The organism is Paenibacillus contaminans (assembly GCF_003285015.1).
In the GTDB taxonomy this organism is placed as follows: Bacteria; Bacillota; Bacilli; order Paenibacillales; family NBRC-103111; genus Paenibacillus_V; species Paenibacillus_V contaminans.
Genome location: NZ_QMFB01000001.1, coordinates 288,358 through 403,700, shown reverse-complemented (window position 1 = coordinate 403,700; position 115,343 = coordinate 288,358). Strand labels below are relative to the sequence as shown.

The 115,343-nt window shown below is 50.2% G+C and carries 100 protein-coding genes and 4 pseudogenes (2 of these 104 only partly in view); 21 read left to right on the top strand and 83 right to left on the bottom strand.

Annotation, left to right across the window (positions count from 1 at the left end; translation table 11 throughout):
• Nucleotides 1-1,182, bottom strand: the 5' portion of a protein-coding gene (locus DQG23_RS01895) for an AraC family transcriptional regulator (RefSeq protein WP_113029090.1). The gene continues 804 nt to the left of window position 1, outside the view; 1,182 of the gene's 1,986 nt are visible here — the first part of the coding sequence; its start codon is at nt 1,180-1,182; the stop codon falls past the left edge of the window.
• A gap of 567 nt (nt 1,183-1,749) precedes the next feature.
• Between DQG23_RS01895 and DQG23_RS01890 the strand changes: the two are divergent.
• Nucleotides 1,750-3,209: pseudogene (locus DQG23_RS01890) on the top strand (Msr family ABC-F type ribosomal protection protein).
• Between the two features lie 106 nt (nt 3,210-3,315).
• On the opposite strand, the gene DQG23_RS01885 reads toward DQG23_RS01890, so the two are convergent.
• From DQG23_RS01885 to DQG23_RS01865, 5 genes are all read right to left on the bottom strand, one after another.
• Nucleotides 3,316-5,085 carry an ABC transporter ATP-binding protein gene (locus DQG23_RS01885; protein ID WP_113029089.1) on the bottom strand — a complete coding sequence of 590 codons (1,770 nt, stop codon included), beginning with the start codon at nt 5,083-5,085 and terminating at the stop codon, nt 3,316-3,318.
• Entirely contained in the window at nt 5,061-6,869 is a 1,809-nt protein-coding gene (locus tag DQG23_RS01880; RefSeq protein ID WP_113029088.1) for an ABC transporter ATP-binding protein, read from the bottom strand. Before DQG23_RS01880 ends, DQG23_RS01885 begins: the two co-directional genes overlap by 25 nt.
• A 42-nt stretch (nt 6,870-6,911) precedes the next feature.
• Entirely contained in the window at nt 6,912-7,487 is a 576-nt protein-coding gene (locus DQG23_RS01875) for a TetR/AcrR family transcriptional regulator (RefSeq protein WP_113029087.1), read from the bottom strand.
• A gap of 284 nt (nt 7,488-7,771) precedes the next feature.
• The gene (locus DQG23_RS01870) at nt 7,772-8,527 is read right to left on the bottom strand and encodes a Nif3-like dinuclear metal center hexameric protein (RefSeq protein WP_113029086.1); all 756 of its coding nucleotides are present in this window, start codon (nt 8,525-8,527) and stop codon (nt 7,772-7,774) included.
• Nucleotides 8,528-8,617: 90 nt separating this feature from the next.
• Nucleotides 8,618-9,688 (bottom strand): extracellular solute-binding protein, encoded by a 1,071-nt coding sequence (locus DQG23_RS01865; protein ID WP_158560248.1) that lies wholly within the window; start codon nt 9,686-9,688, stop codon nt 8,618-8,620.
• 348 nt (nt 9,689-10,036) lie between these two features.
• Here DQG23_RS01865 and DQG23_RS01860 point away from each other — a divergent pair, with 348 nt between their 5' ends.
• Entirely contained in the window at nt 10,037-10,135 is a 99-nt protein-coding gene (locus DQG23_RS01860) for a dihydroorotate dehydrogenase (protein ID WP_113029084.1), read from the top strand.
• Between the two features lie 149 nt (nt 10,136-10,284).
• Nucleotides 10,285-10,368, top strand: a pseudogene (yjcZ, locus tag DQG23_RS41730) (sporulation protein YjcZ); the annotation flags it as partial.
• A gap of 158 nt (nt 10,369-10,526) precedes the next feature.
• On the opposite strand, the gene DQG23_RS01850 reads toward yjcZ, so the two are convergent.
• The 3 genes from DQG23_RS01850 to DQG23_RS01840 all read right to left on the bottom strand — a co-directional run bounded on the left by DQG23_RS01850 (nt 10,527) and on the right by DQG23_RS01840 (nt 13,851).
• The gene (locus tag DQG23_RS01850) at nt 10,527-11,006 is read right to left on the bottom strand and encodes a GAF domain-containing protein (protein WP_113029082.1); all 480 of its coding nucleotides are present in this window, start codon (nt 11,004-11,006) and stop codon (nt 10,527-10,529) included.
• A 76-nt stretch (nt 11,007-11,082) separates the two neighbouring features.
• Nucleotides 11,083-12,300: a YcdB/YcdC domain-containing protein gene (locus DQG23_RS01845; protein WP_113029081.1), complete on the bottom strand. Its 1,218-nt coding sequence runs from the start codon at nt 12,298-12,300 to the stop codon at nt 11,083-11,085.
• Nucleotides 12,301-12,339: 39 nt separating this feature from the next.
• Nucleotides 12,340-13,851 (bottom strand): methyl-accepting chemotaxis protein, encoded by a 1,512-nt coding sequence (locus DQG23_RS01840; protein WP_113029080.1) that lies wholly within the window; start codon nt 13,849-13,851, stop codon nt 12,340-12,342.
• Nucleotides 13,852-14,062: 211 nt separating this feature from the next.
• Here DQG23_RS01840 and DQG23_RS01835 point away from each other — a divergent pair, with 211 nt between their 5' ends.
• Genes DQG23_RS01835 through DQG23_RS01825 form a run of 3 tightly spaced genes read left to right on the top strand, consistent with a single transcriptional unit; the run spans nt 14,063 to nt 15,950 of the window.
• On the top strand, nt 14,063-14,692 hold the full coding sequence (locus DQG23_RS01835; RefSeq protein WP_113029079.1) for a bifunctional transcriptional activator/DNA repair enzyme AdaA: 630 nt from the start codon (nt 14,063-14,065) through the stop codon (nt 14,690-14,692).
• Nucleotides 14,693-14,695: 3 nt separating this feature from the next.
• Nucleotides 14,696-15,244 carry a methylated-DNA--[protein]-cysteine S-methyltransferase gene (locus DQG23_RS01830; RefSeq protein ID WP_113029078.1) on the top strand — a complete coding sequence of 183 codons (549 nt, stop codon included), beginning with the start codon at nt 14,696-14,698 and terminating at the stop codon, nt 15,242-15,244.
• Nucleotides 15,237-15,950 (top strand): 2OG-Fe(II) oxygenase, encoded by a 714-nt coding sequence (locus tag DQG23_RS01825; RefSeq protein WP_113029077.1) that lies wholly within the window; start codon nt 15,237-15,239, stop codon nt 15,948-15,950. The genes DQG23_RS01830 and DQG23_RS01825 overlap by 8 nt, the downstream gene beginning before the upstream one ends.
• 21 nt (nt 15,951-15,971) lie before the next feature.
• Here DQG23_RS01825 and DQG23_RS01820 read toward each other — a convergent pair whose 3' ends face one another.
• The 6 genes from DQG23_RS01820 to DQG23_RS01795 all read right to left on the bottom strand — a co-directional run bounded on the left by DQG23_RS01820 (nt 15,972) and on the right by DQG23_RS01795 (nt 23,441).
• Nucleotides 15,972-16,247, bottom strand: coding sequence for a hypothetical protein (locus DQG23_RS01820; RefSeq protein WP_113029076.1), 276 nt, complete (start codon nt 16,245-16,247; stop codon nt 15,972-15,974).
• Between the two features lie 34 nt (nt 16,248-16,281).
• Nucleotides 16,282-17,115: a sensor histidine kinase gene (locus tag DQG23_RS01815; protein WP_113029075.1), complete on the bottom strand. Its 834-nt coding sequence runs from the start codon at nt 17,113-17,115 to the stop codon at nt 16,282-16,284.
• Between the two features lie 181 nt (nt 17,116-17,296).
• Nucleotides 17,297-19,006 carry an ATP-binding cassette domain-containing protein gene (locus DQG23_RS01810; RefSeq protein ID WP_113029074.1) on the bottom strand — a complete coding sequence of 570 codons (1,710 nt, stop codon included), beginning with the start codon at nt 19,004-19,006 and terminating at the stop codon, nt 17,297-17,299.
• Nucleotides 18,999-20,744, bottom strand: a complete 1,746-nt coding sequence (locus DQG23_RS01805; RefSeq protein ID WP_158560247.1) for an ABC transporter ATP-binding protein — start codon at nt 20,742-20,744, stop codon at nt 18,999-19,001. Before DQG23_RS01805 ends, DQG23_RS01810 begins: the two co-directional genes overlap by 8 nt.
• Before the next feature lie 223 nt (nt 20,745-20,967).
• A complete protein-coding gene (locus DQG23_RS01800) occupies nt 20,968-22,731 on the bottom strand; it encodes a sensor histidine kinase (RefSeq protein ID WP_113029072.1) in 1,764 nt (587 codons plus the stop codon).
• The gene (locus DQG23_RS01795; protein WP_113029071.1) at nt 22,728-23,441 is read right to left on the bottom strand and encodes a response regulator transcription factor; all 714 of its coding nucleotides are present in this window, start codon (nt 23,439-23,441) and stop codon (nt 22,728-22,730) included. The genes DQG23_RS01800 and DQG23_RS01795 overlap by 4 nt, the downstream gene beginning before the upstream one ends.
• Nucleotides 23,442-23,588: 147 nt before the next feature.
• On the opposite strand from DQG23_RS01795, the gene DQG23_RS01790 reads away from it, so the two are divergent.
• Nucleotides 23,589-24,791 carry a DUF418 domain-containing protein gene (locus tag DQG23_RS01790; RefSeq protein WP_113029070.1) on the top strand — a complete coding sequence of 401 codons (1,203 nt, stop codon included), beginning with the start codon at nt 23,589-23,591 and terminating at the stop codon, nt 24,789-24,791.
• 172 nt (nt 24,792-24,963) lie between these two features.
• Nucleotides 24,964-25,074 (top strand): sporulation protein YjcZ, encoded by a 111-nt coding sequence (locus tag DQG23_RS01785; protein WP_113029069.1) that lies wholly within the window; start codon nt 24,964-24,966, stop codon nt 25,072-25,074.
• Nucleotides 25,075-25,296: 222 nt separating this feature from the next.
• On the opposite strand, the gene DQG23_RS01780 is transcribed toward DQG23_RS01785, so the two are convergent.
• The 12 genes from DQG23_RS01780 to DQG23_RS01725 all read right to left on the bottom strand — a co-directional run bounded on the left by DQG23_RS01780 (nt 25,297) and on the right by DQG23_RS01725 (nt 40,236).
• Nucleotides 25,297-25,554 (bottom strand): DUF2164 domain-containing protein, encoded by a 258-nt coding sequence (locus tag DQG23_RS01780; RefSeq protein ID WP_113029068.1) that lies wholly within the window; start codon nt 25,552-25,554, stop codon nt 25,297-25,299.
• A gap of 89 nt (nt 25,555-25,643) precedes the next feature.
• Nucleotides 25,644-27,056: an arsenic transporter gene (locus DQG23_RS01775; protein WP_113029067.1), complete on the bottom strand. Its 1,413-nt coding sequence runs from the start codon at nt 27,054-27,056 to the stop codon at nt 25,644-25,646.
• Nucleotides 27,057-27,071: 15 nt separating this feature from the next.
• A complete protein-coding gene (locus DQG23_RS01770; protein WP_113029066.1) occupies nt 27,072-27,395 on the bottom strand; it encodes an ArsR/SmtB family transcription factor in 324 nt (107 codons plus the stop codon).
• A 280-nt stretch (nt 27,396-27,675) separates the two neighbouring features.
• Nucleotides 27,676-28,491 (bottom strand): response regulator transcription factor, encoded by an 816-nt coding sequence (locus DQG23_RS01765; RefSeq protein WP_113029065.1) that lies wholly within the window; start codon nt 28,489-28,491, stop codon nt 27,676-27,678.
• Entirely contained in the window at nt 28,460-30,283 is a 1,824-nt protein-coding gene (locus DQG23_RS01760) for a sensor histidine kinase (protein WP_113029064.1), read from the bottom strand. The genes DQG23_RS01765 and DQG23_RS01760 overlap by 32 nt, the downstream gene beginning before the upstream one ends.
• Before the next feature lie 78 nt (nt 30,284-30,361).
• Nucleotides 30,362-31,237 (bottom strand): carbohydrate ABC transporter permease, encoded by an 876-nt coding sequence (locus DQG23_RS01755; RefSeq protein WP_113029063.1) that lies wholly within the window; start codon nt 31,235-31,237, stop codon nt 30,362-30,364.
• A 33-nt stretch (nt 31,238-31,270) separates the two neighbouring features.
• Nucleotides 31,271-32,173 carry an ABC transporter permease gene (locus DQG23_RS01750; RefSeq protein ID WP_113029062.1) on the bottom strand — a complete coding sequence of 301 codons (903 nt, stop codon included), beginning with the start codon at nt 32,171-32,173 and terminating at the stop codon, nt 31,271-31,273.
• Between the two features lie 75 nt (nt 32,174-32,248).
• Nucleotides 32,249-33,946 (bottom strand): type 2 periplasmic-binding domain-containing protein, encoded by a 1,698-nt coding sequence (locus tag DQG23_RS01745; RefSeq protein WP_113029061.1) that lies wholly within the window; start codon nt 33,944-33,946, stop codon nt 32,249-32,251.
• 153 nt (nt 33,947-34,099) lie between these two features.
• Nucleotides 34,100-35,101, bottom strand: a complete 1,002-nt coding sequence (locus tag DQG23_RS01740) for an S-layer homology domain-containing protein (protein ID WP_113029060.1) — start codon at nt 35,099-35,101, stop codon at nt 34,100-34,102.
• 83 nt (nt 35,102-35,184) lie between these two features.
• Nucleotides 35,185-36,921 carry an exo-alpha-sialidase gene (locus tag DQG23_RS01735; RefSeq protein ID WP_113029059.1) on the bottom strand — a complete coding sequence of 579 codons (1,737 nt, stop codon included), beginning with the start codon at nt 36,919-36,921 and terminating at the stop codon, nt 35,185-35,187.
• Nucleotides 36,922-36,949: 28 nt separating this feature from the next.
• A complete protein-coding gene (locus DQG23_RS01730) occupies nt 36,950-38,869 on the bottom strand; it encodes an alpha-amylase family protein (protein WP_113029058.1) in 1,920 nt (639 codons plus the stop codon).
• Nucleotides 38,870-39,411: 542 nt separating this feature from the next.
• Nucleotides 39,412-40,236, bottom strand: coding sequence for a phytanoyl-CoA dioxygenase family protein (locus DQG23_RS01725; RefSeq protein ID WP_113029057.1), 825 nt, complete (start codon nt 40,234-40,236; stop codon nt 39,412-39,414).
• A 138-nt stretch (nt 40,237-40,374) separates the two neighbouring features.
• Between DQG23_RS01725 and DQG23_RS01720 the strand changes: the two genes are divergently transcribed.
• Nucleotides 40,375-41,238, top strand: coding sequence for an AraC family transcriptional regulator (locus DQG23_RS01720; RefSeq protein WP_113029056.1), 864 nt, complete (start codon nt 40,375-40,377; stop codon nt 41,236-41,238).
• Between the two features lie 278 nt (nt 41,239-41,516).
• Here the strand turns inward: DQG23_RS01720 and DQG23_RS01715 are convergent, their stop codons facing one another.
• From DQG23_RS01715 to DQG23_RS01705, 3 genes are all read right to left on the bottom strand, one after another.
• A complete protein-coding gene (locus tag DQG23_RS01715; protein ID WP_113029055.1) occupies nt 41,517-42,632 on the bottom strand; it encodes an extracellular solute-binding protein in 1,116 nt (371 codons plus the stop codon).
• On the bottom strand, nt 42,629-44,446 hold the full coding sequence (locus DQG23_RS01710) for an RNA polymerase sigma factor (RefSeq protein ID WP_113029054.1): 1,818 nt from the start codon (nt 44,444-44,446) through the stop codon (nt 42,629-42,631). Before DQG23_RS01710 ends, DQG23_RS01715 begins: the two co-directional genes overlap by 4 nt.
• A 119-nt stretch (nt 44,447-44,565) precedes the next feature.
• Entirely contained in the window at nt 44,566-45,603 is a 1,038-nt protein-coding gene (locus DQG23_RS01705) for an alpha/beta hydrolase family protein (protein WP_420330191.1), read from the bottom strand.
• 262 nt (nt 45,604-45,865) lie between these two features.
• Here DQG23_RS01705 and DQG23_RS01700 point away from each other — a divergent pair, with 262 nt between their 5' ends.
• The gene (locus DQG23_RS01700; protein WP_238177736.1) at nt 45,866-46,690 is read left to right on the top strand and encodes an SPL family radical SAM protein; all 825 of its coding nucleotides are present in this window, start codon (nt 45,866-45,868) and stop codon (nt 46,688-46,690) included.
• 163 nt (nt 46,691-46,853) lie between these two features.
• On the top strand, nt 46,854-47,558 hold the full coding sequence (locus DQG23_RS01695) for a TioE family transcriptional regulator (RefSeq protein ID WP_113029051.1): 705 nt from the start codon (nt 46,854-46,856) through the stop codon (nt 47,556-47,558).
• Here the strand turns inward: DQG23_RS01695 and DQG23_RS42030 are convergent.
• Complete coding sequence (locus tag DQG23_RS42030) at nt 47,553-47,696, bottom strand: hypothetical protein (RefSeq protein WP_158560246.1); 144 nt, start codon at nt 47,694-47,696, stop codon at nt 47,553-47,555. The genes DQG23_RS01695 and DQG23_RS42030 overlap by 6 nt on opposite strands.
• Nucleotides 47,697-47,940: 244 nt before the next feature.
• Here DQG23_RS42030 and DQG23_RS01690 point away from each other — a divergent pair, with 244 nt between their 5' ends.
• Nucleotides 47,941-48,906, top strand: coding sequence for a hypothetical protein (locus DQG23_RS01690; protein ID WP_113029050.1), 966 nt, complete (start codon nt 47,941-47,943; stop codon nt 48,904-48,906).
• A gap of 10 nt (nt 48,907-48,916) precedes the next feature.
• The gene (locus DQG23_RS01685; RefSeq protein ID WP_113029049.1) at nt 48,917-49,186 is read left to right on the top strand and encodes a CD3324 family protein; all 270 of its coding nucleotides are present in this window, start codon (nt 48,917-48,919) and stop codon (nt 49,184-49,186) included.
• A gap of 119 nt (nt 49,187-49,305) precedes the next feature.
• Here the strand turns inward: DQG23_RS01685 and DQG23_RS01680 are convergent, their stop codons facing one another.
• The 19 genes and pseudogenes from DQG23_RS01680 to DQG23_RS01590 form a co-directional block, all read right to left on the bottom strand.
• Nucleotides 49,306-50,307: an NADP-dependent oxidoreductase gene (locus tag DQG23_RS01680; protein ID WP_113029048.1), complete on the bottom strand. Its 1,002-nt coding sequence runs from the start codon at nt 50,305-50,307 to the stop codon at nt 49,306-49,308.
• A gap of 175 nt (nt 50,308-50,482) precedes the next feature.
• A complete protein-coding gene (locus DQG23_RS01675; protein ID WP_113029047.1) occupies nt 50,483-50,803 on the bottom strand; it encodes an ArsR/SmtB family transcription factor in 321 nt (106 codons plus the stop codon).
• A 281-nt stretch (nt 50,804-51,084) separates the two neighbouring features.
• On the bottom strand, nt 51,085-51,276 hold the full coding sequence (gene tatA / locus DQG23_RS01670; protein ID WP_113029046.1) for a twin-arginine translocase TatA/TatE family subunit: 192 nt from the start codon (nt 51,274-51,276) through the stop codon (nt 51,085-51,087).
• A 42-nt stretch (nt 51,277-51,318) separates the two neighbouring features.
• Nucleotides 51,319-52,527: a ZIP family metal transporter gene (locus tag DQG23_RS01665; RefSeq protein WP_113029045.1), complete on the bottom strand. Its 1,209-nt coding sequence runs from the start codon at nt 52,525-52,527 to the stop codon at nt 51,319-51,321.
• Nucleotides 52,528-52,542: 15 nt separating this feature from the next.
• Complete coding sequence (locus DQG23_RS01660; RefSeq protein WP_113029044.1) at nt 52,543-53,577, bottom strand: multicopper oxidase domain-containing protein; 1,035 nt, start codon at nt 53,575-53,577, stop codon at nt 52,543-52,545.
• A 430-nt stretch (nt 53,578-54,007) separates the two neighbouring features.
• On the bottom strand, nt 54,008-55,045 hold the full coding sequence (locus DQG23_RS01655; protein WP_113029043.1) for an NAD(P)/FAD-dependent oxidoreductase: 1,038 nt from the start codon (nt 55,043-55,045) through the stop codon (nt 54,008-54,010).
• Nucleotides 55,046-55,868: 823 nt separating this feature from the next.
• Nucleotides 55,869-57,230, bottom strand: coding sequence for a serine hydrolase (locus DQG23_RS01650; RefSeq protein ID WP_113029042.1), 1,362 nt, complete (start codon nt 57,228-57,230; stop codon nt 55,869-55,871).
• 67 nt (nt 57,231-57,297) lie between these two features.
• On the bottom strand, nt 57,298-57,762 hold the full coding sequence (locus DQG23_RS01645; protein WP_113029041.1) for a MarR family winged helix-turn-helix transcriptional regulator: 465 nt from the start codon (nt 57,760-57,762) through the stop codon (nt 57,298-57,300).
• Between the two features lie 302 nt (nt 57,763-58,064).
• Nucleotides 58,065-58,874, bottom strand: a complete 810-nt coding sequence (locus DQG23_RS01640; protein ID WP_113029040.1) for a nicotianamine synthase family protein — start codon at nt 58,872-58,874, stop codon at nt 58,065-58,067.
• A gap of 254 nt (nt 58,875-59,128) precedes the next feature.
• On the bottom strand, nt 59,129-60,355 hold the full coding sequence (locus DQG23_RS01635) for a CapA family protein (RefSeq protein WP_238177707.1): 1,227 nt from the start codon (nt 60,353-60,355) through the stop codon (nt 59,129-59,131).
• Between the two features lie 156 nt (nt 60,356-60,511).
• Nucleotides 60,512-60,901 carry a VOC family protein gene (locus tag DQG23_RS01630; protein ID WP_113029039.1) on the bottom strand — a complete coding sequence of 130 codons (390 nt, stop codon included), beginning with the start codon at nt 60,899-60,901 and terminating at the stop codon, nt 60,512-60,514.
• Between the two features lie 166 nt (nt 60,902-61,067).
• Nucleotides 61,068-61,874, bottom strand: a complete 807-nt coding sequence (locus DQG23_RS01625) for an inositol monophosphatase family protein (protein ID WP_113029038.1) — start codon at nt 61,872-61,874, stop codon at nt 61,068-61,070.
• 240 nt (nt 61,875-62,114) lie between these two features.
• Entirely contained in the window at nt 62,115-62,810 is a 696-nt protein-coding gene (locus tag DQG23_RS01620; RefSeq protein WP_113029037.1) for a class I SAM-dependent methyltransferase, read from the bottom strand.
• Nucleotides 62,811-62,813: 3 nt separating this feature from the next.
• A complete protein-coding gene (locus tag DQG23_RS01615) occupies nt 62,814-63,521 on the bottom strand; it encodes a glycosyltransferase (RefSeq protein WP_113029036.1) in 708 nt (235 codons plus the stop codon).
• Complete coding sequence (locus DQG23_RS43665; RefSeq protein WP_420330196.1) at nt 63,521-64,585, bottom strand: glycosyltransferase; 1,065 nt, start codon at nt 64,583-64,585, stop codon at nt 63,521-63,523. The genes DQG23_RS01615 and DQG23_RS43665 overlap by 1 nt, the downstream gene beginning before the upstream one ends.
• Nucleotides 64,586-65,527: 942 nt before the next feature.
• Nucleotides 65,528-66,556, bottom strand: a pseudogene (locus DQG23_RS43660) (glycosyltransferase); the annotation flags it as partial.
• Nucleotides 66,557-66,572: 16 nt separating this feature from the next.
• Nucleotides 66,573-67,361, bottom strand: coding sequence for a hypothetical protein (locus DQG23_RS01600; RefSeq protein WP_113029035.1), 789 nt, complete (start codon nt 67,359-67,361; stop codon nt 66,573-66,575).
• 13 nt (nt 67,362-67,374) lie between these two features.
• Nucleotides 67,375-67,698 carry an alpha-helical endospore appendage domain-containing protein gene (locus DQG23_RS01595; protein ID WP_113029034.1) on the bottom strand — a complete coding sequence of 108 codons (324 nt, stop codon included), beginning with the start codon at nt 67,696-67,698 and terminating at the stop codon, nt 67,375-67,377.
• Nucleotides 67,699-67,814: 116 nt separating this feature from the next.
• Entirely contained in the window at nt 67,815-68,123 is a 309-nt protein-coding gene (locus DQG23_RS01590; protein WP_113029033.1) for an alpha-helical endospore appendage domain-containing protein, read from the bottom strand.
• 166 nt (nt 68,124-68,289) lie between these two features.
• Between DQG23_RS01590 and DQG23_RS01585 the strand changes: the two genes are divergently transcribed.
• Nucleotides 68,290-69,951 carry a methyltransferase domain-containing protein gene (locus tag DQG23_RS01585; protein ID WP_113029032.1) on the top strand — a complete coding sequence of 554 codons (1,662 nt, stop codon included), beginning with the start codon at nt 68,290-68,292 and terminating at the stop codon, nt 69,949-69,951.
• Between the two features lie 3 nt (nt 69,952-69,954).
• Here DQG23_RS01585 and DQG23_RS01580 read toward each other — a convergent pair whose 3' ends face one another.
• The gene (locus DQG23_RS01580) at nt 69,955-70,380 is read right to left on the bottom strand and encodes a hypothetical protein (RefSeq protein ID WP_113029031.1); all 426 of its coding nucleotides are present in this window, start codon (nt 70,378-70,380) and stop codon (nt 69,955-69,957) included.
• 96 nt (nt 70,381-70,476) lie between these two features.
• Between DQG23_RS01580 and DQG23_RS01575 the strand changes: the two genes are divergently transcribed.
• Nucleotides 70,477-71,361: an alpha-helical endospore appendage domain-containing protein gene (locus DQG23_RS01575; RefSeq protein WP_113029030.1), complete on the top strand. Its 885-nt coding sequence runs from the start codon at nt 70,477-70,479 to the stop codon at nt 71,359-71,361.
• Between the two features lie 184 nt (nt 71,362-71,545).
• Here the strand turns inward: DQG23_RS01575 and DQG23_RS43360 are convergent, their stop codons facing one another.
• The 16 genes and pseudogenes from DQG23_RS43360 to DQG23_RS01495 all read right to left on the bottom strand — a co-directional run bounded on the left by DQG23_RS43360 (nt 71,546) and on the right by DQG23_RS01495 (nt 96,060).
• On the bottom strand, nt 71,546-73,258 hold the full coding sequence (locus tag DQG23_RS43360) for an NTTRR-F1 domain (RefSeq protein WP_146762230.1): 1,713 nt from the start codon (nt 73,256-73,258) through the stop codon (nt 71,546-71,548).
• A 401-nt stretch (nt 73,259-73,659) separates the two neighbouring features.
• On the bottom strand, nt 73,660-74,172 hold the full coding sequence (locus tag DQG23_RS01565; RefSeq protein ID WP_113029029.1) for a GNAT family N-acetyltransferase: 513 nt from the start codon (nt 74,170-74,172) through the stop codon (nt 73,660-73,662).
• 95 nt (nt 74,173-74,267) lie between these two features.
• Nucleotides 74,268-74,543: a DUF2277 domain-containing protein gene (locus DQG23_RS01560; protein WP_113029028.1), complete on the bottom strand. Its 276-nt coding sequence runs from the start codon at nt 74,541-74,543 to the stop codon at nt 74,268-74,270.
• Nucleotides 74,544-74,726: 183 nt separating this feature from the next.
• Nucleotides 74,727-75,932 (bottom strand): anti-sigma factor, encoded by a 1,206-nt coding sequence (locus DQG23_RS01555; RefSeq protein WP_113029027.1) that lies wholly within the window; start codon nt 75,930-75,932, stop codon nt 74,727-74,729.
• Between the two features lie 2 nt (nt 75,933-75,934).
• Nucleotides 75,935-76,429 (bottom strand): sigma-70 family RNA polymerase sigma factor, encoded by a 495-nt coding sequence (locus DQG23_RS01550; protein WP_113029026.1) that lies wholly within the window; start codon nt 76,427-76,429, stop codon nt 75,935-75,937.
• Between the two features lie 122 nt (nt 76,430-76,551).
• Nucleotides 76,552-78,276 (bottom strand): assimilatory sulfite reductase (NADPH) hemoprotein subunit, encoded by a 1,725-nt coding sequence (cysI, locus tag DQG23_RS01545; protein WP_113029025.1) that lies wholly within the window; start codon nt 78,274-78,276, stop codon nt 76,552-76,554.
• A gap of 37 nt (nt 78,277-78,313) precedes the next feature.
• Complete coding sequence (locus DQG23_RS01540; protein WP_113029024.1) at nt 78,314-80,137, bottom strand: assimilatory sulfite reductase (NADPH) flavoprotein subunit; 1,824 nt, start codon at nt 80,135-80,137, stop codon at nt 78,314-78,316.
• A 264-nt stretch (nt 80,138-80,401) separates the two neighbouring features.
• Nucleotides 80,402-83,752, bottom strand: coding sequence for a DUF4838 domain-containing protein (locus DQG23_RS01535; protein WP_158560245.1), 3,351 nt, complete (start codon nt 83,750-83,752; stop codon nt 80,402-80,404).
• Between the two features lie 337 nt (nt 83,753-84,089).
• Nucleotides 84,090-84,791, bottom strand: a pseudogene (locus tag DQG23_RS01530) (ATP-binding cassette domain-containing protein); the annotation flags it as partial.
• Between the two features lie 738 nt (nt 84,792-85,529).
• Nucleotides 85,530-86,666 carry a sialidase family protein gene (locus DQG23_RS01525; RefSeq protein WP_146762229.1) on the bottom strand — a complete coding sequence of 379 codons (1,137 nt, stop codon included), beginning with the start codon at nt 86,664-86,666 and terminating at the stop codon, nt 85,530-85,532.
• Between the two features lie 238 nt (nt 86,667-86,904).
• Complete coding sequence (locus DQG23_RS01520) at nt 86,905-87,732, bottom strand: carbohydrate ABC transporter permease (protein ID WP_113029021.1); 828 nt, start codon at nt 87,730-87,732, stop codon at nt 86,905-86,907.
• A gap of 22 nt (nt 87,733-87,754) precedes the next feature.
• Nucleotides 87,755-88,639: a carbohydrate ABC transporter permease gene (locus DQG23_RS01515; RefSeq protein WP_238177735.1), complete on the bottom strand. Its 885-nt coding sequence runs from the start codon at nt 88,637-88,639 to the stop codon at nt 87,755-87,757.
• Nucleotides 88,640-88,655: 16 nt separating this feature from the next.
• Nucleotides 88,656-90,095 (bottom strand): ABC transporter substrate-binding protein, encoded by a 1,440-nt coding sequence (locus DQG23_RS01510; protein WP_158560243.1) that lies wholly within the window; start codon nt 90,093-90,095, stop codon nt 88,656-88,658.
• Nucleotides 90,096-90,190: 95 nt separating this feature from the next.
• Nucleotides 90,191-92,908, bottom strand: a complete 2,718-nt coding sequence (locus DQG23_RS01505; RefSeq protein WP_113029018.1) for a cache domain-containing sensor histidine kinase — start codon at nt 92,906-92,908, stop codon at nt 90,191-90,193.
• A gap of 23 nt (nt 92,909-92,931) precedes the next feature.
• The gene (locus DQG23_RS01500) at nt 92,932-94,545 is read right to left on the bottom strand and encodes a response regulator transcription factor (protein WP_113029017.1); all 1,614 of its coding nucleotides are present in this window, start codon (nt 94,543-94,545) and stop codon (nt 92,932-92,934) included.
• 264 nt (nt 94,546-94,809) lie between these two features.
• A complete protein-coding gene (locus DQG23_RS01495) occupies nt 94,810-96,060 on the bottom strand; it encodes a hypothetical protein (protein ID WP_113029016.1) in 1,251 nt (416 codons plus the stop codon).
• Between the two features lie 238 nt (nt 96,061-96,298).
• Here DQG23_RS01495 and DQG23_RS01490 point away from each other — a divergent pair, with 238 nt between their 5' ends.
• A complete protein-coding gene (locus DQG23_RS01490) occupies nt 96,299-97,270 on the top strand; it encodes a glycosyltransferase family 2 protein (RefSeq protein ID WP_113029015.1) in 972 nt (323 codons plus the stop codon).
• Between the two features lie 186 nt (nt 97,271-97,456).
• Here the strand turns inward: DQG23_RS01490 and DQG23_RS01485 are convergent, their stop codons facing one another.
• From DQG23_RS01485 to DQG23_RS01470, 4 genes are all read right to left on the bottom strand, one after another.
• On the bottom strand, nt 97,457-97,891 hold the full coding sequence (locus DQG23_RS01485; RefSeq protein ID WP_192894543.1) for a DUF2269 family protein: 435 nt from the start codon (nt 97,889-97,891) through the stop codon (nt 97,457-97,459).
• A 12-nt stretch (nt 97,892-97,903) separates the two neighbouring features.
• Nucleotides 97,904-98,254, bottom strand: a complete 351-nt coding sequence (locus tag DQG23_RS01480) for an ASCH domain-containing protein (RefSeq protein ID WP_113029013.1) — start codon at nt 98,252-98,254, stop codon at nt 97,904-97,906.
• A 43-nt stretch (nt 98,255-98,297) separates the two neighbouring features.
• Complete coding sequence (locus DQG23_RS01475) at nt 98,298-98,705, bottom strand: TerB family tellurite resistance protein (RefSeq protein ID WP_113029012.1); 408 nt, start codon at nt 98,703-98,705, stop codon at nt 98,298-98,300.
• Between the two features lie 308 nt (nt 98,706-99,013).
• Complete coding sequence (locus tag DQG23_RS01470) at nt 99,014-99,835, bottom strand: squalene/phytoene synthase family protein (RefSeq protein WP_238177734.1); 822 nt, start codon at nt 99,833-99,835, stop codon at nt 99,014-99,016.
• 287 nt (nt 99,836-100,122) lie between these two features.
• Here DQG23_RS01470 and DQG23_RS01465 point away from each other — a divergent pair, with 287 nt between their 5' ends.
• A complete protein-coding gene (locus DQG23_RS01465) occupies nt 100,123-100,434 on the top strand; it encodes a heavy metal-binding domain-containing protein (protein ID WP_113029011.1) in 312 nt (103 codons plus the stop codon).
• 57 nt (nt 100,435-100,491) lie between these two features.
• Here DQG23_RS01465 and DQG23_RS01460 read toward each other — a convergent pair whose 3' ends face one another.
• On the bottom strand, nt 100,492-101,583 hold the full coding sequence (locus tag DQG23_RS01460; protein ID WP_113029010.1) for a saccharopine dehydrogenase family protein: 1,092 nt from the start codon (nt 101,581-101,583) through the stop codon (nt 100,492-100,494).
• Between the two features lie 223 nt (nt 101,584-101,806).
• Here DQG23_RS01460 and DQG23_RS01455 point away from each other — a divergent pair, with 223 nt between their 5' ends.
• Complete coding sequence (locus DQG23_RS01455; RefSeq protein WP_113029009.1) at nt 101,807-102,886, top strand: helix-turn-helix transcriptional regulator; 1,080 nt, start codon at nt 101,807-101,809, stop codon at nt 102,884-102,886.
• Between the two features lie 152 nt (nt 102,887-103,038).
• Entirely contained in the window at nt 103,039-103,512 is a 474-nt protein-coding gene (locus DQG23_RS01450; RefSeq protein ID WP_113029008.1) for a hypothetical protein, read from the top strand.
• Between the two features lie 149 nt (nt 103,513-103,661).
• Here DQG23_RS01450 and DQG23_RS01445 read toward each other — a convergent pair whose 3' ends face one another.
• The 5 genes from DQG23_RS01445 to DQG23_RS01425 all read right to left on the bottom strand — a co-directional run bounded on the left by DQG23_RS01445 (nt 103,662) and on the right by DQG23_RS01425 (nt 108,506).
• Nucleotides 103,662-104,942, bottom strand: a complete 1,281-nt coding sequence (locus tag DQG23_RS01445; protein WP_113029007.1) for an aspartate aminotransferase type Ic — start codon at nt 104,940-104,942, stop codon at nt 103,662-103,664.
• Nucleotides 104,943-105,046: 104 nt separating this feature from the next.
• Nucleotides 105,047-105,535 carry an LURP-one-related/scramblase family protein gene (locus tag DQG23_RS01440; protein ID WP_113029006.1) on the bottom strand — a complete coding sequence of 163 codons (489 nt, stop codon included), beginning with the start codon at nt 105,533-105,535 and terminating at the stop codon, nt 105,047-105,049.
• A 97-nt stretch (nt 105,536-105,632) separates the two neighbouring features.
• The gene (locus tag DQG23_RS01435; protein ID WP_420330190.1) at nt 105,633-106,526 is read right to left on the bottom strand and encodes a glycine betaine ABC transporter substrate-binding protein; all 894 of its coding nucleotides are present in this window, start codon (nt 106,524-106,526) and stop codon (nt 105,633-105,635) included.
• On the bottom strand, nt 106,523-107,362 hold the full coding sequence (locus DQG23_RS01430) for an ABC transporter permease (RefSeq protein WP_113029005.1): 840 nt from the start codon (nt 107,360-107,362) through the stop codon (nt 106,523-106,525). Before DQG23_RS01430 ends, DQG23_RS01435 begins: the two co-directional genes overlap by 4 nt.
• Nucleotides 107,352-108,506, bottom strand: a complete 1,155-nt coding sequence (locus DQG23_RS01425) for a quaternary amine ABC transporter ATP-binding protein (protein WP_113029549.1) — start codon at nt 108,504-108,506, stop codon at nt 107,352-107,354. Before DQG23_RS01425 ends, DQG23_RS01430 begins: the two co-directional genes overlap by 11 nt.
• Before the next feature lie 334 nt (nt 108,507-108,840).
• Here DQG23_RS01425 and DQG23_RS01420 point away from each other — a divergent pair, with 334 nt between their 5' ends.
• Nucleotides 108,841-109,407 (top strand): GbsR/MarR family transcriptional regulator, encoded by a 567-nt coding sequence (locus DQG23_RS01420; protein WP_113029004.1) that lies wholly within the window; start codon nt 108,841-108,843, stop codon nt 109,405-109,407.
• Between the two features lie 134 nt (nt 109,408-109,541).
• Here the strand turns inward: DQG23_RS01420 and DQG23_RS01415 are convergent, their stop codons facing one another.
• From DQG23_RS01415 to DQG23_RS01395, 5 genes are all read right to left on the bottom strand, one after another.
• On the bottom strand, nt 109,542-110,363 hold the full coding sequence (locus tag DQG23_RS01415; RefSeq protein ID WP_113029003.1) for an undecaprenyl-diphosphate phosphatase: 822 nt from the start codon (nt 110,361-110,363) through the stop codon (nt 109,542-109,544).
• A 42-nt stretch (nt 110,364-110,405) separates the two neighbouring features.
• A complete protein-coding gene (locus DQG23_RS01410; RefSeq protein WP_113029002.1) occupies nt 110,406-111,140 on the bottom strand; it encodes an ABC transporter permease in 735 nt (244 codons plus the stop codon).
• Entirely contained in the window at nt 111,133-112,053 is a 921-nt protein-coding gene (locus tag DQG23_RS01405; RefSeq protein WP_113029001.1) for an ABC transporter ATP-binding protein, read from the bottom strand. Before DQG23_RS01405 ends, DQG23_RS01410 begins: the two co-directional genes overlap by 8 nt.
• A gap of 82 nt (nt 112,054-112,135) precedes the next feature.
• Entirely contained in the window at nt 112,136-113,179 is a 1,044-nt protein-coding gene (locus DQG23_RS01400; protein ID WP_113029000.1) for a sensor histidine kinase, read from the bottom strand.
• Nucleotides 113,169-113,879: a response regulator transcription factor gene (locus tag DQG23_RS01395; RefSeq protein WP_113029548.1), complete on the bottom strand. Its 711-nt coding sequence runs from the start codon at nt 113,877-113,879 to the stop codon at nt 113,169-113,171. The genes DQG23_RS01400 and DQG23_RS01395 overlap by 11 nt, the downstream gene beginning before the upstream one ends.
• Nucleotides 113,880-114,125: 246 nt before the next feature.
• Between DQG23_RS01395 and DQG23_RS01390 the strand changes: the two genes are divergently transcribed.
• The gene (locus tag DQG23_RS01390; protein WP_192894534.1) at nt 114,126-114,437 is read left to right on the top strand and encodes a hypothetical protein; all 312 of its coding nucleotides are present in this window, start codon (nt 114,126-114,128) and stop codon (nt 114,435-114,437) included.
• Nucleotides 114,438-114,447: 10 nt separating this feature from the next.
• Here DQG23_RS01390 and DQG23_RS01385 read toward each other — a convergent pair whose 3' ends face one another.
• On the bottom strand, nt 114,448-115,343 hold the 3' portion of the coding sequence (locus tag DQG23_RS01385) for a glucosaminidase domain-containing protein (RefSeq protein WP_158560242.1). It continues 115 nt past the right edge of the window; the window shows 896 of its 1,011 coding nt (coding positions 116-1,011); its start codon lies beyond the right edge, outside the window — the gene reads right to left on this strand; it ends in the stop codon at nt 114,448-114,450.

Genomic DNA, 115,343 nt, shown 5'->3' with positions numbered 1-115,343 from the left:
CTCTGCCGGCACTTCCACATCGCCTTTTGGCGTCGATACGATTCTTGATTTCGGCTGCTGCGATTCTTTCGGCCCATCCGTGTTTTTGACGGCGTTCGTTTGCGTTTCTGCGTTGCCGCCTGTCGATTGCGCCCCCCCGTTCGTACCTGCGTTCGAGCACGCTCCGAGCAGCAATGTCAAACATAGAAATGCCGTCATCGCGGTTTGCCTCATACTTCTGTACATAGAAATGTTCACTTCCCCTTTATAGTGATAATGATTTTCAATTTCATTAACACTATAACGCCTAACCTTCCTTGAGAGAATATCAAATCTTCTTCTAAGCAACGGCAAATCTTCACCTTTTTCTTTGTCCTTCCAATCCGATTTGAATCGGGCGGGCGAAACGCCTTTATACTTTTTGAAATTGCGGCTTAATGAGAATCCGTCAGGATATCCCACGCTTTCGGCGATTTCCTGCAAAGTTGCATTCGTCTGCAGCAGTAGTGCCGCGGCTTTGCTAACCCTGACCTCGCCCAGGTAATGAATCGGGCTTGTGTTCATTTTTTCCTTGAACAGCTTGGACAAATACCCGACGCTGCAAGCCAAATCCTGCGTCAGCGATTCAAGCGATACAGGCTTATTGTAATGATCGTGAATATAACGAATGGCTTGTGCCACGAGATCGGGCTTGAACGCTTCGATTCCTTGATCGTGCAGTTGTCTCATCAGCTCATGCACAAATTGATAAAACAACGTTTTGACATGCAGCTTCTCCAGCGTACCGGTTCTAAGCCATTCATCATGCATCCGTTCGACTTTATCGAAAAGAGCTAGCGGGTAGCTCGGCGCAAAGGCGTATTGGGATTGGAACGGATCGTTATTTTCCATGAGCTCTATGATCTCTTGACGGCTGGGCACTGGAAGGACCGCTTTATAAAATATCATATAATACTCGAAACATTCCTCGGCCAAAATATCCAGACATAATCCCTTACCGCCGTGGAGAACATGGAATCGTTTAGCCGTATGCTCGTTCCTGTCCAGCCATACTTGCGCGCTGCCGCGCACCGCATATAGAAATGCGCTTGCCGGCAACCGATACGACTGTAAATCTTCACCCGGCCCCATCATGATATGTCGTACATCCATTACTTTTATGGAAACATGATTCCATAACCGTATATGATCGCTCAACTTCATCGAGTTAAATCATCCCTTCTAAGCTCAAAGCATCCTCTTTTATGATTTTAACAGAAAACATCACGAATGATAATCATTCTCATACAATTATTTTACTTATGTATTTCTCAGGTACTACTATCTTTTCATGATGATTTCCATTGTAGATTGACAGTTTGACCATATAATGTTACTATGTGGTCATTTCTAATGAGGAGGCACACTCTCTATGCTGCACGCCATGCGTATTCGATAAGCCGGCAACAAAAAAGCGGATTTACCACGAATGTGGGCTTTTTTGAGCTGCTTATGATTACGTATGTAGACATAGATCGCGATTTGGATAGCTTTTTGCTATTCCTTGTTTCGCTTCGTGCTCTCACGTGATTATGCAGATCTAAGCCCGCATGCGGACTTGGATCTGCATTTTTTATTACGTTCTTTCTGTCAACAAGTTCAAGGAATAGGAGCTAATGCTATGCAAAATATGCGTGGTATGCACTGGTACTTCTTTATATAGCCCTCACTTCGTAAATCGCAGGATATCCTGCGAACAGAAAACTGCGATTTCTGAAGGAGGCTAATCGGATGTTATTGGTAAAAGCCAAAGATATTCATGTGGAATATATGGGGCGCGATGTTTTAGATATTGATCACTTGGAGCTTTACGATTATGATCGCATAGGTCTTGTCGGTTCGAACGGAGCAGGTAAGAGTACTTTGTTAAAAGTATTACTGGGCGAATCTCCTTTACCGCACGGCAAAATCATCCGCGAAGGTACTTTTGCTTATATCCCGCAGCTTGGTGAGCTAGTCGTACAAGAGGCAAAGGATTACGCTTTGACGGGTAAGCTTGGCGTTGACCGTTTATACGTAGAGCACATGAGCGGCGGTGAAGAAACACGATTAAAAATTGCACAGGCTCTTTCCGGAGAGGTACACGGTATTATCGCCGATGAACCGACGTGTCATCTGGATCGGGAGGGCATAGATTTTTTAATTCACCAGCTCAAATTCTATTCCGGCGCATTGCTCATTGTAAGTCATGATCGTTATCTCCTCGATCAAGTCGTCGACAAGATATGGGAATTGAAAGATGGGAAGATTACGGAGTATTGGGGCGGATATTCCGAATATTTGGCTCAAAAGGAAGAGGAACGTCAAACCCAGGCTGCACAATATAAGCAGTTTATTGCTGAACGGGACCGGCTTGAGAAAGCAATCATCGAAAAACAGAATCAAGCCAGGAAAATTGATCAGAAGACTAAGGGAGCATCAAGAAAAAACAGCACGGAAAGCGGCGGACGGCTTGGTCATCAAAAAACGACGGGCAGCAAGCAGAAGAAGCTCCACAATGCCGCGAAAAATATGGAGCATAGAATCGAAGCGCTGGGAGATGTTAAGCCGCCTGAAGCGATTCGTTCCTTCCAATTCCGGCAGAGCAAAGCATTGGAGCTTCAAAATCCGTTTCCGATCACGGGGAAAGAGATTAGCAAGTCGCTTGGGGACAAAGTCATCTTTGATAAAGCGTCTTTTCAATTTCCTTTGGGCGCCAAGATTGCGGTAACCGGTGAGAACGGATCAGGTAAAACAACGTTTTTCAGAATGATACTGGATCGTGAAGACGGCATCACCACGTCGCCTAAAGCGGAAGTCGGCTATTTCGCTCAAAACGGCTACAAGTTTGATCGCCGTCAGGTTGTTTTGGAGTACATGCAGGAACACTGCGATTATCAGGTATCGGAAATTCGGGCTGTACTGGCATCCATGGGGTTCACTAATCATGATGTTCGGAAAGAGCTGGCGTTATTAAGCGGCGGCGAAATCATTAAATTACAGCTTGCCAAAATGCTGCTCGGACGTTACAACATCCTACTGATGGATGAGCCGAGCAATTTTCTCGATCTGGCTGCAGTGGAAGCCTTACAAAATTTAATGAAAAACTATGCGGGTACCATTATTTTCATCTCTCACGATGTACGTTTGTTGGAGACGTAGCCGATATGGTCTATCGTATCGAGAATAAAAAAATGGTTCGGAAATCTTAGGAACAACGGTTGACTACGCTCCCTCGAACGATAGCTCAGTACAAAAGCAGCGGCAGGCTAAAACTTTATTTTCAAGTCCTAGTCCGCCGCTGCCTTTATTTACTCCTCACAAATACAATGCCTTGACATCGCAATTCCTTTCCTGGCTTTGCAGCAAACGGGTGTACACGCTGCCTGTTTTCAGCAGTTCATCATGCGTTCCCTGCTCCGCTATTTTGCCTTTGTCGATCACATAGATCACATCCGCCTGCTTGATCGTGGACAGCCGGTGCGCGATCGCGACGGTCGTTTTGCCTTTCATCAACCGTTCGAGCCCCTGCTGGACAGCCTGCTCCGATTCGGAATCGAGTGCCGATGTGGCTTCGTCAAGCAGCAAAATCGGTGCATTTTTCAGCAATGCTCTCGCGATCGCGATTCTTTGCTTTTGTCCGCCCGAAAGTCTCGTTCCCCTCTCCCCTACATTGGTGTTATAACCATCCGCCTGCGCGATAATAAAATCATGGGCAAATGCAGCTTGGGCCGCGGCGACGACTTCTTCCATAGTAGCGTTTACCCGCCCGTAGCGGATATTGTCCGCGATCGTCCCTTCGAAAAGGTACGTATCCTGCGAGACGTATGCCATCTTCTCTCTCCATTCCGCCAGCGTATGATCGGAGAAGCGCTTGCCTTCGATGCGTAATTCCCCCTGCTCAAGCGGATAAAAGCCCAGCAATAGCTTCATAACCGTACTTTTCCCGCCCCCGCTCGGACCTACCAAAGCGACAAGCTGTCCTTGTTTCGCTTTGCAGTTCAAGCCGTCGAGCACACGGTCTTTATTGCCGTAAGCGAACGAACAGCCGCGAAACTCGATCATGCATGCTGCACCGGCATCGTTTTTTTCTATAGAGGGTGCGATATACCGTTCGGGCTCTTCTGCGGCATCCAGCAATTCGAATACCCGGTCGGCCCCCGCCAAGGATGACTGCAAATTCGCCCAAAACCCGCCCAGATTGCGAAAAAGATTCGTCACGTTTTCCAGCAGAAGTATTATGGACAACAGGTTCCCAATCGTAATTTGTCCGTTGATCAGCATGAACGTTCCGAGCGTAAAGGCTCCCCCGTTATTTATCCAAAGCAATAAATAGTTCGTGCTGTTCAGATAAGCGCTTTTCTTCGTACGGGCGATGGAAAGCTTCGTTAATTCGCCGTTTGATTCCCAATATTTCCGAAGAATGCGGTCCGACATTTGATACATTTTGTTCACTTGCGTTCCTGCAATCAGATCGGATAACCGCTCCGACTGTATACCGGCATTTTTCTGTATAGCCAGGCTATTCATTCGCAGCGGCTTAGCGAAGCGTGCGTTCACAAATGCGGACAATATTCCCATAACGAGCATGGCGATCGCAAAACGCCAATCAAGAAAAAACATGATGACAGCCGAGCCTACCCCGGACACGATCAAAGAAATGACCGAACGGACATTGCCGGAAAGCGCGCGCTCCATAACCCCCAAGTCGTTCGTTATCCGGGATATGCTGTCTCCGCTATGCGAGTTTTCGTAATAGGAGATCGGGAGCTTCGTCATATGCAGAAAAAGCTGTGATCGCAGATCCGTCATGATTTTTTTGACCGTTCTGCCGAACCAATACTGAAATAACGGCTTCACGGTGCTAAGCACAATCATAACGGCTGCGAATTGAATGCAAACCTCTGTAATCGCGGACATGCTTTTTTCGGCAATCGCGTCAAGGATGAACTTGATCATCAGCGCCGTCGCTACCGATATGCCGGAATCCAGAAATCCGCAGCCCAGCAAGCCGAACATATAAGGAAATTTCCTATGCTTGAATATGCCGGCCATTTTTCCCATCAGTGATTTATCGCCGGTCGCCATCGGATATCCTCCCCCCGCTCAAGCCGCTCCATCGGACTTTCTTGCTGCACAAATTGATTGTTGTACAAGCGTTTATAAGCGCCGTTCCTCGAAAGCAGTTCGGTATGCGTACCGTTTTCGACTATGCGACCGTTATCCAATACGATAATTTCATCAGCTTCGATAACCGTAGACAGGCGGTGGGCAACGACAAGTACGGTTTTCTCTTTCATCATGCGGTTGATCGCCTCTTGCACCAGCCGCTCGGAATCCGAATCGAGCGCGGAGGTCGCTTCATCCAACAAGAGGATCGGCGCATCCTTTAGAATGGCGCGCGCAATCGATATACGCTGCCTTTGTCCTCCAGAAAGCCTTACTCCCCGCTCGCCGACATGCGTATGATACCCCTCCGGCAAGGACCGGATAAAATCGTCTATATTGGCGAGCTTTGCCGCTCTCGCGATTTCGTCCATGCCGATTCCGTCTTTTCCGCAAGCGATATTTTCTGCAATGGAGCCGGGATAAAGGAACGTTTCCTGCGAAACAAGCGCGATCGCCGTTCGTGCGGCAGTCAAGCTCCAGTCGGATAACGACTCGCCAAATAGCTTGACGGTTCCTTCCTCATGCTCGTAAAACCCGGCAATCAATTTGAAAACCGTCGATTTACCGGAGCCGCTTGATCCGACCAAAGCAACCGTTTTCCCTTGGGGCAATGAGAAGCTGACATCCTCAAGCACCCTTTTGCGGCCGTCATAGGAAAAGGAAACATGAGCAAATGCCAGCGCAGGAGCCGATGGGGAGACCACTGGCTTGCCTCCGTCGGTTCTTTCGGTTTTTTCGTCCAATAGTTCAAAGAGATGCTCGGCAACCCCGGCCGTAGTTTTGTAATGGCTCCATTGATTGGGCAGATCGCTCAGCCCTGATACAAGGTAATTGATGAACTGGGCGAATGCCAGCAGCGCGCCTACGGACAGCTGATCGTTAATGACCAAGTAACCGCCGAATAAAAAAAAGAGGAGAAAAGGCGCCATATTCACAAAAACGCTTACCGCGCCCAGTGCAGCGGAACGCTTTTCGATGGCGAGGGAATTTGCCAATACTTGCTCGAGTAGTGTATTGAATTTCCGATATAACGTTTGAACCAATCCATATGATTTCACGATGTGAATGCCGCCGATGGCATCTTGAACGTCAGCATTCGTCTTTGCCAGACTTTGCTGAAGCTTAGAGGAATATTCGAACAGGGGACGGTTAATGAAGCCTGTCAACATGCCCGTTAAGGCGATAATGACCATACACAGCAGCGTTAGCTGCCAGTTCATAACCAGCATCAAAACGATACAGACGCTAATCCGAAAAATATGAAAGAGAATGGAGGTAAAATCGCCGTTCAGGAAGTTTTCGATTGCGTTGACGCCGGTTGTCATTCTGGAGCTGAAGTCGCCGGTATGCCGGGTTTCCGTATAGGATACAGGCAGTTTGTCGATATGGTCGCTGAATGTATGCTTCATATCGCGGACCGCATATGCGCTGAATCGTCCGGAAGCATAAACGCCCGCAAAACCCATAACAAAACCCGCGGCTACAGATGCCGCCATCAAGAATATCGCTTGAAGCAGCTCCTCTTTATTTCCCGACAGGGACGAATTAACCAGAACATTTATGACATACACCATAAAAATATCGTTTGCGGCAGTTGCTACGGTAATGAGAAGCTTAAGCACGACCCAGAAGCGGTAAGGTCTGAGAAAAGGAAGAAGTCTTCGCATTGCGTGAAAAGCCGATTTTCGACTTGAAGTTGCCATATACCCGCTCCCGCTTCCAGATTCAGGCGAAGTCTTGCGTCTTTAATTCGCCAAGCCTTCGTTTAACATAAAAGCCTCGTACATTTCGACGATCATCTCTTCCGCTTCTTGGATGTCCAATTCCAATGAATGTGTATTGATCATCGCGCCGATTCCGATCATGAAGATGGAGAGCTTAATAAACAGCTTCTCCCGTTTGATTTCGTCGATCGTGCCGAGCCGGTTATCCAGACGCAGGAATGCGGCATACAGCTCCGCTTTGAGCTTGCCTTTATCTTTTTTCAAGTAATGCCTGGAATGGTCGGTCAGGTATACCGTTTTGAAAAGCTGTTTTTCATTTTTGGCGAAAATCAAACAACCGATAGCCAGGTTTAATGCAGGCTCGTTCTTAGGATTCTCATACTGTTTGATACTGGCGAGCGTAAAGTCGATTACTTTACTGTACACATCGTCATTTACAGCTTCCATATTTCCATACACACTGTAGATGGGCTGAGTCGAGCACTTCAGCTTTTGCGCAATATTTCTTGCCGTCAGCGCTTCAAGCCCTTCCGCTCTAACAAGCTCAAACGCAGCTTCCAATACCGTTTCCTTCGTTATTTCGGCCTTCGGGGGCATATGATCATCTCCGCAACTAAATTACACGCGTTATATAACGTATGTTATATGGGTTTATTTAGGATGTCAACAGTTATTTATGAACCGTCCGGGAATCGATTTCCGCGAACCTTTTCGACAAACAAAAAGCCCGCAATAGATGCGGACTCGCAGCGATTATGAATAACTCTCGTACAATTTCAGCCACCTCCGCTGCCAGCTAAAAAACGCAAATAACCGGACGCTCTTCTCATAAGTAAAAAACCGTCAGGTGAAGTGGCACCTAACGGTCATGTTCAACAAGACTATTCGAGATGTTCTTCTTGTAATTGCAGGATCTCCAAGTCGCCGAACTTCTCCTTAAGCAGATCGCATAACGCTCTCACGCCAAAAATCTCCGTAAACGTATGGCTGCCGACGATTAAATTTATTCCGGCAAACTTCGCATATTGTACGGTATATAACGTTTTTTCGCCGGTTATGTATACATCGCATCCCGCATGAAGCGCATCACGAATGCTTATGTTCGAATTACCCGCTCCGGTTATGATACCGACCCTCTTAATACGGTTATCTATGTTTTTCCATGACTTTACATCTTCATCGAGAACAAGTCTAACTTTATCCACCAGTTCTTCAAAAGTTAGCGGATCATCCAGTTCACCGATCCCGGGGATACTCCTGTTATCGTGTTCGGTTGATTGCCGGATTATTTTGTTTATTCCTAAGGCCTTGAACAACGAATGGCATGTGCCAAAATCCGCATAATCAAGCGGCGCATGAATGAAGTAATGATTGATGCCGTACCTCTTCAATAACGTATGACATTCCTCTTTCATCCCGAAAACAAAATCCCAGGCATCATGATGCGAAATAATCATATCTACTTTTTGGGCCGCAGCTTGCTCGACGATTTCCGGAGTGATATTGGTAGCATAGCCGATTCTGCCAACGGTCTGGGGACCATACTCGTATAGCGCATATTCGTCGCCCCCTTCATACTGCTTCAGCAAATCGCCAAACAAAGAAGCAACAGCCTGCTTGAATAATTCAATGTTCATGACGATGCTCCTTTCCTCTCACTCAGTTGTTAGCAGTATACATAGGCTTTTATGGAAATGCAAGGAAAAATCCGCGGCGAACTTATGCGATTATGTAAACCTCGTCCAAGCTCGCAGCGTCTGCGCCACGTCGGCACCTTCTAAAATCATCTTGTGAATATCATCATTGATGAGCTGACGGGAAGCATTCCATTTCTTGTTCAGATAATAACCGCTCAGCTGAACATGGTCCAGTTCCTGCAGGTATCTGGAAAAAATCCGATGTTTGGTCAATCCTCGCGCTTCCGATTGTGATCTCGATATCGGCGGCGTCCACGAATGACAGTCCAGCAGGTAATGCCGCAAAAATTCCCACGCAAGCTTCTGGTTCTCCGATTTTGACGTAATTCCCGCTCCGCCCATGTAAATCATATTCGCTTCCACATTGCCCGGCATAGCCGGCAGACCTACTGCTTCATAACGTTCATCCATTTTACGGTGTTCGGTATCCCACATGAAACAATAAGTCATTGCGCTCTCATCATGTCCGTTGTTCCCAGCGATTGGTTCGCCCGGATTCCGGATGATTCGGTGTATGCGAAAGGCATCGATGATTTTCCGAAACGCTTCAATCGTTTCAGGACTATCGATATGGCCTCTCGAGGTCGAACCGTCTTCAGCGACGTATCTTCCCCCATTACGCATGATGAACGGCTCGAACCATTCGATATCGACACCGAGCCCGAAACCGAATTGGCTGGCGATCCCTTGATCGTCGCGAATCGTCAGCTTTCTCCCCAGCTCGAGCATGTCATCCCAGCTCCAAGCTTCCGTCGGATAACGCAGCCCCGCTCTGTCGAACAGCTCTTTGTTATAAACAATCAGTGGCGGGCTGATTTCAATCGGCAAGCTGGGTACAATTCCGCGATGCCCCGCTACGCGCAGCAATCCAGGATGTATATCTTCCTTCAAGCCCTCGATTTCCGCGATATACGGATTCAAATCGATAAACATGTTATCCGGGTCGCCAGCTTGAAATCCGCAGGTTTCGACAATATCAGGAGGGCTTTCGGATTTTATTGCCAGCATCATTTCATAATAGTCCGTACATTGCTCCGTTACAATCCGGATCCCAGGGTTGGCACGCTCGAACGATTCCTTTGCCGCCAACACTTGATTCATGTTATACGAAATTCCCGTTAAAAATCGAATCTCCGTCAAAGTCGGTAACTTCCCTTCTCTATGAAATTGGCGGGCGCTATAAGCTGCCGGTTTCAATGCCGGCATCGTATTTTTGCCTCAATAAGCTAGATGCCATCCGAGCGCCGGTTTTGAACAAGTAAATGATAAACATATAAATGGTTTTCTTATATAAACCGAAGTCTATCAGCATTTTCACCAATATGAAAAACTATCGTCATAGACCCAATCAAAAAGATTACGATTACATAATATGTTCTCAGAACTCTTGTTGAGGCGACCCGGAAGGGTACATTCCTGGAGTGAAAAAATCGAAAAGGAGGAGTTCCGATGTCCATGGGTGGAGCTTTCACATCGACAGGTACGATTCTCGTATTGTTCATTTTGTTGGTTATTGTCGCATGTTCTGTTTGCGGATTCGGCTATTAACTCATCCTGCCGACTCTATTATTGCCGTAAAGGAGGTATGCGGAATGAGTGAATTTTCATTTGCGGCGAACGGCTGCAACCGCTGCGGAGACAAATATGGCGGCAGTGAGGATAAGAAGCGTGACAGCAACCGCGATAACAACCGTGTCGGCGGAGCTTTCACAAGCACCGGAGTGATCCTGGTTCTGTTCATTTTGTTAGTCATTGTCGCTTGTGCTTGTCATAAGTGGTAGTAAGCCGGCCAAGTATCCGCCGGAAGGGAGCCCCCCGTCGCTCCCTTCTACATACCCGCACTTTTTACTATTTTTGAGAAACAAGGAGAACCTGCTCTCGCCGTCTATCTTATACTACGAAAAAAACAATCCGCGTCAAACGGATTGTTTTTTCTTCATTACAGGGAAGTACAGAGTCTCTCTACGAATTTCTCCAAATACGACTGGTCCACTTCGTCGAATCGATTTAGCTCGGGACTATCGATGTCCAGAACGCCGATCAATTCGCCGTTCTTCACGATTGGAACGACGATTTCCGATTGCGAGGCGGAATCGCATGCGATATGCCCCGGAAACTCGTGGACATTGGCTACGCGTATCGTCGTTCTTTGACTGGCCGATTTTCCGCACACGCCCCGCGTTAACGGGATTCGGACGCAAGCGGGCAAGCCTTGAAACGGCCCCAATACAAGCTCTCCGTCGCGGTACAAGTAAAATCCGACCCAGTTGATACGATCCAGAAATTGATTCAGCAGCGCAGAGGCATTGGCCAGATTGGCAATCCTATCCGTCTCGCCTTCCAGAAGCGCTTGCAGTTGCATGATGACCGATTCGTAATTTTGCTCTCTTGAGCCGCCATATAACGCTTTATGAAACATATTCGAGCTCCTGTTATCGTGATGTGATTGCTCCATTATATAGTAAACGATGCGATTTGGTCTAATTTTTCAACCGTCAGCGGTTGGACTCTGAAAATCCGTCAATGTATAAAGGCAAATGAAAAAAATGCCGCTCGACCGGCTCTTCCCGGGTCTCCTTGCTATCGATTTCCAATTGGAGATACCTGGCGTATTCCGGAAACACGTTTTGCAAAAACTGCTTTGCCTTGTTCCAGCACTGTTCACGATTTAGCCTCGGCGTTCCGCCCTCGCCGCCATCCATGCCATGAAACCCGACTAAACGTCCCGTGCTCTTCTCGATCTGGGCTATAATCGAGCCGTATTTGAACGCTTGCAGCCTATCTCCCCACTTGCGATTCATATATCCGTCAACGGATAAAACATCCGGATCCGAACCGCTCGTTTCTTCCTCCTGTTGTTGAAACTGATAGACAATCTTCACTCGTTCCTCATCTTCCTTCGTTCGAACAAGCGCATAACGCTCCTGATCGATGCCCAGAATCTTCTCCCAAGATTTCGCTTCGCGCGCCGGCGTTTCCGATACCGGTTCTTTTGCCTGAATCGGATAACTTGGCGGCATGACATAGTGTTCGTCGCCGAATAAGTCAAAGCCGGTTACCGCATCAATCCATCGGCGGTCCGGCGCCGGCTCGTAAACGATTCGATATTCCGCCTCCTCCCCGGTCAGCTTAACCAACGAAGGATGCAAATGTACGATCTTCAGCTCCATACGCAAATGTCTTCGAATATACCCTTTGACGGTTTCAGCGTCTACAACCGCTTCCGGCCACTTTGGCTTGCAAGTCTTCAGACTCCTTCTCTCCTCCAGCCGGTAACGTATGACATTAAACGCTGCATCCAGCGTCAGCACGCAACCCGTTTCAGGAATCGGCAGTCCTCCGACTTCCTCGCGGTACGCAAACTCCTTATTGCCGCGTCTTTCCGTTACCGTGACGAACGTATACTCGCCAGGCTCGGGAGCATGTTTTTTCACGAAAGCATCCGCGACCGTTCTCGCTTCCCTATCCAGACGGGAAAAAACCGCTTTATCCTCATCAAGTTCATCCCGATCGATTTTCAGCCTTGTGAGATGTCCGGTCATCAAGTCAAGCGCAATCTCAATTTGCCGGTCATCGCGATCGGGATCCTCCCAAATAAAACAGCGTTCCCGCTCATCGTCTACCGGTACGTTATCTTCAAGCTCCAGCTTGTAGTGCTCCGGGATCGCAACGATACTTGCCGCCGCGTTTCTGAGCTTATCAACGTCAATCATACGGATTCCCCTAACTTTTCTAAAGATAGTCCCTGACGTCTACCTAAAATGCTTCTGCATCTCCTGACTGAGCTTGCTTAAACTTGTCACTTCCGAATCAACCTTCTCAGCCGAAGCTTTCAGATTGTCGCTCTTGACCGTTAGCTCCTCCATCGCAGCCATCCCTTCCTCAATAACAGAGGCAATTTCATTCATTTCACCGGTGACCGAAGCGGAATCGTTTCTGATGGCAGTCATCATTCGATTCATCGTCACGATAAAATCAAGCAGCTGTTCAATAAGCAGATGCACTTGCTTAAAATCCGCCGAGAACGCGTCGACATGAGCGAAAGACCGACGAATCACATCTTGTCCTCTCGCCACTTGCGAGAAATTATCCTCGCTCTCCTTGTGAATGGCGGACATCATGGCTTGAATTTCTGCAGCGGCGCTGCGGCTTTGCTCCGACAGCTTCCGTATTTCGCCGGCGACGATCGTAAAACCTTTCCCGTGCTCCCCGGCTCTTGCCGCTTCGATGGAAGCGTTCAAGGCGATAAGGTTGGTTTGATACGCCACCTCCTGAATGATGCCGCTCATTCCTTGCGCTTGCGCTGCAGTTTGCTTAAGCGAGTCCATCGTGGAATAAATGCTTTCAACCGCATGCAGGATTTGATTGTTGTTATCAAGCAGTTCAATTACTTTCCGATGGCTTGCCGCTACGGCTTGCCCCGTAATAACCGCGCTTTGCTTCAATTGCTCGGACGATTCAAGCGCGCTTTGAATCGATCTGTTTATGTTTTGCAGATTTAGTTCCATTTGCTCGATCGACAGGATTTGATTGCCAAGCCCGCCGGTTACCTCTGCGAATGCATAATGCATCTCTTGATTGGTTTGCACATTGTTTCGCGATTTGGCGGAAACGCCCTCGGAGGTGGAGCGGATATGCTCGGATAACGATTGGACATGTCCGATCAATTCGAGAAGACGGGTCTCTTTAAGCCGCTTCTCCGCTTCTTGTTGCGCCGAAATCTTCCGTTTCGAATGAATCTGCAGAATCGTTGCGCTGGAAGTCAGAATCAGGAACGTCGCATGAATAAACAGCATGAGAAAGGAATACGCATCCGTACCGAACACCAGCTGAGGAATGACGAAATACCCGGCAAGATGCTGTACGGCAAAAAGACTCGTCATCAAGTAAATAAGACGGGTATTTTCATAGTATGCAGCCGCCGCGATGACCATAAAAATCGAAAAATGAAACTCTGCGGCACCGCCGCTTCCGCTAATGATGGAAATACTCGAGAACGTTAATGTCAATGTGTTCCATACAGGCAGAGCAGGATGCTCCCTGTTGTTGAGAAAGGCGTATACGCTTGTCCCCAGCAGAACGACCGGGATACACAGAAGAATATATCGACCTGACACGACCGCAGCTGTGATCGTCGATTCTATCCCGTGAGCGTTCATATGCCGGAACGGTTCGAAAAGCTCGGTTACGGCGAAAATAATCGTACTCAGCAGCACCGCCGCACCTGAAAGCCGCAGCATAAGCATGTTTTTCTTGTTTAACATAGAAGCATTCGAACATCCTCTCTTGCGTTTTCACGCTATATCGTACATCATGCCTTACCCCCAATCTAGAATACTACAAGGATTTGAACCATTTTTGAACACTTGATATCGACACGAAGTATCCCTAAAACTTCACTATCTTGCTCTTACATTCCGGAATGCGTACAATCGGCGCTCCTTGGCGTTATACTGTTGATGGAGGTGAGCGAAAATGGGCAAGCACCGAATACCCGATACGGAGCCGATCTCCGCTTATGGATCCGGTGAACCGGCTCCCGAACCGGTAACGGAAGAACAATGGCAAGCCGTCATCCAGAATGACGCTTCTTATGACGGACATTTCTTTTATGCCGTGAAAACCACACGTATTTTTTGCCGTCCCTCCTGCAAATCGAAGCCGCCGAAGCGGGAGAATATCGGTTATTTTCGAAATGCGGAGCAAGCGTTAAACGCGAAATTTCGTCCCTGCAAACGATGTAAGCCTACAGGACAGCGACTGCCTGATGAAGAATGGATCGAAATTGTAACGGAGCATATTCACCGGAACTACATGGAATCTTTGACGCTGGAATCGCTGGCAAACGTTTGCCACGGCACCCCTTATCATCTGCATCGAACCTTCAAAAAAGTGAAAGGAGTCACGCCTGTCGCTTATATTCAGCAGCTGCGGGTCGACAAAGCGAAGGAGGAGCTCATCACAACCAATATCCCGATCGCCAAGGTGGGCGAACATGTGGGCATGGCAAATACGCCCTATTTTATCACACTCTTCAAAAAGATAACCGCCTATACGCCGGCAGACTATCGTCAAAGATTTAAACAAAATCAGGAGGAGGCATAACTTATGGGAAACAAACCCCAACGGAATATTTATTGGTCGCTGCTCGAACTTGAAGCTTGGAGCATGCATATTGCGGCCGTCGACGAGGGACTTTGCTTTGTCGGCTCGCAGAATAAATCTTACGAAGAGCTGGCGGAATGGGCTACGTCCCGATTGCCGGGCAGCACACTGATTCGGGATGACGAGAAGCTGCGTTCCTATGCAGCCGAGCTTGTCGAATATTTGCAAGGAGAGCGCGAAAGCTTCACGTTTCCGTTCTCCCTCCATGGCACGCCATTTCAAGAGGCCGTGTGGGACGCGCTTTGCGCCATCCCTTACGGACAAACGAAATCATACTCGGATATTGCGAATCATATCAAGAAGCCGGCAGCGGTCCGGGCGGTTGGAGCGGCCATCGGCGCCAATCCTGTCTTGATCAGCGTTCCCTGCCATCGGGTAATCGGCAAGAACGGCGCGCTTACCGGCTACCGCGGCGGCATGGATATGAAAACCAAGCTGCTTCAGCTGGAACGGACAGGCTTGCCTGCAGATGGAGCCAAACGCCATGGCTGAACGTCTCGCGAATAACATGGCAGAGCTGGATTGGAAATCGCTTCAGCAATCGCTTGACGATCACGGCTTTGCGAAGGTGCCGCCCATATTAAGTCCGGCCGTATGCAAGGAAATGATGGATACCTACGACGATGAAACCCATTTTCGAAGCACGATTAATATGGCCAGATACCGCTTTGGAGCCGGGGAGTATAAATACTATGGCGCCCCGATTCCGGCAGTGCTGCAGCAGCTGCGCGAGGGCTTTTATCCCGAGCTTGCCAAAGCCGCCAACCGCTGGCTTGAACGGCTGGGCGGACCTGCCGAATATCCTGGAACGCTGGCTGCATTTTTGGAGCAATGTCATCAAGCGGGACAGTCTCGTCCCACCCCGTTGATTTTGAAATATGAAGCCGGGGGTTATAACTGTCTTCATCAGGATTTGTATGGAGAAGTATTTTTCCCGTTCCAGGTCGTATTTGCGCTAAACCGGCGGGATACGGATTACGCTGGCGGAGAGTTTCTGCTTATGGAGCAGCGGCCGCGGGCACAAAGCCGGGGACATGCCATTGCTCTGCAGCAGGGCGAAGGATTGATCTTCCCGACCCGGTATCGTCCGATTGCAGGAGCGCGAGGCTTTTATCGAGCGACCCTCAGGCACGGAGTCAGCACGATCACGTCGGGTACGAGATATAGTCTGGGGATTATTTTTCATGACGCGAAATAACAGGCCGACGGCACCGCGAATTTACATGAGCCTTCGATACGCTTCGATAAACGGCGAAGGCTCTTCTTTGACATTGTAGGCATACACGCCCTGCTTGGTGTGCAAATACAGGATCCCCCCATCCGCTCCCAGCTTGCGGTATGACATATCGAACACGTCGGCGACAAGAAACTCCCGGCGCTTCGTTACGACTTTATCGGGATATAAAACCATTTCTCTATCGTGAACGACCGTCTTTTGCTCGAGTCCAGTAACTACTCTTTCAACTTTGTAATATGGCTGAATCGCAATTTTCATCCCGTTCGCTCCTGCCTTGCGAGAATGTATGCCTTCAGGCTCGCCAATCGGCAGCCTCCTCTAGAATGGTCAGCACCGTCTGGTTGCGCTCACGCTCGAGCTTCAACGACCAGCCCATTTCCGTAACCCTGTCCATCATAATTTTCAAGCCGTATCTGTTCTCGAGGATGAACGGGTTGCCTTCGATTCCTTTGCCGTCATCGGATACTTTGCACATCCAGCCGTCGCCATGCATGGTGCCGATCACCGAAACATGTGTAGCGCCGGCATGCTTCCGCACATTCGATAACGCTTCGCGGATAGCCGCCTGTAGCGCAAGCTTCCCTTTTGCCGTGAGCCGCTCCTCCGGGAGCTTCCAGTCCAGCTTAACGACAAGCCCCGTTTCTTGCTCCAGCTCGCGGATCAGGTTCCGAATCATTTCCATCCAAGGAAGCGATACGGGATTTGGCGGGTAACGCAAATTAGCGATCGCTTGTCTGACATAATCGTTCACTTTATGAACCGTCTTGCGAAATCCGTCAACCGATAAACCGCCTGTTTGGCGTTTTTCCAATTGATCGACTTGAACGGACAACAAAAACAATGATTGGGCGATGCCGTCGTGAAGGTCCCGGGCAATGGTTTCGCGTTCCTCTAAAGCGGCTTTCGCTGCTCTTGCGGCGTTCAGCTCTTCCTGTATGCTTTCGAGTATCGAGAACAGCTTCGTCAGAAAGATGACCGTAACCGAAAAGACGATAACGGGCGTAAGCCAATTGCCCGCTTCCATCGAAATGTAGGGCAGCAAAAACTGGTGTCTGACATATTCCCATACGCCGATCGTGATCGTCGGAAGGATCAAAATCAGCCATTTGATTTGTTTATAAGTCATCGGATGCTCTCCCCTGTACGATTTTCGCCGAATACGAATCCGCATCATGCGCTTCTTTTATCGTACCGGAAAGTACAGGGGTTGTGATGACCCGATAGGGCTATTGGCGAAAAGGACCTGTTATCATTATAGGACACTTCCCGTTCCCTATCCAACCCGGGAATCCCAAGCCGATTTACGCTTAGCTCACACTCTTCATTTCGCCGTTCTCAAGAACGATGACCTGATCCGCATATTTCAAAGCGTACTCCTTCTGCGTGACGACCAACAGGGTGACACCCTTGCTGCTGCGAAGCTCATTCAACCGCTCCCACAATCGTTTTTCCGTATCCACGTCCAGCGCGCTTGATACATCGTCCATCACAAGCAGCTGCGCGTCTCTTACGAGCATTCGTGCCGCGGCTGTTCTTTGCAGCTGTCCGCCGGATAAATTAACACCTTTCGTGCCTAGAAGCGTATCCGCCCCCATTTCGAAACGGTTCAGATCCTCCTCCAAAACCGACTGATGAATCGCTGCGGTGATTTGGCTCTCGTCGGGATAACCCAGCAAAATATTAGCTTTGATCGTGTCGCTGAACAAATACGGAACTTGCGGCGTGTAGGCGACGTTGGGCGGAACGAAAAAATCGGCCGCGTTCGGGACAAGCCTTCCGTTCCACTTGATTTCGCCGGACGCTTTCGGCAGCAACCCGAGCATCACCCTCAGAAGCGTCGTTTTTCCGGAGCCCATTTTGCCCGTTATGACCGTAAATGAGCCTTGGCGTATCGAGAACGAGATGTTGCGGATGCCTTGTTTGGAATTCGGAAACGTGTAAGATAAACCGTCGATGTGCAAATTCCCTAAAAGCGGACCGCATGATTCATCCGGCTCGTCCGGCGGGTTCGGCGGGTCCGAAGCCAGGAATAGGGAATCGTTCTGCGTTAATTTCACTAAATAACGCTCCCCTATTACCCCCTCGATTCGGTTTAAAGAAAGGGCTGAGCTTTTGAAGTTTGTGAGTACCTTGCCGAACAACCGGGTAAAGTTTGAAATATAGCCGAGAAAAAATACGAACAGCGTGAAGCTCCCAATAGAAAAGCTTCCGTTCCGCAGCTTATCGCTGAGCAAAAGCAGCAGCAGCGCAATCCCGATATTGACGATATTGTCGTAGATCGAAGCGAGTGCCGTCGTAAAAACCGCATTGCGTCTGCCGGCGCGGGCTCTTTCTTCCCCTAATCCGGCCAATCGATTCAGGAACGGCCTTTCGGCTTTGTTAATTTTAAGCGCTTGGGAATAATTGAAAATATCTGAAATCACTCCAAGCACCCGGTCGGTCGTCATCCGTTCAGCCCGGTAATACGCTGTAATTTGCTTTTCCAGCCATTTGACGATCATGATGATTGCCGGAAGCGGAGCAAACAAGATGACGGTTACCGGCCAATCGACGGAACCAAGCATGACAAGTCCGCCAATCGAGAAAACGGCAAACGCGCTCAAATAGGTAAGATCCCAATACAAACCTTCATGAACGGTGACGTCGCTGCGCATGATATTCATCATCTGACCCTGATCGACCGGCAGCGGCAAAGCGCCCGGCCTTTTGAATATTTCCCGTAAGATGTTTCTGCGAAAAATCGCGCGAACGATTTCGGTCCTTCCGTAGCTAAGCCCCAGATCGATATAATAAGTAATCGCTTGTACGAGCGGCACCGTCATCAGCATAGCTGTAAGGAACAAGAGACCGTTTAACGTAAGGGCTTGGCCGGACGCCTCGTCAAAATAACGTTTGATGAAAACGCCCGAAAGCACGCCTAAGCCGGCAAAGCCGAACATACGAAGCAATATTACAGTCGTGTTCTGAACCGGGTAAAACAAATAAATTTTCCTCAGCACCGTTAACGTATCACGCATTTATCCCTTCCCCCGCTCCGGTCAGTTTGAAATAGGTCGAGCTTGTATCCAATTCAAGCTTTTTCGTCTCGCCGAATTCGATGACCTCTCCCTCCTGCATGATTAGAATATAATCCAACTTCCGGATCGTGGACAGACGGTGAGCGATAACAAGAACCGTACAATTTTTCATCAGGGTGGAAAAAGCGCCCTCGATCAGCTTCTCGGTAACCGGATCGATTCTTGAGGTCGCTTCGTCCAGAATGACAATTTGGGGCTTCATCAGGAACGCTCTGGCAAATGCGATCAGCTGAGCTTCTCCTGCGGAAAGGTTTTTGCCGTCGCGTTCTACTTTTTTGTCCAAACCTTCCGGAATATGGTCTATCCATGCTTTCATACATAAAAGACCGATAATATGCAGAATGTCCTCATCGCTTACGTTCTCCTTGTACATGGTTATGTTTTCACGCAAAGAGCCTTCAAAAAGTTCGATGTTTTGGGAGATGACGGCGATGCCGGAACGCAGGTTCTCCAAGCCGTATCGTCTGATATCCGTGCCGTTTATCGAAATCGTTCCATGCTGCGCATCGCATAGACGATAGATCAGCTTAGCTAAAGTCGATTTCCCGCTCCCCGACCTTCCGATGATACCGACCGTCCTATTAGCCGGAATAGAGAAGCTGACGTTATGAATCCCTCTGACGTCGTTATCGTAGCAGAAAGACACTTCGTCAAACCGGATGGAAAGTCTGTCTTCCGTGATGCGAAGGCTTCCCGTATCCTCGACCTTGCTCCGGTAGTTTAAAAGCTCGTTGATCCGGCTTAGCGAAGCGTTCACCTGCTGTAGATCGGAAACCTCATAAACGATATTTTTCAAAGGCACGAGCAGGATTGTCATGTAGTAATAAACTAAAAACATCGTTCCGAGGCTCAATCTTGTGTCATATAAGTAGATTAAGCCCATGACCAGCAGCGTAGACGCCATGTTAAACGCGAGAACGAGCTCGCCGGCATTAATGACAGTGGCAACGTTCGTACCAGTTTTTTTGCGTATGCGGTAAAGCCGCCGGAGCTTGGAATAAAAGGTGTTCAGGATGTGCCGCTCCCCCTTTAACGCCCGGATGTCCTCTCTGCCGGCAATGCGTTCGTCAATGAAGCCGATGAATGCCGCAGACTCCGCCAAATAATGATGGATGGTTGCGGAGCCGAAGCTGCCCAGCTTATTCAACACGAACAGCCCAAGTACGGCGGACACCGTAACTGCCGCCCCGATAAGCGGATGTATCACATAGATGATGATCAAGATCGCCGCGATCAGCAAATAATTGCTAATCACCTTCAAGGCGAACGCGGACAAAAAGTTGTTCAGCCTGCCGACATCCCCGTCGATTCGATCCACCATTTCGCCGGGCGTATGGCGGTTGTGAAACGATAAATCGTAAGCCAGACAGCGATTCGTCAGATCGAGTCTCAGCTTGTTCGTAATTTTCCAAGTCGCTTCGCTGGTGACGTATTGTATGACGATTGTAATCGCTTGACGCAGTAAAGATAACAGCAAAAAAAACAGTGCCGTCACTGCTAGAGCCGACCGCTCTTCCCCCTCCTTGGCAGCATCGATGAATGACTGGATGAACTGCGGATTGTAAATTTGCAGAAAAATGTTTACTCCGATCAACAGAAACAATACGATTATTGGATTTCGTTGGGTCATTAAGTAAGCCACCATGAATTTCACTTGCTTTCGGTCGACTGGGAGCATCGGCATCCTCCGTAATATTGACTTTTGTTAATAAAATAAGAGAATTTCCGAAAAATGTATAGACTTATAATTTTCTCTGATTTATACTAATAATATGGATAACGAGATTACCAAAATTGTATTTACTTATGTCTAAAACATATATACAAAAGAGCAATGCCACAGGGCATTGCTCTTTTTTTCAGCTTATCGGCAGATTGTCATTACCGTCGTAAGGACCCGGCTACCGTTCTACTATACGTCCTTTACCCGTATGCCGCGGAAAACGGAGGATGATTTTCGTCCCCTCGCCCTCTCGGGATTCCACGTTTATTCTCCCCTGGTATGCGACGACAATCGCTTTCGCGATGCTCATTCCGAGTCCGGCTCCGTCGGTTGCTTCATCCGTATTCGTCCCGCGGTAATACCGTTCGAACAAGCTCCGCTTCGTTTCCTCATCCATGCCCGCTCCGTCGTCCTCAACCACGATGATCGCTTCGTTCTCTTCCGCCGCCGTCCGCACGGTAATTAGCGTCCCATCGGGATTATGCTTGACTGCGTTCGTGATAAGGTTATCCAGCAGCCGTCCGAACCATTTGGCGCTGCCCTTCACGAGCAAATCATGCTTATGCTCCTCGAAAGCGAAATCGACATGCCGAATCGTCGCATCGTTCACATAACGCAGCACGGCGCGGCGGACAAGTTCATTAAGCTCGATATCTTCCCGCTGCATCCGGACCGCATTATTTTTCAGCTGAAACGTCAATGAGAAATCGTGCAGAAGCTCAAGCATATAATCGCCTTTCCTCCGAATCATGCCGCCCATATCCTTCAGCTCGTTTTCCGTATACGTGAACTGGCCGCTTTCCAGCAAATGTCCATATCCTTTAATCGTGGCCAGCGGCGTCCGGAGATCATGGGAAATGCCGGTCATCCATTCCTCTCTCGTCTTCTCCAAACGGAAGCGCTCCTTCTCCGACGCTTCAAGCTTGGCCGCCATATCGTAAAATCCGGCAATCACTTCCTTGTACAGCCGGTATCGCATCCGGATTTTGCCGTTTTTGCGAAACACTTTTTTCTTGTCCTTTTCAGTCAGCGCTTCATGATAATGTCCCTTGCCCATCCGTTCGAACCAATCGGTAAAAAGCAGCAAAGGCTGCCCGTAGCGGTAGCCGTGCCAAATCGCGAAGGCGAGCGTCAACAGCAGCAAGAACCCGCCCAAATAAATAAGGGTCAAAATCACCTCATGCAAAATCGGCTGCCGGGTCACGTCACGGCTTTCCTTCACGGTGTGCAGAATCCATGCGTTGCCCGTCACATCGTCAAAAGAAACGGAAATATCGGTAGTATGGGAAGCCGGCTCCGCACTCATCGAGATCAGCTCAAGAGGGCGATAAGGTTCATTCCGGACCGCGGGACCGATCGACTGTATAATCCGCCCGTCCGGACCGACGATTTGGACGTATTGTCCGGAGCTCCCCAGCGCTTGTTCCAGTTCGGGGATCGAACCGTTACGGACAAGCCCGTTTTCTCCGAACTCCCGCGCCCACTCGTCCAGCCGCTCCGCTCCCCGATCCTCCACGCCGAGCATGTAGAAGAGCGGTTTATCCGTCGTATCGAGCTGCGTCATGACCTTAAATGCGCCGAAACGGCCGGTTTGTTCAATTTGCAAAAGCTCGGCAGCTCCGTAAGAGGCTTTCAGCTTGCCATCAGGCGTATTCGAGGAATATACGACATTCCCTTCGTCATCGACGATTTGCAGCCAATACCCCGCTTCCGTAAGCTGCTTAACCCATCTCGAAGGGATTGTAACGCGATCACCTTCGACAACAGTTTCCGTAGCGATGTTCGATACCGCCCCGTAAGGGAACGTTTTTTGCAAATCCTGATTCACCAGGTACTGAAGCAGCAGCAGTAAAGCGCCGAGCATCGTGACCGCCACAAACACCCACAAGAAAAAAAACTGAAGCGTAAAATGAACGGCAATTCTTCTGCGGATCCGGCTCATAGCCCTTTCTCCTTAATCAGCTTATAGCCAAGACCGCGTACGTTCACCAAAAATTTCGGTTCGCCGGGATCGGGCTCGATACGTTCGCGGATTTTGCGGACATGAACCATTACCGTGTTATCGTCTCCGGCGCCGTTTATCCCCCAGACCGCTTCATAGAGCTGCGATTTCGAGAAGACGATATTCGGATGCTTGCACAAATAAAGCAGCAGCTGATAAGCTTGCGCCGGAATCGAAACCGGTTTGCCTTCGACAAGCAGCTCTCCCGCTTTTTCATCCACCGCAAAATAGCCGAAGTCGTGTCTTTTCCTGTCTTCCTCGATCTTCGGTATGGAAGGTGTAATCCCCCGCCGCAGTCTTGCTTTGATTCTTGCCGCAATTTCGAGCGGGTTGAACGGTTTCGTTACGTAATCGTCGCCGCCGGTGGCAAACCCGGTAAGTACGTCCAAGTCCGAAGTTCTGGCAGTTACAAAAATAAGATGCGCGTCAGAACGCTCGCGGATTTTCGGGCATAAATCGAATCCTGATTGATCCGGAAGCATCACGTCCAGCAAAATAACGTCCGCTCCATGCTTGCCGAGAAGACGCAGCGCTTCCTGCGCCGTACCGGCCGTGTAAATATGGCGAAAGCCTTCTTTGCGCAAAACCATGTCAAGCATTTGCAGGATTGATGTTTCGTCGTCGATCAGCAGTATTTTGGCGTCTTGCATAAAATCCCTCCAAACTCGTTCACCCCGTATTGTACCAAACCTTTCTTAATTCCAGCTAAACGGGTTGGAAAAGCGTTAAACAAACGTTAAGCTTCTCTTTCGCGAACCTTCAAATTCCATTGCTACAATCAAGCCGAGGTGATAGCAATGGAGGACAAACCAAACAATCGCAATCGTATCATCGACGGTTTGCGGGGATTCAGCTTACTCGGTATTTTGATGGCGAACATGCTTATATTCCAATACGGCATTTGGGGCAAAGACAAGATGGAGCTTTATGCGCCCGCCCAAACCGATACCGTCGTTCATCGGCTCGTTACGATATTGATCGAGGGCAGCTTTATGCCGATCTTCACATTTCTGTTCGGCTACGGCATGATCAAGATGAAGGAAAGCCTGGAATCGAAAGGCTTGAAGCCTAAACGCTGTTTGATCCGCCGCTTTCTTATGCTGTTTGCAATCGGCTTGCTGCATTCCCATTATTTGTGGGAGGGCGATATATTGGGGTTTTACGGTATGATGGGCTTCTTCCTTCTTCTGTTCATGAACAGGACGCCGAGGACACTTCTCGTATGGGGGACCGTGCTGCTTTGTTTATTCGGACTATTGGGGCTCGTGCCGGAAGACGGCAAAAACGCATCCGCTGTAGAAGCCGATATTCGCATGGAAGCATACGTAAAACAAACGATAACCGTTTACGGAACAGGTACCTATGAGGAGATACAGCACCATAGAGAAACCGAAGATCCTCTGGGCGAAGACAGCTTTCTGATTGTTGCCGTACTGCTGATGGCACCGTTCATGACCGCTCCGCTGTTTCTTTTCGGCATGTATGCGGCGAAGCGGCGATGGTTCGATAATCCGGAAGGTGAACGTGCCTCGTATCGCAACAACATGCTTCTCTTCCTGCCTGCGGGTCTGCTGCTGAAAATGTTGAAGCATGTGCTTCCAGGCTATTGGTGGAGCGGAGCGGGCGAGCTTTTCGGCGGTAACCTGCTTGCGCTCGGATTTATTTTCGCATTTGCCTGGCTTTGCTCCAGAGCGAAAACTACGGTTTGGCTCGAACGCTTCGAAGCCGTGGGCAAACTGTCTCTAACGAATTATCTTGTACAATCGGTCATCTGTACGACGTTATTTTACGGATACGGCTTCGGCTGGTTCGGAAAACTCGGCGTGCTTGCGGGCTGCGGAATGGCAATCGTTATTTACGCAGTTCAGCTTATCACAAGCAAACTGTATTTGACGCGTTATCACTCGGGACCGGTTGAACGGCTTCTGCGCATGTGGACTTACTTTACGATTACGGGTAAATCCAAACGACGCAAAGAATCACCGGCTGCCGGTGCATAGCGTTGTGCTACCCCGGGCATTTACCCTAATCTTTATAACTATCGGCATTCACCCAAACAAAAACAATTATACGCCATATTATGTTTTCAGACCTCCGGTTGAGATGACCCGGTCAGGAAGCAAACTTCCGGGGCTTCGAAGCCGGATGAAGCCAATATAAGGAGGGGTACGTATGTCATTTGTTGGCGGAGCGTTCACATCGACCGGTACAATTTTGGTATTGTTCATTTTGTTGGTGATTGTCGCTTGTTCGTGCGGTATGATGGGTTTCGGCGGCTACTAATTGATTCTCAATTGATTGGAGGAAAAGCGAATGGGTGAAGTTGCAGAAGTTCGCGGTTGCGGAAACAGAGGATTCACTTCTATTGGCACTATACTCGTCCTTTTCATTCTGCTTGTAATCGTCGCTTGCGCTTGCGCATGTTCTTGGAGATAAAGCAACCGACAACGCTCGGAGGGGAACCCGGCCAGTTCCCCTCCCTTGCACCTCCCTGACGGACGATGATTAACGCCGGTTAGCTGTAGCCGGTTTTTCCAGAGAATGGAGATCATCTTCCAAGGAAACCATTTTCTCGCCGACGGTTTTTATCGCGTCTTGAATCGCCTGGTTATAAATAACGGGGCCGATCTCCCTTATCATATAATCCAACAATAATTCTGCCGAAAGATCGCCGATTTCCTCCGATCTTTCCTCGTAAAAGTAACTTTGCACACGTTCGATCAATTGCTGTTTTTGCTCTCGCGGCAGCTTTAGGTTCATCATGCTTCTCGCCTCCCGATCTTGTACGTTTATGATTTCGCGTTTAAGACCGTGTATTCCTGCCGATTGTCCTTTGTTTGCATGTTGAAGGGTTATATGCTTTGATGCTCGCTTTTGGCAAGCTTACTTCTCATAATAGCATTAATGCCAATTCCCAGCGCTGCGAGCAAGACTGCGAAAGCTCCCATACATAGCCACACGTTCACGTTCCAGGATTGAATCAGGTACAACCACAAATAAAGTCCCGTAAGCGTAATAAATAAAGTAGGAACGGTCAGCACAATACCGATTTTAAAATAGGTCCCCCAGCCGATTTTCACGTTTTTGGCGGATAATACGTGCAGCCAGAGGAGCGTGGCCAAGGAGCCGATCGGCGTGATTTTGGGGCCGAGATCCGAACCGATCACATTGGCGTAAATAAGCGCCTCCCGAACAAAGCCCCCGGTATTCGTGCCTTGTATGGCGAGTGCGTCGATCATGACCGTTGGCAGGTTATTCATGACGGATGACAGAATCGCGGCGATAAAGCCCATTCCGAGAGAAGCGGCGAAAAGCCCCTGATCGGAAACCGCTTGAATGACGCTGCCCAGAATATCCGTGAGTCCGGCATTCCGAAGTCCGTAAACGACAACATACATGCCGATCGAGAAAATGACGACCGCCCACGGCGCCCCTTTGACGAGCTTCCATGTATGAATCGCAGGGCTTTTTCTAGCAGCCGCCAGAAACGCTAATGCAGCTAATCCGGCGATTGCTGATACCGGTATCTTCAGGAATTCGCTGACGAAATAAGCGATAAGAAGAGCCGCTAATATGAACCAGGACAATTTGAAAAGCCTCAGATCTTTAATGGCTTCCTTGGGCAGCGGGAGCTGGGCGACGGAATAACTCCTCGGAATGCTCTTGCGGAAGAGCAAATATAACACCAATAGACTGGCGGCGATGGAAAAGAAATTCGGTACGATCATGCGGCTTGCATACTCGGCGAAACCGATGTTGAAATAATCGGCGGATACGATATTGACCAGATTGCTGATGACGAGCGGCAACGATGCCGTATCGGCGATAAATCCGCTGGCCATAATAAACGGTAAAACCATTTTCTCGTTAAATTGGAGCGCCCTTACCATAGCGAGAACGATCGGCGTAATGATCAATGCGGCGCCATCGTTTGCGAATAAAGCGGATACTGCGGATCCCAGCAGAATGATAAACACGAACATAAGAATTCCGTTTCCCCGCGCCAGCCTTGCCATATGCAGTGCGGCCCACTCAAAAAGACCGATTTCATCAAGCACCAGCGAAAAAAGAATGATGGCTACAATGGTTAAGGTAGCGTTCCAAACGATGCCAGTAACCGTGCCTACATCTTCAAAGCTGACCACGCCGCAAATCAAGGCGACGACGGCGCCTGCGCTTGCCGACCAGCCGATATTCAAACCTTTGGGCTGCCAAATGACAAAGACCAGCGTGACAAGAAAAATAATAACGGCAATGTAAACCATATGCGTCCTCCCGAACTAATTGCTGCATGCATTCGCTTCGCATGAGGAGGATTGGAGCTTATCCCGCTGTGAAGGAATCTGTTTGATAATTTCCGCGATGTAAGGCTTGTCTTGAATATGAAGCGAATAATAAACCCATTGGCCTCTTTTGGATTCTTTGACGAGCCCGCCGTCTTTTAACTTGCGCATGTGCTGGCTAATATTGGGCTGGCTTGTTTTTAGAATATCGACAATTTCGCAAACGCACAGCTCCCTTTCGTTGAGCAAGGCGATAATCGTCAGCCTGTTTTTGTCGCCGAGCAGCTTCAAGACGTCAGCCGTCTCTTCGATTTCAGTCATATTCGACACTCCTTCATGGAAAACGTAACGGTCGTTATTGCTAACCTATTTTCTCATACTTCGGCCCTTCTGTAAATGAGCATATAATTATTTGCTTATTTAAATTCTGTAAAATGATTCCGGCAGCCATGATGCCATCGGCTGCCGGAATCATGTAGTTTATCGAACGACAAGAACTTGACCTTCTACCCATGACAAGCTAACAAAAACTGTACCAGAGTTGTGACACACCAAATACTCTCATCGCTTAATGAGCGAGATCTCTTATCCCCCTGCTTCCTTATCGTGTAATTGTCGTGATTCTTTGGCGATACTCTTCCGGATATTGCCCGTAATGCATCTTAAAGACGCGGCAAAAGTATTTGGACTCCCTATACCCTACCTTTTCTGAAATTTCATAAATTCGCAAATCCGGATCGTTTCTCATCAGGCTGATGGCTTTCTCCATCCGAAGTCCCTTTACATACTGCGAAAAATTTTCACCCGTTTCTTCCTTAAATATCGAGCAAAAATATTCTTTGCTGATCTGGAATTGATCGGCGATACTGTCCAATCCGAAGTTTTCCGAATAGTGATGATCGATCCACTCCTTGGCCAAATCCACAATTCGTTTCTTCCGGCTTGTGCCTTGAATCGACCCGCTATTGAGCTGCTCGAGCAGCTGCTGATGATCATGGTCTTCCGCACCTTGAACTTCCGATACGCCATTCCGTGCATCCAGGCTTTTTTTGATTTTGCCCAGCACGTCGCACATATGCGCGATATTGATCGGCTTCAGCATATATTCCGATACCCCGTACGATATCGCTTGCTGCGCATACTTGAAATCCGCGTGACCGCTTAGGATAATCGATTTGACCTGCGGATATTGGTCATTGACGATCTCCATCACTTCCAATCCGGTAAGCAGCGGCATCTGAATATCGAGCAGCAAAATATCGACGGGATGCTTTGACAAATGATCGACGACCCTACGTCCGTTATCAACTAAACCCGTTACGTTGAGTCCGATGGATTGCCAGGGAATAAACGCCTGGAGTCCTTCTCTGATGTTACGTTCATCGTCAGCGATCAGTACCGTGTAGATAAGAATCACCTGCCGTTATGGGAAGTATGACCTTGACCGTCGTGCCTTCGCCTGCTTTGCTTGAAATCGTTAGTTCCGCCGTCTCGCCATAGTACCATTGGATACGCTCGTAAATATTTCTTAAACCGATCGCTTTGTTCTCCATGACGATTGAACCGTTTATGACTTGGCGTACGACCTCAAGCCGTTCCTCATCCATCCCGAAGCCGTCATCGCTGACCTCAACTTCCAGGTGGCTGCTCGCCAACTGGATTGACAGCGAGATCGTCCCGCTATGCTCCAGCCTCTCAATGCCATGCGCGATCGCATTCTCCACAAGCGGCTGCAAAATAAACTTCATAATCTTCAACTTCAACGCTTGCTCCTGTACGTGACGCCTCATTTGGATTTTATCGCCATATCGGATCTTCTGGATGTCCATATACATGTCCAGCAATAGCAATTCGTCTTCAACGCTAACGAGCTGAACATCGATCTTCCCGCTGTTTCTCAGCAAATCCGACAGGCTCTGTATCGTTTGGCTGACCCGGTTTTCTCCTCCGCTTAAACCCATCGCCAGCCAGCGAATATTATCGAGCGTATTGTACAGAAAATGCGGGTTGATCTGCGAATACAGCAGCCGGATTTTCGTATCTTGCAAAATCAGCTTTTGCGAATACATATTTTTGACGAGTTGCTCTTTATCGGCAAGAATGCCGTTAAAGCTTTGAAAAATATAGCCAATCTCATCCTTGCGAAAACGGATGTTCGACACTTTGCCGAGCGACTGCTTCACGCCGTTATGGTTCTGCCGAATCTCCTTGAACAAGCGGTGTATCGGCCTGTAGAAGTAGCGCTCGATCAGGACGATCAGGATAAAAGAAACGGCGATCAATGCGATAAGGACGTAGACAAGCCCAACTTTAATTGCATGTTGATTCGGTTCTATCAATGTCTGGTAAGGCGTCACAGCCAGGAACGACCAGTCGTTGTATGCGGTCTTCGTTCTTGTAATCAAATATTCCTTATGATCGTAACTGACTACGCCACTATGGCCGCCCGTAGAACGGAAAGCTTCCGGCAGCTTTTTACCGGCTTCTGCGCCGACGCTGGAGGATAGAATCACCCCTTCGTCATCGACGAGATGGATGACCGCCCCGTCCGAAAAGCGCGTGTTTTCGAAGATGCCTTTAACCGCAGTGTCCGCCAAATTAATGACCATAACGCCCAATGTCTGGCCCAGCACAAGATCCCGAATCGGAGCAATAATCGAATACGTATTCGTAGGCCCCGAGCCGCCTGTGAATTGCTTGTAATACCTGCCGTCATTTTTGGCCACGATGAGCTTGTTCTGCAAAATATTATTTTGCGGATCGTACAAAAAACCGATATATTCGGATACCTTGGAATTCATAGCGGCCGACAAAGCGCCTTCCACCGAGGAAATCACATATTGATTGCGAAAATCGACGATAAAGACGGAATCAATGGATAGATTGATCGTTCGGAACATCGATATTTGGTTTCGCACCCAACGAATATCGGACGAATTGTCCAATGAATAGTCACTTCTTAACAATTCCCATAAATCTTTGTTCGCCGTTAGCATCAACATCGTCTTATAAATCGTTTCGATCAAATCGTTAAATTGCCCGGAAATTTGCGTCATGGACGTCTCGATAAAATCGCTGGATCGCTTCTCCATGTTGTTGCGCGTTTCATGATAAACGTAATAGAGGGTCGGACCCGAAGTCATCACAATCGTGAGCACCAAAAATAAGATCAAGCGCGTTTGGAGAGAGCGATACATGCTGATCATCATGTCACGTCCTCTCCTGAGCGATGAAAGCGTTCTTATTGCGAGATTTATTTTATCATACCAAACGAACAGATGGATAGCCTATCCTTTGATCGAACCAAGCATCATCCCTTTGGCGAAATACTTTTGCAGGAACGGGTACACGAGAATAATCGGCGTGATCGAAATGACGACAATCGCCAGCTTGATCGAATAAGGCGTCACGGTTTGCGTCAATGTGTTATCGCCTGGGACAAGCCCGAATTTACTGATCATATCCGTCTGGTTCATCACTTTCTGCAGCAAGCTTTGCAGCGGGAGCAGAGATGCCTTCTTGACGAAGAATAGGCCGGCGAACCAGTCATTCCAATAATTGACGCCGGCGAGCAGACCGATCGTCGCATATACCGGTTTCGACAGCGGGACCATAATGCGAACGAAAATATGCATGAAAGAGGCGCCTTCAACCGCCGCAGCTTCCGACAACGCTTTTGGGATCGAGTCGAAAAAGGTGCGGAAAATGATCATGTACCAGAAGCTGTAAATGCCCGGCAGTACAAGCACCCAGAACGTATCATAAAGATGAAGCTTCACTATCATAATATAAAAGGGAATGAGCCCTCCGCTAAAAATAAACGTGATAAAGAAATACGTCGAGAAGAACCGATATCCTTTAATCTCCCTTCTTGTCATGGCGTAAGCGAGCGAAGACGAGCAGACCAGCGTCAACAGCGTGCCTACTGCCGTGCGCAGCACGGACAATTGAAAGGCGGCCATAATCCCTTCCTGCGTCAACGCTTTCACGATATTGTCGAAGGTAAACTTTCTCGGCCATACATATAGAACGCCCTTTAAAGAATCTAGCCCTTCGTTAAACGCATACACATAAATATTGTAAAAAGGATACACCGTCATCAGGCCGAGCATGAATAACAGAAACGCATTCATGAAACCTAGCGGTGACCTGCGCTTGATCATTGCAAAACCCCCAAAAATGTAGTTTCCGCCGGATTAAAAGACGCTGACTTCGCTTTTCCTTTTAATAATTGCGTTGGAAATGATAACAAAGATTAAACCGATCACGCTTTGGAACAAGGAAACGGCTGTTGCATAACCGATTTGGCCATTCGAAAACCCTGTCTGGATCACATACGTGTCCAGGATGTCGGATACGTTCATATTGCCTGGCGTGCGAAGCAAATAAACGTGCTCCCATCCGGCATGTAATAACGATGAGAGGCTTAGAATAAACAAAACGGCAGCTATAGGAACAAGGGAAGGGATTGTGATATGCCATATTTGGATCAATTTACCGGCCCCATCGACTTTCGCAGCTTCGAACAGTTCGGGATCAATGCCGGATATAGCCGCCAAATAAATAATCGCGCTCCACCCCGTCACTTTCCATACATAAGAAATAAACATGATCGGGTAAAAATAAAACGGATCGTTCATATAATAAATCGCTTCATACCCGAACGATGCACGAATTTGATTAATAATTCCGTCGATAGAAAGGAATTGCTGAAAAATGGTAATGGCGACTACCCAGGAAATAAAATAAGGCATATAAAAAATCGTCTGAAGCACTTGCTTGAAAAATTTGTTCCGAATTTCATTCAGCATAATCGCGAAAACAATCGGTATCGGAAAAAACAAGATAAGCTTGTAAAAACTAATAACGAGTGTATTCTTGATAATATTCCAGAAATTGAAATAATTAAAAAAAGCTTCGAAGTATCTGAACCCTATCCACGGACTAAGAAACATGCCTTTGGAAAATTTATAATCCTGGAAAGCGAGCGACAGCCCCAGCATCGGCAAATAGTTGAAAATAAAAAAGTAAATAATCGCCGGAACAATGATGATATACACTTGAACATTTTTTTTCAAATACTCGAACATACCCTTCATAATCGTTCACCCATTCTGTCTGAATATGTTGCCGCTCATAACTTATGGGCGGCAACAGCGTTCTTCCAACACATCTTAATACGTTCCCGAGGAAACGAGATAAACGGAAGGATCTTTGTCATATTCCTTCTGCAGAAACTGAATATATTCCTGATAACCGTTCTTGTTCAATGTTGAACGATAGCCTTCCAACAGGTCTTGCGCCTCTTTGTCGGTTTTCGCCAGATAGCAGCGGGCGAGGATGTCTTTCAACTGCTGCAGGACCGGCATCAATTGATCCTTCTGCGGATAATTCGTCATCAACATACTGATGTCCAATTGATTTTTGACGACAAGCTTAGGCATGACGACCTTTATGTAAGCATCAACCTTGTCGTATACTTCTTTGTTATTCAGATACCACGGGTTCCTTAGGTTACCGCCGTAAATATCGTAAGCAGCATCGAAACCGGTAATGAGCGCTGGAATTTCTAGTTTGCTTCCGGTACCGTATTTGATTTGGAAAGCAGTCGTATCGGCTTGCATTTCGGCAAAAACTTCGTCCTTCATCTTGGCAAGACCTTTGTCAACGAACGTCCATTGTTGATCCTTGGCTCCATAACCGACAGTCGCCCTGCCTTCCTTTGTATTCAGCCAATCCAACAGACGCACGGCAGCTTCGACATTCGTTTTCTTGGATACGCCGATCATCAGATACGGTTCCATCCCCAAGTTGATGACTTGATCCGAGGATCCGGTGAAATCGTTCATCGGCGACAGCGCGACATACTTCATTTCAGGATGCGTATCAGCTAATGTCTGCACCACTCCTTCAGCAAGGTACGGCATAACGGCATTGCGTCCCTGAGCTACTTTCTCGGAGCCAATCTGATAGGAGTGCGCGAACGATTCCTGATCGATCAATCCTTCTGCAACCAGCTTGCGAACGAACTGTATTTGTTGCCAAATTTGCTCCGATTCGATGAAGCTTTTGATTTTGCCGTCGATCAGCGCGAATCCGCTTTTTCCGTAGTCGAACCCTCTGAACAGTTGATATAAGTTTTGATTCCAGGCGCTAATCATCCCGATCGGGTATACCGGTTTGCCGTTCACGTCTTTGAAGTTTCCTTCTTTGACCTTCTTGGCCAGCTGATACAGGTCATCAGGCGTACGAATCGATAACGTGTCGAAATTCAGTTGCTTCGCAATGTCGCCCCGCAAATATAACCCGAAGCCGTTTAATGCCGGTTCTTTTGTCGAATACCAGGCGGGAAGGAAATGCACCTTGCCGTTGAACTCCGGATTGAAGACGCTGTTCGACGTATAGAGCGGCATCCGATTCGGCTTCATGACGTCCTTCAAAATATCCGTTTTCTGAATATAGTCGGTCAGGTCGGCAAGCATCCCTTCTTTCGCGGCCTTCGTCATCATTTCCAGGCTTTGCGGCGTTGTGCTGCTGGCGGTAACCATAAAGATATCCGGCAAATTATTCGCAGCCATGTCCGCTACAAAATCCTGCTCTACATTTTGGGAGCCGCGAATTTTGAGCGTGATGTTCAACTTCTCTTTGATTGCCTTCCCGACCGCAGTCTGGTCAAAGTCGTCACGCGAATCTGCCGGTACGTGGTAAGTCCCGAATGTCAGCGTCGCCGGCTCAGCCTTGGTTGCGGATGCCGGTAACGATGGCGATGGTGATGACGATGATCCTCCCTCGTTGTTATTGCTTGACGAGCAACCTGCAACTACGCTGATGGCCAGCACACCAGACACGAACGACATAATCCCCTTTTTCATTTGCAATAGCTCCTTCGCTGTTTTTTCAAGCGCTTTCTTTGTTTATCGTAACACTCGGCACATGCCGGAACCATTCCAAAAGCTTAAGATTGGGTGGATAATGTTAAACTATCGTTCCCGATCTTTTTTCTGGCTTCATGCTGATTGTTTCCCCTACAGGTGCGATAATAATCGTTTGATGACAACAGCCGCCTCCGCGCGAGTTGCCTGTGATTGCGGCATAAATTTGTTATACAGTCCGCCCTGCATCAGACCGGCATGCAAGGCAAGCGTGACATCGCCAACAGCCCACTTGCTGATCTCGCTCGCATCCGTAAATGTCAGCTCGATTGATACGTCCTTAAAAACGTCTGCCGCAACATGTCTGCCCGCCCGCATCAACATAACCGTCATCTCTTCCCTCGTAATATCTCGTTCAGGCGCGAAGCGTTCATACGTGATGCCGTTAATCATACCCGCAGCGTAGGCGTTTCGCACGGCATCTGCATACCAGGCGTCCTGCGGCACGTCATCGAACGGATCGACTGTCGTCGAAACCTGCAGCTTTAGCGCTCTTGCCATCATCGCGACGAATTGCGCCCTTGTCACCTCGGCGTCCGGCTTGAAATGCGTGTCATCCACGCCTTCGATAATGCCCTTCATCGCGAGCCATTCGATATCCGCCTTCGCCCAATGCCCGTCGAGATCGGCGAACGCTTTGCTAATCGCAACGCGCTTGCCAACGGCTGTTGTCGTACTTTGCGCCTGTCCGGTGACGACCTTGATCGATTCCCACTTCACGGTTGATTCCCCGTACTTTTTGAGCTTGAACGTCAGCGTGCCGATCGCGATATTTCCCCGGTCGCCGGCCACATCGCCGATTTTTGTATGCGCGATAATCACTTTGTTGTTTTTGACGATCGGCGCAATCGCGAAGCCTTCCCGGCCGGAATTGAACTCCAGAAGCTCAAGGGATTCGGGATCATAGGAAAATTCAGCTTCGTAGCCGTAAAATTCGACAAGGTTTTTCCCGCTTACTGTCAGCGTAACTTGTCCGTTTGCGATCTTGCCCGCAATCAACTCATATATGGGAGCCGCTTCGGCATATGCCGGGGCATATAACAGATGAGCCGTGCCCATCAACAAAATCGCCAGCCATACGATTCGCCTGAGCAAATCAGATCACCTGCCTTCATCTTGATCTGCCTCCGGTAAGGAGAAGCTGAAACGCTTCCCCCTCCCGGACCGCAATATGCATACTATTTTTTGATTTTGCGAGCTTGCAGCACCAGATCCTCGATGTCGATCTTGCCATCGTGATTCAAATCGGCATGCTCGATTAACGCCCAATCCGGACTGTTCGAATCTTTGCCGTAATTAGCGGCGATAAGCGCCAAATCTCCAATCGTCACTTTGTTGTCATGATTCAGATCACCGATCACGACCGGCGCAATTTGAACGCTGAACGAAGAAGCGGCAGCCGCATATTCGATGCCTTGTCCATCGGCCAACGTGGCGCTGTCGATTCGGATCTCGCTGGTCGTTGCTTGCGAGACATATTTCGCCCGGAAGGTGAGCTCCACAATGTCCGTAGCATCGACTACCGCGTTACCGGCACCTGCGCTGGCCAATATCAGTTGGACTTCGCCCGCCGCCGTACCGGTTTCAAGCAGACTGACCCCGGATTTGATCGACGTTGCCGATACGAATTCAACGGCCGCCGGATCGTAAGCGACAGAGACGTCCTGCGCATACACCGCCGCGGCGACACTGTTTAAGCGGTATTTCACTTTAAATGTTTTGCCGGACTCAACCGAGTTGACAGATGACGTTAAGGCTGTTGCGTTGCCGAAACCGGTTCCCGCCGTAACATCGGCCAGCTTCCAAATTTGCAGCTTTAGCGGCAATGTCGAATTTGCGAAATTGTTATAAAAATACTTCGTATAATAGACAATCAAAAGCTCATCGCGGTACGTAGTGACAGACGGATAAGCAGCATCATAAACACCTAGCCCGCTGGGAGGTTGAAGATTGATGAAATTCGTCCACGTCTCTCCTTCATCATTGGAGATCGCCATCGTTAAAGGCCGACGTTCAGCAGGATTCGTCGTGTTATTCCAGATGAGCATCAGCGGCCCCATGCCGTTGTCCGGAATTCTCTTAAGCGCATACGGCGTATAAGGAGAATTCAGATCGGTCGCGATCGCTCCGCCCCATGTTTCGCCGCCGTCTTCCGAATACGCTTTGTAAATTTTACCGAGCGTTGTGCGAATCATCATCATGAGGCGATGATCTTTCAATTCGACCAGGACAGGTTCCGTAGGATATGCCGTCGAGCTGAGATGGCTGAAATCGACAATCCCCCCCAACTGCCAGGTATCCCCATCATCATCCGAATAGACGGTACGTATGCCAGCCGTTATTCCCGGTCCTTTTCCAAAGATCGGCATAACAATTCTCCCGGAGCTAAGTACGACGGCACGGTCATTGCCAGTCGGTTGGTTTCCCGATTCTGCACTCGATGTTAGCTGTACAGGATCTCCCCAAGTTCTTCCTTCATCAGCGGAACGTATCATATACATGAACTGATGTGTGTCATCATCGTTCTTGAGAAAAAACAAAGCAAGTTCACCGGACTTCAACCGAACAATCCCCTGGTTCATGACATTCCGATTACCTATATTTCCCTGTACAACAAAACTCGTTCCCCAGGTCCTACCGCCATCTGTAGAAATTTTGCCCGAAATATGCCCCGTTGATTGATCCTGAATATCGCTGAAGTCGTCATAGGTAAGCAGCAATTCATTATTTTTCAATTCGATAATAGCGTTGCTGAAGCCCCTCTTCGTAACCGTATTTTCATTGGCTTCTACTACCGTCATTTCATACACCGGGTTCACTGGCCGGTTCGGGTCATTGTATGCGCTTGCTTGAAGAGCCCCCGCCAATAGGGACATAACCATGGCAATCAGAAGCATGAGACTGCTTTTTTTCATTCGTCTAACCTCCCGTTTAGAATCGTTGTCATTCAACTACAAACATGGCATAACCGTCAATTCTCGGCAGTGGGATCCGAATATAGCCATCACTGATTTCAAATGGCAGCGCTTCTTTCCCTGGCGCCGAATAGACGCGGTTCGCTGATTCCCCCTTTACCCATACGACTGCGCCATCCAGCGATGGCAAGTCTTCGATAATATTCAGCTTGCCTCTCGGCTCGGGATGTGTCAGTTTTACCTGAATCATCCGCATGTTATGTTTAGCCGTCACCGCTATTCGCGCCGTCGATGGAATGCCTTCGCATTTAATCAACGGAACTGGCAATAGACCGTTCAGGCAGTAGCCGACCATACGCTTGTGGAAATTCATTGCGTGCTTCATATACGCACCAAAAACCGGGAAGCAGAACTGGATAATCGAACCCGCTTTTGCCACTGCCGGATGTCCCGCATAGCGGTCCGGCGGCGTGTAGAACGACCCGTGAAAGCCATCCCACTGCCGATTGAAGTAAGGCTGCCAATATTCGGCGATCTCCTCCGCTCCCTCGTCTACCTGCAGCAAAATGCCCTGTTTGTAAATCCCGCACAGCATGTCCGGAATTTCGCCGCCTGTGTCTTTCCGCATGCGAAAGTATGAGCTGTTCCAGGGGTCTTCGCCTGCATACGACATCTTCCATTCCTCAAGGGTAAAAGCCGTGCCTTCCGGGTTTAATCCGGAATGACCGGTGCTGAGGACGCCGCCTCCGCCGGCGATGAACTGCCGCAGTCTGGACGCCAGATCCGGTGAAACGCGCACATTGTCCGGCAAAATCAGAACCCTGTATTTGGCAAAATCGTGACGCTCGTCAATAATGTCATACGTAAACTTCAATTCTCCCAGCATCCGGGCAACGCCGGCATGCCCATCGCATAAATGACCGCCTGCCAGCTCCAATATCCCGATATCCGCCAACACCTCGGCATCTTCCGTCCACGGTTCAAGACGTTCCAGTTCCCTATAGATTTCGCCAATCATCCGATATACGGTTGGATTCAAGCCGTCGCGGGGGTGCATATGATCGCCGATCGAAGTCGTCAAACCGTTCATCAGCGCATCCCAACAGTCATTCAGCAAGGATGCTTTGTTCTGCAACCCGCCAAAATCGGCCCAGTCCGCGCTGAACCTCCCGGTCATGTACAACGCCTGCTGCCACAGATTTCGCGCGTATGCCGCATGCGCCGGAAAAAAATCATACCCCCAGACGCACGGCAAACATTCGATCTCGATATGCGTGCGCAGCCCCTCCGTATCGGCCGGCAGCAACCCGTTCAGATACAAAAATTTATCCGGTCCAATAATGGCTTTCACTTCCCGCGAGAAGGAGATCAGCGTCTCCTGCGAGAAATCCCGCACCTCTTTATCATTCAGCGGATTTCCGCCCTTCGCTTTGATCGCTTCCAGGCACTCGTTTCCATAACAAGGCTCAATGAGAAACATAATATCCAGAAAAAAACCTTCCACGGGGTATCGTTCCGTAATTTCGCGAATCATGCCCAGCAAATATTGACGGTATCCGGTATTCAAGCACATCGTGCGAAAAAAGTTGGCCGTGCGGTCGCCGTAGAGCACTTGCCCGTCTTTGTTGACGACAGTCCAATCGCGATGTTTTCTGGCCATCTCATGATCGAGGCCAACGTTCAAGTAGGCGGTTACGCCAATATTCACCTTGCGGCACGCTTCCACGATTTGCCCGAACATATCAAAATGCAGGTGAGGATGCATCGTGCCAAGTGTCGTCGGATAGTAGGCGAAGCCGATATTGCATTTGGCAAAAACGTTCACGTGTTCGACGTGCGCTTCCTTGAGCGTGTTAGCGAACACTTGCGCATCGAAATTGGCGCCGAAGTCGGCAATATCCGGCAAGTTGTGGAAATCGATATGAACAGCTCTTTTGATTTTTCTCATGTGATCGGGTCATACCTCCGTATGTGAATGATTTCCTTTTGCATCTTGTCATCTGTTGTCGCATTTTATTAACACTGCTCGGTAAAGCGTTTTCATTGGTTTTATGGTAACACCGGCCAATTGCGAGGTTCCATACAAAAAGCTTAAGATTTGGTGGATAATATTAATAAGAGCTGCTTCATACTGATTGACAATTGAAAAAAGCCGCAACTTACAAAATCATCAAGGTGACAGTTTATCGATGTATTTGCACTAGCATCAATAAATGTCCATTACAAGTCTTTCTCATGAGTCATGCTTAACTTTTTTGTAAACAATGCCTGGAGAAAACACTCAAATATAAAGAAAAACCACAATACGAGGTATTCGCATTGTGGTAGGTAACTTATATTAATAATTTTAACTTCACTTTAGATTTTTAGATGTTGTCTTGTTGAATGGTATTACTTCCTGAGGATATTCAACATAAGTTCAATTATTGAAATCGCGATTTCTGATAAATGTGAACGATTTTCTCCCTTTACACACTCACTGTCTATTGCTTATTTGGAATACAGTAACGGGAAAAACTCATTATCGAACTTCTGTCCAAATTGCGGACGTGGCCCGAGCAATCGAACATTATCATGCCGTGCTCTGCCCTCTTTGTAAAAGGTATCTCCAGGCATTAGATGAGCAACAACCGATAATCGAGGCTGATCTGTAAAATTTGTTGACGATCCATGGAAGGTTAGCGCATGGTGGAAGCTCGCTTGTCCAGCTTTTAGTATACAAGGCTCCTCAATCCAATCACGCGTTGCAAAACGTTGCTTCAGCTTTACCATATCCTGTTCGAAGAATGTATCACTTCCCTCGACTGCGCCCCACTTATGTGAACCCAAGATCGTCATCATGCCGCCATTATTCAGATTTGTATCCTGCAATGCAATCCAAACGGTCACCATATTCGTTGTGCTGCTTGATCGCCAATAGCCGTAATCTTGATGCCATCCCACATTTCCAGCTGTTGTTTCTTGACCTGAAGTGCCTGGCTTGTAGATCACTTGATCATGCCATAAACGAATCTCGTCCTCGTTCAGCAGCTTCGCAGCCATTTCTCCTAAAATCGGATCAGTGACAACACTCCGAATTTCATCGTTAATCCACCAGCCATTATCGAATTTACGAAGAGCATGCGGATTCTCCGAAAGTTTGAAGACATGCAATGGCATCCCAGCCCCATCATAATCTTTCTTCCATATGCGCTCATGTGCTCCGCGAAGTTGCTCGATTGTCTCGTCATCCAGTAATTTCGGGCTGATCCAATAACCGTCTTGATCAAATCTCTCTTTATCAGCTGTCGTGATGGTATAAGGAATAACTCCCATGATGGACACCTCTTTTTTTCTTAGTCAAAGTGGCTTACTTCTTTTATTGTAGACCACAAGATGAGCATTGACTTCCCAAAGCCTATCAAATAGGATTAGAAACATAGGAGATCATTAGAAACAAAAAGGACCGTGACTATGGGAAAAATACAGACGGAAACATCACGATGGGTGTATGAGTTTTCAGAGTCAAATCAGCTTGCCCATTTGCCTGAATTAATAATGTTGGGATATGACCGCTTTCAAGAAGCTTCTCCCCTCGTCATTCACAAGCATGAACGATCGTACGAGTATGTATTCGTGGACAGCGGAAAAGTCACATGGGAGGTAGACGGTCAATTAATTACTTCCCACACCGGACAGATCTTTCACACCCGACCTGGAGAATGGCATCGTGCACGTCTTAATTTCATCGAACCCTGCAGAATTTGGTGGATGATACTATTAGATCCCTCAGAGCATGTCGGCTGGCTAAACTTACCAGATGAAGAGCGTTTGGAGATTCATAACCAACTACAAAAGTTACCGAGAATCATACCTGTGGATATCCGTGTTCGTGAACACTTCACCAAGCTAAGAAACATCATTGAGCATTACGAGCCACTCGCCTCCTGCCGAATTCGTCATTATGTACTCGATATCATTTTGCAAATGCTGAACCCATCCTCTAACCGTCAAATCCCACTTGATCTCCAAAAGGCTATGTTTACTTTGATCGAAACCGTTCGGGCAGCGCCAGAAAAGAGATGGACTAATAAAGACCTGGCTAATCAAATCGGCGTAAGTGAATCCCATTTCTATCGATTGTTTCACCTTATGTATGGACAGTCACCTGCTAATTATATGGATCGGCTACGAATTGAACATGCCAGTCAGATACTCCTTCAGAAAGAAATCAGCGTCACAACAGTTGCAATGGATTTAGGTTATAAGACTAGTCAGCATTTTGCCACTGTATTCAAAAAGTATATGGGTCTGTCACCTTCGCAGTGGCGAAGGTGATTTCTGTTTAATAAGTACTCCAAAAAAGCAGTGCGTAAATAAACTATGCTGCCCGTTAGTTGAGTGACGCCACTTCACTTCGGCAAAAGGGTCAAGTTCTTGGCGCTCGTCCGCGACAAGAACTTGACCCTATAAGATCAAAAACCCGCAAGTTATGCGGGTTTGAATCGGGCTATGTTCTTGTCGTCCGACACGGAACGAACAATATGTTTCTTATCTGGAGAAAAACTGCTTCGGAAGCCTTAGCTTTGCCGGATGATTTCAAGAATCGTTGACGATTACGCGAACCTCGTCCACGAGCGCATGGTTTGACCTACGTCGGCACCTTCCAGGATCATCCGGTTGATGTCCTCGTTGATGAGCTGGCGGGAGGAATTCCATTTCTCGCTCAAATAATAACCGCTTGCCTGTACATGATCCAGCTCCTGCATGTAGCGCGACCATATGCGATGCTCGGTCAGCCCGCGTTCCTCGGCCTGGGAATGCGTAAGCGGAAGCGGCCAAGAGTGGCATTTCAAAACATAATGCCGGACGAACTCCCATGCAAGCTCGGGGTGCCGCGATTTCGAGGTAACGCCTGCTGCGCCCATGTAGATCATGTTCGACAGCCTATTACCCGGCATATGCGGCAAGCCTACGACGCCGAATAAATCGTCGACCTTATGATGGATGATGCCGCCGGCGAACCACATGAAGCCGAAAATCATGGCGAAGCCTTGGTGCAGCTCGCCCGCCTCCGACGGCTCGTCCGGCTTCCGGATGATCCCATGAATGCGGTGGGCGTCGACAATTTTGCGAAACGCCTCCACGGTTGGCGCACTATCGACATATCCCCTTGCCGTCGAGCCGTCCGGAGCCAAATAGGCGCCTCCGTTGCGAAAGACAATAGGCTCAAACCACTCGATGTCGACGCCGATGCCGAAGCCAAACTGAGTGGCCACACCCCGTTCGTTCCGGATCGTCAGTTTTTTGCCCAGCTCGATGAATTCGTCCCATGTCCAGTCTTCCGTCGGATAAGCCAAACCTGCGCGGTCGAACATTTCCTTCTTATAAATGATGAGCGGTACGCTGACGTCGACGGGCAATCCAGGCAGCGTGCCATTGTGCCGCGCAACGCGCATAAGCCCTTGATACAAATCTTCTTCAAGGCCTTCGATTCCTGCAACGTAAGGATTCAAATCAACGAACATGCCCTTCCGGTTAAAGAGCGCCCAGCCGCCCGATTCGATCATATCCGGTGCATCGTCCGACTCGTACGCCTTCAGCGATTCGAAATGATCGGCGGACTGCTCGATTACGATACTCACGCCGGGATGCTCTTTCTCGAAGGATGCTTTCGCTTCCGTCACTTTCTGCAGCTGCTCGAATTCGGTCATGAATCTCAATTGGATCATCGTCCGCTTCCCTCTTCCTCCGCCAATAAGGCGATGCTTTTTTCCAAATATTCAATTGCCGCGCTTTCGAACGCTTTGGCTTTGCCTAACTGGACGGTGCAAGCCTCGCGCAATTCCGGCGTCAGAACCGCCGACGACCGGATAAATGGCACCAGGCCGCTCATCTCCTCCATCGCTTCGGCTGCATGCTCATACGCCTCCGACGCGAGCAGCGTCATCCGCATCGCCTCTCCTTCGATAGGAACGCCCCGCAAATATAAGGCAGCATAACGTTTGGTCTCTGCATAATAAACCGATAATTGTCCCATACCGTACCGGTTGGGGCTAATATGGGAGCTGCGCAGATGGCCGATCCAGCGGTCGTAAGCCGCAAGTCCGGACGTATACCCCAAGTAGGACGTTCGCGGTACGTAGCCGCACCCGTTTCTGGCATAGTCGACCGCGAATCGAATCGACCTGCGCGCTTGCTCGCGCGCTTTTTTCGTTGCTGCCGGCATGGAGAATCCCCCGGCAGCAGATTCCGGCTTGCGGCCGATACCGGCAAGGAAGCGAACCGGATTGTCGGCCACATCGTCATACGTAAGCACCTTGCCTTCCGGCAGCATCGGATCGGTTAGATGTACGACGCGTTTCTCATCGTCGTAGCCGCAGATGACGGCCCATTCATGCACATACGGCCTGGAAACCTGCGTATCGAAATACAAGACGGGCCTGCCTGCATCGATATGCTTGCGTATGAACGGAATCACCGCCTCTTCAATCGGCAGGACGACGGGAAATCGCTCCACGGCCCCAAGCAGCGGCACAGGCGAATTCGCCAGCTGGCCGCATAGCAGCGAAACTTCGCAGCCGAGCTCCTGAAACATCTCCGGAATGGCCGCTCTCCAATCGAACACATAGATGCCGTCGGCGAACGTCGTTTTATCCGAGATCTTCATGCGGAAAGCAATGGTCGATAGACCCGTCAGCTCCGCCATATCTCTTCGGTCGCCGAGTATGGCCAGGATGCGCCAAAGGCTGTCTGCGAGCGTGAGTACGCCTAAAGCATGCCCATGACCGTTCCCGTCCGGCAGCCGAAGCAGCTTGGACAACTTCATTCCGCTTCCCTCTTTCTTATCCCGTACTAGGCCGAGAGCGACGCGAATATGCTCCTTGCGGAGCTTTTGCCGGGAGCGGTGAATATACGTGTAAATCGAACCGGTTGGCATCCGATACATGGCGGCGATCTCGTCAGGGCTTAGCTGATGAAAAAAATACGCTTTGAAGATGCCCCGTTCTTTTTTGTTCAGACAATGCAGCAGCGCATGGATCGTCTCGTACAGCTCCTTGCGGAGCAGATGCTCCGCCGGATCATGCTCCCTCGACGCCGCGTCCGACGCCGTTCGGGAAAGATGATAAAGGATGCTGTCCAAATCCTCCCAATCGACCCTCGAGCTATCCGGATCCGCAGCGGCTCCCAATGAAGCGAATGGCCGCTCCTTGCGGTGAACGCCGCCGCGGCGCAGCCTCATATTCGCTTGGTTGCGGACGATACGATGCAGCCATGGAAGAAACCGGCTCGTGTCGGTCAGCGAACCCAAATGCAAGAAAGCGCGAATCAGCGCGTCCTGCACAACATCGTCGGCCATAAAAGGATCGCCGGTCATTTTTTCCACCCAGCCGTGCGCCTTGCCGCGATACCGCTCGATCAGCTCGCCAAACGCTTCGGTGTCTCCTTGCTGCGCGCGTTCAACCAGCGCTTTATCCCGGTCGACGGTTGCGGAAGCATTCGTTTCCGTCAAACCGGTACGTATATTTCCCGCTTCTACACCCATTTTTGCCTCCTCGCGTACTCGACCTATCTAGATAGATGCCGGCGAAGCAACCGATTTGAACAGTTTTTTATCTGCAATGAATTTTTTTTTCGCATGATAAAACTTACGAGTTCTCACAATCATGCAAGCCATTGCGCGAGCAAATCATAAGCCTTCTTGCCGCTTATTTGATGGTCGCCGTCGAATATATCAAGCTCGAGCGCTATCTCCGCACCGAGCAGCCGATACGCTTCGCGTATGCGTTCATAAGCGCCGATGACGGCCGCAACCGGAAATATCGTATCGTCCCTTCCCGCTTCGATCAGGAGCGGTCTCGGTGCGATCAAACTGACGATGTCCGGCATTTCGGCATGCCGGTTCAAGCCCGGAATATAATTATCGATACAATGATGGATCGAAAGAATACTATCCTTAAACGTGTTCACATACCCGCTGACCACTGCCGCCCGAACGCGATCGTCGAGCGCTGCTGTGAAAGAGGCCACGAGTCCGCCTCCCGATATGCCCATTATGCCGATCCGATTCGGATCAACGTCCGGCCGCTCCTGCAAGCAGTCGATCGCACGCATCGTCTCGTACACACGGTGTCCGGACATCGTATGACCCATCTGCAGCAGGAACGTCGAAACGGAATGGCAGGAATGAACGGCTTGCTGCTCAAACTCCGCTTTTTGCCTTCGATCGCCGAAGCCTAAGAGCTCCGGAACGATAACGATAAATCCGCGTCTGACAAGCTCGACGGCGAAGTTTTTCTGGTAGCCCGGCTGTATCGATGCCGTCACTCCGTCCGGTTCAAGCCCGACGATTTCTTTGCTGCCGTAGCCGTGTCCATGACAAGCCACGACGGCGGGGCGTCTATTTGGGGCATGTTCCTCGCTCCCGGAGGGAACGAGTATGTATGCCGGCATAACGAGGCCGCTGTATGTCGTCATTTCGAAGCGTTGACGGACGAATCCGTCACATGCCGACTCCTCGATCACCTTAACGTCGAGCGGAGCCGGTTTGTCTGGAAATCCGCCCAAATCGGCTATGAATTGTTCTCGCAGCCCGTCTCTCCATTGCCGCCATTCCAATTCATTCTTCGCCTGAAACTGATACTTCGGCAATGTATTGCGGTACATTTGCTCCAAATACTTATCGGGATGCCACAATGTCATATTCTCCTTTTAACTCGCTTGTTCGGTAAACCGCTTCCATTACACGATGACGAGCTTTTTGTTTTTCATCGTAACCTACTATTTGTAATCTTGCTAATACATTCGTATAATCGTACAATTGTCGGTTCATGCGGTTATAATGATTGTAGACGTATCCATTTGCTTCAAAAAAAGGAGGAGAGGAAGCTTGACGGATAATCATGATCCGAACGCTGAAGCTGTTGCCGAGAAGGCGAAAGCAAGCGCAGCGCGCACCGGTTCCGTGCCAAATCCGGTCCAGTATTTGTACAAGACGCCGAAAACACTTCTAAATAAAGGAACCGGCTTTCTCGCCGGCTACAGTCATTCGCTGAATCCTTATACGGGATGTACATTCGGCTGTTCATACTGTTACGTCCGTCAAATGCCCGTTTCGACCTTTCGCGGAGCGGAATGGGGCACCTGGGTGGATATTAAAAAGGAGTCGGCGGCGATTCTCCGCAAGGAGCTGCAAAGAGCCAAAAGCAAAGGCTCCGTCACCATTTTTATGTCGTCCAGCACCGACCCCTATCAGCCTATCGAGCATAAAGAACAAATTACCCGATCGCTGCTGGAGGTTATGGCGGACGATCCTCCCGATTTTCTGCTTGTGCAGACCCGCAGCCCGCTCGTCAAGCGTGACATCGATCTATTATCGCGCTTCGGAAATAACGTTCGGGTTAGTATGACGGTGGAAACCGATCTGGAGCACATCCGGAAACATTTTTCGCCTTACGCCCCGCCAATTCCGGCAAGATTAAAGACGCTTCAGGCTTTGGCTTCTGCCGGCATTCCCGCACAGGCCACGATTGCCCCCATGCTGCCGAGCAGCGAAACGTTTGCAGAAACGTTAAGACCGCTTGTCGATCGCGTATGCGTTGACGATTATTTTATGGGTGACGGCAGCGGCGGCAGGCGAACAAAAAATTTAGACATCCGATCGCTGTACGCTCAGCTCGGCCTGGAAGCTTGGTACCATCCTTCCGCTTATCGTATGGTGTACGAGCGGTTGAAGAAGGTTTTTCCCGAAGATCGGATTTATATCAGCCAGCAGGGCTTCGAACCGTAACATTATGCACTATGCATATTTTCGTCCAGACAAGCGGAATGAGCCCCCCTTCTTTTATCGGTTCGAACTGTTTATCCTGCATCATCCTAACTATTGCCAGCTGATGACGCGTTTGATATAGTGAGTTTTCGACCGTTACGTTAGCAAGGGGGAAGGTCATCAGGTGCGTTATTACAAGCCGATCGAAATCGCCAGAGAGCTTCAGATCAGTACCAGCGCTTTGCGTCATTACGAATCATGGGGCGTGGTCCCCGCACCCTCCCGTGCCGCCAATGGGTATCGACTGTACACGAAGCTGCATTTGGCCTATTTCCGCTGTCTGCGCGCCATGTCTCCCGGGTTTGGCGTGGGGCTCACCTGCGACGTTCTGCGGCATATTCAAAACGCGAATACAGATGCCGCGTTCTGGCTCGTAAACAAGCAGCAAGCCATCCTTCAACAGGATAAAAACGCCGCGAGCCAAACGCTTGACTTGCTGCAAAATCTCGACCTGCCCACGGTTACGAATAAAAAGACGAAAAGCCATATGACGATCGGCGAAGTCGCCGCATTTACAGGGGTTACGACTTCGGCCATCCGCCATTGGGAGAAGGAAGGCTTGCTCACGCCTGCACGGGATCCGGAGAATGGCTACCGGCTGTTTACACAGATTCATATACGTAAAATTTTGCTCATCCGCACCTTGCGAAGCACCGTCTATTTTTTGAGCAATATGAAGGAAATCTTACATGCGGTGGAAAACCAAAGCATCGAGCATGCGAAAAAAGTGACGGAAGATGCCATCCTCAGCATTTATGAGCGCAATCGCCATCAGTTCCGCGGCATTCATCAGCTGGTCGAGCTTTGCAAAGAATTGGAGCTACTATGAAGAGCTGATCGCATTCACTTTCTCGTAAGTCGTAAAAAACTGATCGATCGGTCCGCGATGCAGGAAGGATACATATTTTTGCGACATGCTATTTCGATTCCAATTACGTTCCGTTCCTTTTAATCCATGAATGTACACGCCAACTTTATCCCCTCCGCTAAATGATTTTCATGAACTACTAATTCTCCAACCTATTCCATATTCCTCCAACAGTAAGAAAAACAAGCCCATCGTGTATCATCTGTAAATCTTTTCTGAACCTGCGACAACATCGCCGAGAGAAGCCGCTATCGTTTTTCTCAAAAATTCTCAAGGTTGTTGCATGTATTTTCCAAAGGTAAAGTAGAAGTGTAATCAACCTTTATCAAAGGAGTTGAATAGGATGATCGTTCGCGAAGTAAGGCCGGATGACGATTTTTCATTGATCGGCTCGTTACTGGAAAAAACCGTCAAACGGTTTCACAAGGAAATCGGACTGCATACTCAATATTCGGAAGATTCCGCATTTCTTGAACGAATGCTTTTTGCAAACTCGGAGCCGCGGCCTTCAGCGAAAGGTTTTGTAGCGGTACAGGATGATAGCATCAAAGCGTTCATATGCGTGAATTTATCGGGGAAGTACAAAAATGGTTATGTAACGGCAGGAATGGAGGAAGGGTACGAAGCGTGTATACCCGAATTGGTTGAGTGCTGCGTCAATGCAGTTCGAGAGAACGGGGGTTCGGCGGTTCACAAGTTCGTGGCACTGGTTCCCGGACAAATCCGGAACAGCTCGATCACGTTCTGGGAACGGTTCGGTTTCGTTTCAAATCCTTATTTTCATGCGCATATCCAGCTTGACGTCGAGTCGTGGACGATGCCCGGGCAGCTTGATACCGAAGGAATTGCGCCGGCCGAAGATATGGAATTATCCGATATACTCCGAAGCTTGATCGAGGATCGCGAGGACGAGCTGGCGGCTGTGTTTCAATCCGGTTTTCCGGACAAAACGCCGGAGCATGTCATTTTAATCATGCGCAGCGGACAAGAGCGCGAGATTGCAGGCATTTCTTATTACCGCGTCGCAGCCTTCCGAGATATTCAGCCGGACGGCCATGTGGTAAACGGGTTAGGTGCGTGGAACGTCGGGTTTCATTTTCGCAGCAGCGTGCCGCTTTCTCGACAGGAGAAAGGCAGATTCATCCGGGTTGTTATCGCCTCCATGAAGCAATTACAAGTTGTGTCTGCCAGCTCGCAGGTTTCGTCCCGGGATTTCGATGCATTCGTCGAATTGCTCGCGCAAGGCTTCCAATTTCAGAACCCTCAATCTATATCGCCGATGACGGTACGATTGACGAGATCCATTTAGGCGGCCGAATATGACCAAATATGTGAATGCCAATAAAGTATTGCCCGAAGCCCTTGTTCAAGAAATCCAAAAATATGTTCAAGGTCAGCATCTTTATATCCCTCGATCGGACCGAAAAGCTTGGGGCTCCAGTACAGGTATTCGGGAGGATTTACAGGAACGGAATGCCGAAATCGTGCGAATGTACAAAAGCGGCGTTAATATGATAAAACTGACGGAGTTGTTTTACTTGAGCGTCGAACGAATTGAAGCGATCATCTATGACGATCTGAGCAAATGATCACGAAAAAGGGGGCGGGTTGCCCCCTTTTTCATCATCTCCAGTGTGAACTCCCCGCTATACATTGAGCTTCATACGTCGTAGTTCTTTTTTGGCAATCAAATGGGCCACAGGCTCCACTACTTTATTTTAACGACTACCTTTCCTTTGGCACTTCCGCTTTCCAGATACCGGAGCGCTAGCCCCGCATCTTCGAATTTGAATATCTTATCAATGACGGGTTTAATGCGACCTTCTTCAATAAAATCTTTTATTGCCTTTAATTGCTCTCCGCTTGGTTTCATAAATAGGAAATGATAGCTCGAGCGGTATTTCTTCTCAAGAGCTGTGATTTTACGGCTAACGATAGATAAAATGGCCGTCTTCAACCACCCCAAGTTTGCTTCTTTTCCGAATTTTGCGTTTGGCATGCCGGAGATGGATACTATTTTTCCATTTGGTTTTAGAACCTGGAATGACTTTTCCAAAACTTGACCTCCTAAAGTATCGTACACCGCATCATAATCTGTAAGCTTTTCTTCAAAATTCTCTTTTTTATAATTAATAATTAGATCGGCGCCCAGAGATTTGACCAAATCGTAACCTTTATCGCTTGCAGTAGTCGCAACATAAGCTCCCATCAATTTAGCCAGTTGAATCGCGAAGGTGCCTACGCCGCCCGATCCTGCGTGAATCAAAATTTTTTGGCCTTTTTGAAGCTTTAAAATATCGGAAAAGGCTTGGTAAGTGGTGAGTCCGACCAATGGTATCGATGCCGCTTCTTCAAAGTTTAGGTTCCGCGGCTTTAGAGAAATATCTTCCTCATGAACAGCGATATATTCGGCTAATGTCCCGATCCTGCCTTTGCGAGGCCTTCCGTAAACTTCATCTCCGGGATTAAATGCGTTCACCCGGCTGCCAACCTTAACTACAACTCCGGAAAAATCATTTCCTAATATTAAAGGCATCTTATAATTAAGCAGAAGCTTTACTTTACCCTCTTTTATTTTAAAGTCGATAGGATTTAAGCTGGCTGCGTAAATTTCCACAAGCACATCATGCTCTCCGATGTCGGGCATTGGTCTTTCCGTCATAAGCAAGGAAACATTTTTTCCGTATTTCTCAATGATCATAGCCTTCATTTTTATCACTCCATTTGATTATTCGTTTAAACACATAAACATATAGGCGAAAAAGTTTCCTAAAAACACTCCTACTGATAGAGAACGCCGAGTCCCAATCCGCATTCGGAATTCGCAATGATTATTCGTTTAAACACATAAACTTATAGTCCAAAATAACTTTTCGAATGCTTGGTCAAGATTTGGTACACTGGGCTTCAATAGCCCCAATCAAAGCCTTGAGTTGTTCAAGCGGTTCGCGGACAGTAAGCACATAATAATTTTCTACGCTCTTTTTTTCAAAATTAACAAAGCCGGACTGCCTCAAAACCTTCAAATGATGGGAAATGGCCGGCCTGGACAAATTGATTTGGTCCGCTATAGTGTTAACATTAAGGCCGGATTTATGCTGTGCCAACAGCAAAATAATGGCTTGACGGTTTTCATCAGTCAGCACATCCAGTAAAGGAATACATGCTTTAAATTGTTGCAGAATATGCTCGGTTTGCTGACTCATATGCGCCGCCCCTTCCGTTTATTCGTTTAAATACTTAAACTTAATTATATCCAGCTTGTTTCAAGAATCAAGCATGCAAAAAATACAAATAAGTCCGAGATCAACTCTAAAGCTATGGGAGTACTGAAGACTTAGTTACTGGTTACGAAAGCAAACACGGGAAACGCAATTGTTATTCGGGAAAAACTCCAAACCTCCACCCCACTTTGTAAAGTAGGATGGAGGCTCTCATTCGCAAATGAACCGCTGTATAGTGAGGTATGCAAGACAAAAGGCTACGACTACTGGCGGGAGTCGTCATCCTTCTTCAGGGGCAAGTCTTCGGCACCTTCCCGTTCTTTGTTTCCTGCTTTGAATTCTCGAATCGTCGTTCCGATCGCCCTGCCCAATTGCGGCAGCTTGGATGGTCCGAACAGAAGCAGCGCGATTAGAATGATTAGGGCAAACCCCGTTGCACCGATACCAAAAGGCATCTTCCTCCACTCCTCTCCTAAACGCCTTTCGACGTCAACCGTCTATACAAGCAAAGCGGTAGCATACATAACCGCGATGCCGAGACAAACGCTTGCAAAATTTCTCCAAGACAATAAAGGATATGCATGCTTAGCGGATTCTTTCATAATCATTTTCGCAATGACATATACAACTTGTGCAATCGCACCGGTACCGATTCCGAAAAACAAAGCCGCCAGCGAATTGTTCAAAATCAATCCTCCCGACCATACACCCAGTATGGCTGGAGCGCCTCCGATTATTGCGAGAACGGCAAACGTTCGCCATGTCGGCTTGGCTTTGGTTAACGGAGCCGCGATACCGATCCCTTCCGTCATATTATGCAAGGTAAATCCAATAATCAGGAACGTTCCAAGAGCCGCTTCCCCTACGGCAAAAGCAGTGCCGATCGCCAATCCTTCGCCAAAATTATGCAGCCCGATCCCCGTCGCCAGCTTGAAGGCAAGCGATTTTCCTTCCCCGTCTTGACCACGAGCTTTGCGGTCGCTCGCCTGATCGACGGCAGTCAAGAACAGGAGGCTAAGCAAGGCGCCAAACCAGACCAAGCCCGTACCTTGAAAGATGGAGGGCGCTTTCGCCGCAAACTCCAAACCTTCCTCAAACGTATCCACGATCAGATAGAGAAGCAGGCCTGCTGTAAAAGCAAGAACCGCATGCATGCCGCGCATCGAGAAACGACGAATAAACGGGAACCATAACAGTCCGAGCGCTATCGGAATGACACCTACATAAATGCCGATCAATGCGTATTTGCCTATTCGTTCCCCGTTCATTTCAGGCGTTTTGAACGCGACATCGATTCCTTGATCGAATATCGTGCTGTTTGACGAAATCATGCGTATTTCATGCGCATCGCCTTCCACCCACGGATACGGAATCGTTATCGTAGCCCGCCCCATTCGCGGAATCGTCGCACTTGGATTCATTTGGAAATTCCAGTAAGCATCGTCCACCATCACCTGTGCAATGGTTAACGCTTCCGGGCCGGAATTCAGAACTTTCAAAGTAATGCCTTCGTTCGTCAAAACCATCTTCTCCACGTCCATATTTTCGATCGGTACCGGCGAAGCTTCATCGACTCCTGTTCCGAGCGTCATAATGGCTGCGATCATGGCGATCAGAAGGACGACCGGCAATCCGCCCCACAGCAGCAGGTTGCTTTTTTTGGCGCTGCCGGGCGTTTGACTGATATTGGTTTGAAGCTGACTCATTGCCACGCCCTCCTTCTACTCGGCTTCAAAGAAGCCCATCCAGCCGAGCTCCGTAAATTCGCTGACATGTGCGTGAAACATATATTTTCCAGGCGTCGGGAAAACGATTTCGACTAGCCCGCGTTCCCCCTGGCCTAACACAATCGTATCCGTGTAATAAGGCCGCGCCTCCGGATCCGCTCCGATCGCATAATAGTGAAAAAAATTCGCATGCAGATGAAATGAATTGATGAGATCGAATTCGAGAAAATTGCTTAAATAGATGCGGACCAATTCTCCAACCTTAACTTTTACGGGTTCCTGCATGTAAGCAAAAGCATAACCGTTTACGGTATACACTTCGTTCTCTCCGTCGAAATCCAAGTCGTACCCGTTCATCACCATCGAAAATTCCTTCGCCGGTGTTCGCGGCTTCTTCGGATCAATAATGAAATTGCCGTACATTCCTTTATGCAGATGATGTCTGAAAGGCTGTACATGGCAATGATAGACCATCATACCGGCCGGCTTCGCTTCAAACTCGTAAGTAAACGTACCCCCGGGAGGAACCTGCTCCAACCCGTCCATGTTTGTCGGATGTATGCCGTGAAAATGAATCGAGTGCGGGTGGGACGTGGCATTGCTGAATTTGATTCTGAGGATATCCCCTTCCGTACAGCGGATCGTCGGTCCCGGAATGGTTCCATTGTACGTCCATCCGGGAAATTTCACCCCTTTCATGATTTCAATCTCTTGATCCAGCGCCGTCATCTCATATTCCCTAATCGTCCGGCCGTCAGCCGATTGGCTGACTTTGCCGTAATCAAAGCTAGTTAGCGCTTCTCTTGCCATTTTGAGCCCTTCCGTCACTTCCGTGCCGGGATCATATCCATGCTGCATAGCATGAGAACCGGGCTCCGCGCCGTTGTGAGCATCATGCGATTCAGCTTTAACCGTGCTCCCCAGCAGGGAACCCGGATTCAGCAAAGCGCCGCCGATCAACGCTGCGGTCCCGGCCGCCCCGGCCTTCAAAAAATTGCGACGCGATACTTGCTTGTTTCGATCTGCCATTGTCTTCCCTCCACAAATTTTGTACAAGGATAATTATGTTGAGCTCGTGCAATTTTTTATCCAAAAAAAGAGAAACGACATATTCTTGCTCCTAAGTATACGCCCGATGTTTTTTGCTGTAAAGCCATTTTTTTGTTTATACGCATTAATTTTTCCCTAGGGAAAAACATGCTTCTCAGTCACTCTTCTACCAACTTAACCGACTCAGCGATTGCACTACGTTATAAGCGAAAAATCGTATCCGGCTAGCTGCATACGACGAACGGCCTTTTCATTAACGCCGTATTTATACAGGTATAGATGGCGCTTTCAGCTCCGTCTCACGGTAAATAAACAAAAAAAACACTGCCCCGAAAAGCAGTGCTTACCGCTAAAAAAGACAACTTTACTAAACCGGTTACCTTCTCCCTGTTGAATAAAACGGCGTGCATCAATCTATCGCGACGCCCAGCGCACGGTTCTTTTCAGCGAATCGGTCGTTATGCGAGGAAACGTACGCCATCCGAGGCGCTTCCGGATCCATAAACAACTTTGCGCTGTTTACCGCTAATGCGGCATCGGAGAACGCCCCGGCAATCAGATTCACCTTGCTTGTATAGTCTGCGAAGTCGCCCGCTGCGAATATGCCGGGCAGATTCGTCTCCAGCTTGCCCCCCGTGAACACGTTCCAGTCGTTCATGTGGAGACCCCACTCATTAATCCCGGTAAAGTCGGATTTCAACCCGTGGTTGACAATAACCGCGTCGACTTCCAGCTGCTCGGATTCGCCGGTTTCGATGTGGCAAATCGTGACTTTTCCGATCGTCTTCCCGTCGCTGCTATGTAGTTGGCTGAGGGCATACGGGGTTTTCACACAAACGGAGGAAGTTTTCATCCGAATCACGTTTTTCTCATGGCCGCCGAATTGGTCCCGGCGATGTACGACCGTTACGCTGCCCGCGATCGATTCCAGCTCGTTCGCCCAGTCCACCGCCGAATTGCCGCCGCCGGAAATAAGGACCTTCTTGCCGCGGAACGGCTCCAGCTCCTGAACGGTATAGTGCAGATTCGAAACCTCGTAACGCTCGGCTCCCTCGATTTCAAGCTTCGCCATTTTCAGAATGCCCCGTCCCAATGCAAGAACGATCGTACGCGTCCAATGGCGCTCTCCGGTCTCCGCCACTAACATATAGGTGCCGTCCTCCTGCACTTCAAGTCCCTTAATGTGCTGTCCAAATACGATAGTCGGATCGAACACTTGAGCCTGCCGGGCAAGCTGCTCGATTAACTGCTCGCATATGATCGGGGCGAAGCCGCCTACGTCCCAGATCATTTTCTCCGGATAAATAAGCATGCGTCCCCCCAGCTCGTTTCTCGCTTCAATAAGCTTCGTTTTCAGATCGCGCATCCCGCTATAGAAGGCGGCGTACATACCTGCCGGACCCCCGCCGATTATCGTCACATCATACAATTCCAATGGCTCCGCCATATTAAATTCCTCCTGTTTGCTTCTTATCGGCAATCGTAGTTGATAGTTATTCTCATTTACATCAATCATTGTATCCTTTTGCCTCTCGAGCGGACAATGGACAAATGTGACAGGTTCTTTGTACAAATTCAAAGCTTAGCTGAAGGTTTAAGGATTCTGTACGCCCCTGCGTGAATGATATTCATTATCATTCATGTTACTTTATATGCAAATTATGTTACCGTCCATAGCAAAATTAACACTGCTTGCATACATTTCTTCATCAACCTTCCAGCCGGCTCCATACTCGACTGACGCGCGATATACTTAGCACACCATCAAGTCTAAAACCAGGGATAGATGATCTGGTTACGAAAGCAAACATGGATATCGTAGTGGTTATGCACGAATCGGGCAATTAGTGGAGAAAACCTTATTGTTCATGAGGCTGTCCTCACTATTTCGCAGGTAACATGCTCGTTCTCGCCCATCAGTGAGGCAAACGCAACTATCAATTTCGTTTGACTCACTAATAGTTGCATTTGCCTCATTACCTCACCAAAACACGGGTTTTTGATTTGACATAGTGAGGTTTGCCTCACGAATAGTAAACTTTTCCTCATTGTGAGGGCCACTATCCGTTGCATGATCAAGTTCTTACATCTTTAAAATCGATAGTATAAGTGTTGAAATGCTACCAGTCATCAACCGCTTCTTTTCTGAATAAACCAAAAAACGCCTTTCGGCGTTTTTGGAGTACACATATCTTTTTCCGTTCTCGTGAGATGTCTTCACCTGGGCATGCACGATTTGCACTAAATAGGGAGTATTTCCCTAAAGAAAATCAGTTCGCTTGACGCTGCGCCTGCTGCTCTGCTCCGTCCTGATACAAGATGAAGCCGGATGCTTCCGAATGATCTTCTTCGGTTATAAATTCAACCTCGACCGGCAAGGCGCGGATAAAAAATTTTGTCTCGGACGAAGCGTACATCTCCAGCCTTACTTGCCCCTCAATTTGTATAAACAAACTGCCAGCCTCGCTTGTTACGGACACTTTAGGCCCATCGGGAAATTCATAATGGCCGGCATAACGTTCAAGGACGACCGAATCTACGGCGACGACTTCCTGTCTTGGTAAACGCTCCGGAATGTCGTACGGCTGATCGAACAATATTTGCTCCACCGCCGCAATAACCGCTTGATCGAACTCGTAGCCTTGCTCCATATTGCTTAAACCGATGATCGTTTTGTTGCAATCGACAAAGCGGACGAATGTCGTAGAGTAGCCTGGCCAGCCCCCTTGATGGCTTACGACCGTTCCTTTCCCTTCCTGACGGTCCACAATCCAGCCGAAGCCGTAATCGAAGGTTTCCCCGTTATTCATGCGGGCGGGAGCGAATGCAGCGCTCTTCGATTGTTCGTTCAAGAGGCTTTCGCCGTATAAAGCTTGATCGAAGCGGTACAAGTCCCGAATCGTCGAATTTACCGTACCGTCGCCTTGAATGCCGTCCAAGTACACCACATAGTCGGTCTCCGGCAGTTGGTCCGGCAGCATGTATTCCCCCGAACGGACATCATATACGTATCCGTATGCATAGTCAGCTATGCTCTCGTTACGGTAACGTCTGTTATACACTTGCGTATCGTTCATTTCCAGCGGTTTAAAAATATTTTCACGCATATACTCGGCAAAGCTTAGCCCCGATACTTTTTCGACGATTAAGGCCAGCAGCACATATCCCGTATTGCTGTAGCGCCACTCCTCATTCGGATGAAAAAGACATGCCGGCTTGTAGGTTGTCAGCATATCGAGAACGTCTTCATTGCAAGCGATCCGTGTATGATCCCAATGCTCCAGAAACAGCTCCATATAATCGGGCAGCCCCGACGTATGCGTCAGCAGGTGCCGAATTGTGATGCCCGGATACGGGAAATTAGGCAGCCAACGATCGATACGGTCCTCGTAATTCAACCTTCCCCTTTGCTCAAGATGGATGATGGCGGCTGCTGTGAACGGTTTGGAAACGGAAGCAAGCTCAAAAACGGAAGTAACGGTCAGCTTTCTGCCTGTAGACAGCTCTGCCATCCCATAAGCCGCTTCTGCAAGAATCTGCCCCTTCTCTGCGACCAAAATCGCGCCGTTGAACTGTCCTTTTTCAACTAATGTTTCGAATAGTTCTGTTAATTTTTCCTGTTTGGTCTTCATTTCAATCGCTCCCCATTCATTATGTATATAAAGTGTTTAGCAACCTAACCTATTGGCCAAAAAAAAATTATTTGCCGGATAACTCGGCTTCTACGATTTTTTTTAATTTGAATGTCAGCTTATTCAACAGCTCAACATCCTCGAAATCCAGTTTCGCATAAAAACGTTCGATGATCGCCCGCTCCACCTGATCATGCTTGGCAAAAAAACGAACGCCTTCCTCATCCAACAAAACCAATATCTCGCGTCGGTTATGAACATTTATTTCTCTCTTCACATAACCTGACTTCTCCAGCTTGCTGACAATTTGACTGATTGCGCTGGAGGAAACCTGCATGGAGTCGGCGATTTCGCGTACGGTTACCGATTTTCGCTTATTGACGATTTCCAGCAGCAATGCTTGCTTCGTCGTTATCTCATCTTCCAGCAAAGTCTGGAACTCTCGAAGAAGCATCGTATTAATGACATACTCGGCTTCGTTCATTTCTTTCACGCACTCGATCAGTTTGTCAATATCGGCTTCTTTTCCCATCGCGAAACGTAATCCACCTTCATTGTTAAGTCTTCTTAACTATTCTAGCACAATCGAAAGCACAATGCACGTTCATGCAACCATGCTCCTTCATCCCTCTCCGTGCGGCACCCATTAATCGTTCAAGGATAAACGGCTTCGCCGTCCTAAACGCTTTCGAAGAAAGCGACTTCGTAAGCATAAGCTAAGGACAAACGCGTTTACCGGGAATTGGAACAATCAGCGGAGGATATACTTTCTGACAATTTCAAAAAAGGCCGCCTTCGCGACCCTTACGTTTCAGCTTGTCATGCCGTGCCAACCTAAAGGACATTTCGGGCGGGGATTTTGATTGGCTCTAAAATAACCGTATCGTAAATACACTTATCGCGGCAATACGGCGTCGTCCGCCAGTCTTTTAACAAATTTGTATCGAACGGGTAATTAAACAGCGATTTCAAGCCGTTCCCGTATCTTACGATTACTTTGCATTCGGAAGGTACGATTGCTGCAAGATTATTAAGCACATCAAGCTTTGACGGTACAAGCGAGGCGATAAACACATGCGTCATTTGCCCTATTAATTCGTCATCATTCATCCCGTTATCCAAATAGGTAACGTTCCCTTCCAAACCGAAATATCGGATTAAATTTCGCCCATGATATACGGCTTCTTCATCAATATCCAAGCAAAATAATAAAGCGGATGTCTCCAGCGCTATCGTTAAGGCGGATAACGGGAAGGCGCCGGCGCCGACAAAGAGCACTTTAGAGTCCCGGTTGATATGCGTATAGCCGCACTCCTCCTTGACCGAAGCCGATAACAGTGAAACATATGGATTTATATCCATGCCTGACGTATATGTACGCAAAGATCTTGATTTTTCCACGAAACATAACGCTTTTGCCGCCGATTCCCTCAGCCGTTCGGCAGCATTTCCAATGCCCTCCCGGTCTCCCCATCGATTCCATAACTTCGCGTTTTCTTCGCAAACGATATATTCGCAAAGCCGATCGAGCCGAGCGCCAAGCAGATCCAACGCTTCCGAGGCACTGACCGCGGCTCTCGTCAGTCTGTCGATATCGTCTCGAAGCGCGTTTAGGCCGTTCAACAGCTCCCTCTGGCTTTCCATCCCGCATCCCTCCGTTTCCTATACTCATCGCTCAAGTCGAGCAATATGAATATATGAGGAAGGACAAGGTGCTCATGATGACTGTTTATAACAAGGATAAACGGATTCGTTGTCCTAAACGCTTTCGAAGAAAGCGACTTCGCAAGCATAAGCAAAGGACAGACGCGTTTACCGTTGAAATATGAGCGCTCGATAGGTGAAGCATGTAAACACTAATATTTATTAAAAAAAACCGCGATATACGCGGTATGCGGTCACTTCGTCATTACTTGCAATTCGGGCATCCATTGCTTCATATGTTTGGCAATCTCCGGCATATAGGTGCCGGCATTCGAAACTTGATTGACCGGCGCTTCCCAAAGCGGTACGATTTTGTACTTCCGCCAATTCGTCATGCTGATCCAGGTCGGAATAAAGGCAGGCTTCTGCACTTGAATCGTGACATTGCCTTGCTTGACGGTTTTGACGACTTGCATTTGTAAAATTCCGCCTGTCCGATTGCGGTTCCCCTCCTGCGCCGCCAGGAAGTTCCCTAATGAGTAAATGACAAGCGATTGATTCCCCCGTGACGTCTCGATCCATTCCATCGGCTGGAGCACATGCGGATGATGGCCGATAATAATGTCGGCGCCTGCTTCCGCCGCCATCTTGGCGACATCCTTCTGTTCCCGGTTCGGCATATTGACGTATTCTTGTCCGAAATGAACATTCATAACAACAACATCGGCTTGTGTCCGCGCTTCACTGATTTCGCTCTTTATTTTCTCCTCTTCGATTAAATTAACGAGATACGGCTTGCCAGCCGGAACCGGAATGCCGTTCGTTCCGAAGGTGTATGACACGAAGGCGAAAGTAATCCCGTTCTTCTCGACGGTTCGCAATCGTTTCTGATCCTCAGCCGATAAGTAAGCGCCCGTATAAATCAGTCCCAGCTTGTCCAAATGCCGGATCGTGTTCGTTACGGCCTCTTCTCCGCGATCCAGCGTATGATTGTTGGCAAGATTGATGATATCGAAGCCCGCATCCTTCAGCGCATCGCCCACTTCCGTCGGCCCATTGAAGCGCGGGTAATCCGATAGCCCGAGCTCCACTCCGCCCAGCATGCTTTCTTGATTCGCCATAGCCAAATCGGCGGATTCGATATACGGCTTGACCCGCTCGAACATGCCCTTAAAATCATAACCATCCTCCGTTTTAGCGTCTTTATATACGGAGCTATGAATAAGCACATCTCCTACTGCAGCCAAGGACGCTTCATATGTTTGCACCTCATCCCGTTGCGGCAAATTTGGACTCCGTTGCGGCAAACTTGGACTCGGCTCGACTGTCTGTTGCGGCGGCTGAATCGTTTCTTCGGGCTGCGTTTGCGGCTTGGGAGCGTCTTCTTCCCGCCAGCTGCAGCCGGTCATGCCGATAATCAGCGCAAACAAAAGGACCGTAACAACGGTAATCTTGATTGTATTCCCTATGCAATCTTTCATAATAGCTTAACAGTACTCCTTTACTCTTATCGCCTCTCACGATCCGATCAGTAATCCGGAAGCTTCGTACGCCTGACGATTACTGTTTTCTATGATCTATCTGATTCCTAAAGGTTTGCTTACTTTAACGAAGACTATTCGTCTTCCGTGTAGGCTTCATCCTTTGAACGGCTCGTGAACGACCAGCATATTTCCGCTGGGATCGAAAAACTCGAAATCCATTCCTTCTCCCCGTTCTTCCCGGACATCCCCGATCCGAACGCCATTATCGATAAGCTTTCGCAGCAGCTCGCGAATATCCGCCGCTTCAATGCCGATCACGGGTTGAATGCCGTTGTTCAATCGAAAATGCGCAAACGTATCGTGTTCGGTTTCCCATAAAAAGAAATGAGGCCCTGAGGGAAGCTCAAGTATGACCATTTTATTGTCTCCGCGCTGCCATTTCACTTGAAATCCAAGATTGTCAACATACCAAGCAATGCTTTCTGCAAGCTGCTTCACCGGAATCATGACATGAGAAACCCGATTGATGACAACTTTCGACATAAGACATACGCACCCCCGAAATGAGCTTGGATCGCCTGATCCCCACAATTATACCGCACACATGTTCGTTTGTATATATTTTCCTTTTGGCGGCGGAGAAGGATTTCCTTTCTTGCAATGAAAAAGAAGCCGCCCGCAAGCAAGCTTCTCCAGTTTCCGGCTGTACTTACTTTAAACCGAGCCCGTCTCTCACCATCTTCAGCAAATCGTCTTTATGACCGGGATGACACGCAATCAGATACGGTTCTTTATTCATACCGGTAAACGGCCTCCCTTCGAAATCGACGACTGTTCCCCCCGCTTCTTTGACCATCAAAACGCCGGAGTAGAGGTCGTCGCCTTCGGAATTAAACAGCACGATCCCGTCGATATCGCCGCTTGCCAGCAAGCACCATTGCAAGGTCGGCGCCCATAGCCGCATCATTCTTTTGACGTTCACATCGATATGCTGCCTTAGCCGTACCGCCTTCCGGTCGTTCTGGACGTTATGGCCTTGAATCCAGCCGATATTTCCTTTGGAGATCGCCCTTCCGCCGACGACTTGCATCCTGCGATTGTTGCAATAGGCTCCCGAGCCTATCACGGAACAAAATAATCTGTCCGTCAGCGGCTCGTAGACGACGCCAAGAACCGGCTCTCGCTTGAACATCAGCGTAATGGAAGCGGTGAAAACCGGCAATCCGACCGCAAAATTATTCGTCCCGTCCAACGGGTCGATCAGCCAAAGCCAATCGCTTTCCTCTCCAAGACTGCCTGCCTCTTCGCTGTGAATTTGATGATTCGGGAAGACGGATTGAATTTGTTTTATGATGACGTCCTCGGCCAAGTAATCCGCTTCCGTTACAACATCGCCAAAATCCCCTTTGCTCTTCATATCGATATCCCGGCCGAATCTTTCCCTTGAAATTTGCCCGGCTTGGCGAATCGCCCGTTCGGAAAGCTCCTTAGCAAGCTGTAGGACATTAGCATCCATTTGTCATCCCACCTTGTAACGATGATGTAAAAATTGCCTTCGGGTAAAAATTCCGAACGCTTTTGCTGCTTCATATTATTTCCATTTCGGTAATGAACGGTAAAACTCCTCTTTTCCCAAGTAAAAATCACCGTTTCGGATCTACTCGATAGCCGGCGGGTCGTAAAAAACGCGCCGACCTTTCGGTCCGGCGCGTTTATTTTCCAATCGGTACGACCGGCGATAGCTTCTCAGCGGATACTATCGCCGTCCCGTACATTGCGCCAGCACCCACCGCTTATCGCCGATAATTTCCCGGTATAACTCTTCGTAGCGAAAGACGCGTCCGAAATCCGCCAAAAACGGATAATGGTCGAAATCGTCGATCAACACGAGCGCCCCCGGCTTAAGCGCCGCCGCAAATAAAAGAAAAGCCAATGAACGTCCGTTGCCGTGCGGACCGTCGACGATCATCGCATCAATCGATTCCGGTTCAAGTATAAGCGAATGAGCTTCTGCGTAAAACGCGTTTTCGATCGTAAAATGGTTAAACTGCTCGGAAGGTACAGACTCGCCGATTTCTTCCCACATAAGTCCGGCTTTGTCGGAATCCGCAAACATGCGCTCCCAATCGGAACCGCTGATTTGTTTCAGCGTTTGAAGGCTAACATCAATCGATTCGTTTGTTATGCGAGCCTGTAATTCGCGAGCCCACGCCGGGTCGTGCTCCAAAGTCGTAACCCGAACGGGAAGCAGGCTCATCTTTTCCAACGACGACCAGAATATCGTCGACTGGCCGCCCCCGAGCTCCAGGATCCGGATCGGCGATCCGTCGCCGGGCGGATCAAGCTTGCGGGCCAAATGAACCAGCGCGCTCTTGCTGAGCGACATCGCGCCGAAGCCAAAGCCGTGCCGCTCTGCATGCAGAAGCGCTTTTTCGATATCGCGGACAAGCATCGTTCAATCCTCCCAAGGGATCATATTCGGCCATTCGTCCAGGATCGACTCGTACTGCTCCTTCCAGCCGTAACGACCCTCGCCGTCCAGCCGCATGTAACGCTCGTATTTCGCAATGCGATCCTTTTCCTTCGCCCATCCGAAATGCTTGACGCGCAGAGGATGACACCAATAAGACTGTCGGTGAATCGTAAGCGGAAATCTTCCGCAATGCTGCGGCGTTTCCTTCCAAACCATCTCCAGCTCCGGTCGATGCTTGACTAGAAACGGCCGGTACACCTGATGGGCGCGCCAATAATCGTCCTCGCGGAAATGCGTCTCGCTCCACATATCGTACAACCGGAAATAAACCGCCTCATAGTCGTTCTGCTGGACAATTTCGTCAAGCGCGGCTTTCGCGCCCTTCTCGAACCATTCGTCGGCATCCATATTCAATATCCAATCCGGATGACGAGCCGCCGTTTCCCTCCATTGCTGCTTGCGAAGCTCCACTTCGTTATGAAATGACGACTGCGGATTTCTCACCAAATGAAGCGGTATGCCGTCAAGCATTTCGCGGCAAAGCGCCGCGGTATCGTCCGTGCTTCCGTCATCGATAATAACCGCCTCGTCGATATATTCCCGATGCGCTTCGAGCGCTCTCCGCAAATACCGGTCCGATTCGTTGCGGACGATCATCGACAGCGTCAGCTTGCAGCCTGCAGGTCGCATCAGCCCACCGCCTTTTTCCCAAGCCGCTCTTCCAAGTACTTCTTGTTATACAGCATGCTCGGATGATTCGGCTGGCAGGCAAGCGCCTTTTCGTTATGCCCGAACGCTTTCTCGAGCTGTCCGAGCTTATCGTAGCAAACGCATAGCTGCAAATGCGGCAGCCATGTCCATGCGGCAAGATCGACAATCGCCCCGTTCTGGGGCGGGGCTCCAAGCGCCGCAGCCGTCTCGTACCAGTACACCGCTTCCTGCAGCCGGTTTTCGGCAAGAAACAGCGCTCCAAGCCGGCAGCAGCATTCGGCCCGGGGACGGTCATAGTCGAAGGTGCGGAACAACGCCCGAAGCTGGTTATCCCGCTCGTATAAGCTCGCATAACAATCCGCCATTTTTAAACATGCGGCTATATTGTCTTCGATCCAGCCTTGCTTGGTCGCCAAAAACAGCTGATAACGCTCCACCGCTTCCTCGAACCATGCATGATCCTTCAGCTCGTTCGCAAAGTAATACATATCGCGAATCGAGAACGTCTCCCCCCGTTCGAGCCTTCGCCGGTAAATCAGCAAATTCCGATCGGTATAAGCCCGCTCCTTCTTATGCGTTATAGCGATGCCGCTCTGAACGATGATGCCGTTCACTTCCAAATACTCATGCACCGCGCCTATCCACCGGAAGCCCTTCGACCGTTTCACAAGCCGGTTTCGCTTTAAGCTTACCGTAGGCGTTCCGCTGCCGTCGGTCATCAGGACATAATCCATCAAAACGCTGTCGGCAGCAGGATCAAGCTCCTTTTTGAGAGCGATGAACGCCTGCCTGTCGCATTCCTCGATCACATCGTCGGCATCCAGCCAGAGGATATAGTCCATGCCGGCTTTGCTGAATGCGAAATTTCTCGCCGCCGCAAAATCGTCGATCCATTCGAAATCGTACACCTTATTCGTAAATCGTTTTACAAGCTCCTTCGTACGGTCCGTCGAGCCGGTATCGATTACGACGATTTCGTCGGCAATGCCTTCAACGGCGTTTAAGCAGCGCTCGATCGACTCCTCTTCATTCTTGACGATCATGCAGAGACTGATTGAAATTGCCGACTTCCGTACATTTGCATGTATCTCCAAATACCGAATCGCTCCCGGCAAATCCGACTCGCGGTAAATATGGTAAGCAGGGAAACGCGTGTCGACATGCATGCGAAATCCTAACGCCGCGGCCCGGATGCAAAAATGCCGATCCTCTCCCCAGAAAGAAACGTTGGGCAGTCTTCGGAATCTGACGCCTTTCTCCATGACGTCCCGGCTAATCCATGTACAAGCTCCGAGACCGCCTACCTCATAAACGCCGGGAACCCGCATTTGATCGAGAAACGCATGGGCGCGATCGTTCGCTTCCTCGTCGGACAGCGGCGCTTGCCGCGATTTTCGGTAGAAGGAATATTCGTCCATCAGCCATACCTGAGGAAGCTCTAAGGCATCTTTTTGCCATCGGGTCCAAAAAATGTTGGAGACGATGTCCTTCTCCTCGTCCGCCAACCGCACCAGCGTATTCGGATGGATCAGCAGGTCCGAGTCGATCAAAAACACCGCGTCATATTGCCGGTCCAAAGCAAACTCCAGAATCCGGTCTTTCATATCCGCCACTTTGTCAACCAAAGCATCGTTCCAATAATGGGTGACTTCGTCCCGTTGATAAGCCTGTTTGTCCTCCGTCTCACTGCGGATAACGGCGGCTCCGATATTTTTGGCTTGAAACGCCTCCAGCAGTGTGCGGGAAGCCTCATTCTCGTTATCGTCCACGAATAAAAAATCGACATGATGCCCGCCGCTATCCAGCCTCGTCAGGGATTCCAAAAACAGCGTTAAAATTTCGGGCTTTTGGCGCACGGGACTCGCCGTCAATATCCGCATTTTTCTCCCTGCCTTCCTCCCAGTCCACTGCCCTCTCTTGTCATTCCGCGTTCCTGACATTCGGTCCAGCGCCTCGCTAGCCGGCTTATGCAACGGATAGTGCATCAGCGATTCCCGATAGCATGCTTCCGCCTTGCTTTTTCGCCCAAGCTTCTCCTCGCACTGCCCCCGGTAATACCAGGCATGGAAGCTGCCGCTTCCGTTCATCGTCAAGTGCCGTATGTTGCCGTCCCCGATCTCCAGGCATCGAACAAAAGCCGCATTCGCTTCCTCGTATTTCTCCATGATATAAAGCACGATACCTTTGTAAAAATGCAGGTCGACGTAATCGGGATAAAGCTCGATCGCTTTTTCGATGCTGGGCCAAGCGCCTTCCGCGCTTCCGGTTTCCAACAATACGGCGTACTTCAATTTATAAAGAAGGGAAGGCGGCATTAGCCGTTTATTAATAAAACGGATGATCGACCGGTTTACGGATTCGAACGCTTCCCGGTAGCTCCCGATTCGATAGTATTCGCTTGCCAGATGGTAATGAGGCCAAGGATTCGCGTCATCCCGCTCACACTCGCGATTTAAAATGCGCGTATTGCGTTCGTGCTTGGCAGCCGACAGCTCGTCTGACCTCATATAACCGTAATGATACAACTTGAGGGGCAGCGTACCGGTTATGCCTTCCCGCTCATCCGGCGCATAAAGATCGGTTACATTCAGCGTCTCATGCACGGTGCCCTCGAACCGAAAGCCGCAGGCGCGGCGAAACAGGCGAATTTGCGCTACATGATAGGCCAGGAACGGATCCGCGGTTTTTTCATAAAAATGAATCGTATGCAGGGTCAGCAGGCTGCTTTTCGATAACGCGAGCGTGTCCCGGACCGACTGCCGGTCGACATCCGTCAGCTCCTCGTCGGCATCCAGCCATAGGATCCATTCGCCCGTTGCAAGCTCGATTCCGGCATTGCGCGCGGCAGCGAAATCGTCATGCCATTCGTATGGCAGAACGGTAGCGCCGAAGGAACGGCAAATGTCCGCCGTCGCATCCGACGATCCGGTATCGACAACGACAATCTCGTCGGCAATGTCTTTCACGCTCTCTAAACAGCGGGCGATATGCCGCTCCTCGTCGCGAACGATCATGCATAAGGACAACAATTTATTCACGAGAAGACCTCCCCGATTTCGAAGCGCCGCGTTTTTTAATAAAAATCGTCGGATTTGCCGGCTTGCTTTTATGGCCCCCGCCCGATACGGCCGTTTTTTCCGCTTCCGTCACATAATTGCCGATTTGCTGCAGCAGCGTAAAATATTCATTTGCGATCTGCGTATGACGAAAAACCGCATGACGGCATTTGCCGACGATTGCGGACGCTTTTTGCCGCCATTCCGGATCATTCCGCTTCCAACCGTCCTCTGCAGAGCCGCCATCGAACAGGGCAATCCCGGCCAGCTTCAAACGATCGACAAGCTCGAGCACGCGCAATGCGGACCCAAGGAGCTCGGCAGCAAGCTTTTCCTCATGCCGCAAGGACGTATCCGCCTGAGCATTCCCGGTTCGCAGCGCCGGCATCCTGCAGGTAAACCATTCGGCAAGCAGCAGTAGCTCAAGAACGGACTGCCGGTGCCCCCCAATCGATTCCAAGAGCACCGCTTCCCCTTCCGTACGGCCGGCCGTCTTCGCGTTTGCACAATGCTTTGAAATTGCGGCGATCCGGTCAAGAATAAGCGAGCAGGACATTTTGCCGTACTGGGTCAGCCTTATTAGCCCATGAAGAACATCCGCATAACGATCGGAGTGCACTTCGGTATGGCGACCGCCCTCCTTGACCAAGCTTGCTCCGGTTAACCGAATCGCAAGCAGAAGATGCCTGGAAACCGCCGCCTCTTCCGTAAGAGCGGCAGTCAGCAATGCTGTCCAGTCGAGACTTGTCCGGCTCGTTGTCATGCGGCGGCACTCCTTACTCCTCGCAGAACTCTTCGTGATCGCAGTCGCGGCGCGACATTCTTTCCAGTTTGATCACGTCTTCCAATTTAAATTGAAGCAGCATCTGATTTTTGATTACGTTGCGCATCATTCGTTCCACGCTGTCGTTGATATCCAGCAGGTCGCTTAAACAATGATCTTTGGAATGAAGCACCTTCTGAAGCTTCTCGCCTTCGGCGTTAATGATATGTGAAAGCCCCATCTCTTCCAAGGCGATTGAAGATAGCAGCAAATTCAGAACGTCGTGTCGTTTGATATGAATCCCTGGTTTAATGTCTGGTATATTGGGCATGCTCACGGTCATCTCTCCCGTTCATTCCTATGTTTTCTGGTGCGGCTCGACGACGACTCTATTAATCATATGAGGAGAGAATGAAGAGTAGTACAACGCGAGATTGCAGGCGCTTATTCGCTTCACTGACGATTAACGGCATTAAGGACATGCTCCAGCTTCATTTGCAGCAGCATTTCCTTCTTGATGACCGAATCCAGCGTTTGGATCACGCTTTCGTTAATGGTAAGCAAATCGGAAATCGTCGGAAATACGGCCGGCTGTCCGGGCGACAAGGTGCCTAGCACATACTGAATTTTTTCGGCTTCGGAATTTACGATATGCGCCAGCGACAGCTCTTCCAGGGCGATCGAGGTTAAAAGCAGCGTATAGGCTTGGCCGGCCGTTATGGTAATAATGGGCGTAATATTGGGTATGTTTGCTTGCGACATGCTGTGGATCATCTCCCTTTCATCAGGCTAATTCATTGTATGCTTGACCTGCCGGTTTATGCGAACTCCCCTGCTCGTTTCCCGCAACCATCCCGTCGTTCTGTTCGCAACCGCACCAACATAAAATCAAACTAATGATAATAGATGAAGTGGGTGATCGATTCCGTTGAACATCATTTATCCTCCTACGATCGAATGGGAAGGAGCCGCCGTTTATCAACGTCCGCAGCAGCTGCTGAGCGCCTTTGCTGCGTTGGGGCATCGCGCGATTTTTATAGAACCGGGCGGAAGCTGCAGCGTCAAGATCTTTCAAGGCGTTGAGGTTTGCGGCTTGGACGACGTGCCGAAAGGGATGATCGGCCCTACCGTGCTTTGGGTGACACACCCGCCCCATCTGATGCTGAAGTCTCGTCTGCAAGCGGATCATGTCGTCTTCGACTATATTGACGAAGCTGTCGAAGAATTTGCCGTTTGGAACGACCGGCATATGAAAGAAGCAATAGAAGGCGCGGACTTGGTCACCGTCGTCAGTAAGAGCCTGTACGAAACCGTCGCTGATCAGTATCCCGGAAAGCCGCTGCTCCTGCTTCCCAATGCGGCGGACTTCGAGCATTTCCGGCACGCCGAGGCTTTCCCAATCCCGAACGATCTTGCCGCTTTGCCTAAGCCGATCATCGGCTTTTACGGTTCGATTTCCACTTGGATCGATACGGCGTTTCTCGCCTCGCTAGCCGGACGCAGACCGGATTGGTCGTTCGTTATGATCGGTCCCGACTATATAAACGCCGCAGGTCTTCTTGCCGAATATCCGAATATCCATTTTCTCGGCAGGAAGCCGTATGCCGTTCTGCCGGCTTATGCCGGTCATTTCGATGCCGCCATGATTCCTTTTCAGGTACGAACCATGACGCACAGCAGCTCGCCTATCAAAATGTACGAGTTTTTGGCTGCCGGCATCCCTGTGCTTTCCACACCCATCCGCGAAGCCGTTCATTGTCCGCATGTCTACACGTCGGACGATCCCGACGCTTGGTGCCGTGAACTTGATCGCTTGCTGCAACTCGGCAAAGACATTAACGTTTTTGCAAGAATCGCCTATGCCGAAAAACATTCTTGGAAAGCGCGTGCTGCCGTCGCCCTTGAGCGGCTGCTCATTGGGACTTATGCCGTATCTGCCCGGGGAATGAATAGCGAGCAGTATTGGGATTCCCGATTCAATCATAATTGGGAGGTGTTTCAAGGGAGGGAGCAAACGGTATTTTTTGCCGAACTGGCAATCCAAGCGCTTCCCGCATGGATCAAGGACGATATCGGCAGCCGGCGTTTGCGTATTTGCGATGCCGGATGCGCGCTTGGCGATGCGGTTCGGCTAATCGCCGAGCATTGGAGGATGAACGAGGTTGTCGGGATCGATTTTTCCGAATCGGCCATAACGAAGGCAAGCTCCATTTATCCTCAGCACCTGTTTCGCCAAGGGAACATACGACATTTGGAGGAAACGTTCGATGTCATATTTTGCTCCAATACGCTGGAGCATTTTGCCGATCCGCACGGCATCATCGACCATCTTCTCTCGCAGACGAACGATTATTTGATTCTCATGATGCCGTTTCACGACGATTCCGGCGAACCGGAGCATTTGTACCGGTTTATAGAGACTGATTTTTACGTAAGGAGGGGCTCCTTCCTCTTATGCTTCGCCGAGGTTATCGATTGCCGGAGCATGCCGGGCAGCAGGTGGGGCGGCAAACAAATCGCGGCAGTTTACGTACATGAAAGCATAGCCAAGCCGGAAAACATGACATTGGGCTCGTACAAAATCAGTTAGCTCTCATTCAAACGTATCGGCATTTAGAAGCCCGGCGAATTGCTCCCTTGTTCTCTCCAGCTTCTCCCGCTGCTCGGCATGCAAGGAGATGATATGCTCGTTAGCGCGTAAACCCAGCTTGATCATCAAACTGGCGGCCTCGGCGGAGCTTCGTGCCGCATTCATCCTGACGCATTCTTCAAGGAGACGAAGATGAGCCGAAGCTACACGGATTCCCGATAACCAGTGGTCGCCGGCTTCTCCCGAATCGGTAACGGCATCGATCAGAGAGGTTTCGAGCAGCGTTGCGCCGTCTTCAACCATGTCGGGGAAGTGTTCCGTAACCGGCAATGGCGCTTCTTTGCCGGCCGCCGGCCGGAATGACTCAAAGACGCTTGTCCGCCAATGGGCGGCTTTGTCATGAATAAAATCCCGTTCCTCCTTGGTCATCAAGATCACTCTCCTTTAGCGAATAAGCTTATTACAACATATGCACGCCTTAATGATTCCATACAACGATCATCAGTCAGAGAAAGGAGCTGCCGTATGTCACAAGCGAATATTCCGAATATTACGCCCACCATCACGATCACGAGGGATCAAGCTATCAATTTGCTGCTGTCCTCCATAGCGCTGGAAGAGCTGGGCTTAAGCCATATTTTGAACGCCGAAGGCGAGAAGCTTCAGTATGTGATGGGGACGCTGCCCGGCCTTTGCCAGCCGGCAACCATTGACGAGCTGCTTGCCGTCAATCAAAGCGTGATCGGCACCATTCAAGCGGCCATGAAAAAAGAACTGCTGCTGCAGTCCAAGCTGGAAACCGTCCTCAGCACGCCGGTCATGGTTGGCCCGACCGGTACGACGGGATTAACCGGTGCTACGGGACCTTCCGGCGGCCCTCCAGGACCGGCCGGCGCAACAGGATCGACAGGTGCGACGGGCGCAACGGGGATTACCGGAGCCACGGGAATAACCGGCGCTACGGGGGCCACCGGCCTTACAGGCGTTACAGGAACAACCGGTCCGCTCACAACAGCCAATAATGCGGATATCGGCTTCGTCGGCTCTTTCGTCACCTTGGGTACGCCGGTTCCTTTAAACGTCAACTACGGACTGAACGGTACGGATATTACGCACATCGCCGGCTCCACCGATATTTTTCTTGCTCAGAATCACACTTATCATATCGTCTACACATTTGAAGGCGTGCCTGCCATCGGGAGCGGACTGCAAGGCAGCCTCTTGCTCAACACCCTTCCGGTCGCCGGAGGGCAAGCGATAAATCAAACGGCTTCCAACCCGAACTCCGAGCTGGCTGTCGGCATGTCAGTCATTACGACAACCGGCGTTCTCCCAAGTGTCCTACAAATCAATAATGATACGGCTGTCTCGGTTACGCGCATTCGCATTATCATTCTCGAAATTGCTTAGCTTTACAAAAAAAAGCTGCCCTTTCATCCAAAAGGATGAAGAGGCAGCTTTTTTCAAACCTCAGAACGAATATATCCGCCGATTGTTCGAATTTCCGCTAAACGTGCCAGTCCTTCGCGCTTACGAAGCCGCATTCTTCGAAAGCGTTTAGGACGGCGAAGCCCTTCTGGCGGCGTCGATCGGCTTAAGTCAAGCGGAATACGGACCAAACGATCCCCCCGGAATTCACTCCTCCCAAATTCAGCGATACGGTCAATCCGTTAGCTTCATAGAACAGATTAATCACATCGCCGGCATTTAGCGAAACATCCCCTGCAAGCGTGATGACCCCGTTGCCAAGAATGACCCTCAGCGTTAAGAGCAGCGCGATATTGACGTTTAATAACGGAAACAAACCGCTGATTAAATTCGTCGCTACCGGCGATGTTCTGCGGACCACGAAGGACGGATTGATTCCCGCCCCGACTTGCGCGGTCAATACGGCGGTAGTCGAATAATTAATCGTTGCTTTGATGGCATACCTTCCCGTAGCGGGCACCGTGTAATTTCCTGTCACGCTGTTGAACGATCCGCTAGAATAATACGGACTTGTAACCGTCCAATTCGCAATCTGCGTACTTCCTGATACGCTTAAAGCATTTTGAAAAGCGGAGAAGCCTTCTTGCGCGAAATCCGGGCCCGTCGCTCCGGTGGTCCCCGTAGTTCCTGTTGCGCCCGTTGCACCAGTTGCTCCTGTAGCACCCGTCGGCCCCGTTGCCCCGGAAGATCCTGTCGCTCCGGTCGCGCCTGTAGTGCCGGTTAGTCCGGTGAGTCCCGTCAGCCCCGTTAGCCCTGTCAGTCCGGTCAAACCGGTAAGTCCCGTCAGCCCGGTACTGCCCGTCGCACCCGTTGCGCCCGCGGTACCCGTCACTCCCGCCTGCCCTGTCGCGCCTGTCGCACCCGTTTGGCCTGTGGCTCCTGTCACGCCGGAGGCACCTGCTGCACCGGTTTCGCCTGTCGCACCCGTAGGACCCGTATTTCCTGCTCCCGTTGCGCCGGTGGCTCCTGTCGCGCCCGTCTCCCCTGTCGCACCCGTCGGTCCTGCCGGGCCGCCGGAAGGCCCTGTAGGTCCCGTAGCTCCCGTAACGCCCTGCGGACCGCCTGAAGGCCCCGTCGCCCCTGTGGCGCCTGTTGAACCGGTCGCTCCGGTAACCCCCTCGCCTGTAGCGCCAGTAGCGCCGGTGATTCCCGAGCTCCCGGTCGCACCCGACGTTCCGGTCGCTCCGGTAGCCCCGGTCAAACCTGTGAGTCCCGTTGCCCCGGTTGATCCCGTAACTCCTGCAGCTCCTGCCGTACCGGCGGTTCCTGTAGCTCCTGTAGCTCCTGTAGCTCCCGTTGTCCCCGTAGCGCCAGTGGCGCCTGTGGCGCCCGCAGTACCGCTTAAAGCGTTCGCCGCCATAAAGATGACTTCATCCACCAGAATCCCGCTTGATGACGCAAGAGGCGTTCTGCTGATCGTAATTTGAGCGAACGCGGTGTTGATAGGAGCCTGGATCGTTACGCCTTCAAACAATTCCCACGACACGGTCTGAAAATCTTTGAAGTAGCCTGCCGGTACGGATAACAGCAGCCCCGTCGCCAGAAAATTCAATCCTGCATCCAAAAAGGTCGCAGTAACCGATATTTCCGGACTTTGTCCGGGCTGATGCTTCGCAAGCGCGATCGACAGGAACATGCCTTCGCCGGGCTGCACAGCCACATTCTGCTGCAAGAATGCGGGGGCGGCTCCACCGAGAAGCTCAGCGCTTTGCAGCCCTTCCTTGGAAATCGGACTCAACACGACGTTGGCTCCGTTCCAGGAGAAAAAGCCCGTTTCAAAGCCTCCATTAATGATTCTGTTTTCGAGCTGAATAGACAAAACCTCACCTCACTCGCGCTAAGCACCTATAATGGTCCTTACTCTTCTTATAAGATGAGAATGGTTAGGTTATGCCAATAAATTAAAGCCGCTTGTATCAACTTTCCGATCCACGCCAAAAAACGACTTCCTGTACTGGAAGTCGCCGCGAGCGCGTTTGCCGGCAAACCAATGCGGGGGATGAATTCCATTTTTTTCACGAAAGCCCGGCAGCCTATTCCAATGGCACGAAATGCTGTAAATCCGCTTCGGTCATCCCTTCTTGCTTGCCCTCATCCGTTATTCGATATGAAAATTGCCTTACACGATTATGAGCAAAATAAACATATTCGATCTCCGGCTCGTCTTTGAACAGCCCCCCGAAGCTTCATCCTGCCCCCATGGACCCGGCTCGACAACAATTATACGACATCAAAGGCAGGCGGATACTTGACTACGCCGCTTATACCGTTCAAAGAACCGGGCTTTATTTCCAGTACCATAAACGCTTCATCCGCGACTGGGAACGGAGGCTCGATCCCTTTTTTGCTTGCAGGCTCAAAGCCGAACCTCGGATAAAATGCCGGATGCCCCAGCACGACAACATGCTCATAACCCAATTCCCTGCACATCCGCAATCCTTCCCGAACCAACGCGGAGCCGATCCCCTTGCTCTGGAAGTCCGGTCTGACAGCCATCGGCGCAAGCCCTAAAGTCGGCACCCTGCCTTTATTCGTTTCAATCTCGATCTTCGAGAATAAAATATGCCCGATCACGTCATCCGTCACCGCTACCAAAGATAATTCGGGCACAAAATTCGCTGACGCTCTTGTGGCTTCAACAAGCTTCGCTTCCCCCTCACCTTCGAAAGCGGCATTATTCACCTCGGTTATCGTTTGGATATCTTTTTCTTGTTCCTGCCTTATGATGAACAAATCTGCGGCTCCTCTCTTTAACTACAATGTTACCGACCCTTTACACAAATGTCCCACCAAAAATGTTCCGATCGTTTTGAAACGCTGAAGCTATACTATTCAATGACGTTGAACCTTTTCGCATTGCGAATGCGCGCCCGCTCTTTTTCGATTTCCCGATCGCGGGGCTCGGCATTCGTTACGAGCGAATCCAATAAACTCCGCGCTGCCGAGGCCACTTCGACGACAGCTTGGTTGAACGCCGCTTCATTCGCCTTGGACGGCTGATTAAAGCCCGAAAGCTTTCTGACGAACTGAAGCGATGCTGCCACGATCTCATCCTCGGTTGCGGGAGGATCGAAATTGAATAACGTTTTTATATTTCGGCACATAACGGTCTCCTTTTATTGCTTTTTTACTCAATCTTACTACACTCGGCTCCCTTCTTGCCAATCCGGGAAGACGCCGTCTACTTCGAGGTCGAGCATCCCAGGCATGCAAAGCAAAAACCCTGCGTTTCATCGAAACGGCAGGGCCTTAACAGGAATCTCTTAAAAAGTTTTGCGCATAAGGGCTTATCTGTCTGTCCAGTTCCACAATCTGACTTCGCCTACCTGCAAACGCGTAATCCAAGGCTCCTCCCGAAGCTTCAACAGCTCCTTGACCGGACCTGTCACGACGGCGCCGTACAGCTTAACGCCGTTTTGCTCGATATACCCGATCGAGCTGTCGATATCGAGGAACGGGACCATACGTTTCGCGACGGATTTATAACTTCGCAGTAAGCTCAGCGTATTCAGAAAATTTTCGTTTCGCAGCTCTCCGTCCCCATACGCGTTCAGCGCGGGGTATGAGCCGCCGCTCATTACAACCTTGCCGAACCAGCCCGACTTTTCTTCCTTGTAATAATCGACCTTTCGGTCGCTCTCGTGCCAAACCGGCCAATAAGGAAATCCGACCGGATCCGGCACGACGCCGGAATCGTTCCGCCATGAATCCGGCCCCGTATCCGCTGCGAACCATAACGGCTGCAGGTTTTTATTTTCGAAAAGGCCAAGCAGTTCGTCCGTTTCGAACAGCTTCCCGAACGACAAGAAAGCTTCGGCAACCGTGCCTTCGGGAAGCTTCTCAAGTGTCGCCCAATCTCCGTCGTCTGCGTGGCTCGCTTCCTTGCCGTCTCCGGCAGCCTGCTTGAAGGCGGGGTGAACAAACGTATATTTGCCGTCAACGCCTTCATCCATCCGCGATATTTGCGGTGAAGAAGCCAAACCGAGCAAGAATCTCACGGAGTAATCGCCTGTGATTACATCGTCGTCGCCTACGCGTTTGTGCAGCTTTCCTTTCAGATCCATCGTAAAAAATGCGTTCCCTTGCCCGTTTAAATGAACGCTCGTATTCGGATGCGAGACCGCTACCGCAGAAGTCACGACATCGCGGTATATCGCGGTGCGATTCGGCTCCCCGGTTCCGTAATACATGCCGGTTATGACCGAGCTGACTACAGTTACGAGCAGCAGTACCGCCAGAACGGTTAACGTATTGACGAACCGCGCCTTCCATTTTCCTCTGCGGATAATGCTGCGTTCCTTTTTGGCTTCGCGAGGCTCGTCCTCAATCGGTTGCTCCGGCTTCCGGCCGCCGTCTCCGCCGTCCATCATCTCGTCCAAGTAAGCCTGATAGGCTTCCATTTTGGCGATCTCCCGCTCCATCTCTTCCCGTTCGCCATCCGGCAGCGTTCCGTCCGCATATTGCTTCAGCTTCCGCTTGAAATCGTCGCTCATGCTCATCCGTCCTTTCGTTCCGCTTCCCTAAGCCGTTGTCTAGCTCTGAACAGCAATATTTTGTAATGCGACAAGCCGATCCCCATCGTCGTTGACGCTTCCTGATACGACAATTGTCCGAAATCGAAAAGCAGCAGCGCCTGCCGCTGTTGCTCCGGAAGCTCCGCAAGCAAACGGCCGATCTCGCTCCATCGTTCCGAACGAAGCAGCGCATCCTCAGGCGTATCCGAATGACCCAGCCGCATAAAATACGAAGGCTCCTGTGCGGCGCTGCGGCTTTCCTTGCGCTTGTAATCGACGAATGCGTTATAAGCGACGCGAAACAGCCACGGCTTGATTTTGTCCTCCTTGCAATCCTCCAAATATAAGTAAGCGCGGTAGAAGGTTTCCTGCATCAAATCTTCAGCCGCGTAGTGGTCGCCGCAGAGGGAACGCAAATAACGGTATACATCTTTCACATGATTCCGATAGATCGAATCCAGATTATTTGTTTTCATTCCCTCCCCCCTGCAACTAACCACGTTTGGGAACGCGTTAAGTTACAGCACTTTTGACAAAATAAAAAAAAGCCGCGGTATACACGGCTTTTAGCATATGAATCGATTTTACAGCAATCGGTTTATGAATGAAAGTCCTGGCCCGAAAGCACTTCTTTGACGTACCCGGCACGAATGACAAAATCGCCGAAGTGCTCGCCGTCCTGCCGTTCCAGCGCATATTGATTCACAATCGGCTGCAGCGACTCCAAAATTTCTTCTTCCCCGATGTTTTCTTTGTATAGCTTATTTAAACGTTGTCCGGCAAAGCCGCCGCCCAAATACATATTGTATTTGCCCGGCGCCTTGCCGATAAAGGCGATTTCCGCCAGCATCGGTCTTGCGCAGCCGTTCGGGCAGCCTGTCATGCGAATGACGATCTCTTCGTCGCGCAACCCGGCATTCTCGAGCATAGGCTCGATTTTATCCATCAAATCGGGCAGGTAACGTTCGGATTCCGCCATCGCCAGCCCGCAGGTCGGCAAGGCGACGCATGCCATCGAATTTCTCCGCAATGCCGAATAATGAGCGCCGTCGGTTAAACCGTATTCCGCGATCAATTCCTCGATTTTTTTCTTCTTCTGGCTGCTCACGTTGCCGATAAGCAGATTTTGATTCGGAGTAAGGCGGAAATCTCCGGTATGAATCTTGGCGATTTCCCGCAGTCCCGTCATCAGTCGGAAGTTTTCTTCGTCCTTGACTCTGCCGTTCTGAATAAACAAGGTGAAATGCCATTTGCCGTTGCTTCCTTTGACCCAGCCATAGCGGTCTCCGTTATCATCGAAATGGTAAGGCCGCGCTTCCTCCAGCTTCCAGCCCAGCCGATCGTGCAGCTCATTGATGAACCACTCGATGCCGCGGTCGTCGATCGTGTACTTGAAGCGGGCATGCTTCCGAACGGCGCGGTCTCCGTAATCGCGTTGGATCGTGACCGTTTTTTCCGCTACGTCGACCACTTGCTCAGGCAAGCAGAAGCCGATCACTTTGGCCACCTGCGGATACGTTTTGGGATCCCCATGCGACATTCCCATTCCGCCGCCTACCGTGACGTTGAAGCCTTTCAGGCGTCCGTCTTCGATAATGGCGATATATCCCAAATCCTGCGAGAAAACGTCCACATCGTTGGAAGGCGGAACGGCCATCCCGATTTTAAACTTACGCGGCAGGTAGACAGGTCCGTAAATCGGTTCTTGCTCCTGATCGTTGTCGTGGCTGTCAATCACTTTTTCTCCGTCGAGCCAAATCTCGTGATAAGCTCTCGTTCTCGGATCCAGGTGATTGCTGATACGGCCGGCCCATGCGTAAACCTCGCCGTGAATATCCGATTGGTAAGGGTTCGGGTTGCACATGACGTTGCGGTTCACGTCGCCGCAAGCGGCCAGCGTGCTGAGCATCGCATCGTTTACTTCCTTGATCGTGCTCTTCATGTTCCACTTGATTACGCCATGAAGCTGGAACGATTGGCGGGTCGTCAGCCGAATGGTGCCGTTGGCATATTTTTGCGCGATCCGGTCCATCATCAGCCACTGATCGGGCGTAACCACGCCGCCTGCCGCACGTACGCGCAGCATGAACTGATAGGCCGGCTCGAGCTTCTGCTTTTGGCGTTCGTTGCGCAAATCCCTGTCATCCTGCATGTAGCTGCCGTGAAACTTCATCAACCGGTTGTCATCCTCGGGAATAGAACCCGTAATGACGTTTTCAAGCGTTTCGGCAAGACTGCCGCGCAAATAATTGCTTCGTTTCTTAATATGTTCGACATCGCTGTGCGGCGCACTTTTCGACGATAGTAAATGATTATCTGACATTTCGCTTTTCTCCTCTCGCAATCATCGGGTCTCGAGCTTAGTAAACATCCCGTTGATAACGTTTCTGCTGTTGCATACGGCTCAAATATTCCGCCGCTTCCTCCGGACTCAAGCCGCCCTCTTGCTCGAGAATCGCGGCCAAGGTCGCATGCACGTCGTGCGCCATCTTCTTCTCGTCGCCGCAGACGTATACGCAAGCGCCTTCTTGAAGCCAGCTGTAGAGCTCCTTGCTCTTTTCCAGCATCCGGTGCTGCACGTATACTTTCCTATCGGTATCGCGGGAGAAGGCGACATCCAGACGTGTCAGCACGCCATCCTTGAGCCACCGCTGCCATTCGATTTGATACAGAAAGTCGGTCGAGAAATGCTGGTCGCCGTAGAACAACCATGTTTTCCCTTCGGCTCCGGTTTCTTCCCGTTCCCCTAAAAAGGCTCTGAACGGCGCCACGCCCGTACCGGGTCCGATCATGATGATCGGCGTATCCGGGTTTTCAGGAAGCTTGAAGCTGGAGTTCTGCTGGATATAAACCGGCAGCTTCTCGCCGATCTGCACGCGTTCAGCGAGTTGAACGGAGCAAACGCCGTAGCGGTTGCGTCCATGAGACTCGTAACGAACTGTACGAACCGTGATGTGGACTTCGTCCGGGTATGCTTTAGGGCTGCTTGCGATCGAATACAAACGTGCAGGCAATTTTCTAAGGATCGCTACGAACTCGTTCGCCGATACGCCTTTTAAGGAGTAATCCTGAACCAAGTCCAAAAGGTCGCGCTCGTTGACATACGCACGAAGCTCCTGCTCGCGTCCCGCCTCCACAAGCTCCTTGAGTCCGCTGTTCGGAGCCAGCTTCGCCGCTTGCTCAAGCAGAGGCTTCGTCAGCACGGTAATTTCAAAATGCCGGAGCAATGCATCCCGCAGCGGCTGTTTGTCGCCATTTTTATTGAAAACGACGAGTTCGTCCGCTTGCCAGCCCATCTCTTGAATCAATTCGTCTACGAGACGCGGATGATTCTCGGGATATACCGCCAAGCTGTCGCCCGGCTCATATTGAAGATTCGAGCCCTCTAGAGAAATCTCGACATGGCGGGTTTCTCTGTCCGACCCTCTTCCGTTCAAATTCAAATTTTCGAGAATTTCGGCGCGGAAAGGGTTCGTCCGCGAATATTCCGATTCCGTCGCGCCAGCCGCCGCTGCACCTGTGCCGCCAACAGCTGCAGGAGCTGCCGAAGTCTCGCTCAAGGAGCTCACTACTTGATTGATCCATTCCGCTGCCGGTTCGTCAAAATCTACGTCGCAATCGACGCGCGGCGTAAGCCGTTTTCCGCCCAGCTCCTCCAACCGGTTGTCGAAGTCTTTGCCGGTTTGGCAGAAAAACTCATAGGACGTATCGCCGAGAGCGAGCACCGAATAGCGCAGACCTTCCAGCTGCGGCGCTCTCTTGCTGTTAATAAACTCATGGAAAGAAATCGCGTTATCCGGCGGTTCCCCTTCTCCATGGGTGCTTACCAAAATAAGCAGGTTTTGAAGCTTCTTCAAACCGTTCGGCTTAAAGTCGCTCATCGAAGAAAGCGATACTTGAAAACCGCCTTCCTCCAGCTTCTTGGAGAGCTTCTTCGCCAATCCGTGGCTGTTGCCGGTTTGCGATCCGAAGAGTACGGTTACATCCTTGGAAATGACGGCCGTATTCGAAGCCGCTCCCGCTTGCGGTGCGGTAACCCCGGCAGCCGGCGCCGCCGCTCCGCTAAGAGCGGAAAGATACCCGCTAAGCCATATCCGTTGCGCATCCGTTAGTCCTGGCAGAAGACGATTAAGCAATTCGACTTGTTCTTGATTAAAAGGGCTGTTCGTTACTTGAAGTTCCAACAATATCCACCTCGCGCAGCATGCAATGTTAGCAATACCCAGTATTCTTATCTAAATTTATCGCTCTATTGAACCTATCACAGCAGACAGCGCAGGTCAATTAGAATCATCTTATAAGATCTATCAGATTTACTGATAATAGGTTTACGCCCATTCGCAGACGCCGCAACGTTGCAAACGGTGTCATTGTAAAGATAAAGGCGGTTTCAAACAAGATAAAATCCCGGCGCCACTTTTGACGTCGGGATCTTATTTGGGCCTAATCTATTCCAGCTTGTATAAGGCAACATCGTCGATAAACAGCTGCTCGCCCGGCTGGAAGCCCCAGAGCGTCACACATAGCTGCAGATGTTCGGGAACCGTACCTCCATAATCGGATTTGATCTCGAATGTGAACGCCAATGTTGACCATTGACCTTTCGTCCAGGAAACCGGCCTTTCCAAGGATGTAACGGACTGAAGCGTGGTCCCGCCTTCCCTGTCTTTGATATTGTTCCACCATTGAATCGTGCCTTCCGTCGTCGACGTCTCAGGCGTGTAGTAGCTAAGCACGGCTTTATACTTGCCTGGCGCCGCCGCAATCTCTTGATACGGACCCGCTCCTTGTACGAGCCCGCTTGTTTCCAAACTGTAACTTCCCGTACGAGCGGTCTCGTCCGTTTGCTTCATTATTTGTTGCGCAGCCGGATTCAGTCCGGAAAACTTCCATGGCGGAACGTTTGTCTCGTTCCCTGCTTCGAAGGACGGATTTTGCACCCTATTTTTCGTTTCGACCAAATGAACGGGATTAAAATCATACGGCTTCCATGGCGCTCCGCCGCCCCAGCCCAAAAATACGGATTGACCGTGATAGTTGCGGAAGAAAAAACCTTTCAACGTCCGCGTCTCGCTCGGATCCGCGCCGATGCTGGAAAACGGAATGGCTTGAACGACATTCCAACGGTCGCTTCCGACGTTCGCATTTGCCTCCCAATTCGGATCGGTCCCCGGAGTCGGACCCGATACCGGCGTTTTATTGTAAATGAACGAAACTGATTTCGGATTGGTGAAAAAGCCGGTGAACGGACCTTCCGAATCGGCCGTTACATACGTTTCCACCGAATCGTCGCCTCCGCTGCTCCACCAGCCGTTCGGCGCATCGTCGCTCGCAATCATCTTCGACGGATCGCCATCGAAATTTTCGTAGCCCACATATAAATTTTCATCGTCCCACAACAGATACACTTTCGTCTCGACCGGCGCTTCCTGCTTCGAATTCATGACCAGAAAGTCGGAAAACGGCTCCGCATCCGTCCAAGGCCCTGCGGAGAAATCGAGCGATTGCAAAATATCCTCTTTGCTTGCGTCCGTTTTGACGGCATACGCAGACAAATGATAAAACTCGGGCAGCTGCGCCAGAAATTGGCGCAAACGCTCGCGGACGTTCCCGTTCTCAGGCTCCGAGTCCGCATAGCTTTGCAGCGCATAAATTTGCGTTCTTTGGATGCCGTCCCAGACGCCGCCGTATGCCGGAGGACGAAGCGGAAAATCCAACGCCGGATTGCCTTTAAATTGCTCGAGCAGCGTCATCCGTTTCTTCGCCATCTCGAAGCTTTCGATGACATCGTCCAGCATCGCCGTCGCTTCTTGTTCGCTGGCAGGAGCTGTAACGGCTTCGCTGCGCGGATAGCTGAGCGCGGAAGCTTCATAATACTCGAAGGAGCGCAGCAGCAGTCCGGCGCGCGTCTTCTGCGGGTCCGTTACGGCATTGGCTGCAGCCAGTTCAAGCAGCCGCCTGCTTTCGGCGATATCTTCCTTCGTGACCGCCTTTAAATAGCTTTGATCGAACAGGTTCAAATAGTTGGTTCGGTTCGGCCTGTTTGCCCACTCGAGATACCAGTCCGATTCGAAAATGCGCGTCGTCCAAAATTGTTCCCAATACTCGTAATATTGCTGCAAGTAAGGGGCAGCCTGTGCGCCAACCGCCCTTTCATACCATTCGCCGAGCAGCGCGTCGACATCTTGCTCGGGGTCCCACTGCAGCTTGGCCGAAACCCATGGCTTCGGACCTTCGCCGAAATTCGGATAAAGCTCCGCCACGTGCCCGATTACCCCGTGTTCATTTGCATATTTGTAGTTTTCGGCCATTTGATGCGGGTAAACGCGAGGCACGCTATATGGCGAACCGTATAAATATTCGTACCATCCTAAATTGGTCGCCGCATTTTGCCAGTTTTCCGTATGACTTGCTCCTGCATTTCCCATCGGCGGATCAATCCAAGACATTCGATCATCCGTAATATATGGGATAACATGAGGGTTAAGCGTTACATTCGTAGGAGGATCGTACATTTCTCTGTAGGCCAGCAAACCGAAATATTTATCGGGGTGCTTCTCCAGAACGCCCTCTACGATTTTATTCACCCAAGGATAGTAAACATCCGATCTGTGCCATGCACCGACCGAGTTTTTCTTCGTCGGGTAGTCCGGGCTTGACGGATCGGATTCGCAATAATCCACGCCGTCGTTAATCCCGAGCGAATACGATGCCGCTTCCGGATTCGCATCGAAAAATTCGATTATACGCCTGACGGCCGCCTCGGCAGTCGTATCGTTAAAGCACGGCTGCCAGCTGTACGGATGCGTCGGAACGACACCGCCCGCATAGTATTCCGGATGGTCGGCAAATACTTTCGGATCGAATAAATTGGACATGTTATGATGAAACTGAATATTATCGTGCATCCGGTTTCGATTGGCCCACTCGGCGACGGCCGGGGGACTTTCCGTACCGAAAAAATGGCGTGAAATTGTCGCGGGCTCATCTATAATCGTATTTGCGGATATCGCGATTGCGCTCAGCCGTGGCACATCCTCGCCGTCCGTTCCGGGCAAAAGCCAGCGGACTCCGACGTATCGCTCCAAAAATTCATAAACGCCGAAAGCGGTTCCGGACGTTTTCGGACCGATAATCGTAATCGTATTTTCATAGGGATCAATCACATAGCCGTCATCTTGAAGACCGCTAAGCAAGCCGTTTATTCTCGACTGGCTTTCAGGCCGGACGATACCGACGTAAATCGGGATCATTCCTTGCGGGATGTCCGCAACGCCGATCTCCTGCACGGAGAGCTGCGCGCCGGTCGATTTCTTCACATATTCCGCTAAAGTCGAGGCGGCTTTCACCGTTTGGTTATTTGCATCCTCGGCTATGATAATGACGGCATTGGCTCCCCCTTCCTTCACGATAGAGAGCGGCTCCGGCTGCGACGGGTTCAAAGCCTGAATGATCAAATTGGCGTCGGCTTCCAACTGATTTTTCGCCGCTTCGCTAATAAATTTTTGCAGGGCGTCATTTTCAAGATGCTTGATGAAATCCTCCATTTTCTTTAACGCCTGCGTTACGGATCCTTTGTCCAAATGATGCCGTACTTGTTTCAATGCGTTACCCAGCTGCTTGGCGAGCGGTTTTTGTACATCTCCGGAAGCTTCATATTGTTGCAAGCGCTCCTCTGCTGCGGATACTTTCTCGGCGGCGGCACTGCCGGCTTGATTCGCTTCGGCCCTATCGGTTATGACTAGTAACGGCGTCAAGGTAATCAGGAATACCATCATCCATATCAACTTGCGTCTCATAGATTTTTCCTCCTTTTTTACCATTTACGTGAGCTGCTCCGATCCTGAAGGCTAAACGCAATCAATCCTTTCGTTTGTTATTAAAGCGCTTACCCTAATGCGAAACCTCCTTTCACTTTTCTCTTCATTAAAAAGGTTGAAATAGAGCCCGGATGTAAGGTAGTCACTTTCGGTTATCATATATAATATATAATAATACCAGTGGGGAAATCAGGCATCTTAAGCATCATTTTGCGTTCAAAAATTGATCTTTTTCGACAACTTGCATGCCTGTGCAAAGAAAAAACCGCTCGAAACAATCGTTCGAGCGGTTCATTTGGTTTCGAATCGGTTGCCGTCAAACCTGCAAGTTACCCGCCAATGCCTGCTTCAAGAATCTGCCCGTATAGGACGAGCCTACTCCGGCCACTTGCTCGGGCGTCCCCGCCGCCATAAGACGCCCGCCTGCGTCGCCGCCTTCCGGGCCGATATCGACAACCCAATCCGATTCGCGAATCAGCTCGAGACTATGCTCGACGACGATTACCGTATTTCCCGCCTCGACCAGCTTGTTCAGCAGAACATTCAGTTGCTTTACATCGGAAGGATGAAGACCGGAGGTCGGCTCGTCAAGCAAATACAAGGTGTGGGTCTTCGTTCGTTTGCTTAGCTCCTTCGCGAGCTTGATCCGCTGCCCTTCGCCTCCGGACAACGTTTTTACCGACTGCCCCCATTGCAAGTAACCGAGTCCGACCTCGCAGAGCAGCTCGATCAAGCCCGATATTTTGTCCTCGTTGCGAAACACGTCCAAGCTTTCCTACACTGTCATATTCAACAAGTCGGAAATCGAATAGCCTCCGTAAGTTACGCGCAAAACTTCATCCTTGAATCGCTTTCCTTTGCAAGCCGAGCATTTCACTTCCAGGTCCGGCAAAAAGCTCATATCGACCGAAAGCACGCCCAGCCCTTGGCAAGCTTCACATCTGCCTCCCGGCGAATTAAAGGAAAAATGCTTGGACGACAGCTTATGCCGCTTGGCTTCGGGCAGACCGGCGAATACAATAGGATACTACATTCATGCAAATGCGAAGGTTCATCGTCGTTCTCGTGCGAAATAGGACATATCTAGGACATATCTCTGTCAAAACATTATCATTGTGTTCTAATGTTTTATAAGAACCCGAAGGAATTGGAAACAAGGATAATGGGCTTCGTTATCCTTTGAAGACGTAAGCTCCTACATGGATGAGGCCTCATTAACCCGGGACCACCTGGAGTGTACGTTAGCCGCATCAAATTCAAGGTACGGGAGCAACCGAAACCCCGTTCTCTGGCGAGTTAATGAGGCAAACGCAACTAACAGTGAGGCAAGCCTTACTATTTCTCGCCATAACCCCATGTTTTTGAGGCATAATGAGGCAAACGCAACGATTAGAAAGACAAACGAAATTGATAGTTGCGTTTGCCTCACTAACGAGAGAGAACGAGCATTTCACCGGTGGAATAATGCGGACAGCCTCATTATCAATAAGGTTTTCGCAACTACGCGCACGGTCCATACTTAACAAAATCAGGATTGAAGTGTAAAGGGCTAAACCCCTTTCTATATGTAGGCAAATTTGGAATTTCATAAGGAAGCACGTTTCCTTATTAGGAAGAGGGTTGGTGTGACGATGCTGCGGTTCGTTGGAAGCGCTTTGGTGCGGCGAAGTCACACAATCGGAGAGTGGCTAAACATCATGATTTCATCGACAAAAAGACCGGCTGCAACGGCAGCCGGCCTTATTCCATTCAAACGTTATTTCGTTATGTCCTCTTCGCGATAATGGATCGCCTGGCATGAGACGTCACCCCAGCCGCGAAGCCGGCTTTGCTCGGTCGGCTCGGAGCCGCTGCCGTAGTAGATTACGGTTACGATTGAGCCGTCCGCAAGCTGTACGGTAGACGGATAGCCCACATCATGATCGTTAATGCCGTCGCCGGCAAGCAAAACTTCTTCGTCCGTCTTCCACGTCGCACCATTGTCCTCGCTGATGAGCGCTCCGCATCCGAACGGGCGTATGCGGCGGCCGAACGTAAGCAGCAGCTTCCCGCTTGCGAGCACGGTCAAGTCCCCCGGATGCTCGCCGTCGCGCGTTACTTGCTTAGGCACCGTCCAAGTACGTCCCATATCGTCGCTGAAGCTCGTCGCCACATGCGCATAGCGCTCGTCTTTGCGGGCTATCGCGATCAGCCTTCCGTCCGGCAGCAGTGCGATCGACGTTTCATTGTAGCCTTTGGCGAGCAAGGTTTCATCGCCCCACGTCCGACCGCCGTCCTTGCTTCGAACGATGATTACGGCATGGTTGACGCCTTCGACAGGCTCGCGCAGCACGCCGTATACCGACATGAGGAGCGTCCCGTCCGGCGCGGAAATCATTCTGCCGTAAGGCGAGCACATCGTTAATATTTGCGATTTGTACGGCTGCGGCTCGCTCCAGGTCAACCCCCGGTCCTTGCTTACGACCGTGAACAGCGCCGGAATATCGTTGCGCGACGGGTCGGACTCGTCGAAGCCGAATGCGTATTGCAGTCCTCTTCCTTCCGGATCCAAATCGTAGCGGTGAAGTCTGGCATGCCAGTAAGCGGCGACAAGATGTCCCTCCGCATTCACGCCATAAGCCGGATTACGCACGTCCTCGAAGCGCGGGGCGACTTGAACGAGGTCCGACCACGATTTGCCTCCGTCATCGGAATTCGTTACGGATAACGTACCGGTGATGCCGACATGCGGTCCGCCGCTCCGGAGAATAACCGATAACGAGCTCGGACCGGTTTGCACCATAACGGGAAAGTATCCGGCAAGCGAGCAAACGAGATAACGGTCCAGCTTCCCTCTTTTACCGACGAAATAGTCCGATTCGAAACGCAAAAATTTATAATCTGGTGTACTCAACGTATGTTTCCCCTCTCCTATGCCGCTGTCCTTGGCTTTGTCCTCTTTTGAGTCCACAGTTTTCACCTCTGACTCATCCTTATCTTCTGCGCTCTTCCCCAGCTCTTAACCTCAACCCTTTATCCTCGGTCTTTCCCCATAATCGTATTTTCCCTTCATGGCATTGCCAATTGAGGCCACCCTTTCCGGGGACTGTAGCGGGGCGAAGAGCCACATATTCCTACTGCGCTTCTTGGCCTTATCCTTTGACAGCCCCCGACGTGATGCCCGATATGATGTAACGTTGACCGAAAAGCAGCAAAATGATCAGCGGCACGATCGATATGACCGATGCGGCCATGACGGCCGAGTAGTTGACGCTCAACTCGCCCGAGAAGACGCGAACCGCTATGGATACGACGTATTTGTCGACCGAGCGCAAATAGAGCAGCGCCGTTTCGTAGTTGTTCCAAGCGCTGACGAAATAAAGCAGGATGACGGTGACCAATACCGGCTTGGATATCGGCATGACGATACGCCACAAAATTTGCAGATGGCCGCAGCCGTCAATCTTGGCCGAATCGACCAATTCGTCCGGGAGCGTCATGAAATATTGCCGCAGCAGGAAAATCGCCATTACCGGATTAAGAAACGCGCCGATCCACTGCGAGGTCAGCGTGTCTAGCAGGCCGATATTCCGAAAAATGATAAATTGCGGAATCATGACGACCTGAAACGGAATGGCAAGCGTCGCGATCAGCAGCAGGAAGATGACATTTTTGCCGGCAAAACGAATCTTCGCATACGCGTACGCGGTCATACTTCCCACCACAACTACACCGAGTATCGTCATGAACGCCGTCACGAACGTATTCCAGTAAAATAAGAGGAAGTTGAACCGCGATTCGAAAAGCACTTTATAGCCGTCGATCGTCGGATTCCGGGGTATCCATTTGATCGGAAATTCAAAAACATCGGCGCTCGGCTTAAACGAAGCGGATACCATCCAGACCAATGGAACCAGCATCAGAATCGCTCCGGCCCATGTCACCAAGCTGACCATTCCTCTTCTTAGCCAAACGGCCATCGTCCATTCTCTCCTTTCCGCATCAATAATGCACCCACTTCTTCTGACCCTTCCACTGGATAAGCGTAATGATCAGGACGATGAAAAACAGCACCCAAGCGATGGCGGAAGCATAACCCATCTTGTAATATTTGAAGCCCATGTTGTAGATGTAATAACCGAGAATGTACGTCGAATTGCCCGGCCCGCCCTCGGTCAATATTTGCACGCTCGACCATTGCTGGAACGATTTGATGACGGACAAGACGACGACGAAAAACGTAGTGGGCGAAATCATCGGAATCGTGATGCGCAGCAGCTTTTTGAATCCGCCCGCCCCGTCCATATCGGCGGACTCGTAAAGCTCGCGGTTGATACCTTGCAAGCCTGCCAAATAGATCAGCACATAAAAGCCGATACTCGTCCATACGCCGAAAAGCGCTACCGTAGGCTTCGACCACGCTTCATCGAACATCCACATCGGCGGGTGGAGCCAGCCGAGGCTTTTCAGCACGACGTTGACCGGCCCCTTCTCGGGGTGGAACAGCAGATTCCACACCACGAGAACGGCAGCCATATTCGTAATATTGGGCAAATAGTAGACGACCCTGAGCGCTTTGCTTCCGATCACGAAACGGTTCAAGGCAATCGCGATCAGCAGTGCCAGCAGCGTCTCCACGGGCACGACCAGCAGAAACCACAAATTGTTGAGCAAGGATACCCAGAATAGCTTATCCTGGACCAATGCAACGTAATTGTCGAATCCGACGAAATGCAAATCGGAAAGGCTTCCTACCAAATTCCAGTCCGTGAAACTGATCGTGAGGGAGAAGGCGAGCGCAAAAAAGGTGAAGACCGCGAGTCCTATTAAATTCGGCAGGATGAACAGATAGCCCGTCACATTTTCACGCCACGCATTTTTGTTCATTTTCACGGATTCGTCCTCATTTCAGTTTTTTCACGGTATCTTCCGCATTCGTCTGCAATTTTTTCAGGAAGTCGTCGATCGGCGTTTTGCCGCTGTAAAACTCGACGCTGTCGCGGTTAACCTGATCCTGAAGCGCTTTCTTCACGCCGGCGTCGACGGAAGGCATCGTGCCCGTGCTTGTAGCCGGAATCGTTTCCGTATTGACTTTTTTGATCATATCGACGACTTCTTGCGGATAAATATCCTTGTGCTCGACTTTATCCTTATCGAGGAACTTGTTGAAAATATCCGCCGTCTGGTTCGGATCCGCTTTCTTGTAAGAGGAGATCAAGCCGAAAATATCCGCGCATTCGGTTGCCAAAAATTTGGCGAACTCGTACGATTCCTGCGGGTATTTCGTTTTGGCGCTTACGCCATAGCCGTATCCAGCCGTTACGTTCTGCATCTTAGGCGTCGCTTGCGAATCGAAGCGCGGCGCGTAAGTGGCGCCAATTTTGAAGTCGATGCCGTTCTGCCAAACCGCCTTGTCGTTGAAACGGAACTGGCTCATTTGCACCGGCGTCCACCAGTTGTTGATGATCATCGCCGCTTTTTTCTGGGCAAACAGGAGACGGTTATTGATTTTTTCCAAGCCCATCGTCACGAAGGACGGCGCTGCGCCCGAATCGAACAGTTCTTTGTATATCGTGAAGGCATCTTTGACCCGCTGATCCGAGAAGTTAGGCGTCCCGTCCTGCTTGACCCAGTTCCAGCCCGTATTCTCCAGAGGCAGCAGCGTCGCATAAGCGTTCGATCCGCCGTTCAGCGCAAGCCCGTATACTTTGTTCGCTCCTTCGCCGCCGGTCAGCTTTTTGGCCATTTCGACAAGCTCCAGGTAAGTCGTGTTCTCGTCAGGGTATTTCACGCCTTTGGCGTCGAACATATCTTTGTTGTAATAGAGCAGGTTAAAGTTGATGTTGTACGGCAGGTAGTAGTTTTTGCCTTCCGCTTGGATGTCCTTCATGATCGATCCGAAATTTTCGACAAGGTCGAAATTGTCTTTGGCAGCGAGCGTATTTACGTCGAGAAAAACGCCCTGTTTGCCTCTTTGCACCGCATTCGGATTGTCGGTTACGATGACGTCCATATACTCGTTGCCCGCAATGGCGATATCGAGCGCCTTGTAATATTCCGCCTCGTCGTTCGGGAACTCTTTGTACTCGACTTCGATGTTCGGGTGTTTCTCCTGCCACCGCTTGTAGATGCGCTCCCATTTGCTCTCGGTCGTAAGGCTGTAGCTGACCAGCTTCAGCTTTACTTTCTTCTCGGCCTGCGGGGAATTTGACGCTGCCCCTGGCGAGGCGCTTCCTCCGGCGGATCCGCCGTCGGTCTTCGACGAGCAAGCCGTCGTGAACGCCAGTGCAGGAACCATTGTAAGCGCGATCAATTTGGGAAGAACATTGTTTCTTTTTTTCACTTTCGCAACCTCCCTTGTTTTGTACCCACATGCCAATTGTAGAATAGCCGTCATGATGCGCCCAGCAGGCGATATTTAGATAAAGGGGGGTGAAATTAAGATTCGTCGGCTTGAGCAACCAAGATCGTCACCTTCGTCCAATATCCGGGCTTGCTGCTTACCGTAAGCGCAACATGTTCGCCATACAAAAGAACGAGTCTTCTGCGAATATTGGCTAAGCCGACATGATCGTCACTAGCAGGGTTGGCGTCGTTCAACCTTTCCAGCGTCCGGGAGTCGATTCCTGCGCCGTTGTCGGTCACCTCGAGCATGAGGCTCCCCCCTTCCGCAGCGATCCGGATCGAGACGATACCCGCCTTGCGTTTCGGATCGATGCCGTGCAGCAGGGCGTTCTCGACGATCGGCTGCAGCACGAATTTGGCGATACGCTTCCGGCGCGCAGCCGGATCGATGTCCCATTTGACGCGCAGCCGTTCGCCGTAACGAATTTGTTGAATATATAAATAGGCGCTCACATGCGCAAGTTCTTCGTCAACCCATACCGTTCTCATATCCGAATGAATGCCGAAGCGTAAAAACACGGACAACTCGCCGATTATTTTGGTGACCCGGTTTTCGCTGCCCGTGAGCTCCATGGCCATCCATTTGATCGTCTCCATCGTGTTGTACAGAAAATGGGGATTGATTTGGTGAATCAGGTTGGCGAGCTCCGCTTTTTTGAACTCCAGCTGGATTTCCCGATTTTTCACTTCAACCGTGTAAATGTCGTTCATGAGAAACTGGATTTTCTGGATCATCGCGTACAAGTGCTGCGAAAGCTCCGCAATTTCATCCGTCCCGGCCAAAAGCGGCATTCTGCCCTGGAAATGGTCCTCGACCGTTTCCCTGATCTTGAACATCAGCATCCGTATCGGGCGGGATATCGAGCCTGACAAAAAGTAAATGACGCAAAACAGCGCGAACAAAATAACGAGCAGCGTATAACCGTAAGCGAGCGTAATTTCTCTTTCGCCCTGATTCAGCTCGCTTGCGTCCACCGTGCTGATGATTTTCCAGTTCGTGTCGCTCATCTCGTCGAACATGACAAGCTTGTTCTGCCCGTTAATACGCGCCTCCTGCGCCCCCTTCGTCTGGGTAAAGACGCCCGGGACGGCCATGATATCCTCCACCGCGCTGTTGTCTTTGTTGAAAATAATGTCGCCGTTCGTCCCGACGATCATAAAGTCGAGAAGCATAATCCCGAGATTGCTGCTGAGGTAGCTGAGCTCGCCTTCGATAACCGTGAGGATATAATAACCGAGCAGCGTGCTCGGATAGGTCGTGCTCATGATTTTCTTGGCGATCGAGATGACATGGTTGCCGAACGGATCCTGCTTCTCGTTGAAATATACCGTTTCCCCTCTCGATTCCTTCAGCAGCGGATAAATATTGCGCTTCTCGACGGGCTGCTCGTTGAGGGAAGAGTTGATTGTCGAAAACACGATTTCGCCGTCGCTGCCGTACACATTCAAGTAATTGATGTTCTTATCGATCACCTGTTGGTACGAGAACAGCGCCTTCAGCTCGCCCGCGAGCACCTCTTTATCCTCCGTTCCCCGCATCAGCTCCTGCAGCGTGCCGTCGCGAAGAATGGATGCGGCGAACCGCTCCGTATTTTTCAAATTGAACTCGATGGAATTTTCGGATTGGGACAAATATTCGAAATAATACTGCTTCAAATTTTCGCGAATCTGCGTTTTGGAAAACACGAAATTGACGGCAAAGAGCACGAACGTCCCCAATGCCGAAACGGCAAGCAAATATAAAAACATTTTCAGCCGGAAGCTGACGGGAAATTTATGCTTGATCTGATAATCGATCACCTTCACCGAATCGCTAAGCCCGTATATATCTTCGACCTGCCGCTTCAGCTGGCGGATCGGATTCACCATCCGGTGCGCGAACCAGCCGGACAGGACGAATGCGACTGCGCTAAGCAAAAATGCCAGTATCGCTATATTTCTCACTTGATGAAGACGATCGGCGGCAGATGCCTCGCTGTCGATCCACGTACGCAGCTCGAGGCCGTATTTTTCCAGACGAACCGTTTCCATGTGGTCAAAGCTGTTTTCAGCATGGCCGGAGCCCGCCTGAACAACTGCAGCGGCGTCGCGGTATGCGGACACCTCGTAACCGAACGGGGAATCCGTTTGCGTAAGCAGGCTTTTGATTTTGGCCGGACTTACAGCTAGCGATACGACTGCGTTATCGTTGATTCGTTTGCTGAAGACGAATTTCTCGCCTAGCAGCACATGGAAAAGCGACGGCATTTCCCCGCCGTTCGCATCCGGAGACCGCCATACCCCCTTTTCACCGGCAAGTACGGCGTCAGCCCATTTGTTGCGGAACAAGTTCAGCTCACGGCTTTGCTGCCGGTCCACCGTCGTGCCGAACGTGAACATATAGGTGTTTTCGTTACGGAACGAGACTAGTATCGATTCGATATGCGGATATTGCAGAATCATACCGCTTAACGTGCTTTCTATGTTCTGCAGCTTCGCGAGCTCGGCGTTGTCGTCGGCATAATGAGCGGTCATTTGATCGAGCAGCCTCCCGTTTTGCGAAACGAGAAGCGCAACCTTCTCGGTCTGATCGAACATATCCGACAGATTTTGAGCGACCCGCTTGGTTACGTTTGAGAGCTGCTTTTCTTTTTCGGCCGATATTTTGCTTACGGATAAATAATAGGATGCCCACGCGGAACATCCGTACACGATTAGAAGGATCGTGATCGAGGCCATAAATATTCGCTGCTGCAAGCTATTCCGCTTCATGTCATCCTCCTGTACGAACCCTGCTACAATCTCTCGATAAATTGCGCCGGCGTAATGCCGGTAAGCTCTTTGAAAACCTTCGTAAAATGTTTGGCATCTTGATAGCCTACAGCAAAAGCGACCTCGTAAACTTTAAGCGTACTGCTTGCCCGGAGCAGCTCCTTTGCTTTATCGATCCGCGTCTGTTTGAGATAATGGTTAAAGTTGACGCCTTCCTGCTTCTTGAACAGAAATGACAAATATTCGCTGGACATTTGATATTTCTCCGCCAAATCGACAAGCAGAATCGGTTCGGACAAATGGCTTAAAACGTATTTCTTCACTTCCTTGACGACGCGATGCGAGCTTCTGCCGCCTTCGTTCAGCCACCTCCTTACCAGCTCCGTAAATAACCGTTCCGCAGTCCGGTGCAAAGCAAGCAAGGTCACCGACCGGTCAACCGTTTCTAAAGCCCATTCATCGCCTGCTCGTCCCGATTCCGGCATGGACGCCTCGTAATGCCGGCGGCCGTATTCAAGCGCCAGTTCATACAGCTGCTTGTAAGCCCGTTTCACGCTGGCGATCGAATAGAGCGGATTGGCGCATAGCTGAAAATAAAGCTCGGACAAGTAAAATTTGATTTTTTCGGGACTCTCCTCTGAAACCGCTTTCCTAAAGGCGTTAAGCGTTGCTTCGGATATTTCGTATGCCGAAGTCACGATATGCCCCGGATCGAAGGGGACCGGCTTCCTGTCCGTTTTGTAAAAAAGCTTTGTCCGAATCGTTTCGACATAAGCTTGCGTTACGTATTGCGGAAGTCCCGATGCGCTCAACACCGGACTATACGCCCATGCGTCCTCGGGCAGGCTGCATATTTGACCGAGCAGCTCCATAAGGCCGTCCTCCGCTGCGGCATTTCGGTACACAAGCAAATATGCGGCAATGCCGTCGCCCAGTACGGCGGGGACAATCGCCTCAACCTGCTCCAGCTCCGCCAGCCGTTCGGCCGTTCCGGTCCCGGCATGTCCGGGAACCGCTCCGCTTGACTTCGGAAACAACTCCCGCACGTCTGCGTAACCGCTGCCGGCCACTGCGATAAATTGATACATACAGCCTGTATAACGATGAACAAGCTTATCCAGCCATTCAAACGTTTGAAGCCGTTCTTCCGCCGCCCCGTTGCGCTCCGTCAAAAATTCGTCCTTGCCGGTAAGCGCATAGTGGAATGATTTCGCGAACAAATCGTTCATCCACCGCTTCTCTTCCCGCTGCTCCTTGCGAAGCTGCTCCCGCTGATCGCGAAACCAGCCGAGAATGCGCGTCACATCTTCGGTTTTGATCGGCTTCAGCAAATAATCCTCGGCGCCGTAACGAACGGAAAGCTGCGCATATTCGAACTCATGGTAGCCGCTAATGATCACGACATGAACGCCGCTTCGCCGCTTGTGTACGGTTTGCAGCAAATCGAGTCCCGATTCGCCCGGCATACGGACATCGACGAACATCAAGTCGATCTCGTGCCGATCCATCGCGTCCAGCGCCTCCGCCACGTCCGCCGCCTCCAAAACCGTGTTTACGCCATATTCGTTCCAAGGTATATATTTGCGCATGCCTTCGCGAAGGATCGCTTCATCGTCGACAAGCAGCACCGTATACATAAGCAAAACCTCCTCACAAAAATAAGCGAATTCCGGAGTATCGTCCTCTGGAATGTCGCCCCGAATGGCGCCCTGCCTCCGTTTCCTGCCGGGGAGAGCCGAGCGAGTGCAAGCAGCCCGCCGGTTCGGCGGGCAGTAACATCGCGAATAAGCATTATATTAGTCGCTGACGCTGAAAAGATCAATATCGGACAAACGGCCCGCGTTCCGCCGTCTTCTTCGACAGCGGCCGCAGGCCGATGGAAATCGCATTCGGGGAAACGGTCAAATCACGAAGAAATAACCGTTGAAATACGCAATCGTAATGATCACATTAACGAAAACAAACAGCAGCTGATAAAAACGAAGCACGTTCTCCCGTTTATCGGCCAAGCTGACGATGTAGATGTAAAGCGGGATGCACACCATCATATATCTGACTACGCTGACAAGAAACAGCGGTTGGCTCGAAAACGGGATAATGATCATCATCGCGCCGTACCCATAAAACAGGAGCTGCCTCAAATCCTTGAACATCGTTTTGAAATGAACGAGAAAATAAGCGATATAAACGACAAATACGGCAGTCGAGACGACGAAGGCGATCACACCATTATCCCAGCCGTCCGGCGTCGAAAAATAAGGATTTTTCAAAAAGCCGATAAAGTTTTTGAACGGAACGGTCGTATAACGGAACCAGTTCAAGCTTTGCTCATGAAACGGAGCCAGGAAATCGCCGGTTATATTTTTCATATGCAGCAGGTACAGTCCCATCGGTATAAGCGACAAAACCGAATAAAGCAGCCATTTCCAGTACCTTCTGTTGAACCGGAAGCCTTCGTCCAGCAAAATCGTCCCCATCACGAACGCCAGGTTGATAAAGCCCGGCACCCGCGTTACGGTCGACAAGCTTGCCGCAATGAAGGCGAGAGCATACTGCTTATTGCAGGCATGATAAATCGCCGCAGCCGACAGCATGAGAAACAGGCTCTCCGTATAAGGAACCGAGAAATATAACGATGACGGATAAAGCAGAAGCAGAAACAGCACGGCATTCGCCTGACGCTCGGACAGCCCCCTCTGCAGACAAATCAAGTAAACGTAAACCAGCGAAACGAGCAGGAACAGGTTCGATAAAATAATCCCGATGAGCGCCGGATCGAACCAAAATATTTTGCCGAACAAAAAAATAAGGAGCGGATACAACGGAAAGAACACCCAATTGGCGGCCGTATGCGGTTCGTCCATGCGAACTTGGTCGTAGCCTTGCGTAGCTATTTTCAAATACGAGAACGTATCGTATTTCACGAAGTCGTATAAATTCATGACATCCGTCTCTTCCAGCCCATACGGCAGCTTCTGCATCCATTGCGTGTAGCTGCCCGGAGCCGTAGCCTCGTATTCCGTCTTCGTGGCAAAGTGGCCGAACAGGTTCATGCCGACATAACCGGTAAACAGCATCAAGGCCCGGCTAATGACGATCAGCAAAGCGATCGAAAGAAGGATCTTCGGAGTTAAGCGTTTCTCTGCACCCAAACGTTACACCTCATTTTCTCTTTCTCTTTTTTTCTGCTAAAATGGTATTTCGACAGCTCCAATCCATTCATATTGATTCGTTCGACGATTGCCGAATAACGCCGTCTATATCTATAACGAACAAAAAGGCGAAATGTTTATGAAGATTTTGTTAATAATTTAGTATTGCCCTTGCTTGAGTTATAATATTGCATGATGAAACGCGTGCAAAAAGCTGCTTGGAATGGAGTCGTGAAACGTGGCTAATCCTGTACTAACGATTGTCGTACCTTGCTACAACGAGGAGGAAGTGCTTCCCGAAACGGTGCAAAGGCTGAGCAAAATGATCAATAGCCTTGTGCATGACAAGCTTATTTCGGACAAAAGCACCGTGCTCTTCGTCGATGACGGAAGCAGGGACAAAACCTGGGAGCTGATCGAGCAGTTCCATCATGCCTACCCGGCCATGACCGGACTGAAGCTCGCCAAAAATGCCGGTCATCAGAACGCCCTGCTTGCAGGACTTATGACGGCTAAAGAAACGGCGGATTGCGTCATCTCCATCGATGCCGATTTGCAGGACGATATTGAAGCGATTCGTGAATTCATTCTTAAATTTCATGAAGGCTGCGATGTCGTTTACGGGGTCAGAAAAAGCCGTACCACCGATACGTGGTTCAAGCGGGCCACCGCTCAAGGCTTCTATAAGCTGATGACGAGTATGGGCGTGCGGATTCATGACAATCACGCCGACTACCGTTTGATGAGCAAACGCGCGCTGGACGAGCTGGAGCGGTTTAAAGAGGTCAATTTGTTCCTGCGGGGTATCGTGCCGTTAATCGGATTTCCGTCCGCCGTCGTTTATTACGACCGGCATGAGCGCTTTGCGGGAGAATCCAAATATCCGCTCAAAAAAATGCTGTCCTTCGCCTTCGACGGCATTACCTCGTTCAGCGTAACGCCTATCCGCTTTGTAACGCTGACGGGTTTCGTCCTCTTCGCATTAAGCATCCTCGCCGCGATTTATGCGATTGTCGGCAAGCTTTGGGGGACGACGGTGTCGGGCTGGACATCCCTGATCCTATCGGTCTGGTTTATCGGCGGGATTCAGCTTCTGGCTTTAGGCTTGATCGGCGAATACATAGGCAAAATTTACAGAGAAGTCAAGCATCGTCCGCTTTTTATCATCGAGAAAAAACTCGTAACCGAGGACACTCCCGAACGTGTTTGAGTCCGGTTTACCGGAGGCTTGGACCGATTCCTCGAATATGCTTTCCGGTAAACGCCAAAAGCCCGAGCGCTGCTTATCCGCAGCGTCCGGGCTTTTTCATAAATAGAAGCGTATATATTCAACGGCACATGGAGGGCGTCAAAAATCGCCGGCAGGCCATGATCCATAAGTCAGGCGAAGTTCGCGTTACCAAAGGACAGGCTTGGCGACCATAAACCACAGCATGGCCATCAACAGAACCAAGTACGTCCAGACGGAACGCCTCAGCGCGTTGATCACCTTGTCCCTGTTTTGGTCAGGCTGGCCAAGGGCTCTCAGCTTCGGCGAGAAGGCGCGAGCCAGAAAAAACAAGGAGCTGATCAAAATCAATACCGTCATTACGATCCATGACGTCGTCCATGGCCAAGATGCGGCAATAGCGAGAAAAACGCCGCTGAGTACGAGCAAATGCCCCGAATGCTTGGCGAATTGGATGGCGAATTTGAAGGTGACGATGTAAGCATGCTGTTCCGGATCTTGCGCGGTTCGCAGCTTTTCGATCACAGGGATAAGCACGAAGAAAGGACCTATCGATATGATTGCACTCAAGATATGAGTGTAAAGCAATATTTTCTGCAGCAAAACCATCGCAGCTTATTCCTGCACAGGCCGGAATTCGTGAACCCAGACCTTCATATGCGGCAGCCACGGCATGCCGGGATGATACGAAAGGATCGCTTCCTTATAATCCTCTACCGTCGAAAATCCCTCTTGAACGGCATGCTCATCGGTCAATTCGCCCAACGATTGCCTATATACCTGCTCCACCACGAAGTCGCGGCCCTCCAGCGTCATGATTTCGCCGACATCCGCGTAGCGGCCGTTGCGGCGAGTGGCGGTTTTTTGCCCCTGTAACACCTTATCGATATCGGATTTCTTCGTAATCATCCGCTCGATCGTGCAAGTTTTAGGCGGCAGCGCATTCGATTCCGTTTGGTTAGACATCCAAATCCTCCTAGATAATCGTTATACCGCTAATGCTAACATTTTAACATTTTAATATCAGCTTAAAGCCTTCTATTTTCAGCTGGTCCATGCGAATGACCCAGTTTTTAAACGCTTCGTACGTTTCTTCGGTAAAACCGAACTGCTCCGCAATGCTTTTGGCCATTTGCTTCTCGTCGTCATTGTAGTCGCCGTCTGCGAAAATCAGCAATAATATTTCGGCAAAGAAAATATTTTTCACTTGTTCGTCATTCACTTTACCGATAATATCGGAAAGCTCCCTGACCTCCGAAGGCGTATACGCCGATTCCTGCATATTCATTTCGGCCATGAACGATTTAATGAATCCTTGTTCTTTCCGGTTGATAAATCCGTCCGCTTGCGCAACGACGTGGGCCAATTCCAGAAACGCTTCCTTATGCTCCTTAGATTGTAAAAACTGCAAAAACAACCGCACTCACTCCTCTGCTCAAGTTGACTTCCGTGTCTATGTATTCGACAAAACCGTTTTATTACCTACAATAGGACGAAACATTTACATATTGTCCGTCAAGCGGAAATTATACCATTTCCATCGTACACGAAACAAGTACAGCCGCCAAACCCGCCGTAAAAAACCTCTATTCGCCTAGCAATGATCCAGAAAACGTTGGCCGCATTCGCTTTAGCGCTTACAAAAAAGCTGCAGACACCCTTCTCAGGATCGGCTGCAGCTATGGAAATCATGATTCCGGTTTTTCTATTAACGTCAATTTAGGTTTAAGCGGTACCTTCGCCTGTCAAGCGGCTTACGATTTCAAGCACGTCCGATCTTCTCAATTTGCTTTCGCCAGCAGCCAAAGCATTAAGCGAGCCATGCGCCAGTGCAAGAGGAATACTGCAGAAATTAAAAATAGGCCCCGGAGGAATATCGGCTATATAAGCGTCGGCTTGATCCAAGTTTCTCTTGGTATAAGCGAACATTTCGTCCATCCCCCAGCCTTCCGGGAAAAAAGCGACGCCTCTCGTTTGGTCGTCCTTCTGATTAAGCAAAATATTGACGGCCTGCAGCCCCCGTCCGAAAGCGACAGCTTTCGTGCGGTCGGTTTTCGTTCCGTCATACCACATCCACAGGTCGGTCAGCAGTTCCCCTACAGCGCCCGCCACGCAGTACGTATAATGATCCAAATCCGCTTCCGATTTAATTTCCCAGCCTTTATCGACCCATTCCGCCATTTGCCCGGCCATCTGGGCCGTACCTTCGAGCACTCTCGCGGTAGCGGTATCCGGACATAGATCAATCCAGTCGCTCATACGAACCGTAACCTCGGGCAATTGTTCGCGATAAGGCTGAAACAGGGTCTGCAGAGCGGCATTCCAGGACGGCTCCCGCAGTATTCGGCTAATGCCGATCAGCAGCTCATGCTTTACAGCCGACGGCAGCTCGGGATGATCCTCGATCTCGTCGATCGCGCGCATGCAAAGGTAGGCGGATGCCACCGCTTCCTTCAAGCCCGGAACCAACCCGTTTATCGGGATCAAAAATGTCCTGCTGGTCGACGCCAGCATGTCCATCGCGTCTTTCATCAACTCATTCGTCATATTCACTTCATGCCCACTCCAAACTGATCGTTTATCTTTTCACATAGTTATTATGGTAACCGAGTCCACTCGTCAATTCAACTCAATTGCTAAAGCAAATGCCTCAACGCGTCAAAAAGTTCATCAACTGTCCATAGCTTGAGACGATTTGCTTAAAATTTTCTTGCCGAGCGCTTTCTTTAACGGTCAATTGACATCGATATTTTATTAATAATGATATTTATGACATGAAACGTTCATGAAAATCAGACGTAATAGAAAAGATAAACATACGAGGAGGAATTGACATGATATTTACGACAACTCCGGCAGTTGAAGGCCGCCCTGTACAGGATTACCTTGGGGTGGTTACCGGCGAAGCGATCATGGGGGCCAATATCGTGCGAGATCTGTTCGCTTCGATTACCGATATCGTCGGCGGGCGCTCGGGCGCATATGAAACGAAATTGAAAGAAGCGCGCGATCTGGCATTCCGCGAAATGGGCGATCAAGCGTCGCGCATAGGGGCAAATGCGATCGTCGGCATCGATGTAGACTACGAGGTCGTTCGCGAAGGCATGCTTATGGTGGCGGTCAGCGGTACGGCGGTTCGTATCTAGAAGCAAGTAAAAAGCCTCCGGCTCCGCTTTGCGGATCCGAAGGCTTTTTTGACTGTTCTACAAATTCAGCTTCCGCCCGTTCAAGCGCATCTCCGCAAATGACGCCCGCTGAACAAGCGGCTGCATGTTTTCCAGCGAAAACAGCTGCTCGATATGGTAAACCCCGCTGGGGTACGCAGTACGGTAAACGGCTTCAGCGACGAATGCTGCCGTCATCCCCGTCATTTCCGCTTCATTGCTGCCATGCAGCATGCATTCCGCCTTGACCTCCCGTTTTTCCTTGATTCCCCAAGCATCTACCTTTACGGCAAATCTTTCCTTGCCGAAGCTTATTTGCCCGAAGCTCCGTACAACGGTTTTCCGCACCCAGCCGGTTTGCAGAAATCGGAACAACCCTGCGGCCTTCATTGCCGCTACGAGGGATGTCACAATGCCGGAATCGAAGCACAACCGCGTGGAAACGGAAGGTACGGCCAATGTCCGCGCAAGCGTCTGCTGGTCGGAGAATGGAAAACGGAAGCTTTTTTTGCGGCCCAAATCCGCTCCGAAATCCGTCGTTTTCCCGTCCGTAAAGCTTTCGACTGCAACAAGCCCGTTATCCTCCATAATCTCGAAGCGCGCATTCAGGTTATCAACTGTCCACTCGATGGCCGCTTTCCCGTGCCGATCGCCGAGTCCGAGCATAATCGAAATATCGATGGCCTTAGCTGCATCCATCAATTTGACTGCCTGCGACGCCATTAAGCTCGTTAACCCCGGCGCAAGTCCCACGCTTAATACGGCCGTCGCCCCACCGGCTTCGGCGGCTTCGCGCAGCCCTTCCACTTTGGCTAGAAACGAGCCTTTTGCGGAAATATCGATATAATGAACGCCATTTTGAAAACACGCCCGGACAAAATCGGTATCCGTCTGATCGAGGCACATGACGATCAGCTTCGCTCGCTTCAATATATCCTTGTCGAACGGCTTGCCGATATCGAGCTGCAGCTGCCTTACCTTGCCTCCCGTCTCCTCGCTAAACCGCTTGGCTGTTTGAACATTCCGGCCTGCAGCGTACACTTTGCCGGGGAATTTTTCGCTTAACGAACGGCTGATCGTTTTTCCGACGTGGCCATATCCGCCCACTACTATAATCGTATCTTTCATCATCCTGTCACCCCTCTATCGTTTGGCGGCGTACCAAGCATCGATTGCATCGCTCCAGATCAATGGAAGAGGTCCGGTCTGGCATTACGCTTTTCAACTCCTCGTTCATTTACTATCATTAGAATAACAATTATTTTCAATTATACGTTTCGACAATGCATGCGCCATCCCACAATTATGGGATTGTTTATCCCTTGATTCTCATAACGAATGATAGGAGCCGCCTATGCCCTCCCAGCATGAAACACTTAAACGAAAAATCGACTCGCTCGCCCGCACGGCCGCCTCCTCGCAAAGCTTCAGAATCGCCTTGCTGCGCAAATTGCGAGAGGCCATCCCCTTCGATGCCGCCTGCTGCACCCTGGTCGATCCGCAAACCTTGCTTTCGACCGGCGCCGTTACGGAGGAAGGAGTCGAATCGATTCATCAAGCGTTATTTGCGAATGAATACTTGCAGGAAGATGTGAACCGATTCACCGACTTGGCGCTGGAAGCCGATCCTGTGGCGTCACTGCATGGAACTACGGAAGGACAACCGGAACGCAGCGCAAGATACCGGAACGTACTGCATCCTGCGGGCTTTCGCGACGAAATGAGGGCGGCGCTGGTCTTTAAAGGGGGATGTTACGGATATTTGACGTTGTTTCGTCTTCAGGACCAGCCGGTATTCCAAAAGCGCGAACGAAGCTTGCTTTCTTCCCTGGTCCCTGCAATCGCTTTCCATCTGCGCAGCACCAGCATGCTTATGCCGGACGATGGAGCCGAACGTTCGGAGGAGCAGCCCGGCATTCTGATCGTTTCGGAATCGCTCGCCGTGTTATCTTCCAATGAAGCGTCGGAACACTGGCTTTCCATGCTGCGCAATTGGGAAAACGCAGACATTGCCGCCCTTCCTAAACCGGTTCAAGCGGTTTGTTTTCGCGCGCTCTCCGAAAGCGGTGAGGGGTCGGCCAGTACGGCAAAAGTGTGTATGCGGACGCCGGAAGGCCGCTATATGACGATTCGCGCAAGCAAGCTGACCAGTTCGACCCGGCAGACCCAGCTGGCTGTCTGGTTCGAGCAAGCTGCGCCGTCCGACGTTTTGCCTGTCATTGCGGAATCGTACGGCTTATCGGAACGCGAAAAACGGGTTCTTGCTTGTATCATCCAAGGCCAATCCACCAAAAGCATAGCCAGGATGCTGAACATTTCCGCTTACACGGTGCAGGATCATTTGAAATCGATTTTCGCCAAAACGGGCATATCAAGCCGAAGCGAGCTGATCTGGCAGCTTTATTCCCGGTTTAGTCCGGATTCCGGCTTCTAGCCGGTCGAATGGGTCCAAGGTGCCCGAATATAAGGCTCCTCCATTTTCTTAAACTTTGACAGCGGTCTTCGACAGTATCCTCGCGGATCTTCCTGTAAGATGAGATGTACGAACGAAGCCAGTCCAGCAAATTATTACAAGGAGGCCGTACCGTGGCTCATCATAGCAATACTGCCGATGAAGAACTATTGTTGCCGCCGCCGTCCGAACAAATCGAAAGCGTACTTGCCGTACCGCAAAAGCCGAAGCTCACTATGAAATATTTATCGGAGCGTATTTTAGAGCTTCAAAGGGAAAACGACGGGCTTGCCGCCAGGTTGGAGGCGTTAGAAAAGCAATCGTCCGACGGGAGCGTATGGAATATGGAAGTGGCCGCCGCACAATCGCCGTTTTTGGCAAACGCGAATTCGCCCAAAATCGGCTCCGCCCCTCCGTTGCCAGAATTAATTCGGGAAGTGAGCGCGCCCGGAAGCCGGCATAACGATGTTATGTTTGCTAAGGAGGCTTTCGCCGCCGAAGAGCGGACAGGCTTTCCCCGTTCGGCTCTCATCCCGCGCTCGGAAAAATATCCTGTCAGGCAGCGAAAGGTTTGGGGCATTTTCAGATTTTTCTCCCGTTTCTGGTAATGGCCTGCCGGAATGGAGTTCCCGGCTGCAGCCGTTAACGAGCTGAATACTCGAAAGAAAAAGATTGCAGATTCGCATCGCAACGGAGACCATATAAAAAAAGAGACATTCCCTGTCGACAAGGAATGTCTCTTTTTTTATGATGATGCTTACCCCATAATCTTCTTTATGCTAGCGATCTCCACACAGACGCAAATGACTTCAATCGCCGTCTCCAGCTCCGCAAGCGTCGGGTACGACGGGGCGATCCGAATATTCCGGTCCCTCGGATCGGTACCGTACGGAAACGTCGCACCTGCCTTCGTTAAAGTGACGCCCGCTTCAGCCGCCAGCTTCACGACCTCGACCGCACAGCCGTCCAGCGTGTTGAGGCTGATAAAGTAGCCGCCGTTCGGCTTTCGCCACGTCGCGACGCCTTTGCCGTCCAGTTCCCTTTCAAACATGTTCAGCACCAAATCGAATTTGGGCTTCAGAATGGAAGCATGCTTGGCCATATGGGATTCCAGCTTGCTTATATGTTCGAAAAACCGGACGTGACGCAGCTGATTTACTTTATCCGGACCGATCGTCTGCACGGAGAGCTGCTTCCGGGTAACGTTCAAATTGCGCTCGCTGGCCGCCATCACGGCAATGCCGGAGCCGGCGAAGCTGATCTTGGAGGTTGAGCTGAACATCAGCACACGATCGGGATTGCCGGCGTCCCTGCATGCTGCGAAAATATTTTTCAGCTTATCCGCTCGTTCCGTCAAATGATGTACGGCATATGCGTTATCCCACATGATCCGAAAATCGCCGGCTTTCGTTTTCATCCGGGCGAGCCTGTCGACGACATCATCCGAATAAGTTAAGCCGTCCGGATTGCTGTACTTGGGTACGCACCAAATGCCTTTAATGGAATCGTCCTCACCGGCCAGCCTTTCGACTGTATCCATGTCCGGACCGTCATCAAACATGTCGATCGCGATCATTTCGATGCCGAATAGCTCGCATATGGCAAAATGCCTGTCGTAGCCCGGGCTTGGGCATAAAAATTTGACTGCCGACCGCTTCCCCCACGGCGTCGAATCGGCGTCTACTCCAAAAAGCATCGCTCTCGCAATGGCGTCATGCATCATTGTCAGGCTCGAACTGCCGCCAATCACAATTTCTTGGGGGCTGACCTCCAGTATTTGGGCAAACAAAGCTTTAGCCTCCGGAATACCGTCAAGCCCGCCATAGTTGCGCGTATCGGTTCCGTCCGAGGCCAGCAGCCCGTCTGCGGACGTAACGGCGTCCAGCATGCCCATGGAAAGCTGCAGCTGCTCGGGACTCGGTTTGCCGCGCGACATATCCAATTTCAAACGGCGCTGCATGAACCCGTCATATTTCTCCTGAAGCATCCGCAATCGTTCCTGAAGCTCTGTCTCGCCCAATGCGTGAATTTCGCTCATTATGCAACTCTCCCTCTTCTGTCAATGGTACCGTTCACCTACAAGAGGTATTCGCGAACTACTCGCCGTATCCTTTATTTCTCCTAAGGAGCGGTCCGACTTTTTCAACCGCTGCTTCTATGCCGTTTCTGGATTTCGTTCATGCCGAGAATGACGGCGATCCATTCATAGCTGCTCACTTCATCCGTAAGATTTTCCAGGCAGTAGACAGCCGCTTCGAACCAGCCGTCTACTTTGCGGAAAGTAGCGGCCAAAGCTCCTTGTGAGTTTCGAATTTCATAATCGCGTGAAAACGCCTCGGCCGTTATTTCATACACGCCTCTCCCGTAAGACTCGTATTCATATCGTTTAGACAGGAAGGACAACCGGTACCGCAGCATCCCGCACTCGTCTCCCCCGGCGTCGCTTACGATCCATTTATTCGATAACATCGGAAATTTGCCGCCGTATAGAAGTCTTCCTTGCAAACCGTACACATCCAAGGCCGATCCGAAAGCGCTGCGGAGATCGACCACCCCAACCGCATGATTTCGTTCGTCTAGAATTTCCGTCTTCCCGGAATTGAAAAAATTATCTCGAACATACAGTTTCATCTTTTCCCCTCCTTGTTACCATTTTTACGCTGCGAAGCCGAGAATAGTTGCAAAAACGACCGCCCCTGAAAAAAGGAGCGATCGCTAGGCATCCCGGTTACTTTTTCTTCAAATCCTCGATGGAGCCGATCTCCATGTACTTGGGAACCGCCAGCCCGATTTTCGTGCCGGACAGGTTCGGTCCCAAATCTTCGAACTTATCTTTATATTTGTCATAGTAGTCCTTATGCGTCGTCGGCAGCCAAGCCGCCACAATCGCATCCGCGTCGCCGCCGGCGATTCCCGCCCACATCGGGCCCGCCTCGACCTGCAGCAGATCGACTTTAAAGCCAAGACGCGATTCCAGCACCGCTTTTACAAGATTCGTGCTGGCAATTTCGGAATCCCATGCGACATAAGCAAGCTTAAGCTTCACGCCTTCAGCTTTCGGCACGTCTTTGACCCATTCGTCAACCTTGCCGCCGTTATCCTTGATCCAATCCACGGCCGCTTCCTCCGGCTTTTTGCCGTCGCTGATCGCGAGCATCACTTTCTCCATATCCCCGGGCGTCCATTCGAAACGGTCCAGTACCGTATACGCCGACGGCTGATCGGTTTTGAGCCCTTTCCTTGCAATCGTATGAATTTGCTCGTCGCCGCCGTAAACGCCCTTAGGATCCTCAAGATACTTCAAATCGTATTTGGAAAACATCCAGTGCGGCGTCCAGCCGGTAATGATGATCGGCATTTGGGCTTTGTAAGCTTTATCGAAGGCCGCCGTCATCGCGGTTCCCGAGCCCTCCACAAGCTTCCAATCCGACAAGTCGTAATCCTTGAGCGCTTGAGCCGTCGTTTTCATGATTCCTGCTCCAGGATCGATGCCGATAATTTCGTATTTGACCTGATCGCCTATAAATGCGGAGGAATCCGTCTTTTTTTGCCCGCAGGCCGCTGCAAGCAAGGTCATCCCGATTAAACCGACTGTTGCGAAAAATAATTTGTTCTTTTTCAATGTTTTTTCTCTCCCTTTGGTTTAAAAATATGCTGCGTCAACCGGTCCAGCACGATCGCCAAAATGACGACTGCAAGTCCCGCTTCGAACCCTTCGCCGGTTTTGAGCTGCGTCACGGCCCGATAAACGTCCGCCCCCAAGCCCTGCGCGCCGATCATCGAAGCGATAACGACCATCGACAAGGAAAGCATGATCGTTTGATTGATGCCCGCCATCAGGGTAGGAAGCGCAAGCGGAAACTGCACCTTCCACAGCTTCTGTGCGGACGTCGTGCCGAACGAATCGGCCGCTTCGATCAGATCGAAGGGAACCTGGCGAATGCCGAGATTCGTCAAGCGGATCGTAGGCGGTACGGCGAAAATGACCGATGCGATAACGCCCGGCACGACGCCCAGTCCGAAGAACGTGACGGCGGGAATCAAATAGACGAAAGCCGGCATCGTTTGCATAAAGTCGAGCATCGGCGTTACGGCATTTTGCACCGTTTTGTTACGCGCGCACCAGATGCCTAGAGGCAAACCCACGACGATCGAGATGAGCGCGGACGTCATGACGAGCGCCAGCGTATCCATCGTGTGCTCCCAGAAACCGAGATTATCGATCAGGAACAATCCGATAAGCGAAAAAATGCCCAGCATCAGGCCGGCAGCCCGATACGCCCATATGGCAACCAGCACGATCAAAACCCATGCAGGCGGAAAGTGAAACAGGAGTGAAAACAAATGAACGGTTCCTTCGATAATCGAAGCGATAAAACCGAACAGCCATTCCAAATTGCCGCTAAGCCAATCGACCGCCTTTTCCACCCATGAAGAAATCGGTATTTTAGGCCCCATTGTCCGCCACCGCCTTCCGAAGACCGTCGTGATTGCCTGCAAGCGCTCCCAGCACCGCACCGCGAATAACGACGCCGAGCAGCTTCCCGCTTTCCGAAGTAACCGCTATGGGAACCCGGCTCGTGCTGATAACCTCGAACATTTCGCCAAGCAGCGTTTCCGGTGAAACGACCGGCACATCGCGGATCATAATATCGTCAAGACTTAGCCGGTCCTTGATCGCCCTTGCCGTATCCTCGGCGGTTAGGACACCGATCAGCTTTTTGGCGTTGTCGACGACGAACAGATTGGAAATTCCGTTCTCGCGCATCAGCTCCAGCGCAACCCGCGGACCGCCGCGGTCATACGTTATCGACTCGGGTCTGCGCATCACATGCGAAGCGTTCAGCACTCGGGAAAGATCCACATCTTCAATAAAACGTTCCACGTATTCATTGGCAGGCGAGATCATAATTTCCTCGGGCGTGCCGATTTGCACGATCGAGCCGTCCTTCATAAGGGCAATCCGATCGCCGATGCGCAGCGCTTCGTTCAGATCGTGCGTGATGAAAACGATCGTTTTCTTCAGCTTTTCCTGCAGCTCCCGCAGCTCCTCCTGCATATCCTTGCGGATAAGCGGATCAAGCGCGCTGAACGCTTCATCCATCAGCAAAACCTGCGGCGCATTGGCAAGCGCTCTTGCAAGTCCGACGCGTTGCTGCATACCTCCGCTTAAACGGTCGGGCAATTCGTGCTCCCAATCCTGCAGTCCGACGAGCGCAAGGGCCTCCCGCGCTTTTTCTCTGCGGATTTTCGGCGCGATCTTTTGTACCTCCAGTCCGAACTCGACATTTTGGACGACCGTTTTATGCGGAAACAAAGCGAATTTCTGAAACACCATGCTCATGGCCGTTCTCCGGAATTCGCGAAGGCGCTCATCCGACATCGTTACGATATCTTCGCCGCGAAACATGATGCTGCCGTCCGTCGGCTCGATCAATCGGTTCAGAAGCCGGATCAACGTGGATTTTCCGCTGCCTGACAACCCCATGATGACGAATATTTCCCCCTCTTTAACTGTAAAGCTCGCTTGATTCACGCCTACCGTATGTTTGGTTTCCGTGAAAATCCGCTTTTTGCTCCACCCCTGTTCGAGAAGCTGCATCGCTTTATCCGGGTGCTGTCCGAATATTTTTGACAACCGTTTGACTTCTATCACCGTATCCCCCCGTTCCAATGCTGCTAAGTTTACAAGATAAACCAAGAACAGGTCAAAAGTTAAATTAGTTCATATTGAACGTACAGAAAAAACTTTACAAACGAATCATTCAGAATACTCCTGATTCCTCCCTTTTGCTGACATGCCACCGTCTTTACTTTCAATTCCAAGTTCAATACAATGAAATATATTTGATCTATGCACAAGTGACTGCCTATATACAGCTAAGAAATGTTGGAATGATCACGATTAATAGGGCGGATTCCGCAGGAGGATAACGATGGACCACTGGGATGGGATTACGGAAGAGCAATTCGGCACGATTCAGAAGGCGCGCAAACGCGTCATCGAATCGATCGGTAAAAATATGGACTTGTACGGCGTAACCTTGTCGACCGGTCATTTATACGGCATGATGTTTTTTCAAGATAAGCCTATGACGCTGGACGAAATGGGCCAAGAGATGGGCATGAGCAAAACAAGCATGAGCACGGGTGTCCGCACGTTGACGGACCTCAAGATGGTTCACCAGGTATGGGAGAAAGGGAACCGCAAAGATCTGTACGAAGTGGAGACGGACTGGTACCAGTCGTTCGCGGATTTTTTCGATACGAAATGGCGAAAATCGATCGAAATGAACGTTCACGCGCTGCGCAAATCGATTGCCGAGCTGCAGCGGCTATTGGAGGACGATCAAAACAACGAGGCGCTGAAAACGCTCATCGCGGCGGATATCGGCAAGCTGGACGAAGCCATCCGTTATTATTTGTGGCTCGGCCGTTTGATCGATACGTTTGAAACAGGGGAAATTTTCAAGCTTGTGCCTAAAGAGGAAACGCGAAGCTAAATCGCATCCGGCAGCCTTAAAACGCAATAAAGGAAGACGCTCAAGCTATGGCTCGAGTTCGTCTTCCTTTGTTCGAATATCAGAGGTTATTTGTTGCACAGGACTTCGAAGCCGTTATCCTTGTTTGATCCGCTTTACAGAAATACAAAATAAATAACGGCCGCCAATACTAAGCGGTAAATGGCAAACGGGACAAGCTTGATCTTGTTGATCAGCTTCAGGAAGAAGCGAATCGAAATTAGAGCAAAAACGAAGGCGCTCGCGAAGCCGACGACGAAAAACGGGATGACGTCGGCCGTAATCGAATCCCAGCTTTTCATCAGCGAAAACAGGCTGGCTCCCGCCATGATCGGCACGGCCATAATAAATGTAAAGTCCGCAGCGGCGCGGTGGCTCATCCCGGTTAAGACGCCCCCTGATATCGTAGATCCGGAACGGGAAAAGCCGGGCCACATGGCGACGCATTGAATCAAGCCGACGGTTAAGGCTTGCTTGTACGTAATCTGATCGACCGACTCCGTCTTCGGACGGCGGGGCCGGAACCAATCCGCAGCAAGCATGAGCAGCGCTCCGAGCACAAGACCGACGACGACCGTTTCGGCGGAAAACAAATATTTGTCGACGTAATCGTCAACGAGTAAATAAAGAATGCCGGCCGGCATAAGCCCGACGATTACTTGCAGCAATTTAAGCCTCGGCCCTGATGCCTGCTCTCCGGTCCGGCCGCGAAGCCCAAGCAGGTTTATGAAACGATCCCTCATCAGCACGACCACTGCCAGAATCGAGCCGAGCTGGATGACGATCTTAAACGTATTGGCAACCTCCGGCGAAAACATATCTTTCGTTTGAAACAAAAAATCGTCGACGATAATCATATGTCCCGTAGATGAAACCGGGGCAAACTCGGTTACCCCTTCGACAAGCCCCAGTATAAATGCAACAAATGATTCCCACATAGGATGTTTGCACGCTCCTCGCAAAATGAAAACTTAACGTCATTAATGAATATCCGACTTTTTGAAATAGACGATTGTGGCAGCTAACCCGATTAATGATGCGGCAAAGATCGAAATATAAGAATAGTACAAGGGATATTCGGGAACGACGGCGTTATTGGCGATCACGTTCACCGCCGACCAGGGAAACAGCGCGCTGTATGACTTATCGACTAAAGCGACGTTCGCCATCGTAATCGTTGCCGTAAAAATGATCGACGGAACATAGTTTTTAAATAGAAACGTAACGAACATCGTCGGCGTCGACAACAGGAAAAGCAGGCTCGCCCCTACCGCAAACTGCTTCAGGGATTGTAAAATGACGGAAACGCTCAAGCCTTCAAATCGTCCGAGAAGCCCCAAGACGAACGTCAGCCCCCACGCTACCATGGTCAGCGCCATTATCCAAATAAATAAAAGCGCCATTTTGCTCAAAATAAGGCTTGTTCTTGAAACCGGGATCGTCAGCAAATTTTTAAGCGTATCTTCCGTATATTCGCGATTGTACAAATAGGCCGTTATGACACCGTAAAGCAGCGTTCCAATGAGCAGCATTACGTACAAATTCGTATTATAGAAGGAGACGTCGAATGTAATCGGCTCATCGGGGTGTAAGCTTTTGGAATTTATAAAGCCTATAAACATCATGATCGGGGCGGCGGTTGCTCCGATTACGCTGACCAAGAACATTTTGGCCCGCTTCAGCTTCAGAAGCTCCGTATACAGCAAATTAACCAATGGTGCCACCGCCTATCAGCTTGACGAAATAGTCCTCCAGCTTGTCTTCGCTCGCCGCAATTTTCGTTACCTCGATGCCTTGATCCACAAAAAGCTTGTTCAGCTTGCCCTGTTCGCCGATATGCGAATACACGCGAATATGGCCTTCCCCATGAACTTCATAATCCGTAATTTGAAAAAACTTCTCGAGCAGCATCGCCGCTTTATTGTCGTTCGACACTTGAAACTCCAAATATTTGCGGTTTCTTCGTCTCATCTCCTCGAAAGAAACCTCTTCCAGGAGCTTCCCCTTATGGATAATGCCGATATGATCGGCAACCTGCTCAACCTCGCTTAATATATGGCTTGAAATCAAAATCGTAATTTTTCTTTCCTCTGCCAGCGCTTTAATAAGCCGCCTTATTTCCTTGATGCCGATAGGATCCAGACCGTTCGTGGGCTCGTCCAAAACGAGCAGCTCCGGATGGTGAAGAATCGCTCTTGCGATGCCTAACCTTTGTTTCATGCCCAAAGAATAATTGCCGACAAGCTTCTTATGCTCGTTGTGCAGCCCGACGATTTCGAGCGCTTCTTCCAATGCGTTTCTTTTGTGAACGCCTTTGAGCTTTGCGTTGATCAGTAAGTTTTCCTTGGCGGTCAAGTTCTCGTAAAAGCCCGAAAATTCGACGATCGAACCGATACGCCGCAATATGTCCTTCTGCTTCTCGGGCAAATGCTCTCCGAATATTTCGATTCGCCCTTCCGTCGGCTTGATTAAACCGAGGAGCATGCGGATCGTCGTCGTTTTGCCGGCGCCGTTCTGACCGAGAAAACCGTAAATTTGCCCTTGCCTGACGTGCATATGAAGGTCGTCGACCGCTTTCTGCCCGTCGTAATCCTTCGTTAAACCGGCCGTTCTAATCACTTCGCTCATATATACCTCCTGCTTTCAAGCTGCTGCACCAGCACATAATCCCATCTTAAGCAGGCGGTTTTAAATGGCTCTTAACCGAATCTTAATTGTTTCTTAATTGAATGCTTCTCGCTTGCTTGGGAACGGTAAAGGTGAAAACCGTTTGCAGCCCGGGCCGGCTTTCCGCCCAAATCAGGCCCCCGTGCTTCTCCACGATCGCTTTGGCTACCGCCAGACCGATTCCGCTTCCGCCGCCTTGCATCGAGCTTCTGCTTGCGTCTCCGCGGTACATGCGGTCGAACACGCGCGGCAAATCCACTTCGCGGATTCCCGCCCCTTTATCCCAAACGCTCAGGATATACCGTTCGTCCTCCACTTTCAGCTCGAGCCCCACTACGTACCCGTCTTTGCCGTATGTCACGGCATTCTTGAGCAAATTGCCGATTACGCGCTGCATGCCTAACCGATCCGCCGCGATCGGACATATCCGGTCCGGAACGTTCGCCTGAAGCTCGATGCCGTACGTCTTTAGCTCCGGCAGCAGCCCGATCGCCGCTTCTCTTGCCAGTTCCGCAAGATCGAGCGTTTCCCGCTTCAGCGGCAGCTCGTCCGCATCCAGCTTCGCCAAATCGAATATTTCATTGATCATTTCCTTTAAAGCAGCCGCTTTACGGGAAATGATGTCGATATATTGCCGCTTTTCCTCCTCGGAGGCTGCAAGTCCATCCTTCAGAGCGTCGACATATCCGATTATGGATGTCAACGGAGTTCTGATGTCATGGGATATATTGGATAGCAGACTTTTTCTTGCCGCTTCGGATTTTATCGTCCGCACTTGGACGGCTTCCAGCTGTTCGATTAACGCATTTATCGAGAAAATGACTTCGTCAAACGCCGGTTCGTCATTAGCGAGCAGACGCGTGCTGCCGTTTCCCCGAATCGCGCGCTTCAGCTCCGAGGCTACCCTTTCGAGCCTCGACTTGAAACGCAGCCTTGCAAGCAGCAGCAGTCCTGTAGCCGCCAAGAGCGCGGCAAATAACCCCCCGCGAAGGATGGCGTGGGGTTGTCCGATCCGCTCTGCAATAATAAGTCCCGCGATAAGGATGAATTGAACGATAATCAGTACGACGCTTTTCTCAGGCTTCATGCTTCTCTCCCGCAAACCTGTAGCCGATCCCCCATACGGTCTGAATAAGCTTCGGATCGGATGGATCGTCTTCGATTTTCGTACGCAGCTTGCGGATGTGAACCATGACGGTATTGTCGTCTTCCAAATACGCGCTGTCCCACACCTGGCGAAACAGCTGCGTCTTCGTGAATACTTGCTCGGGATTCATTGCGAAAAACTTCAACAGCTCGAATTCTTTGGCCGTCAGGTTTATTCCCTCGCCGTTTTTCGTTACGGCATACTTCTTGACGTCGATGCATAAGCTCCGATGACGAATCAACGGCTCTTCTGCGGCTTGTTCGCTGCCCAGCACCAAATAACGTCGCATATGCGCCTTGACCCTCGCAACCAGCTCGTGGATGCTGAACGGCTTCGTCATATAATCGTCCGCGCCCATGCTTAAGCCCAAAACTTTATCGAGCTCCTGATCCTTTGCCGTTAGCATCAGGATCGGTACGTTCGACTTCATTCTGAGCCTTCTGCACGCTTCGATACCGTCCACCTTGGGCATCATTAAATCAAGCAGAACGAGATTGTAGCTGTTGCGCTCGAATAGAAGCAGCGCCTCTTCGCCGTCCGCCGCCGTATCGACCTTGTACGTTTCCCGCTCCAAATATTTTTTGAGCAATTCTCTTATTTCTTTGTCGTCATCGGCTACCAATATATGAATCTCTTTCATACGCTCACCTTGCTTCTCCGCCATCGCTGCTTCTTTGGCTGTCTTATAGATTCAGTTTAACGAATTATGCGGCAAAAGCAAAATTTGCAATCGCATATGTTACTGCTTCTTGTTTGCGATGATATATAATAACTTCAGCAGCACGGTCACCACTAATCGCATATAAGCCGCTTGGATTTGTTCATCCATTTGGATAAAAAGGATGAGCTCCGTTCATGATCGGCTATGCAACAGGAGGTCATTAAAATGAGTAACCATGTTATCGACGCGCTGGATACGGCTCTGCGGAGCTGGAATGCCATGGCAGGCTCGGGACAAGAAAATGCCGAGGCTGCTGCGGATTCATTCGAAGCTTCCTTCTATCGGTTCATCGATACCGTTCGCGAGTGGGTATACGGCTTGGAGCAGCCTCCTCAATCCATGGAGGAGTTATTCGATCTGCCTTTGATCCAAACCGTTCTCGACAGGCTTCCGGCACCGCTGTATTTGAATTTCGAGACGGAAGCCGAGCTTATGATCGACGGAATCGTCAGAATCGACGAGGATAAATACGACTGACAAACGATCGTTAAAGTTTATTGTAATCGCTTTTCATAATGCCGCTGACGAGGCTTGCCCATTTGGGATTGGCCGGACAATATTTTTGGGCCACTTTTTCGATCGTCGTATAACCCTTGCCGACATAATAATCGTCAAGCAGCTGTCCGAACTTCCGCACGCTATCACCTTTCGTTTTGAAGCTGAATGCTTTTTGGTTTCCGCCGCCCGTAGCATTGAGTCCGAACAAATTGTTTTTATTCCGGGCCAGACTGCTTTTGCCGTTGCCGCTTTCAAGCTTCATGACTGCAATCGTAAAATAAGCGTTTATGCCATATTCCTCTTCAATTTCGAGCACCGCTTCTTCAAGACCGTCGTCAGCCAGCTCTGTCCCTTCGAATATTTGCTCAATATGCGCTTTGGTCAGGCCTGACGCGGAATTCACCTTTGACGTCGGTTTGCCTGGCTTGGCCGCGGCTTTCGGCATGCTTGGCTCCGTAACCGTATCGATGGCAACCGTCCGGCTTGGGACGAATGCGGCCGATGCCAGCGAGAGCGTTTGCTTCTCCGCTTCAGGGCTGACGATTTTAACGTAGCGGCCGTGAACGTAACCGCCGTCCGACAACTCGAGCCACCCTTCATCCGTTTTTCGGATGGCTTCCAGAACGGTACCTTGTTCGACGACCCGGACGATCGGGGACGAAGCATTCGGATTAGAGCGGACATTAAGGAAATATGCGGTTACTTCGTATGTAGACATGGCGTTTTGTGCGGAAACGAGCACCGCTTTATTTTCCATCGCTTGAGGTTGAAGCTGAGGTTGTTCGATCGGGGCTGAAGGGAGGGAAGCTTGCGAAGGCTTGAACGATACGAGATACCCTTTCAAAAAAGCCGTTATATGTGGATTCATCTTCGTTTCGGAAATAG

Excerpts from the sequence above, each read along its gene's own strand:
- DQG23_RS01760 (WP_113029064.1), bottom strand. The coding sequence starts at position 30,283 with ATGATGATCAGCATGTATCGCTCTCTCCAAACGCGCTTGATCTTATTT.
- DQG23_RS01730 (WP_113029058.1), bottom strand. The coding sequence starts at position 38,869 with ATGAGAAAAATCAAAAGAGCTGTTCATATCGATTTCCACAACTTGCCG.
- DQG23_RS01505 (WP_113029018.1), bottom strand. The coding sequence starts at position 92,908 with ATGAAGCGGAATAGCTTGCAGCAGCGAATATTTATGGCCTCGATCACG.
- DQG23_RS01440 (WP_113029006.1), bottom strand. The coding sequence starts at position 105,535 with ATGAAACTGTATGTTCGAGATAATTTTTTCAATTCCGGGAAGACGGAA.
- DQG23_RS01815 (WP_113029075.1), bottom strand. The coding sequence starts at position 17,115 with ATGACTTATAAACAAATCAAATGGCTGATTTTGATCCTTCCGACGATC.
- DQG23_RS01630 (WP_113029039.1), bottom strand. The coding sequence starts at position 60,901 with ATGTCGAAAGTTGTCATCAATCGGGTTTCTCATGTCATGATTCCGGTG.
- DQG23_RS01550 (WP_113029026.1), bottom strand. The coding sequence starts at position 76,429 with ATGAAAACAAATAATCTGGATTCGATCTATCGGAATCATGTGAAAGAT.
- DQG23_RS01425 (WP_113029549.1), bottom strand. The coding sequence starts at position 108,506 with ATGCAGCTTCTCGAACAGGGGTGGAGCAAAAAGCGGATTTTCACGGAA.
- DQG23_RS01645 (WP_113029041.1), bottom strand. The coding sequence starts at position 57,762 with ATGGGAAAAGAAGCCGATATTGACAAACTGATCGAGTGCGTGAAAGAA.
- DQG23_RS01880 (WP_113029088.1), bottom strand. The coding sequence starts at position 6,869 with ATGGCAACTTCAAGTCGAAAATCGGCTTTTCACGCAATGCGAAGACTT.
- DQG23_RS01755 (WP_113029063.1), bottom strand. The coding sequence starts at position 31,237 with ATGATCAAGCGCAGGTCACCGCTAGGTTTCATGAATGCGTTTCTGTTA.
- DQG23_RS01460 (WP_113029010.1), bottom strand. The coding sequence starts at position 101,583 with ATGATGAAAGATACGATTATAGTAGTGGGCGGATATGGCCACGTCGGA.
- DQG23_RS01810 (WP_113029074.1), bottom strand. The coding sequence starts at position 19,006 with ATGCGTGATACGTTAACGGTGCTGAGGAAAATTTATTTGTTTTACCCG.
- tatA (WP_113029046.1), bottom strand. The coding sequence starts at position 51,276 with ATGCCTTTTGGTATCGGTGCAACGGGGTTTGCCCTAATCATTCTAATC.
- DQG23_RS01780 (WP_113029068.1), bottom strand. The coding sequence starts at position 25,554 with ATGATGAACCTAAAGCTGCCGCGAGAGCAAAAACAGCAATTGATCGAA.
- DQG23_RS01840 (WP_113029080.1), bottom strand. The coding sequence starts at position 13,851 with ATGTTAAACAAGAAAAACATGCTTATGCTGCGGCTTTCAGGTGCGGCG.
- DQG23_RS01405 (WP_113029001.1), bottom strand. The coding sequence starts at position 112,053 with ATGAGCGAAGTGATTAGAACGGCCGGTTTAACGAAGGATTACGACGGG.
- DQG23_RS01470 (WP_238177734.1), bottom strand. The coding sequence starts at position 99,835 with ATGACGAATGAGTTGATGAAAGACGCGATGGACATGCTGGCGTCGACC.
- DQG23_RS01400 (WP_113029000.1), bottom strand. The coding sequence starts at position 113,179 with ATGAAGCCTGAGAAAAGCGTCGTACTGATTATCGTTCAATTCATCCTT.
- DQG23_RS01800 (WP_113029072.1), bottom strand. The coding sequence starts at position 22,731 with ATGAGCCGGATCCGCAGAAGAATTGCCGTTCATTTTACGCTTCAGTTT.
- DQG23_RS01785 (WP_113029069.1), top strand. The coding sequence starts at position 24,964 with ATGTCATTTGTTGGCGGAGCGTTCACATCGACCGGTACAATTTTGGTA.
- DQG23_RS01575 (WP_113029030.1), top strand. The coding sequence starts at position 70,477 with ATGTCACAAGCGAATATTCCGAATATTACGCCCACCATCACGATCACG.
- DQG23_RS01555 (WP_113029027.1), bottom strand. The coding sequence starts at position 75,932 with ATGAGCGACGATTTCAAGCGGAAGCTGAAGCAATATGCGGACGGAACG.
- DQG23_RS01445 (WP_113029007.1), bottom strand. The coding sequence starts at position 104,942 with ATGAGCGAAATTCACGCATTGGGCGAGACAGAGCTTCAGGAACGATTG.
- DQG23_RS01500 (WP_113029017.1), bottom strand. The coding sequence starts at position 94,545 with ATGTATACGGTGCTGCTTGTCGACGATGAAGCGATCCTTCGCGAAGGC.
- DQG23_RS01635 (WP_238177707.1), bottom strand. The coding sequence starts at position 60,355 with ATGAAAGATTGCATAGGGAATACAATCAAGATTACCGTTGTTACGGTC.
- DQG23_RS01520 (WP_113029021.1), bottom strand. The coding sequence starts at position 87,732 with ATGGCCGTTTGGCTAAGAAGAGGAATGGTCAGCTTGGTGACATGGGCC.
- DQG23_RS01820 (WP_113029076.1), bottom strand. The coding sequence starts at position 16,247 with ATGAAAATTGCGATTCAGCCATATTACAAAGTTGAAAGAGTAGTTACT.
- DQG23_RS01430 (WP_113029005.1), bottom strand. The coding sequence starts at position 107,362 with ATGGGGCCTAAAATACCGATTTCTTCATGGGTGGAAAAGGCGGTCGAT.
- DQG23_RS01865 (WP_158560248.1), bottom strand. The coding sequence starts at position 9,688 with ATGAATCAAGTGTTGGCGGCAAAGGAATCGTTCGAGCGTGCCAACCCT.
- DQG23_RS01580 (WP_113029031.1), bottom strand. The coding sequence starts at position 70,380 with ATGACCAAGGAGGAACGGGATTTTATTCATGACAAAGCCGCCCATTGG.
- DQG23_RS01655 (WP_113029043.1), bottom strand. The coding sequence starts at position 55,045 with ATGGCGGAGCCATTGGAATTGTATGATGTGACGATAATCGGCGGGGGT.
- DQG23_RS01465 (WP_113029011.1), top strand. The coding sequence starts at position 100,123 with ATGATATTTACGACAACTCCGGCAGTTGAAGGCCGCCCTGTACAGGAT.
- DQG23_RS01775 (WP_113029067.1), bottom strand. The coding sequence starts at position 27,056 with ATGGTTTACATTGCCGTTATTATTTTTCTTGTCACGCTGGTCTTTGTC.
- DQG23_RS01455 (WP_113029009.1), top strand. The coding sequence starts at position 101,807 with ATGCCCTCCCAGCATGAAACACTTAAACGAAAAATCGACTCGCTCGCC.
- DQG23_RS01705 (WP_420330191.1), bottom strand. The coding sequence starts at position 45,603 with ATGACATTGTGGCATCCCGATAAGTATTTGGAGCAAATGTACCGCAAT.
- DQG23_RS01615 (WP_113029036.1), bottom strand. The coding sequence starts at position 63,521 with ATGCGACCTGCAGGCTGCAAGCTGACGCTGTCGATGATCGTCCGCAAC.
- DQG23_RS01860 (WP_113029084.1), top strand. The coding sequence starts at position 10,037 with ATGTCCATGGGTGGAGCTTTCACATCGACAGGTACGATTCTCGTATTG.
- DQG23_RS01885 (WP_113029089.1), bottom strand. The coding sequence starts at position 5,085 with ATGGCGACCGGCGATAAATCACTGATGGGAAAAATGGCCGGCATATTC.
- DQG23_RS01825 (WP_113029077.1), top strand. The coding sequence starts at position 15,237 with ATGGCTGAACGTCTCGCGAATAACATGGCAGAGCTGGATTGGAAATCG.
- DQG23_RS01535 (WP_158560245.1), bottom strand. The coding sequence starts at position 83,752 with ATGAGACGCAAGTTGATATGGATGATGGTATTCCTGATTACCTTGACG.
- DQG23_RS01870 (WP_113029086.1), bottom strand. The coding sequence starts at position 8,527 with ATGAACATTGAATTATTCAAGCAGGCTGTTGCTTCTTTGTTTGGCGAT.
- DQG23_RS43665 (WP_420330196.1), bottom strand. The coding sequence starts at position 64,585 with ATGATCGTCAAGAATGAAGAGGAGTCGATCGAGCGCTGCTTAAACGCC.
- DQG23_RS01725 (WP_113029057.1), bottom strand. The coding sequence starts at position 40,236 with ATGGGAGTTATTCCTTATACCATCACGACAGCTGATAAAGAGAGATTT.
- DQG23_RS01675 (WP_113029047.1), bottom strand. The coding sequence starts at position 50,803 with ATGAGTCAGCAAACCGAGCATATTCTGCAACAATTTAAAGCATGTATT.
- DQG23_RS01690 (WP_113029050.1), top strand. The coding sequence starts at position 47,941 with ATGATCGTTCGCGAAGTAAGGCCGGATGACGATTTTTCATTGATCGGC.
- DQG23_RS01480 (WP_113029013.1), bottom strand. The coding sequence starts at position 98,254 with ATGTCTAACCAAACGGAATCGAATGCGCTGCCGCCTAAAACTTGCACG.
- DQG23_RS01415 (WP_113029003.1), bottom strand. The coding sequence starts at position 110,363 with ATGTGGGAATCATTTGTTGCATTTATACTGGGGCTTGTCGAAGGGGTA.
- DQG23_RS01560 (WP_113029028.1), bottom strand. The coding sequence starts at position 74,543 with ATGTGCCGAAATATAAAAACGTTATTCAATTTCGATCCTCCCGCAACC.
- DQG23_RS01620 (WP_113029037.1), bottom strand. The coding sequence starts at position 62,810 with ATGCTTGTCCGCGATATCGAAAAAGCGCTTCTGCATGCAGAGCGGCAC.
- DQG23_RS01515 (WP_238177735.1), bottom strand. The coding sequence starts at position 88,639 with ATGAACAAAAATGCGTGGCGTGAAAATGTGACGGGCTATCTGTTCATC.
- DQG23_RS01665 (WP_113029045.1), bottom strand. The coding sequence starts at position 52,527 with ATGAGTCAGCTTCAAACCAATATCAGTCAAACGCCCGGCAGCGCCAAA.
- DQG23_RS01735 (WP_113029059.1), bottom strand. The coding sequence starts at position 36,921 with ATGAAAAAAAGCAGTCTCATGCTTCTGATTGCCATGGTTATGTCCCTA.
- DQG23_RS01750 (WP_113029062.1), bottom strand. The coding sequence starts at position 32,173 with ATGAAGGGTATGTTCGAGTATTTGAAAAAAAATGTTCAAGTGTATATC.
- DQG23_RS01680 (WP_113029048.1), bottom strand. The coding sequence starts at position 50,307 with ATGAAGGCTATGATCATTGAGAAATACGGAAAAAATGTTTCCTTGCTT.
- DQG23_RS01790 (WP_113029070.1), top strand. The coding sequence starts at position 23,589 with ATGGAGGACAAACCAAACAATCGCAATCGTATCATCGACGGTTTGCGG.
- DQG23_RS01745 (WP_113029061.1), bottom strand. The coding sequence starts at position 33,946 with ATGAAAAAGGGGATTATGTCGTTCGTGTCTGGTGTGCTGGCCATCAGC.
- DQG23_RS01640 (WP_113029040.1), bottom strand. The coding sequence starts at position 58,874 with ATGGAAAGCCAGAGGGAGCTGTTGAACGGCCTAAACGCGCTTCGAGAC.
- DQG23_RS01830 (WP_113029078.1), top strand. The coding sequence starts at position 14,696 with ATGGGAAACAAACCCCAACGGAATATTTATTGGTCGCTGCTCGAACTT.
- DQG23_RS01660 (WP_113029044.1), bottom strand. The coding sequence starts at position 53,577 with ATGGCAGATCGAAACAAGCAAGTATCGCGTCGCAATTTTTTGAAGGCC.
- DQG23_RS01420 (WP_113029004.1), top strand. The coding sequence starts at position 108,841 with ATGGACCACTGGGATGGGATTACGGAAGAGCAATTCGGCACGATTCAG.
- DQG23_RS01770 (WP_113029066.1), bottom strand. The coding sequence starts at position 27,395 with ATGACTGAAATCGAAGAGACGGCTGACGTCTTGAAGCTGCTCGGCGAC.
- DQG23_RS01850 (WP_113029082.1), bottom strand. The coding sequence starts at position 11,006 with ATGTTTCATAAAGCGTTATATGGCGGCTCAAGAGAGCAAAATTACGAA.
- DQG23_RS01685 (WP_113029049.1), top strand. The coding sequence starts at position 48,917 with ATGACCAAATATGTGAATGCCAATAAAGTATTGCCCGAAGCCCTTGTT.
- DQG23_RS01875 (WP_113029087.1), bottom strand. The coding sequence starts at position 7,487 with ATGCCCCCGAAGGCCGAAATAACGAAGGAAACGGTATTGGAAGCTGCG.
- DQG23_RS01715 (WP_113029055.1), bottom strand. The coding sequence starts at position 42,632 with ATGATCCAATTGAGATTCATGACCGAATTCGAGCAGCTGCAGAAAGTG.
- DQG23_RS01650 (WP_113029042.1), bottom strand. The coding sequence starts at position 57,230 with ATGAAGACCAAACAGGAAAAATTAACAGAACTATTCGAAACATTAGTT.
- DQG23_RS01590 (WP_113029033.1), bottom strand. The coding sequence starts at position 68,123 with ATGTCGCAAGCAAACATACCCAATATTACGCCCATTATTACCATAACG.
- DQG23_RS01625 (WP_113029038.1), bottom strand. The coding sequence starts at position 61,874 with ATGGATGCTAATGTCCTACAGCTTGCTAAGGAGCTTTCCGAACGGGCG.
- DQG23_RS01600 (WP_113029035.1), bottom strand. The coding sequence starts at position 67,361 with ATGACAACGAGCCGGACAAGTCTCGACTGGACAGCATTGCTGACTGCC.
- DQG23_RS01390 (WP_192894534.1), top strand. The coding sequence starts at position 114,126 with ATGAGTAACCATGTTATCGACGCGCTGGATACGGCTCTGCGGAGCTGG.
- DQG23_RS01720 (WP_113029056.1), top strand. The coding sequence starts at position 40,375 with ATGGGAAAAATACAGACGGAAACATCACGATGGGTGTATGAGTTTTCA.
- DQG23_RS01710 (WP_113029054.1), bottom strand. The coding sequence starts at position 44,446 with ATGGGTGTAGAAGCGGGAAATATACGTACCGGTTTGACGGAAACGAAT.
- DQG23_RS01845 (WP_113029081.1), bottom strand. The coding sequence starts at position 12,300 with ATGATTGACGTTGATAAGCTCAGAAACGCGGCGGCAAGTATCGTTGCG.
- DQG23_RS01395 (WP_113029548.1), bottom strand. The coding sequence starts at position 113,879 with ATGAAAGAGATTCATATATTGGTAGCCGATGACGACAAAGAAATAAGA.
- DQG23_RS01795 (WP_113029071.1), bottom strand. The coding sequence starts at position 23,441 with ATGCAAGACGCCAAAATACTGCTGATCGACGACGAAACATCAATCCTG.
- cysI (WP_113029025.1), bottom strand. The coding sequence starts at position 78,276 with ATGTCAGATAATCATTTACTATCGTCGAAAAGTGCGCCGCACAGCGAT.
- DQG23_RS01805 (WP_158560247.1), bottom strand. The coding sequence starts at position 20,744 with ATGCTCCCAGTCGACCGAAAGCAAGTGAAATTCATGGTGGCTTACTTA.
- DQG23_RS01835 (WP_113029079.1), top strand. The coding sequence starts at position 14,063 with ATGGGCAAGCACCGAATACCCGATACGGAGCCGATCTCCGCTTATGGA.